Annotated in this window: 84 protein-coding genes and 4 tRNA genes; 42 read left to right on the top strand and 46 right to left on the bottom strand. The window is 72.7% G+C overall.

Annotation, left to right across the window (positions count from 1 at the left end):
- Positions 1–249: 249 nt before the first annotated feature.
- The gene (locus tag B4E97_RS13180) at positions 250–540 is read left to right on the top strand and encodes a hypothetical protein (protein ID WP_019286942.1); all 291 of its coding nucleotides are present in this window, start codon (positions 250–252) and stop codon (positions 538–540) included.
- Positions 541–682: 142 nt separating this feature from the next.
- On the top strand, positions 683–2,029 hold the full coding sequence (locus tag B4E97_RS13175) for an SLC13 family permease (RefSeq protein WP_313534983.1): 1,347 nt from the start codon (positions 683–685) through the stop codon (positions 2,027–2,029).
- Between the two features lie 279 nt (positions 2,030–2,308).
- Here B4E97_RS13175 and B4E97_RS13170 read toward each other — a convergent pair whose 3' ends face one another.
- The 4 genes from B4E97_RS13170 to B4E97_RS13155 form a co-directional block, all read right to left on the bottom strand.
- Positions 2,309–2,938, bottom strand: a complete 630-nt coding sequence (locus B4E97_RS13170; protein ID WP_029211054.1) for a hypothetical protein — start codon at positions 2,936–2,938, stop codon at positions 2,309–2,311.
- Positions 2,935–4,713 carry a malto-oligosyltrehalose trehalohydrolase gene (gene treZ, locus B4E97_RS13165; protein ID WP_286960165.1) on the bottom strand — a complete coding sequence of 593 codons (1,779 nt, stop codon included), beginning with the start codon at positions 4,711–4,713 and terminating at the stop codon, positions 2,935–2,937. The genes B4E97_RS13170 and treZ overlap by 4 nt, the downstream gene beginning before the upstream one ends.
- Positions 4,714–4,769: 56 nt before the next feature.
- On the bottom strand, positions 4,770–7,142 hold the full coding sequence (treY, locus tag B4E97_RS13160) for a malto-oligosyltrehalose synthase (RefSeq protein WP_286960163.1): 2,373 nt from the start codon (positions 7,140–7,142) through the stop codon (positions 4,770–4,772).
- A gap of 155 nt (positions 7,143–7,297) precedes the next feature.
- Positions 7,298–9,901, bottom strand: a complete 2,604-nt coding sequence (locus B4E97_RS13155; protein ID WP_286960162.1) for a DEAD/DEAH box helicase — start codon at positions 9,899–9,901, stop codon at positions 7,298–7,300.
- A gap of 169 nt (positions 9,902–10,070) precedes the next feature.
- Here B4E97_RS13155 and B4E97_RS13150 point away from each other — a divergent pair, with 169 nt between their 5' ends.
- Positions 10,071–11,033 carry an L-lactate dehydrogenase gene (locus B4E97_RS13150; protein WP_239261371.1) on the top strand — a complete coding sequence of 321 codons (963 nt, stop codon included), beginning with the start codon at positions 10,071–10,073 and terminating at the stop codon, positions 11,031–11,033.
- Positions 11,034–11,403: 370 nt separating this feature from the next.
- Here B4E97_RS13150 and ilvA read toward each other — a convergent pair whose 3' ends face one another.
- Both ilvA and B4E97_RS13140 read right to left on the bottom strand, forming a co-directional pair.
- Positions 11,404–12,690 (bottom strand): threonine ammonia-lyase IlvA, encoded by a 1,287-nt coding sequence (gene ilvA, locus B4E97_RS13145; RefSeq protein ID WP_286960161.1) that lies wholly within the window; start codon positions 12,688–12,690, stop codon positions 11,404–11,406.
- Between the two features lie 281 nt (positions 12,691–12,971).
- On the bottom strand, positions 12,972–14,162 hold the full coding sequence (locus tag B4E97_RS13140) for a zinc-dependent alcohol dehydrogenase (RefSeq protein ID WP_029211060.1): 1,191 nt from the start codon (positions 14,160–14,162) through the stop codon (positions 12,972–12,974).
- A gap of 255 nt (positions 14,163–14,417) precedes the next feature.
- Here B4E97_RS13140 and B4E97_RS13135 point away from each other — a divergent pair, with 255 nt between their 5' ends.
- A complete protein-coding gene (locus B4E97_RS13135) occupies positions 14,418–16,592 on the top strand; it encodes a catalase (RefSeq protein WP_019286931.1) in 2,175 nt (724 codons plus the stop codon).
- Between the two features lie 67 nt (positions 16,593–16,659).
- On the opposite strand, the gene B4E97_RS13130 is transcribed toward B4E97_RS13135, so the two are convergent.
- Entirely contained in the window at positions 16,660–19,035 is a 2,376-nt protein-coding gene (locus B4E97_RS13130) for a glycosyltransferase (RefSeq protein WP_051274041.1), read from the bottom strand.
- A gap of 41 nt (positions 19,036–19,076) precedes the next feature.
- The gene (locus B4E97_RS13125; protein ID WP_239261365.1) at positions 19,077–20,018 is read right to left on the bottom strand and encodes a WcbI family polysaccharide biosynthesis putative acetyltransferase; all 942 of its coding nucleotides are present in this window, start codon (positions 20,016–20,018) and stop codon (positions 19,077–19,079) included.
- Between the two features lie 88 nt (positions 20,019–20,106).
- Here B4E97_RS13125 and B4E97_RS13120 point away from each other — a divergent pair, with 88 nt between their 5' ends.
- The 15 genes from B4E97_RS13120 (at position 20,107) to B4E97_RS13050 (ending at position 33,373) form a co-directional block, all read left to right on the top strand.
- On the top strand, positions 20,107–21,525 hold the full coding sequence (locus tag B4E97_RS13120; protein WP_286960159.1) for a glycosyltransferase: 1,419 nt from the start codon (positions 20,107–20,109) through the stop codon (positions 21,523–21,525).
- Positions 21,522–22,667, top strand: a complete 1,146-nt coding sequence (locus tag B4E97_RS13115) for a glycosyltransferase family 4 protein (protein ID WP_286960158.1) — start codon at positions 21,522–21,524, stop codon at positions 22,665–22,667. Before B4E97_RS13120 ends, B4E97_RS13115 begins: the two co-directional genes overlap by 4 nt.
- Positions 22,664–23,689, top strand: a complete 1,026-nt coding sequence (locus B4E97_RS13110) for a hypothetical protein (protein WP_286960157.1) — start codon at positions 22,664–22,666, stop codon at positions 23,687–23,689. The genes B4E97_RS13115 and B4E97_RS13110 overlap by 4 nt, the downstream gene beginning before the upstream one ends.
- A gap of 28 nt (positions 23,690–23,717) precedes the next feature.
- Positions 23,718–24,533 carry a glycosyltransferase family 2 protein gene (locus tag B4E97_RS13105; RefSeq protein ID WP_286960156.1) on the top strand — a complete coding sequence of 272 codons (816 nt, stop codon included), beginning with the start codon at positions 23,718–23,720 and terminating at the stop codon, positions 24,531–24,533.
- On the top strand, positions 24,530–25,165 hold the full coding sequence (locus tag B4E97_RS13100) for a class I SAM-dependent methyltransferase (protein WP_286960155.1): 636 nt from the start codon (positions 24,530–24,532) through the stop codon (positions 25,163–25,165). The genes B4E97_RS13105 and B4E97_RS13100 overlap by 4 nt, the downstream gene beginning before the upstream one ends.
- The gene (locus B4E97_RS13095) at positions 25,162–26,190 is read left to right on the top strand and encodes a hypothetical protein (RefSeq protein WP_286960153.1); all 1,029 of its coding nucleotides are present in this window, start codon (positions 25,162–25,164) and stop codon (positions 26,188–26,190) included. Before B4E97_RS13100 ends, B4E97_RS13095 begins: the two co-directional genes overlap by 4 nt.
- Complete coding sequence (locus B4E97_RS13090) at positions 26,174–26,911, top strand: glycosyltransferase (protein ID WP_286960152.1); 738 nt, start codon at positions 26,174–26,176, stop codon at positions 26,909–26,911. The genes B4E97_RS13095 and B4E97_RS13090 overlap by 17 nt, the downstream gene beginning before the upstream one ends.
- Positions 26,912–27,339: 428 nt before the next feature.
- A complete protein-coding gene (locus tag B4E97_RS13085) occupies positions 27,340–28,341 on the top strand; it encodes an SDR family NAD(P)-dependent oxidoreductase (protein ID WP_286960151.1) in 1,002 nt (333 codons plus the stop codon).
- Positions 28,338–29,876 (top strand): ATP-dependent DNA ligase, encoded by a 1,539-nt coding sequence (locus B4E97_RS13080; protein ID WP_239261352.1) that lies wholly within the window; start codon positions 28,338–28,340, stop codon positions 29,874–29,876. The genes B4E97_RS13085 and B4E97_RS13080 overlap by 4 nt, the downstream gene beginning before the upstream one ends.
- Complete coding sequence (locus B4E97_RS13075; RefSeq protein WP_286960150.1) at positions 29,873–30,580, top strand: phosphodiesterase; 708 nt, start codon at positions 29,873–29,875, stop codon at positions 30,578–30,580. The genes B4E97_RS13080 and B4E97_RS13075 overlap by 4 nt, the downstream gene beginning before the upstream one ends.
- Positions 30,577–31,056 (top strand): pyridoxamine 5'-phosphate oxidase family protein, encoded by a 480-nt coding sequence (locus tag B4E97_RS13070; RefSeq protein WP_019286915.1) that lies wholly within the window; start codon positions 30,577–30,579, stop codon positions 31,054–31,056. Before B4E97_RS13075 ends, B4E97_RS13070 begins: the two co-directional genes overlap by 4 nt.
- Before the next feature lie 72 nt (positions 31,057–31,128).
- Positions 31,129–31,359, top strand: coding sequence for a hypothetical protein (locus tag B4E97_RS13065; RefSeq protein ID WP_019286914.1), 231 nt, complete (start codon positions 31,129–31,131; stop codon positions 31,357–31,359).
- 88 nt (positions 31,360–31,447) lie between these two features.
- Positions 31,448–32,803 carry a cryptochrome/photolyase family protein gene (locus tag B4E97_RS13060; protein WP_286960148.1) on the top strand — a complete coding sequence of 452 codons (1,356 nt, stop codon included), beginning with the start codon at positions 31,448–31,450 and terminating at the stop codon, positions 32,801–32,803.
- Between the two features lie 49 nt (positions 32,804–32,852).
- Complete coding sequence (locus B4E97_RS13055) at positions 32,853–33,113, top strand: type II toxin-antitoxin system Phd/YefM family antitoxin (protein WP_029210757.1); 261 nt, start codon at positions 32,853–32,855, stop codon at positions 33,111–33,113.
- A complete protein-coding gene (locus B4E97_RS13050) occupies positions 33,110–33,373 on the top strand; it encodes a type II toxin-antitoxin system RelE family toxin (RefSeq protein ID WP_019286911.1) in 264 nt (87 codons plus the stop codon). Before B4E97_RS13055 ends, B4E97_RS13050 begins: the two co-directional genes overlap by 4 nt.
- 48 nt (positions 33,374–33,421) lie before the next feature.
- On the opposite strand, the gene B4E97_RS13045 is transcribed toward B4E97_RS13050, so the two are convergent.
- Together B4E97_RS13045 and B4E97_RS13040 are read right to left on the bottom strand one after the other, a co-directional pair.
- The gene (locus B4E97_RS13045; RefSeq protein ID WP_029210758.1) at positions 33,422–34,864 is read right to left on the bottom strand and encodes a tryptophan-rich sensory protein; all 1,443 of its coding nucleotides are present in this window, start codon (positions 34,862–34,864) and stop codon (positions 33,422–33,424) included.
- Positions 34,861–35,577, bottom strand: coding sequence for a CPBP family intramembrane glutamic endopeptidase (locus B4E97_RS13040; protein ID WP_286960146.1), 717 nt, complete (start codon positions 35,575–35,577; stop codon positions 34,861–34,863). Before B4E97_RS13040 ends, B4E97_RS13045 begins: the two co-directional genes overlap by 4 nt.
- Before the next feature lie 30 nt (positions 35,578–35,607).
- Between B4E97_RS13040 and idi the strand changes: the two genes are divergently transcribed.
- Positions 35,608–37,011, top strand: coding sequence for an isopentenyl-diphosphate Delta-isomerase (gene idi, locus B4E97_RS13035; protein ID WP_286960145.1), 1,404 nt, complete (start codon positions 35,608–35,610; stop codon positions 37,009–37,011).
- Positions 37,008–37,592 carry a hypothetical protein gene (locus tag B4E97_RS13030; protein WP_029210760.1) on the top strand — a complete coding sequence of 195 codons (585 nt, stop codon included), beginning with the start codon at positions 37,008–37,010 and terminating at the stop codon, positions 37,590–37,592. Before idi ends, B4E97_RS13030 begins: the two co-directional genes overlap by 4 nt.
- On the opposite strand, the gene B4E97_RS13025 is transcribed toward B4E97_RS13030, so the two are convergent.
- Genes B4E97_RS13025 through B4E97_RS13005 form a run of 5 tightly spaced genes read right to left on the bottom strand, consistent with a single transcriptional unit; the run spans position 37,531 to position 41,507 of the window.
- Entirely contained in the window at positions 37,531–38,412 is an 882-nt protein-coding gene (locus B4E97_RS13025) for a prenyltransferase (protein ID WP_019286902.1), read from the bottom strand. The genes B4E97_RS13030 and B4E97_RS13025 overlap by 62 nt on opposite strands.
- Positions 38,409–38,738, bottom strand: coding sequence for a lycopene cyclase domain-containing protein (locus B4E97_RS13020; protein WP_029210761.1), 330 nt, complete (start codon positions 38,736–38,738; stop codon positions 38,409–38,411). The genes B4E97_RS13025 and B4E97_RS13020 overlap by 4 nt, the downstream gene beginning before the upstream one ends.
- Positions 38,735–39,082 (bottom strand): lycopene cyclase domain-containing protein, encoded by a 348-nt coding sequence (locus tag B4E97_RS13015; RefSeq protein WP_019286900.1) that lies wholly within the window; start codon positions 39,080–39,082, stop codon positions 38,735–38,737. Before B4E97_RS13015 ends, B4E97_RS13020 begins: the two co-directional genes overlap by 4 nt.
- Positions 39,079–39,990 (bottom strand): phytoene/squalene synthase family protein, encoded by a 912-nt coding sequence (locus B4E97_RS13010; protein WP_240483940.1) that lies wholly within the window; start codon positions 39,988–39,990, stop codon positions 39,079–39,081. The genes B4E97_RS13015 and B4E97_RS13010 overlap by 4 nt, the downstream gene beginning before the upstream one ends.
- Positions 39,987–41,507: a phytoene desaturase family protein gene (locus B4E97_RS13005; protein ID WP_286960144.1), complete on the bottom strand. Its 1,521-nt coding sequence runs from the start codon at positions 41,505–41,507 to the stop codon at positions 39,987–39,989. The genes B4E97_RS13010 and B4E97_RS13005 overlap by 4 nt, the downstream gene beginning before the upstream one ends.
- A gap of 111 nt (positions 41,508–41,618) precedes the next feature.
- On the opposite strand from B4E97_RS13005, the gene B4E97_RS13000 reads away from it, so the two are divergent.
- Positions 41,619–42,158, top strand: coding sequence for a MarR family winged helix-turn-helix transcriptional regulator (locus B4E97_RS13000; RefSeq protein ID WP_286960143.1), 540 nt, complete (start codon positions 41,619–41,621; stop codon positions 42,156–42,158).
- A 19-nt stretch (positions 42,159–42,177) separates the two neighbouring features.
- Here the strand turns inward: B4E97_RS13000 and B4E97_RS12995 are convergent, their stop codons facing one another.
- Complete coding sequence (locus B4E97_RS12995) at positions 42,178–43,041, bottom strand: SDR family oxidoreductase (protein WP_019286896.1); 864 nt, start codon at positions 43,039–43,041, stop codon at positions 42,178–42,180.
- A gap of 282 nt (positions 43,042–43,323) precedes the next feature.
- Here B4E97_RS12995 and B4E97_RS12990 point away from each other — a divergent pair, with 282 nt between their 5' ends.
- Both B4E97_RS12990 and B4E97_RS12985 read left to right on the top strand, forming a co-directional pair.
- Positions 43,324–44,028, top strand: a complete 705-nt coding sequence (locus tag B4E97_RS12990) for a GAF and ANTAR domain-containing protein (RefSeq protein ID WP_019286895.1) — start codon at positions 43,324–43,326, stop codon at positions 44,026–44,028.
- Positions 44,029–44,094: 66 nt separating this feature from the next.
- Positions 44,095–44,168 (top strand) — tRNA-Lys (locus B4E97_RS12985).
- On the opposite strand, the gene B4E97_RS12980 is transcribed toward B4E97_RS12985, so the two are convergent.
- Positions 44,166–44,672, bottom strand: coding sequence for a nitroreductase/quinone reductase family protein (locus B4E97_RS12980; protein ID WP_286960142.1), 507 nt, complete (start codon positions 44,670–44,672; stop codon positions 44,166–44,168). The genes B4E97_RS12985 and B4E97_RS12980 overlap by 3 nt on opposite strands.
- A 31-nt stretch (positions 44,673–44,703) precedes the next feature.
- Here B4E97_RS12980 and B4E97_RS12975 point away from each other — a divergent pair, with 31 nt between their 5' ends.
- The 6 genes from B4E97_RS12975 to B4E97_RS12950 all read left to right on the top strand — a co-directional run bounded on the left by B4E97_RS12975 (position 44,704) and on the right by B4E97_RS12950 (position 49,728).
- Entirely contained in the window at positions 44,704–45,123 is a 420-nt protein-coding gene (locus B4E97_RS12975; protein WP_239261331.1) for a hypothetical protein, read from the top strand.
- A gap of 36 nt (positions 45,124–45,159) precedes the next feature.
- Positions 45,160–45,831, top strand: a complete 672-nt coding sequence (locus tag B4E97_RS12970; protein ID WP_313535057.1) for a cyclase family protein — start codon at positions 45,160–45,162, stop codon at positions 45,829–45,831.
- Positions 45,828–47,510: an AMP-binding protein gene (locus tag B4E97_RS12965; protein WP_286960140.1), complete on the top strand. Its 1,683-nt coding sequence runs from the start codon at positions 45,828–45,830 to the stop codon at positions 47,508–47,510. Before B4E97_RS12970 ends, B4E97_RS12965 begins: the two co-directional genes overlap by 4 nt.
- A complete protein-coding gene (locus tag B4E97_RS12960; protein ID WP_286960138.1) occupies positions 47,507–48,793 on the top strand; it encodes a hydroxyacid-oxoacid transhydrogenase in 1,287 nt (428 codons plus the stop codon). Before B4E97_RS12965 ends, B4E97_RS12960 begins: the two co-directional genes overlap by 4 nt.
- 25 nt (positions 48,794–48,818) lie before the next feature.
- The gene (locus tag B4E97_RS12955; RefSeq protein WP_019286890.1) at positions 48,819–49,211 is read left to right on the top strand and encodes a DUF952 domain-containing protein; all 393 of its coding nucleotides are present in this window, start codon (positions 48,819–48,821) and stop codon (positions 49,209–49,211) included.
- Positions 49,212–49,371: 160 nt separating this feature from the next.
- Positions 49,372–49,728 (top strand): hypothetical protein, encoded by a 357-nt coding sequence (locus B4E97_RS12950; protein WP_286960137.1) that lies wholly within the window; start codon positions 49,372–49,374, stop codon positions 49,726–49,728.
- Positions 49,729–49,732: 4 nt separating this feature from the next.
- On the opposite strand, the gene B4E97_RS12945 is transcribed toward B4E97_RS12950, so the two are convergent.
- Positions 49,733–50,464, bottom strand: coding sequence for a hypothetical protein (locus B4E97_RS12945; protein WP_029210769.1), 732 nt, complete (start codon positions 50,462–50,464; stop codon positions 49,733–49,735).
- A gap of 62 nt (positions 50,465–50,526) precedes the next feature.
- Here B4E97_RS12945 and B4E97_RS12940 point away from each other — a divergent pair, with 62 nt between their 5' ends.
- Positions 50,527–50,820 carry a hypothetical protein gene (locus B4E97_RS12940; protein ID WP_019284941.1) on the top strand — a complete coding sequence of 98 codons (294 nt, stop codon included), beginning with the start codon at positions 50,527–50,529 and terminating at the stop codon, positions 50,818–50,820.
- A gap of 5 nt (positions 50,821–50,825) precedes the next feature.
- On the opposite strand, the gene B4E97_RS12935 is transcribed toward B4E97_RS12940, so the two are convergent.
- Complete coding sequence (locus B4E97_RS12935; RefSeq protein ID WP_019284942.1) at positions 50,826–51,008, bottom strand: hypothetical protein; 183 nt, start codon at positions 51,006–51,008, stop codon at positions 50,826–50,828.
- A gap of 161 nt (positions 51,009–51,169) precedes the next feature.
- Here B4E97_RS12935 and B4E97_RS12930 point away from each other — a divergent pair, with 161 nt between their 5' ends.
- Positions 51,170–51,790, top strand: coding sequence for a hypothetical protein (locus B4E97_RS12930; RefSeq protein WP_019284943.1), 621 nt, complete (start codon positions 51,170–51,172; stop codon positions 51,788–51,790).
- Between the two features lie 85 nt (positions 51,791–51,875).
- Here the strand turns inward: B4E97_RS12930 and B4E97_RS12925 are convergent, their stop codons facing one another.
- From B4E97_RS12925 to B4E97_RS12900, 6 genes are all read right to left on the bottom strand, one after another.
- The gene (locus tag B4E97_RS12925) at positions 51,876–53,159 is read right to left on the bottom strand and encodes an NAD(P)H-dependent oxidoreductase (protein ID WP_034251971.1); all 1,284 of its coding nucleotides are present in this window, start codon (positions 53,157–53,159) and stop codon (positions 51,876–51,878) included.
- The gene (gene rfbC / locus B4E97_RS12920; protein WP_286960136.1) at positions 53,156–53,752 is read right to left on the bottom strand and encodes a dTDP-4-dehydrorhamnose 3,5-epimerase; all 597 of its coding nucleotides are present in this window, start codon (positions 53,750–53,752) and stop codon (positions 53,156–53,158) included. Before rfbC ends, B4E97_RS12925 begins: the two co-directional genes overlap by 4 nt.
- A complete protein-coding gene (locus tag B4E97_RS12915; RefSeq protein ID WP_019284946.1) occupies positions 53,752–54,792 on the bottom strand; it encodes an NAD-dependent epimerase/dehydratase family protein in 1,041 nt (346 codons plus the stop codon). Before B4E97_RS12915 ends, rfbC begins: the two co-directional genes overlap by 1 nt.
- A 5-nt stretch (positions 54,793–54,797) precedes the next feature.
- Positions 54,798–55,649, bottom strand: coding sequence for a sugar phosphate nucleotidyltransferase (locus tag B4E97_RS12910; protein ID WP_051274011.1), 852 nt, complete (start codon positions 55,647–55,649; stop codon positions 54,798–54,800).
- A gap of 316 nt (positions 55,650–55,965) precedes the next feature.
- A complete protein-coding gene (gene mgrA / locus B4E97_RS12905; RefSeq protein WP_239261308.1) occupies positions 55,966–57,006 on the bottom strand; it encodes an L-glyceraldehyde 3-phosphate reductase in 1,041 nt (346 codons plus the stop codon).
- 37 nt (positions 57,007–57,043) lie between these two features.
- Positions 57,044–58,417: an L-serine ammonia-lyase gene (locus B4E97_RS12900; RefSeq protein ID WP_029210772.1), complete on the bottom strand. Its 1,374-nt coding sequence runs from the start codon at positions 58,415–58,417 to the stop codon at positions 57,044–57,046.
- A 65-nt stretch (positions 58,418–58,482) separates the two neighbouring features.
- Between B4E97_RS12900 and B4E97_RS12895 the strand changes: the two genes are divergently transcribed.
- The 4 genes from B4E97_RS12895 to B4E97_RS12880 all read left to right on the top strand — a co-directional run bounded on the left by B4E97_RS12895 (position 58,483) and on the right by B4E97_RS12880 (position 60,041).
- Positions 58,483–59,586, top strand: a complete 1,104-nt coding sequence (locus B4E97_RS12895; RefSeq protein WP_029210773.1) for a PHP domain-containing protein — start codon at positions 58,483–58,485, stop codon at positions 59,584–59,586.
- A gap of 105 nt (positions 59,587–59,691) precedes the next feature.
- Positions 59,692–59,764: transfer RNA gene (locus tag B4E97_RS12890), tRNA-Glu, on the top strand.
- A gap of 77 nt (positions 59,765–59,841) precedes the next feature.
- Positions 59,842–59,918 (top strand) — tRNA-Asp (locus tag B4E97_RS12885).
- Positions 59,919–59,964: 46 nt separating this feature from the next.
- A tRNA-Phe gene (locus B4E97_RS12880) sits at positions 59,965–60,041 on the top strand.
- 163 nt (positions 60,042–60,204) lie between these two features.
- Here B4E97_RS12880 and B4E97_RS12875 read toward each other — a convergent pair.
- The 7 genes from B4E97_RS12875 to B4E97_RS12845 all read right to left on the bottom strand — a co-directional run bounded on the left by B4E97_RS12875 (position 60,205) and on the right by B4E97_RS12845 (position 66,196).
- The gene (locus B4E97_RS12875; RefSeq protein WP_286960135.1) at positions 60,205–60,954 is read right to left on the bottom strand and encodes a response regulator; all 750 of its coding nucleotides are present in this window, start codon (positions 60,952–60,954) and stop codon (positions 60,205–60,207) included.
- A 16-nt stretch (positions 60,955–60,970) separates the two neighbouring features.
- Positions 60,971–61,492, bottom strand: coding sequence for a hypothetical protein (locus B4E97_RS12870; RefSeq protein ID WP_019284953.1), 522 nt, complete (start codon positions 61,490–61,492; stop codon positions 60,971–60,973).
- The gene (locus B4E97_RS12865) at positions 61,483–62,550 is read right to left on the bottom strand and encodes a hypothetical protein (RefSeq protein ID WP_156911161.1); all 1,068 of its coding nucleotides are present in this window, start codon (positions 62,548–62,550) and stop codon (positions 61,483–61,485) included. The genes B4E97_RS12870 and B4E97_RS12865 overlap by 10 nt, the downstream gene beginning before the upstream one ends.
- Before the next feature lie 185 nt (positions 62,551–62,735).
- Complete coding sequence (locus B4E97_RS12860) at positions 62,736–64,313, bottom strand: protein kinase domain-containing protein (RefSeq protein WP_286960134.1); 1,578 nt, start codon at positions 64,311–64,313, stop codon at positions 62,736–62,738.
- A gap of 58 nt (positions 64,314–64,371) precedes the next feature.
- Positions 64,372–65,193: a hypothetical protein gene (locus B4E97_RS12855; protein WP_029210777.1), complete on the bottom strand. Its 822-nt coding sequence runs from the start codon at positions 65,191–65,193 to the stop codon at positions 64,372–64,374.
- A gap of 8 nt (positions 65,194–65,201) precedes the next feature.
- Positions 65,202–65,873, bottom strand: coding sequence for a SatD family protein (locus B4E97_RS12850; protein WP_051274012.1), 672 nt, complete (start codon positions 65,871–65,873; stop codon positions 65,202–65,204).
- 107 nt (positions 65,874–65,980) lie between these two features.
- Positions 65,981–66,196, bottom strand: coding sequence for a BldC family transcriptional regulator (locus tag B4E97_RS12845; protein WP_019284958.1), 216 nt, complete (start codon positions 66,194–66,196; stop codon positions 65,981–65,983).
- A 411-nt stretch (positions 66,197–66,607) separates the two neighbouring features.
- On the opposite strand from B4E97_RS12845, the gene B4E97_RS12840 reads away from it, so the two are divergent.
- Positions 66,608–66,805, top strand: a complete 198-nt coding sequence (locus B4E97_RS12840; RefSeq protein ID WP_019284959.1) for a DUF3073 domain-containing protein — start codon at positions 66,608–66,610, stop codon at positions 66,803–66,805.
- A gap of 183 nt (positions 66,806–66,988) precedes the next feature.
- On the opposite strand, the gene purM is transcribed toward B4E97_RS12840, so the two are convergent.
- From purM to B4E97_RS12810, 6 genes are all read right to left on the bottom strand, one after another.
- Positions 66,989–68,101 carry a phosphoribosylformylglycinamidine cyclo-ligase gene (purM, locus tag B4E97_RS12835; RefSeq protein ID WP_029210780.1) on the bottom strand — a complete coding sequence of 371 codons (1,113 nt, stop codon included), beginning with the start codon at positions 68,099–68,101 and terminating at the stop codon, positions 66,989–66,991.
- 61 nt (positions 68,102–68,162) lie between these two features.
- A complete protein-coding gene (purF, locus tag B4E97_RS12830) occupies positions 68,163–69,635 on the bottom strand; it encodes an amidophosphoribosyltransferase (RefSeq protein WP_286960133.1) in 1,473 nt (490 codons plus the stop codon).
- A 53-nt stretch (positions 69,636–69,688) separates the two neighbouring features.
- Complete coding sequence (locus B4E97_RS12825) at positions 69,689–70,003, bottom strand: hypothetical protein (protein WP_029210782.1); 315 nt, start codon at positions 70,001–70,003, stop codon at positions 69,689–69,691.
- Positions 70,004–70,012: 9 nt separating this feature from the next.
- Positions 70,013–71,020 carry a beta-1,6-N-acetylglucosaminyltransferase gene (locus B4E97_RS12820; RefSeq protein ID WP_286960132.1) on the bottom strand — a complete coding sequence of 336 codons (1,008 nt, stop codon included), beginning with the start codon at positions 71,018–71,020 and terminating at the stop codon, positions 70,013–70,015.
- Positions 71,021–71,127: 107 nt separating this feature from the next.
- Positions 71,128–72,012: an LLM class flavin-dependent oxidoreductase gene (locus B4E97_RS12815; RefSeq protein ID WP_286960129.1), complete on the bottom strand. Its 885-nt coding sequence runs from the start codon at positions 72,010–72,012 to the stop codon at positions 71,128–71,130.
- A complete protein-coding gene (locus tag B4E97_RS12810) occupies positions 72,009–72,416 on the bottom strand; it encodes a sterol carrier family protein (RefSeq protein ID WP_286960128.1) in 408 nt (135 codons plus the stop codon). Before B4E97_RS12810 ends, B4E97_RS12815 begins: the two co-directional genes overlap by 4 nt.
- A gap of 14 nt (positions 72,417–72,430) precedes the next feature.
- On the opposite strand from B4E97_RS12810, the gene B4E97_RS12805 reads away from it, so the two are divergent.
- Together B4E97_RS12805 and B4E97_RS12800 are read left to right on the top strand one after the other, a co-directional pair.
- Positions 72,431–73,477 carry a zinc-dependent alcohol dehydrogenase family protein gene (locus tag B4E97_RS12805; protein ID WP_029210785.1) on the top strand — a complete coding sequence of 349 codons (1,047 nt, stop codon included), beginning with the start codon at positions 72,431–72,433 and terminating at the stop codon, positions 73,475–73,477.
- A 19-nt stretch (positions 73,478–73,496) separates the two neighbouring features.
- Positions 73,497–74,342, top strand: a complete 846-nt coding sequence (locus B4E97_RS12800) for a spermidine synthase (RefSeq protein WP_286960127.1) — start codon at positions 73,497–73,499, stop codon at positions 74,340–74,342.
- A 192-nt stretch (positions 74,343–74,534) separates the two neighbouring features.
- Here B4E97_RS12800 and purL read toward each other — a convergent pair whose 3' ends face one another.
- The 6 genes from purL to B4E97_RS12770 form a co-directional block, all read right to left on the bottom strand.
- Positions 74,535–78,491: a phosphoribosylformylglycinamidine synthase gene (purL, locus tag B4E97_RS12795; protein WP_286960126.1), complete on the bottom strand. Its 3,957-nt coding sequence runs from the start codon at positions 78,489–78,491 to the stop codon at positions 74,535–74,537.
- 53 nt (positions 78,492–78,544) lie between these two features.
- Positions 78,545–78,970 (bottom strand): hypothetical protein, encoded by a 426-nt coding sequence (locus B4E97_RS12790; protein ID WP_019284968.1) that lies wholly within the window; start codon positions 78,968–78,970, stop codon positions 78,545–78,547.
- Between the two features lie 122 nt (positions 78,971–79,092).
- Positions 79,093–80,001: a phosphoribosylaminoimidazolesuccinocarboxamide synthase gene (locus B4E97_RS12785; RefSeq protein WP_019284969.1), complete on the bottom strand. Its 909-nt coding sequence runs from the start codon at positions 79,999–80,001 to the stop codon at positions 79,093–79,095.
- A 23-nt stretch (positions 80,002–80,024) separates the two neighbouring features.
- Complete coding sequence (gene purD / locus B4E97_RS12780) at positions 80,025–81,296, bottom strand: phosphoribosylamine--glycine ligase (RefSeq protein WP_029210788.1); 1,272 nt, start codon at positions 81,294–81,296, stop codon at positions 80,025–80,027.
- Between the two features lie 66 nt (positions 81,297–81,362).
- Positions 81,363–81,728 carry a hypothetical protein gene (locus B4E97_RS12775; RefSeq protein WP_051274013.1) on the bottom strand — a complete coding sequence of 122 codons (366 nt, stop codon included), beginning with the start codon at positions 81,726–81,728 and terminating at the stop codon, positions 81,363–81,365.
- A 248-nt stretch (positions 81,729–81,976) separates the two neighbouring features.
- Positions 81,977–82,753: a transcriptional regulator gene (locus B4E97_RS12770; protein WP_286960125.1), complete on the bottom strand. Its 777-nt coding sequence runs from the start codon at positions 82,751–82,753 to the stop codon at positions 81,977–81,979.
- Between B4E97_RS12770 and B4E97_RS12765 the strand changes: the two genes are divergently transcribed.
- The 3 genes from B4E97_RS12765 to B4E97_RS12755 all read left to right on the top strand — a co-directional run bounded on the left by B4E97_RS12765 (position 82,736) and on the right by B4E97_RS12755 (position 85,747).
- The gene (locus tag B4E97_RS12765) at positions 82,736–82,981 is read left to right on the top strand and encodes a hypothetical protein (protein WP_286960124.1); all 246 of its coding nucleotides are present in this window, start codon (positions 82,736–82,738) and stop codon (positions 82,979–82,981) included. The two genes, B4E97_RS12770 and B4E97_RS12765, sit on opposite strands and share 18 nt — an antisense overlap.
- A gap of 168 nt (positions 82,982–83,149) precedes the next feature.
- Positions 83,150–85,369, top strand: coding sequence for a HelD family protein (locus B4E97_RS12760; protein WP_286960123.1), 2,220 nt, complete (start codon positions 83,150–83,152; stop codon positions 85,367–85,369).
- Between the two features lie 45 nt (positions 85,370–85,414).
- On the top strand, positions 85,415–85,747 hold the full coding sequence (locus tag B4E97_RS12755) for a chorismate mutase (protein WP_019284974.1): 333 nt from the start codon (positions 85,415–85,417) through the stop codon (positions 85,745–85,747).
- A 39-nt stretch (positions 85,748–85,786) separates the two neighbouring features.
- Here the strand turns inward: B4E97_RS12755 and B4E97_RS12750 are convergent, their stop codons facing one another.
- Positions 85,787–87,079 carry an adenylosuccinate synthase gene (locus B4E97_RS12750; RefSeq protein ID WP_029210791.1) on the bottom strand — a complete coding sequence of 431 codons (1,293 nt, stop codon included), beginning with the start codon at positions 87,077–87,079 and terminating at the stop codon, positions 85,787–85,789.
- 78 nt (positions 87,080–87,157) lie between these two features.
- On the bottom strand, positions 87,158–88,156 hold the full coding sequence (locus tag B4E97_RS12745; protein ID WP_029210792.1) for a helix-turn-helix domain-containing protein: 999 nt from the start codon (positions 88,154–88,156) through the stop codon (positions 87,158–87,160).
- Between the last annotated feature and the right edge of the window lie 269 nt (positions 88,157–88,425).

Genomic DNA, 88,425 nt, shown 5'->3' with positions numbered 1-88,425 from the left:
CAATGGGCTCGGGTGAGTGACAGCCGCGTGAGGACCCGACGAGCTTGCGAGGAGGCCCGGAGCGCGGCGTGGAACGAACCCAATGGGCGCGGGTGAGTGACAGCGGGAGCGAGGCACGAAGGGGGCGGATGCGGCAGCATCCGCCCCCTTCGTCACGTTCCGGGGTGGTTGCGCAGCAATCGGTTAGGGCATTGGAGCGGACTCCTGGCCCCCTTGGCTACTGGCGGGTACGTAAGGCATCCTCGGATCATGAGCCTCACCGCCCGTTGGGCCTCCCGTCGTGAAACCACCGCGGCATCTGACCTTGCACCGATCATCGAGACGGAGCCGCGAGATCCCTCGCACGAGCCGACCTGGCACGTGATCGAGAACGGCAGCTTCTGCCACGGCGAGTGCCTCGAGTGCCGATGGCACGGTCCCGGGCGGCGGTCCAGGGGCAGCGCCCGCAAGGATGCCGAGCTGCACGCCCTGACCGGCTGCGGCGACGAGGCGCAGCTGCGAAGCCTGTTCCCGGCGGGCGCCTTCGAGGGCACCGCCTGATCACAGCTCGTATGGCGAAGGCCGCTACCCGCGTGGGTGGCGGCCTTCGCCATACGACCAGACGGGCACGACCCCCGACGAGCCGAACCGCGGCGTGGGTGCCATCCTGGACTCCCACGCGCCGGAGCCAAGGGGCTGACCAATGCTGATCGTCCTCCACACCACCATCGCCATCGTCCTGGTGATCCTGCTGATCATCAGGTTCAAGGTGGACCCGATCATCTCGCTGGTCCTGGCATCCCTCTATCTCGGCCTCGCGTCGGGCATCGGCTTCGGCAAGACGGTCGACGCCATCACGGGCGGTTTCGGCGACATCATGGCCAAGATCGGTCTGCTCATCGGCTTCGGGGTGCTGATGGGCGCCCTGCTGCACGCGATGGGGGCCTTCAAGACCATGGTCGAGGCGCTGGTCCGCGTGGTCCCACCCGGGAAGCTGCCGTATGCCCTGGCCATGGCGCTCGCGACGATCTTCCCCTCGATCTACGTCGACGTGCAGGTGGTCCTCGCCGCCCCCGTGGCCCGCTCGTCGGCGCCGTTCATCGGCAAGAGGGGGCTTCCGTTCCTGGCCGGCGCGCTGGGCACGGGCATCTTCTGCGGCTACGTCTTCGTGATCCCCGGACTCGCGGCGATCTCCATCGCCGGCCTGCTCAAGGTCCCGCTCGGCACCTACCTGCTCTACGGCATCGTCATCGGACCGCTGACGGCGCTGATCACGGTCTGGGTGTTCGGCCGGATGCTCGCGATGGGCTGGTGGAAGGCCGACCGGGACGAGGAGGAGTCCGAGGCGCTCACCGAGTCCGAGCAGGCCGACGACCACGTCGCGGCCGACCGCCGCCCCTCCCTGCTCCTGTCGCTGCTGCCGATCATCGTGCCGCTGCTGATGATCGCCTTCGGAGCGTTCGCCGAGCTGCTGGACTTCTCCAACGACGTCATCGCGTTCATCGGCGACGCGAACGTCGCGCTGTTCCTCGGTCTCGTCGGGGCCTACGTGATGGCGCGGCGGTTCATCGGGACGACCCAGACCAACGACGCCTTCGCCGACGGCCTCCACACCACGGGTGAGATCCTCCTGGTCACCGGCATCGGTGGCTCCCTCGGCGCGGTCATCAAGGCCACGGGCCTGGCCAAGGTGCTCGGCGGGCTCTTCTCGGTCAACGAGTCCGCGCCCGTGATCCTCAGCATCCTGCTGGCCTGGGTCATCGCGGCGGTCCTGCACCTGGCCATCGGATCGGTGTCGGTGGCGGCGATCACGGCGGCCGGGATCATCGCACCCATCCTCGGGTCGATCCAGGTCGAGCCCGTGGTGATCGGCCTGGCCATCGCCTCGGGGTCGTTGTTCGCGCTGCAGGTCAACAGCAACTTCTTCTGGATGTTCAAGTCCCTGCTGGGGCTGTCGACCCAGGGAAGCCTCAAGACCATGACCACCGTGACGACCATCGCGTCCATCGTGTCGCTGCCGCTCGCGATGGCCGCAGCCATCATCGCCTGACGGGCGGCGTCGGGGCAGACGTTGGAGGAGTGAGTACGCCGGGCCGGGAGCGCCTCTCGGCACGTGGCCGCTCGTAGCGGCTGAATTTGGGACCCGGGGCTACCGCGGCCCGGCGCCCTTCCATTGTAACGAGGGGCCCCCGGAGCGCGCACATCCAGCGATCCGCCAGTCCGTGCCTGCGCCCGTGCCCGTGCCCCAGCAGCACGCCAACATCGTGAGGGTTCGGTCCAAGAAGGGGGACGAAACACTCACGATCCTGGGGTGGGCGGGGGGTGCGGGTCAGGTCAGGTCGCCGGCTCGCCAGAGCCGGGCGCAGGACTCGAGGTCCTCCCCCGTCGCCAGGATCGACCCGGCCGAGCGGAGCCACTCCGCCGGCGACGTCACGGCCACCGCGTCGCTGCGGTGGGCACGGCCCGAGGCGACGACCCGGCAGAAGGCGCCGGCGCGCTCCAGCGCCACGTCGAGCTCGCCGTCGTAGACGCCGGTGAGGATCGCGTCGGCGAGGCCGCGGATCTCGTCGGGTCCGGGCGGCTCGGCCGCGCCCGCGACGGCGTGCAGGACCACGGCGTGCGGCATACCGGCCTGGTAGTCCGACGAGGCCCCCTCGGGGTCGCGGCGCACCCACTCGCGCAGGGCGTAGAGCCGCCACAGGGCGCCGGGCAGGGAGCGCGCCGGGAGCTGCGCCCACAGCTCGGCCAGGGTGCTGAGGCCGATGTCCTCGACCAGGGTGACGAGGCGGGCCGTGACCTCGGGGTCCTCCGAGGCACGACCCGTGTGCACCAGCACCTGGGCCGTCTCGTGGGCGATCTCGGACACGACGGCGGGGTCGGGCAGCTGCCCGCCGTAGGCCTCCATCGCCTCCGGCGAGTAGAACGCCGGGCGGCGAGGAGGCGTGCGCCGGTCGGTCATCGGGGGCCGATCACGAGGGCACCCGGTCCGTCGAGGTGGACGACCCCTTCGGTCCCACCGGAACCGGCAGTGTCAGCGGCAGACGCGTGAACGGCGTCATTCCACGAGGCGACGACCCGGCCGCCGTCGAGGGGGACGTCCAGCGGGCCGTCCCCGAGGTGGGCGACGACGCGGTGGGCGCCGCGGTGCAGCACGGCCGTGCGGCCCTGGGCGTCCCAGTCGAGCGACACCTGGTCCATGGCGGCGGAGCGCAGGTCGGGGACGTCGCGGCGCAGGCGCAGCAGCGTGCGGTACCAGTCGAGCATGCGGGCGTGGATGCCCTGGTCGAGCTTGGTCCAGTCGAGGCGGGAGGCCTCGACGGTGCCGGCGGCCTGCGGGTCGGGGACCTCGTCGGCGCCCCAGCCGTGCGAGGCGAACTCGGCGGCGCGGCCGTTGCGGATGGCCTCGACGAGCGTCTCGTCCTGGTGGTCGGTGAAGTACTGCCAGGGGGTGCTCGCAGCCCACTCCTCGCCCATGAACAGCATGGGCGTGAACGGCGAGGTGAGCAGCAGCGCGGCGCCGGCGGCGAGGCGTCCCGGGTCGGTGCCCATGGACAGGCGGTCGCCGACGGCCCGGTTGCCGACCTGGTCGTGGGTCTGCAGCGACGCGACGAAGCGCCACCCGGGCACGGTCGCGCGGTCGATCGGTCGCCCGTGCACGCGCCCGCGGAAGGTCGAGTAGCTGCCGTCGTGGTAGAACGCGCCGGTGAAGACCTTGGGCAGGGCGTCCGGGGACGCGAAGTCGGCGTAGTAGCCGTCGGTCTCGCCGGTCAGGGCGACGTGCAGGGCGTGGTGGATGTCGTCGGTCCACTGGCCGTGGATGCCGATGCCGGCCGCGACCGCCCCCTCGCCGCGCGGCGTCGTCGTGCGGGCGTCGTTGCGGTCGTCCTCGGCGATGAGGGTGAGCGGGCGACCCACCTCGGCCGAGAGCTCGTCGGCGGTCCGCGCCATCTCCTCCAGGATCGGCAGCGCCCGGTCGTCGATCAGCGCGTGCACGGCGTCGAGGCGCAGCGCGTCGACGTGGAAGTCGCGCAGCCAGGTCGAGACGTTGTCGAGCAGGTAGCGGCGCACCTCGTCGCTGCCCGGTCCGTCGAGGTTGACCGCGGCTCCCCAGGGCGTGTGGTGCGCCTCGGTGAAGTACGGCCCGAACTCGCGCAGGTAGTTGCCGTCCGGCCCGAAGTGGTTGTAGACGACGTCGAGCGCGACGGCGAGGCCCTTGCCGTGCGCCGCGTCGACGAAGCGCTGGAGGCCCGCCGGGCCGCCATACGGCTCGTGAACGGCGAAGAGCGCCACCCCGTCGTAGCCCCAGTTGTGCACGCCGGGGAAGGACGCCACGGGCATCAGCTCGACGGTGGTGACGCCGAGGTCGACCAGGTGGTCGAGGCGCCCGATCGCCGCGTCGAAGGTGCCCTCGGGGGTGAACGTGCCGACGTGCAGCTCGTAGATCACCGAGCCCTCGAGGGGCTGCCCGGCCCAGTCCTGGTCGGTCCAGGCGAAGGTCGTCGGGTCGTAGGGGGTGGTGAGGCCGTGCGGGCCGTCGACGAGACGGCGGCCCCGCGGGTCCGGGCGCGGGTCGCCACCGTCGAGGCAGTAGCCGTAGGGGGCGTCGGCCGCGACGGCGTCCGTCTCGAGGTGCCACCAGCCGCCCTCGCCCCTGGTCATGGGCAGGCGCTGGTCCTCGACGGCGACCTCGACGAGGTCGGTGGCCGCGGGGGCCCAGAGCGTGTATGACGTCACAACGGTGCCTTTCGGGGGTGAGGCGGGGGTGTCGGGGAGGTGAGGTGAGGTGGGCGTCAGGAGCGGACCAGCAGGGCGACCGGCCGCTCGGTCAGCACGTCGGCCACGAGGACCTCGCCCGTCGCGGGCACGGTGATCTCGCGGCCCGTGAGCCGGTCGGTCCACGTCCCGGTCGGCAGCACGACCCGGGCGTCGCCGAAGCCGCCCTCGCGGGCGAGACGGTGCGGTGCGCGGGTCACGATCGTCGCGACGGACGCGGCCCGGATGAAGCCGATCGCGTGCTCGGTGGTCGTGGTCAGCGGGACGTAGAGGCCGGCCACGCCGAACGCGTCCGGCCGCTCGCGGCGCAGGCGCAGCGCGGCGGAGGACACGAGGAGCTTCTCGGCGGCGAGGGTGTCGGCGGGGGCTCCCGCGTCGAGCCGCGCGAGGCTCTGCTCCAGGCCGTCGTAGTCGACCGGCCGGCGGTTGTCGGGGTCGACGAGGGACCGGTTGACGGTCTCGCAGCCCTGGTAGACGTCGGGGACGCCGGGCATGGTCAGCTGCAGGAGCTTGGCGCCGAGGACGAGGGCGCGGATGGACTCGGCGTGGCTGTCCCACAGCGAGACGAGGGCGTCGTGCCGCTCCCCCGCCCGCAGGGCCTTGTCCGCGAACTCCAGGACGCGTGCCTCGTAGTCCTCGTCGCCGTCGACCCAGGCGGTGTGCTGCTTGGCCTCGCGGACCGCCTTGAGCAGGTAGCCGTTGAGCCGCTCGGGGTCGATGAGGCCGACGCCGGCGATGGTCTGCCAGATGAGATGGGCCGTGGGCTTGTCGATGCCGAGCTCGGTCGCCGCCGACCGGAAGCGCATCGACAGCTCCTTCCACGCGACCGGGTCGCCCGCGATGGCCAGGACGAAGGCGCGGGTGTCCTCGCTGCGCTTGGTGTCGTGGGTCGACAGCGTGGTCATCCCGAGCGGCCAGTAGCGCCGCTGGTGCAGCGCCCACTCGTGCAGCGCCGCGGGCGAGGCGGTCTCGAGCGCGCCGGGGTCGCCGCCGACCTCGTTGAGGGCGATGAGGCGGTGCCAGCGGTAGAAGGTGGTGTCCTCGATCCCCTTGGCCATCACCGGTCCCCACGTCTGCTGCAGACGCACCGCGAAGTCGACCGCGTTGGCGTCGGCCTCCTCGGCGGTCGCCAGCTCGTGCAGCTGCGCGAGCTCGGCCTCCAGGTCGGGGCGGGCGGCCACGGCTCCGTCATACGCCACCTGCAGCCGGCGACGGGCCAGGGGCGAGAGACGCTGGTCGGGCTGGATGTAGGCGCGGTAGACCTCGCCGGCGACGAGCAGCTCCACCACGGCGAGCTGCAGCCGGGTCGGGTCCGCCTCGGGCAGGGCCTCGCGGGCGCGGCGGACGAGCCGCTCGACCTCGGGGCCGAGCAGCTCCTCGACGACCTGGCGCTTGGCCTTGGTGACGTCGCGCTCGACGTCGAGGCGGCCGCCGCAGGCCTCCCACTGGGCGGTCAGCTCGGGCTCGGACGCCGGGTCGACCAGCGCGGTCTGGACCGCGAGCATCGCGTCGTAGCCGGTCGTGCCGTCGCAGGCCCAGTCGCGCGGCAGGCGCTCGTGGCCCTCCAGGATCTTTTCGACCCAGATGATCGTGTCCTCGCGGGACCGCGTGCGCAGTCGGTCGAGGTAGCCCGCCGGGTCGGCCAGGCCGTCCGGGTGGTCGATGCGGAAGCCGTCGATCAGGCCGCGGTGGTTGAGGTCGAGCAGCAGCGCGTGCGTCTCGTCGAAGACGTCGTCCTCCTCGACGCGGACGGCGATGAGCTCGTCGACGTCGAAGAAGCGGCGGTAGTTGAGGATCGACTCCTTCTGCCGCCAGGACGCGAGCTGGTAGTGCTGGCGCGCGAGCACAGCCTCGACGTCGTTGCTCTCGGTGCCGACGGCGATCGGGAAGACGTGCTCGAAGTAGCGGATGACCGGCTGGCCGTCCTCGAGCTCGTCGATGGTGAGGTCGCCGGCCTGGATGGTGCTGACCAGCGTGTCGCCGAGGATCGGCAGGCCGAGCCGCCCGCCGCCGGACTTCCAGTCGATGTCGAACCAGTGGGCGGTCGGCGCGTCACGACCGTCCTTGAGCACCTGCCACAGCGGCCGGTTGAGGTTCTCCGGGGCGACCAGCGCCATGTGGTTGGGGACGACGTCGACCACGATGCCCAGGCCGTGCTCGTGCGCCACCGCCGCGAGCCGCTCGAAGCCCTCGAGCCCGCCCAGGTCCTGGCTCAGCTCGGAGTGGTCCTGCACGTCGTAGCCGTGCTGGCTGCCCGTGACCGCGCGCAGGATCGGCGACAGGTAGAGGTGGGAGATGCCGAGGTCCGCGAGGTAGGGGACGCGCGCCGCGGCGTCGTCGAACGTGAACTCGTGGTGCATCTGCAGGCGGTAGGTCGCCGTCACGGTCATGGAGGGGTGCACTCCCTGGGAGCTGGTGGTGTGGTGATGGGGATCCGCGCCGGTGCGGCCGGTCCAGTCTCCCAAGGATCCGGCCGTATGGCGAAGTTGCGCCCGCCCCCGTCCAGGGTCACCGTCACCGGCGCCGGCGCCCACCCGCAGCCGGGTCAGGTCTTGTCGAGGTTGGTGGTGATCAGGACCAGCTCGCCGGTCTCGTCGGTCGCGTCGAGGTCGACCTCGGCCTGGATCCGCCAGTCGTGGTCGCCCTCGGGGTCGTCGAGGATCTGGTCGACGAGCCAGCGCCCCGGCTCCTTGGTCACCATCAGCAGGGCCGGACCACGGGCGTCGGGCCCCGTGCCGATCGCGTCGTACTCGGCATACAGGTCCTCGATCGCCTCCTGCCAGAGCTCGGCGTCCATGGGCTCGACGTCGACGGGGTCGAGGTCGGCGTCGGCGCGGGCCTGCTTGGCCACGGCGTAGGCCGCCGCGTCGAGCTCGCCGAGGTCGTTCCAGCGGCGCAGCGCCAGGAGCTCGACCTTGCGGAACATGGCGGTGCGCACCATGACTCGCAGCGCGCGCTCGTTGGCGGACAGGGGCCGAGCGCCACCGGGCAAGGGCGTCGAGAGGGCGTCGAGGGCAGCCTGCGACAGCGGCTCGTCCTCGCCGCTCGTGAGCTGCTCCCACTCCTCCAGCAGCGAGGAGTCGGTCTGGCGCACGACCTCGCCGAGCCACTCGATCAGGTCCTCGAGCTCGACCGTGCGATAGCTCGCGGGGACGGTCTGGCGCAGCGCCTTGTAGGCGTCGGAGAGGTAGCGCAGCACCATGCCCTCGCCGCGGGCGAGGTTGTAGAAGGCGACGAACTCGCCGAAGGTCATGGCGCGTTCGTAGAGATCGCGGACGACGGTCTTGGGCGACAGGTCGTCCTCGCTGATCCACGGGTGCGAGCGGCGATAGGTCTCCAGGGCGGCCAGCAGCAGCTCCTCGAGCGGCTTGGGCCAGGTGACCTCCTCCAGCAGCTCCATGCGCTCGTCGTACTCGATGCCGTCCATCTTCATCTCGGCGACGGCCTCGCCACGCGCCTTGAACTGCTGGGCCATGAGCACGCCGCGGGGGTCGTCCAGGGTGGCCTCGATGATCGACAGAACGTCCAGCGCATAGGTCGGGCTCTCGGGGTCCAGCAGCTCGAACGCCGCCAGCGCGAAGGTCGACAGCGGCTGGTTGAGGGCGAACCCGCGCTGCAGGTCGTCGGTCAGCACCACCTGGCGACCGGTCTCGTCGGGCTCGTCGAGCTGGGCCACGACGCCCGCGTCGCGCAGCGAGCGATAGATCTCGATCGCCCTGCGCTGCAGGCGAGCCCGTCGTCGGTCGTCCTCGTGGTTGTCCCGCAGCAGGTCCCGTATGACGGGGAAGGGGTCGCCCTCACGCTGGATCACGTTGAGCAGCATGGAGTGCGTGACCTGCATGCGGGACTGGAGCGCCTCCGGCTCGGCGGCGGTGATGCGCTCGAACTGGTCCTCGGTCCAGCTGACCTGACCCTCAGGAGCCTTCTTGCGCTGGACCTTTCGCTGCTTCTTGGGGTCGTCGCCGGCCTTGAGCAGGGCGCGGTGGTTGTCGATCACGTGGTCCGGCGCCTGGACGACGACGGTGCCCGCCGTGTCGTAGCCCGCTCGCCCGGCCCGCCCCGCGATCTGGTGGAACTCGCGCGCCTTGAGCGGCCGCTGACGCGTGCCGTCGAACTTGGTCAGGCCGGTCATGAGCACCGTCCGGATCGGGACGTTGATGCCGACGCCCAGGGTGTCGGTGCCGCAGATGACCTTGAGGAGTCCTTGCTGCGCCAGGGTCTCGACGAGGCGGCGGTACTTGGGGAGCATGCCGGCGTGGTGCACGCCGATGCCATGGCGGACGAGGCGCTGCAGCGTCGCCCCGAAGCCCTTGGCGAAGCGAAAACCCTTGAGCTCCGCAGCGATCGCCTGCTTCTCCTCCTTGGTGCACATGTTGACCGACATGAGCGCCTGGGCCCGCTCGAGGGCCGCCGCCTGGGTGAAGTGCACGACGTAGACCGGCGCCTCCTTGGCCAGCAGCAGGTCCTCGATCGTCTCGTGCACCGGGGTCAGGACCCACTTGTAGGACAACGGGATCGGCCGCGTGGCGCTCGAGACGACGGCGATGTCGCGGCCCGTGCGGCGGGCCAGGTCCTCCTCGAAGAAGGACGTGTCGCCGAGCGTCGCGCTCATCAGCAGGAACTGCGCCTGGGGCAGGGTCAGCAGCGGCACCTGCCACGCCCAGCCGCGCTCTGGCTCGCTGTAGAAGTGGAACTCGTCCATCACGACCTGACCGATGTCGGCCCGATCCCCTTGGCGCAGAGCGATGTTGGCGAGCACCTCGGCCGTGCAGCAGATGATCGGGGCGTGCGAGTTGACCGCCGCGTCACCGGTCATCATGCCGACGTTCTCGGCGCCGAAGGCGTCGCACAGGGCGAAGAACTTCTCGCTCACCAGGGCCTTGATCGGCGCTGTGTAGTAGGTGCGCACGCCCTGGGCCAGGGCCATGAGGTGAGCGCCCAGCGCCACCATGGACTTCCCCGACCCCGTCGGCGTCGCCAGGATGACGTTGGCCCCCGTCGCCAGCTCCAGCAGTGCCTCGTCCTGCGCGGGGTACAGCTCGATCCCCCGCTCCAGCGTCCAGTCGACGAAGGTCGAGTAGACCGCGTCCGCGTCGTAGGCGTCGGCGGTGCGGTCGGCAGGGGGCGGGAGCAGGTCGGTGAGCGTCATCGTGGACCCATCGTCCCAGATCGGACGGGCGCGACCCCCACGCGCGAGCGCCCGGCATACGGCCGGCACGGCACGACCACCGGGCGTGGCGGGGATCCGAGCAGGCTGCGCGACCACGGACCATCCGCCCTAGGCTGAGGTCGCACCGACCTCGACCTGGGAGCCCACGATGAAGTACGTCCCCAACAAGATCGTCCTCGTCGGCACGGGCGCCGTCGGCATGGCCTACGCCTATGCCCTGGTCAACCAGGGGATCTGCGAGGAGCTCGTGCTCATCGACCTCAACGAAGCCAAGTCGCGCGCCGACGTCCTCGACCTCAACCACGGCGAGGCCTGGGCCCCGAGCCCGGTGCAGGTGAGCTTCGGCAGCTATGCCGACTGCCAGGACGCCGCGATGGTCGTGATCTGCGCCGGCGCCGCCCAGAAGCCCGGCGAGACGCGGCTCGACATCGCCGACATCAACCTGCGGATCTTTCGCGAGATCGTGCAGCGCGTGACCGCGTCCGGCTTCGACGGGATCTATCTCGTTGCGACCAACCCGGTGGACGTGCTGACCTATGCCACCTGGCGGTTCAGCGGCCTGCCGCCCGAGCAGGTCATCGGCTCGGGCACGACGCTGGACACCGCGCGGCTGCGCTACCACCTCGGCGAGTTCTTCGAGGTGAGCACGTCCAACGTGCACGCCCTGATCATCGGCGAGCACGGCGACTCCGAGCTCCCCGCCTGGAGCGCGGCCTCGGTCGCCGGCCGCTCGATCAGCAAGCGGATCGCCGCCGACCCGGGGCTTCGCGACGAGCTCGACGCGATCTTCCAGCGCACCCGGGACGCGGCCTACCAGATCATCGACGCCAAGGGCTCGACCAGCTATGGCATCGGGATGTCCCTGGCCCGCATCACCCGCGCCATCCTCAAGAACGAGAAGTCCACCCTGCCCGTCAGCACGCTCCTGCGTGGCGAGTACGGCCACGAGGACGTCTGCGTCGGCGTCCCCGCGATCCTGAGCCGCGGCGGCGCCAAGCACGTCGTCGAGCTGGACCTGGACGAGGAGGAGCAGGCGGCGTTCGACGCGAGCGTGGCGACGCTGCAAGGCTTCCGCGAGCGCGTCGACGCGCTCGCGACCTCTCTCGGGTAGCGCCCGCCTGCAGGGTTGGCCGCCAGGGCGATGCCGGGCCGAGCGGTATGCCGGGAGCGCCCGCCGCCTGGCGGTGGTCGGCGTGAGGGCGCGCGGTCCGGCATACGAGCACGTCCGCCACGATCCCGTCTCGGCGACTGCCCCGGTCTGCGTGGCCGCACTCCGTCTCCGGCGGCGCTCCCCGTCTCGAGCTGCAGCCGGAGACCGGAGCCGCTGGTCGAGACGGGAGACGCACCCCCAGACGGACGGCGCAGACCTACCGGGGGCCGGATCATCAGCCTGGCGAACGAAGCCCGGCCGATGCCCCTACCCCCGGCGGGATCATCAGCCTGGCGAACGAGGCCCGGCTGATGCCCCTACCCCCGGTGGGTCAGACGAGGAAGCGGTAAAAGGGGCTGTCGGGGTCGACGCGCTCCACCCGGATCGGGCTCTCCTCCAAGCGTTGCAGCAGCCCGCCGAGGTCCGACGGCCGCCCGAGCTCGATGCCCACCAGCGCAGGACCGATCTCGCGGTTGGAGCGCTTGACGTACTCGAACAGCGCGATGTCGTCGTCGGGCCCGAGCACCTCGTCGAGGAAACGCCGCAGGGCGCCCGGCTCCTGCGGGAAGTTCACCAGGAAGTAGTGCTTGCGGCCCTCGTACACCAGGGAGCGCTCCACGATCTCGCTGTAGCGCGAGACGTCGTTGTTGCCGCCCGACACGATCACCACCACCGACGAGCCCGGCTCCACGTGGACGATCTCCTCGCGGTCACCCCCACCGAGCGCCGCCGCCGCGAGCGCCCCGGCGGGCTCGGCGATGATCCCGTCGACCTGGTAGAGGTCGAGCATCTCGGTGCAGATCTTGCCCTCGGGCACCTGCACGAGCTCGGCGCGGCCGGCCTCGACGGCGTCGCGCGCGATCGGATAGGTGACGTCCCCCGCCCGGCGCACGGCCGCGCCGTCCACGAAGGAGTCGATGGCGGGCAGGGCGATCGGCTCGCCGGCCGAGAGGGCCGCGGCGAGGCACGCGGCACCGGAGGGCTCGACGCCGACGACGCGCGTCGACGGCGCGTGCTCGGCGACCCAGGTCAGGCAGCCCGCGAGCATGCCGCCGCCACCCACCGGCACGACCAGCACGTCGGGGGCGTGCCCCAGCTGCGCGACGATCTCGGGCACGACGGTGCCCTGGCCGACGAGGGTCCGCGGGTCGTCGAACGCCGGCACCAGGGTCGCCCCCGTGACCGTGGCCTCGACCGCCGCCGCACCCGCCGCCTCGTCGTAGGTGTCGCCCGTGACGACCAGCTCGACCGCGTCGCCGCCGAGGGCGAGCATCCGGTCGCGCTTCTGCCGGGGCGTGGTGCTGGGGACGAAGATCCTGGCCCGGATGCCGAGCCGGCGGCACGCGAAGGCGACGCCCTGACCGTGGTTGCCGGCGCTCGCGCAGATGACCCCGGCGGCCCGCTGCGCGGCGTCGAGCTGCGACACGAGGTTGTAGGCCCCGCGCAGCTTGTAGGACCGCACGGGCTGCAGGTCCTCGCGCTTGAGCCAGACTTCCGCGCCGGTGCGGTCGCTCAGCCGCTCGTTGCGCTGCAGCTCCGTGGTCCGGACGACGCCCGCGAGCCGTGCGGCCGCTGCCTCGACGGCGGCGGCGGAGACGACGGGCAGCGCGGTGGTCATGGGCTCACCATGGCGCGCGCCTCTCGTCAGGCGGACCACCATCCCGTATGCCGGAACCTCCGCCTCCCCCACGCTGTCACGCTTGGATAACGCCTCGCGCGTGCAGGTAGGCCACCTGGGGGAATGAGCGAGAAAGCCCCTGGCTTTGGGCAACCTCTACGACCGACGCTACGTCTGCAAGGTGTGTGAGCGGACGAGGGGGAGGCTCACACGCACCGCGAGGCGGTGCTGACGGACTTGGGGGTCGTCAGCACCGCCTCGGCGTGCGTCCGGGTCAGCCCTCAGGCGCCGGGCTTGAGGACCACCTTGATGCAGCCGTCCTGCTTCTTCTGGAAGGTCTCGTAGGCGCCGGGCGCCTCGTCCAGCGACAGTCGGTGGGTCGCGAGCGTCTCGGTGCCGAACACGTCCCCGTCCTGACGGACGAGCTCGAGCAGCTCGTCGGTCCACCGGCGGACGTTGCACTGGCCCATCCGGATCGTGAGGTTCTTGTCAAACATCGTCAACATCGGCATGGGGTCGGCCGCCCCGCCATACACCCCGACGACCGAGACCGTGCCGCCCCGCCGCACCGCCTCGAAGCTGCCGTGCAGCGCCGCGAGCTGGTCGAAGCCCACCGTCTCGATCATCGGCTTGGCCAGCGCCTTGGGCAGCCGCGGCACGACGTCGAAGGCGGTCTTGCCGGCCGGGGAGCCGTGCGCCTCCATGCCGACGGCCTCGATGACCGAGTCGGCGCCCCGGCCGCCGGTCATCTCGCGGATGGCCTCGGCGGGGTCGTCCACCTCGCGCATGTCGACGGTCTCGACGCCGAAGCCGCGCGCCATCGCCAGCCGCTCGTCCACCCGGTCGACGCCGATCACGCGGCCGGCGCCGAGCTGCAGGGCGCTGCGGGTGGCGAGCTGGCCGACCGGGCCGAGGCCGTAGACCGCGACGGTCGAGCCCGGCTCGATGTCGGCGTACTTCGCGGCCTGCCACGCCGTGGGAAGGATGTCGGACAGGTAGAGGTAGCGCTCGTCGCTGCCCTCCTCGGGCACGACGACCGGGCCGTACTGGGCCTGCGGGACCCGGACGTACTCCGCCTGGCCGCCGGGGACGGCGCCATACATGCTCGTGAAGCCGAACAGCGCCGCTCCCTTGTCCTGGTCCTTGACCTGGGTGGTCTCGCACTGGGACTGCTTGCCGATCGAGCACATGAAGCAGTGGCCGCAGGAGATGTTGAACGGCACGACGACCCGGTCGCCCACCCTGAGCGAGCCAGCCTGGGAGCCGACCTCCTCGACGATCCCCATGAACTCGTGCCCGAGCACGTCACCGCGCTGGAGGAAGGGCGCCAGCACGCGGTAGAGGTGCAGGTCCGAGCCGCAGATGGCGGTGGACGTGACGCGGACAATGGCGTCGGTGGGCTGCTCGATCCGGGGGTCGGGCACCTCCTCGACCGCGACCTTCTCGACGCCCTGCCAGGTCAATGCCTTCACGATGGTGGTCCTTCCGCTTACGGGCCGAGCGACGGTGTGCCGGGGCCCTCCCCGGTGACGTACCCGCGGCGGATCGGCTGCAAACCCGTGGGACCGTTGTCACCGGCGACCCGCCGCAGACAGCCCTGCGGGGATAGCCCCGCCCCCCGACGGGTACGAGAGCACGGAGCCGGGCGCCAAGACGCGTGCACCCCCCGGCCAGGCATGTCACACCACGTCGCCCCGTCCCCCGGAGGCGACCGTCAAGGAGGACCGATGTCGCACGACACTTCTTACACGCCGCCCCTGGAGGAGCCCACGGACCCCCGCGGCCCGCTGCCCCCCACGCCCGACACGCGCGCCCCCGAGATGCGGACGGCCACCGGCGCCGAGGCCAGCAAGGACCCCAACGCCCGCGCCCAGCAGGGCGACTACCTGACCACCGCCGTGGGTCGGCGGGTCCCCGACACGGACCACTCGCTGCGCGCCGGCGACCGGGGCCCGACGCTCCTGCAGGACCACCACCTGCGGGAGAAGATCACGCACTTCGACCACGAGCGCATCCCGGAGCGTGTGGTCCACGCCCGCGGCACCGGCGCGCACGGCACCTTCACGGCCTACGGCTCCGCCGAGAGCATCACCCGCGCGGCCTTCCTCAAGAAGGGCGTCGAGACGCCGGTCTTCCTGCGCTTCTCCACGGTCCTCGGCTCGCGGGGCTCTGCGGACACCCCGCGCGACACCCGCGGCTTCGCCGTGAAGTTCTACACCTCCGAGGGCAACTTCGACCTCGTCGGCAACAACATCCCCGTCTTCTTCATCCAGGACGGCATCAAGTTCCCCGACATCGTCCACGCGGCCAAGCCCGAGCCGGACCGTGAGATCCCGCAGGCCGCGAGCGCCCACGACACCTTCTGGGACTTCGTGTCGCTGCACACCGAGGCCCAGCACCACACGCTGTGGAACATGTCCGACCGGGGGCTGCCGCTGTCCCTGCGCACGATGGAGGGCTTCGGCGTCCACACCTTCCGCGTCATCGACGAGGCGGGCGCGACCAAGTTGGTCAAGTGGCACTGGAAGCCCAAGGCCGGCGTCCACTCCACCCTCTGGGAGGAGGCGCAGCTCATCATGGGCGGCGACCCCGACTTCCAGCGCCGCGACCTGTACGACGCCATCGAGGGCGGTCACCTCCCGCAGTGGGAGCTGGGCGTCCAGGTCTTCGACGACACCGAGGACCAGATGTTCTCCGGCATCGACCTGCTCGACCCCACCAAGCTGGTCCCCGAGGAGCTCGCCCCCGTGCAGCCGGTCGGCCTGCTGACCCTGGACGCCAACCCGACGAACTTCTTCGCCGAGGTCGAGCAGGTCATGTTCAACCCCGGCCACCTGGTGCCGGGCATCGACGTCGTCAACGACGCCCTCCTGCAGGCCCGCCTGTTCTCCTACGTGGACACGCAGATCACGCGCCTCGGCGGCCCGAACTTCCAGCAGCTGCCGATCAACCGCCCGCACGTCGATGTCAACGACAACCAGCGGGACGGATTCCACCAGCACGCCGTCCACGCGGGCGTCGCGCCCTACCGCCCCAACTCCCTCGGCGCGGGCAATCCCTTCCCCGCGCCCGCCGAGCAGGGCGGCTTCGTGGACCACCCCGCCGTCGTCGCGGCCTCGCAGACGGTCCGGGCGGTCCCGGCGTCGTTCGCGGACCACTACTCCCAGGCCCGGATGTTCTACCGCTCGATGACGCCGGTCGAGAAGGACCACATCGTCTCGGCCTACACCTTCGAGCTCGGCAAGTGCACGGTGCCGGTCGTCCGGGAGCGCCAGCTGCAGTGCCTGGCCAACATCGACGCCGACCTGTGCGCCGCGGTCGCCAAGGGCCTCGGCCTGCCGGCGCCCGAGGCCACGGAGAAGGTCGCCGACGTGGAGCCCAGCCCCGCCCTGTCCCAGGTCGGCAAGCCGTTCCCCGTCGACGGGCGCAAGGTCGGGATCGTGTGCGACGAGCAGAGCGACGACGCCACGGTCACGGCCCTGGTCAAGGCCGTGGAGAAGGCCTCGATGGTGCCCTTCGTCGTCGGCCCGCACGGCGGCCAGGTCGGGTCGGTCGAGGTCGACAAGACCTTTGCCACCGCCCGGTCGGTGGAGTTCGACGCCATCGTCCTGGCCGGGCAGATCGCCCCGGCGCCGGACGCCGTGCCGTCGTACGACGCCCGCAACGGCGACCAGGCCGCCCTGGGCACCCAGACCGACCCGCGCATCGCGCTGATGCTCGGCGAGGCCTTCCGCCACTGCAAGGCGATCGGCGCGGTCTCCGCGGAGGCGATCACCTCGGCGGGTCTGCCCGCCGACGCCAAGGGGGTCGTGGTGGCCGACGGCGCCGCGATCATCGACCAGGTGGCCGAGCTCCTGACGCTGCACCGCGTCTGGGACCGCTACCCGACCGTGTCGAAGTGACCGACGCTGTCGACGTGACCGCCGGCCGCGGCTGACGCGACAGGCACCGTCCGTGGGGCGGCTGGGCTCAGGCCCAGCCGCCCCACGCGGCTTCCAGGGGCGGTGGGTCGGTGACCGGCCGTATGCCGACCGCGGCCGACGACATCGCAGGGATGCCGTCATCGCCGCCGGCGCCGGTCTGCGAGCGGGGACGCGCGCGGTGGCGGGCGAGGTCCCGGGTACGGCGGACGACGACGAGCTCGGTGCGGACCGGCCCCCGGTCGACGAGCTCGGTGAGGGTGCCGTCCAGCTCCACGGGGACGAGCACGTCGACCTGCTCGCGGCAGCGCTGGAGCACCTCGCGGGACGGCTCGCCGCGGTGGACGCGCGGATCGGTGATCAGGGTCTGGTCGCCGCCTGATGGAGTGTTCGAGTCCCCATCCAGGTCGGCGTCCACGAGCCACACGCCGGCGTCCGTGCCGTCCAGGAGCGACGCCACGCACGTGGCCACGGCCGCAGGGCCCGCGTCACCCACCTGCAGGCGCACCACGACGCGGGGACAGTGCCAGACCAGGCGTGGGTCGCGGGCCAGCGGGTCGGTGAGGACCCGGGCGAGGCGCAGGGTCTCGAGGTCCTTGGTGCGGCGGCGGTCCTCGTCGTCGCGCCCCGCGAAGTCCGGTCCGTCGTGCCACGCCACGGCGTCGGGGACGTGCCGCAGGTCCGCGCCGGCCAGCCAGCAGCGGTGCGCGAGGTCCCAGTCCTCGCCGCCGTAGCCCACGAACGACGGGTCGAACCCCCCTGCGGCGTCGTAGAGCTCGCGCGGCAGGGCCATCACGGCGCTGATGACGAAGCGGTAGGACCGGTCGTCCGCGTCGCGCAGGTCGTCGCTGGCGGCGTAGGCCTCGCGGAGCCACGCCGGCTCCGGCAGCGCCGGCAGCCCGGGCTGCACGGATGCGCCGCGGCCGACAGCGCCGGCGCCGAGCCGGTCGACCACGTCGGCAGGCGACAGCCCCGACAGGTCGGTGTGCCGACGCCGTCCCACCGCCAGCGTCCCGCACGGCCCCTCCCCTGACCGCACCGCGCCGACCAGCCGGGCGAGGTAGTCCGGGGTCGGGAGCGTGTCGCCGTCGAGGAAGGCGAGGATTCGCCCGGTCGAGCCGGTGGCCCCGAGGTGCCGGGCCGCCGAGGCCCGGAACCCCGCGTCGGGCTGACGCACGAGGCGCACGGCATACGGCTGGTCGGTCAGCACCGGCGGCTGGGGCGACCCGTCGTCGGCCACGACCACCTCGAACGACCCGGTGGGGAGCGTCTGGCGGGCGAGGGCGGCGAGCAGCAGGTCGAGCCCGCGCTGGTCGTCGTAGTAGGGCACGACCACGCTGATCTCGGGACGCGTCGCCCAGTCGGCGAACGTGTCGGAGTACGACCGAGCAGCCTCGTCGCGATCGGGCCCGAGCACGACCTCGGGTCCCAACCAGGTGAGCGTGGGGTCCTCCAGCGCCTGTCCGACGGCGACGTGGAGGTCGTCGTAGACGAGCAGGGCGCCGGGACAGCGCGCCTCCAGCTCCTCGACGTAGCGCGACCGCGGCACGAGGGGGCGACGGCCTGCCGTGAGCCAGGTGTTGATCGACCCCGAGGCCGACAGGTGGCGGTGCGGCGCGACGGGGACCGCGACCGCCCGCAGCGCCTCGACCAGATCCTCGTCGGGCACGAATCCCGTGATGCGGCAGTCGCGCCCGAGCTCCGCGGCCCGCGTCTGCAGAGCGTCCACCAGGTCCTCGTGGCCCGGGGACGGCCGCCCCAGGCAGACCAGGCCCACGTCGGCGGGCTGGGCGGCGAGCGCCTCGAGCGCCTCCTCGTGGCCCTTGCCGGGATAGAGGAAGCCGAGGACGCCGACCTCGCGACGGCCGGGGGCGATCGGGCCCGCGTCCGAGGGCCCGGGTGTCGGGGCGGGTGTCGGGGCGGCTGGCGGGAGAGGTTCGGCCGGCGGGTCGATGGGGAGCGGTATGACGACCCGCGGCCGCGCCGTCACGAGCCCCGGCCGACCGGCGAGGCGCAGGGCGTCGTCCAGCAGCGCCGACTCGTGGTGGCTGCTCACGACGACGCCCCGGGAGGCGGCGACGATATCGGCATACGCCCCGGCCCGGCGCTCGTGGGCCCCCGGTCCGTCCGAGGGTTGCGGCACGTCGTGCAGGGTGACGGTCAACGGCCACCGCTCGGCGACGGGCACGAGCCGAGCAGCCGCCTCGGGCGCGGACCGGCCCAGCAGGCGGTCGGTGACGTGCACGTGGACCGGGGTGCCCGGGCCGTGGCCGGCCTCGACGAGGGCGGCGGCGAGGTCTGCCGTCACCCCGTCGAGGACGCGCACGACCGGCTGGTCGCGCAGGGAGACCGTGCCGTGCAGCTCGAGGGCGCAGCGCGTCACGCCGTGCTCGGGCGGCCCGACGACGAGGTGGATCAGAGACACGCGAGACGCGCGAGACACCGGAGACACAGGGACGGGCCGAGTCACCTCAGGCCCAGCAGCCGCGCGGTGCCGGCGTGGCGCTCGAGGGTGAGGCGGACGATGTCGGGGTGGTCGGCCAGCCAGGCCAGCTGGACCTCGCGGACCTCGTCGTCGGGCACGTGCTCGCCGCGCCTGGTCCAGCCGGTGCGGGGCTCGGCGTCCAGGTCGAGGGCGTCGACCACGCGGGGGTCCAGCGGCGCGAAGAGCTCGGACAGCAGGGTCCGGCCGGGGTCCTGCGCGTCCACGGGGAGGCCCAGCTGCTCCTGCACCCGCCGGGCGAGGGCCACGAGCAGGGTGTTGCCGGGGTGGTTGACGACGTGGCAGGCGTCGGCGCCGGCCTCGAGCAGCACGTCCGACACCCGCACGGTGCCGGCGGCGTCCTCGCGGCGGCGCAGCTCCGCGACGGACGCGCGAGAGATCTCGCGGATGCCGTCGGCGTCCAGCCGGTCCGGTGGCCGCGTGCCGTCGGCGGCCTCGAGGACGGTCCTCAGGTCGTGGTACGGAACGCCGGGCGGGTCACCGCTCTCGGGCGTGCGGACGAGCACCTGCCAGGGATAGAGCCCGGCGTAGAAGCTGACGGGGATCCGCACGACCTGCGCCCCGGGTGCCAGCGCCTGCGCGACCTGGGCGGTGCCGAGCGGCATACCGCGGTAGTCGTCCTTGATCGGCTGCCCCACGAGCACGTCGGTGCGCTCCAGCAGCAGACCCAGGTGCACCACGTCGTCCTCGGTCATCTCGAAGACGGGCGGGACGCGCACGGACCGGACGCCGCGGGACGGTGATCCGTCGAGCAGGACGCGCACGGCCTCGGCCTGGCAGTTGCCCAGGACGACCACCAGCGGGCCGTCCCCCTCGGGCAGGGCGTCGACCCCGTAGAACGCGCCGTAGTGCCGCACCCGGCCGTCGCTGTCGTCCACGCGCGGACGAATGGAAGCGCTGGTCATGGGGTAACCGTACGCAGGTAAGCCAGTGAGTGGAGCCTTGAGACCGTGGGCCCCGACCGCGTGATCGACGAAGGCCGAGGTGCGTCCTGTGATCCGTGTCGCGAGCGTCCCCAGCGCACACCCGTATGTCGACCGCCTGCTGCCCCGTGCCATCGGCACGGACGGCGCGGGCGGCGACCGAGCGGTGCGTCTCGAGGACCCGCCACCCCCTGGCCGGACGGCCGGCGACGGCGTGTGGTGGCCCCCGATGGTGCTCGACCCCGTGTGGCTGGTCGCGCACGCCGACGAGGTGGACGTGGTGCACGTGCACTTCGGGTTCGAGTCCTCCACGACCGCCCAGCTGACGCTGTGGGTGCAGGAGCTCCGGCGGGCCGGCATCCCGCTCGTCGCGACCGTGCACGACCTCGCCAACCCGCACCTGACCGACCAGCAGGCCCACCTCGACGCGCTCGGGGTGCTCGTCCCGGCCGCCGCCGAGGTCATCACGCTGACGCCGGGCGTGGCCGCCGTGATCCGCGAGCGGTGGGGCCGCGAGGCGGTCGTGCTGCCCCACCCCCAGATCGCCGACGACGCCTGGGTCCGTCGCTCCGACACGTCACGCTGCAACCGCCAGCGCGGGCTGCGGGTGGGTGTGCCGCTCGGGGCCGTCCGCGCCAACGTCGACCCCACCTCCTGGCTCGCACCCCTGGCCGCGACGGTCGGGGAGCTCGGCGGCACGCTGGTCGTCACGGTCAACGACGAGGTGCTGCGCAGCGACGACGCCCGCCGGCTGGACGTCCTCGCCGCCGTCGAGGGCCTGGCCTCGGCCGTGGCGTGCGTCGACCTGCGGGTGCGCCCGCGGCTGGACGACGACGCCCTGGCCGCGTGGATCGCCGGGACCGACGTGGTCGTCCTGCCCTATGCCCACGGCACGCACTCCGGCTGGCTGGAGCTGTGCTGGGACCTCGGCGCCTCGTGCCTGTCGCCCGCGGTGGGGCACTACGCCGAGCAGCACGACGACGTGGGCTTCCACGCGGAGTTCGACGAGCCCGAGGCGGTCGGGACGGCGCTGCAGCACCTCGTCGCGGACCGCACGCGCGCCGGGGGTGAGCCGTGGCAGGTGCCCTGGGGCGACGCCGCCGAGCGGCTGGCCCGCCGGTCGTCGGCCGACGAGCACGCGCGGCGGGTGCACGAGGAGGTCTACGACCGGGTGCTCGGTGCAGGTGCGGCGCCTGGCGCCGCGACCGTCGAGCAGGTCGGCCGCGTCGAGCAGGTCGATCGTCCGGCCGCCGCGCTCGGGGAGCGCCTCGGCGACTCCCTCGGTCACTCCCTGCGGGAGGGCCTGAGGTCCCTCACCTCCGCCCTGCACAACCCCTGCGCCGGGTCCACGCGGGTCACGGCCGGCACCTCGCCCCCCGACGTGGTCGACGGATCCCCCGGTCCAGGGAGTCCGAGCCGCTGGCGGGACCCGGTCGGGTCCACGAGGGTCCCCGTCGGGGCCACCCGCGTCGTCGCGGGCAGCTGGTGAAGCCCCGCCTCCGCGTCGTCGTCATCGCCCCGCACCGCCACCGCATCCGCGAGCCGTTCGCGGGCGGGCTCGAGGCGCACGTGTGGCACCTGGTGCGACGGCTGCGAGACCTGGGCCACGAGGTGATCCTCGCGGCGGCCGAGGGGTCGGACGGCGTCGAGCCGGGCCTGGCCTTCCCCCGGCGACCGTGGCGTGCCTCCCCCGCGGCGGCGCGTGACGTCTCGATGCCCGCACCCGAGTTCATGGCCGAGCACCACGCCTACCTCGGCGTCATGCTCGCGCTCGCCGAGGGTCGCTACGGCGACGTCGACGTGGTGCACAACCACTCGCTGCACCACCTGCCGGTGGCCATGGCGGGTGCCCTGCCGACGCCCATCCTGACGACCCTGCACACCCCGCCGACCCCGTGGCTCGAGTCGGCCGTCATGCTCGCCGACCCGCAGCACGGCAGCCGGTTCGCCGCCGTCAGCGGCTTCACCGCGGACGCGTGGTCGGTCCTGCCCGAGCGGCCGAGGGTCGTGCACAACGGCGTCGACCTCGACGAGTGGCCGCTCGGTGAGGGCGGCGACTGGCTGGTGTGGTCCGGCCGGCTCGTGCCCGAGAAGTGCCCGCACCTCGCGATCGACGCAGCCCGCCTGGCCGGCATGCCGCTCCGGGTCGCGGGCCCGCTCAGCGACCGTGAGTACTTCGCCCGCGAGATCGCGCCACGCCTCGGCCCGGACGTGCAGTACGTCGGGCACCTGGCCCACAACGACCTCGCCGCCCTCGTCGGGTCCAGCGCCGCGGCGCTCGTGACGCCGTGCTGGGACGAGCCGTTCGGTCTCGTGGTGGCCGAGTCCCTGGCCTGCGGCACGCCTGTTGCGGCGTTCCGCCGAGGGGGGATCCCCGAGGTCGTCGCCACGCCGGAGTGCGGCTCGCTGGTGGACCCCGAGGACGTCGAGGCCCTCGCCGCGGCCCTCCCCCGGGTCGTCGCGCTGGACCGGCACACCGTGCGGGAGCACGCGCGCTCGTCCCTGTCGGTCGAGCGGATGGTCGCCGACTACCTCGACGTCTATCGCGAGCTGGCCCGCGGCGACGCTCCCCGCCCGGGCGACCGGCGGTCGGCCCGGGACGTCGTGCGCCGGCTGCAGGTCGGCGCATGATCGGCTGGTACGTCCATCACCAGGGCCGCGGTCACCTGCACCGGGCTCGGGCCATCACCGCACACCTGGACGAGGACGTCACCGTGCTGTCCACGCTGCCCCGGGAGGACTGGGCGGCCGACTGGCTCGAGCTGCCGCGGGACGACGTCGAGGGCCGCACCGACGCGAGCCCCGGCGGTCGGCTGCACTACGCCCCGGTCGACAACCTCGGCCACACCGAGCGCCTGGCCGCGATCGCCTCGTGGGTGACGCGCGTGCGCCCGCGGCTCGTCGTCGTGGACGTGTCGGTGGAGGTCACGGTGCTCGTGCGGACGCTCGGGATCCCGGTCGTCGTGATGGCCATGCCCGGCGACCGCGACGACGCCCCGCACGAGCTCGGCCACGACCTGGCCCGGGCGATCGTCGCGCCGTGGCCCGGCGAGCTCTACCAGCCCGGCTACCTGCGACGACGCGCCGACAAGGTCACGTATGCCGGGGGCATCTCCCGCCACGCGGGCCGCCCTCTCCCGGCCCCTCCCACTGCCACTGCCTCCCCGGCAACCACGGCGGCCACGGCGCCCCGTCATGATGGCCCACGGCGGGTGCTCCTGCTCGGCGGCGCGGGTGGCAGCCGCCTCGGCCCCGCCGACCTGGACGCGGCACGTGCGGCGACCCCCGGCTGGCAGTGGACGGTCGCGGGTCCCCTCGGCGAGTGGCACGCCGACGTCCTGCCCCTGCTCGTGTCGACGGACGTGGCGGTGATCGCCGCCGGGCAGAACTCCGTCGCCGACGTCGCCGTCGCGGGCTGCCGGGCCGTCGTCATCGCCGAGGACCGGCCGTTCGACGATCAGCGAGCCACCGCAGGCGTGCTCGCGCAGCACGGCCTCGCCGTCGTACGCGACACGTGGCCGACCGACTGGGCCGCCGTCCTCGACGAGGCGATGGCCCTGGACCCCGCGTGGGAGCGCTGGCGCACCGACGGCGCCGCCGCCCGGGCCGCCCAGGCCATCCAGGCCGCCGCCGACGGGGTGGTCGCGCGATGAGGGCGGTCGCGCCATGAGGGTGGTCGTCGTGACGATCGCCGCGGGGCGTCATACGCACCTGGCCGCGCAGCGCGCCCACCTCGCGGCCCTCCCGACCCCGCCCGAGCACGTCGTCGTCGCCATGGGCGACCCGCAGATCGCCGACGTGGTGGGCGAGGCGGCCGGCGTGCACGTCGTCGAGGTGCCGGCACCGCCCGGGCACCTGCCGCTCGCGCGGGCCCGCAACACAGGTGTCCAGCGGGCCCTCGACCTCGGCGCCGAGCTCGTCGTGCTGCTCGACGTGGACTGCCTGCCCGGCCGTGACCTGGTGGACGGATATGCCTCCGCCGCAAGCAGGCTCGGGGACGCGCTCCTGTGCGGACCGGTGACCTACCTGCCCGCCGAGGCAGGCTCCCCCGCCCCCGACCAGCTGGACCGCTGGACCTCCCCGCACGCGGCCCGGCCGGCCCCGGGCGACGGCGAGCTGGTGCGGGGCGGCGACCACCGGCTGTTCTGGTCGCTGTCGTTCGCCTGCACCCCCGCCACGTGGCGCCGGCTCGGCGGGTTCTGCACCGACTACGACGGCTACGGCGGCGAGGACACCGACCTCGGCATGGTCGCGCGGCGCGAGGGCGTCGACCTGGTGTGGGTCGGGGGCGCCCACGCCTATCACCAGCACCACCCGGTCTCGAGCCCGCCCGTCGAGCACCTCGACGACATCCTGCGCAACGCCGCGACCTACCACCGGCGCTGGGGCGAGTGGCCCATGGAGGGCTGGCTGCGGGCCTTCGCCGAGCGAGGGCTCGCGACCTACGACGGCAGCGCCTGGCGACGGGTCGACGGCGCCCAGGAGGCCTCATCGTGACCGGGCATCTCTCTGGCGCAACGGATTTCGAGGATCGCTACCGCGAGGACCCGGACCCCTTCGGCGTCCGCGCCAGCTGGTACGAACGCCGCAAGATCCAGGTCGTAGTCGCCTCGCTCACCCGCGAGCGCTATGCCCACGCCTGGGACCTCGCCTGCGGCACAGGCGATCTCGCGCTCGCCCTCACCGCCCGGTGCGCCCGAGTCACCGCCACCGACGCGGCCCCCACCGCCGTCGAGCTGACCCGAGACCTGTTGCGCGACAAGGACGCCGACGTCTCGGTCAGCGCGCTCCCTGCTCGTGCCGTGCCGGCCGGGTCCTGCGACCTGGTCGTCGCGTCGGAGGTCCTGTACTACCTCGACGAGGCCTCCCGGCAGGCGACCTACGACGCCATGCTGGTCGCTGCCGAGAGCGAGTCCGGTTGCGACACACCCGATCACGCAGCTGAGGTGGTCGCCGTCCACTGGCGGCACCACCCGCACGACGCCCACCTGTCCGGGGCGGACGTCACCGCCGAGCTCGACGCCCGCCTCACCGCGGCCGGGTGGGAGCGCGCGGTGCGGCACGAGGACACCGACTTCGTCGCCGGGCACTGGATCGGCCGGCCCACCCCCACCGAGGAGACCACGTGACCACCGCCGACGAGCCGCTCAGCACGCTGGCGCCGTTCCCCGCCGCGCTGCCCGACGCGACGCTGCCCGCCCTCGTCGCCTCGCACGACTGGGCCTGCCTCGACTGGCCGGCGCTGCTGCGCGCGCTGCTGGCGGTGGGCCGCACCTCGATCCCCCTGGGCCGCCTCACCGAGGGGCACGTCGACGCCGTGCGGATCCTCGCGCAGGCGGGACGAGAGCCTCACGGTGGTGCGACATACGGCGTCTGGGCCTCTCGCTCGCACGCCACCGGCGTCCGAGCGACGCCGGTGGACGGTGGCTGGGTGCTCGACGGGACGCTGCGGTTCGCGTCGGGCGTGGGCCTCATCGAGCGCGCCCTGCTGCCGGTGTGGCTCGACGAGGAGCGATCCGTCCTGCTCGACCTCGACGTGAGCACGTGGCAGGGCGACGAGGACTCGTGGCGGACGCCCGCGATGATCGACTCCCGCTCCCTGACCGTCCCCGTCGAGGGCGTCGGGGCGACCACGGACGCGCAGGTCGGCGACGAGGGCTTCTACCTCGGGCGTCCCGGCTTCTTCCCCGGCGGGGTCGGCGTGGCCGCGGTCTGGGCCGGTGGCGCGGCACGCGTCGCAGACCTCACGGCGCGCGCGACGGCGGGTGCCCCGCCTGCCCCGGCAGTGACCGCGCGCTGGGGCCGCATCCGAACCGAGCTCGCCTGTGCCGCAGCGCTGCTCGACACGGCGGGTCGAGTGCTGGCGTCGTCGGAGCCAGACCTCGGGTCGTCCTCGACGTCGTCCTCGGCGTCGTCCTCCGAGGCATCCCCGGCGCGCGGAGCCGGCGGACGTGGCCAGGAGCTGTCGACCGAGGTGCGGGCCGGCGTGGCCGCCGCCTCCCGCGCGGTGCTCGAGGAGTGCCGCGTCCTCGCCGGCCCCGCGGGGATGGCCTTCGACGGCGACCTGGCGCAGGCGCTGGCGGACCTCGACCTCTACGTCGCGCAGCAGAACCGCGACGCCGACCAGGGCTACCTCGGTGGGCTCGTCCGCTGACCTGGCCGCCCCTCCCGCCCTGCTCGTCGTCCTCCCCGCCCACGACGAGGCACGGCGGCTGCCCGCGGCCCTGTCCTCCGTCGGTCGGGCGCTGGCCGGGTGGCCCGGACCGTCGCGGGTGGTCGTCAACGCCCACCGCTGCACCGACGGCACGGCGGCCGTGGCTCGCGTCGCGCTGCGGCCGGACGGCCCCCTGTCCGGCCTCGTGGTCGAGGACGCCACGTCCGTCACGGTCGGCGAGGTCCGCGACCGTGGCGTCCGCGCCGCGCTGGAGCGCTGGCCCCTCGCCCCGGGCAGCACCTGGCTGCTCAGCACCGACGCCGACTCCGTCGTGCCTGCCGGCTGGGTCAGGTCCCTCCTCGACGTCGCCGTCTCCCGCTCGGCGGTGGCGGTCGCCGGCATGGTCGAGCTGACCGACTGGACGGCGACGCCCGAGGCGCGGGCGGCCTACGACAGCATCGTCCGGTCCGGCATCACCGGCCCCGACACCCACGAGCACGCGTATGCCGCGAACCTCGCCATCCGCCTCGACGCCTATCTCGCGGTCGGCGGCTTCCCGGCCGTCGCGCACGGCGAGGAGACCGCGCTGCTGGCCGCCCTGGCCGCCGCGGGCTGGCCCGTCACGAGCACCCGCGCCTCGGTCGTCCGCACGTCAGGTCGCATGCCCGGTCGCGCCCGCGAGGGGCTCGGGCACCTGCTCCAGCAGCTCACCCACCCCTGACCCGGCCCGGTCGGTCGGTCGCGGCCGCTGCCTCACTCCGCCCGTCCTCCGCCCGTCCTCCACCCGCCGTCTCGGCGTGCGTCCTCCGTCTCGGCGACCATCTCCCGTCTTGTGCGGCAGCCCGAGACGGGGAGCGGCAGCCGAGACGGGGAGCGGCAGCCGAGACGGGGAGCGGCAGCCGAGACGGGGAACGGCAGCCGAGACGTCGGCGGCAGGCCCAGACGGGCGGTGCCGCCATACGAGCAGGCCGCGGACCGGCCGCACATCGACCGGTCTGGGACACATCGACCGGCCTGGGGCACATCGACCGGCCTTCGACACGTCGACCCACCCTCGACACATCCGCCTGGCGGGCGAAGGCGGGTGGATGTGACTACCTGAGGTAGGTCGGGGGTTTGTTCCATCGTGGAAGTGGTATGGCGAAGGTCATGAGCAGCGCAGCCCAGACCGTCATGTCCCCGACGACCGACTCCGCCCGCGACCTCATGGGCGGGCAGCAGCCGGTCGCCCTCGTGGCCGGCGCCTCCCGCGGCCTCGGCCTGCTGGTGGCCCACGAGCTGGGCCGCCGCGGCTTCCGCGTGGCGATCTGCGCCCGTAACCAGGACGAGCTCGACGACGCCCGCGCGCAGCTGACGGCCGAGGGCGCCGACGCGCACACCTATGTCTGCGACGTCACCGACCACGAGCGCGTCGAGCAGATGATCGCCGAGGTCGAGCGCGAGGTCGGCCCGATCACGGTGGCCATGCACGTCGCCGGGATCATCCAGGTCGGGCCGCTCGAGGCCACCGACCGCAGCCACTTCGAGCAGGCGATCGACGTCATGCTCTGGGGTCCGATCAACCTCTCCCTCGCCGTGCTCCCGGCGATGCGCGCCCGCCGCCGCGGTCGCATCGGCGTCGTCACCTCCATCGGCGGCAAGATCAGCGTGCCGCACCTGCTGCCCTACAGCACGGCCAAGTTCGGGGCGGTGGGCTTCACCGAGGGGCTGCACGCCGAGCTGGCCGGCACCGGGGTCACCGCGACCGCGCTCGTCCCCGGCCTCATGCGCACGGGCTCGCACCTGCAGGCCCAGTTCATCGGGGACCAGGCCAAGGAGTACGCCTGGTTCGCCCCCGGCGCCTCCCTCCCGCTGCTGTCGGTGAGCGCCGAGCGTGCCGCCGAGCAGATGGTCGACGCGACCCTGGCTGGCGACCCCGTCGCGCTGCTCTCCCCGCTCAGCAAGGTCGGCGCCCGCGTCGCCGGACTCCTGCCCAGCACCACGGTCCGGGCGCTCGGGCTCATGTCCCGCATCCTCCCCTCGGGCACGGGCGACGGGCAGACCATCAGCGGCCACGAGGCGCGACGCCGCCTCGGCAACCCCGTCGTGGAGGTCCTCACCACCCTCGGCACGCGCGCCGCCCGCCGCAACAACGAGCACCACCGCGCATGACCCTGCCGTATGCCGACCTGGTCGCCGCCTCGCACGCCGTGGCCGCGACGAGGTCCCGCACGGCCAAGACGACCCTGCTCGCCGAGGTCCTGCGTCGCGCCGAGCCCAAGGAGGTCGGCGTCGTGGCCGCGCACCTCGCCGGCGTGCTGCCGCAGGGGCGCGTCGGCGTCGGCTACCGCGCGATCAGCACCCCGCCGTCGCCGGCGGCCGAGGCCAGCCTGACCGTGCAGGACGTCGACCGGGCGGCCACGCAGCTCGCCGGCCTGTCCGGGGCCGGGTCCGCGGCCGCCCGCGCGCAGGCCCTCACCACGCTGCTCGAGACGGCGACCGCCGACGAGCAGGAGTTCCTGCGGGCGCTGCTCGTCGGCGAGCTGCGCCACGGCGCGCAGGACGGATCCCTCGTGGCGGCCGTCGCGGCGGCATACGACCTCCCCGAGGCCGTGGTGCGCCGGGGCGCCATGATGGCCGGCCACCTGGGTCCGGTGGCCGAGGCCGCCGCCACGGGTGGTGCGGAGGCCGTCGACGCGATCGGGCTCGAGGTCGGGCGCCCGGTGCGGCCCATGCTGGCCGGGTCGGCGCCCAGCGTCGCCGAGGCCTTCGACGAGACCGGCGGCGAGCGGGTCGTCCAGTGCAAGCTCGACGGCATCCGCATCCAGGTGCACCGGGACGGCGACGACATCCGCGTCTACACCCGCAGCCTGGACGACATCACCGGCCGCGTGCCCGAGGTCGTCGAGGTCGCGCGCTCGCTCGACGTGCGACGGGTCGTGCTCGACGGCGAGGCGATCGCGCTGCGCCCCGACGGGCGACCCCACCCCTTCCAGGTCACCGGTGCCCGGACCGCCTCCTCCGCCGACGTCGAGGCGCTGCGGGAGCGGACCCCGCTGACCACCTACCTGTTCGACGTGCTGCACCTCGACGGGACCGACCTCGTCGACGAGCCGCAGCACGAGCGGGACGCGACCCTGCGGCGCATCGCCCCCGACCACCTCGTCCCCTCCCTCCTGACGGGCGACGGGGAGGCGGCCACCGCGTTCTTCGCCGACCTGGTCGCCGCCGGGCACGAGGGGGTCGTGGTCAAGGACCCCGAGACCCGGTATGCCGCCGGCCGCCGTGGCAGCGGATGGATCAAGGTCAAGCCGCGGCACACCTTCGACCTGGTGGTGCTCGCCGTGGAGTGGGGCAGCGGGCGACGCTCCGGGCTGCTCAGCAACATCCACCTCGGCGCGCGGGACCCCGAGACCGGCGGCTTCGTCATGCTCGGCAAGACCTTCAAGGGCATGACCGACGAGATGCTGGCCTGGCAGACCGAGCGCTTCCTCGCGCTCGAGACCTCCCGCTCCGGGCACGTGGTGCACGTGCGCCCTGAGCAGGTCGTCGAGATCGCGATCGACGGGGTGCAGACCTCCCGGCGCTACCCGGCGGGGATGGCCCTGCGGTTCGCCCGGGTGCTGCGCTACCGCGACGACAAGACCGCCGCCGAGGCCGACACCGTCGACGCCGTCCGCGCCCTGCACCAGCCAGGCTCGTCATGACCGCCCGGCGCTTGCCGCGCGCGCTCCAGGTGCTGCGGCTGGTCGGCTCAGCCGCCGGCGGGCTGGGCCTCGCCGCGGGACTGGGCGCGGTGGCGGTGGCACGGCGCGACAAGCCGCTGCATGCTTTCGGGCGCGTCGCGACGGGCACGCTCACCGTGACGGCCGACGCACCGGGGTCCGGCGTGCCGCTGCTCGACCACCCCGACCACCACCGCTGCACGGTGCGCCGCTCGCGAGCCATGTCGCTCGCCCACCACGGGCCCGACGTGATGGGCGTCGCCGTGCGCATCGAGGGGGCGGCCGACGACGGCGGCCCCGCCGACCTCCTCCTCGCGTCCACCGGCACCGGCGGGCTCACCCGGTGGCTGCTCAGGCCGCACCTGCGCGAGGACGGCGGCCCGCTCACCACGCTCCTGCCCCAGCTCGGCCCCCGCGGCGCCGTGTGGCTGCGGCTCGACCCGGCGGGCCGGTCGGCATACGACCTGTCCTGGTCGGGCACCCACGACCGCTGGCACCGGGTCGGCCGGCTCGAGCTCGACGGGCCGTGGGGCGAGGACCGTCCGCTGCGGTTCACGCCGGTGGACCGGCCACTCGCCGGGCTGCGCCCACCGACCTGGGTGCGGGTGCTGCGCCGCCCTGCCTACCAGGCGGCCCAGGACCTGACCACACCAGCACCACCACCGATGAAGAGGAGAGCACCATGACCGACGAGCAGCACGACAAGGTCGCCGAGATCATCAAGAGCACCCGCATCGCGATGATGACCCAGGCCGACGCGACCGGCCGCCTGGTGTCCCGCCCGATGGCGACGCAGGACGTCGACTTCACGGGCACCGTGTGGTTCATCGCCGAGCGCAACACCGAGAAGGTCCGCGACCTGCAGGCCAACCCGCAGGTCAACCTCGCGTATGCCGGCAACGGCTCGTGGGTGTCCCTGTCCGGCACGGCCCGCGTCGTCGACGACCGCGCCAAGCTCGAGGAGCTGTGGGGCACGTTCACCGGCGCGTGGATGGAGGGCGGTCCGGAGAACCCCGAGAACATCCTGATCGAGGTCACGGGGGACACCGCGGAGTACTGGGACGCGCCCGGTGGCAGCAAGGTCGTCCAGCTCGCCAACCTGGTCAAGTCCGCCGTGACGGGCAAGCGCGTCGAGGGTGACAACGAGACGGTCGACCTCTGACGGTCCCACGCCTCACCCGCCCGGCGTGACCGGCCGAGCGGCTCCACCGATCCAGACAGCAAGGAGAGACAGATGAGCGAGAACCCCAACGAGGTCCAGGCGGCCAAGGACGAGGCCGTCGACAACGTCGTGGAGCGCGTCGAGTCCTGGCAGGAGGGCGCCGAGGAGCAGACCGTGGCGCAGGAGCTGCGCGAGGGCTTCGACGAGGCGGGGGTGGACGTGGCCGAGGCCGACGTCGACCAGCTCGCCGAGCAGATCCACGAGGACGGCAAGGCCGACACCGGCTCGGTCGACCCGTCCTGACCTACGTCAGGTCGTCACGTCCGTCTGGGTTCGCACCCCAGGCGGACGTGACGACCTCAGGCGGATCCCCGGAAGGAGGAGCCACCCCGTGACCAGCGTGCTGTGGCTGCGCCGCGACCTGCGGCTGCACGACCACCCCGCCCTGATGGCCGCGACCGAGGACGGCTCCGTGCTGCCCCTGGTGGTCGTCGACCCCGCCCTCGACCGGGCCGGCGGGCCGCGCCGCGACGCCTATCTCGGCGCGGTCCGGGCGCTGCGGGAGGCCACCGACGGTGCCCTCGTGGTCCGACGCGGACGCCCCGAGCAGGTCGTGCCGGCCGTCGCCGCCGAGGTGGGGGCGCGTCGGGTGCACGTGTCGGCCGAGGCCACGCCCTACGGCCGGCGCCGGGACGAGCAGGTGCGCGCCGCCCTCGAGTCCGCCGACGTGGCGATGGTCGCCAGGGGATGCCCGTATGCCGTCGGCCCCGGCACCCTCACGACCGGCTCGGGCACGCCGTACAAGGTGTTCACGCCGTTCTCGCGGGCCTGGCGCGACCACGGCTGGCCGGCCCCCGCCCCCGTCCCGACGGACCTGCACTGGCACGCCGACGTGGACTCCGACCCCCTGCCGGACGTCGAGCCGATGCACCCGGTCGGCGAGGACGCGGCGCGGGCGGCCTGGGCGGACTTCCTCGACGGCCCGCTCGAGACCTATGGCGAGGACCGCGACCGCCCCGACCTGGACGGCACCTCGCGGATGTCGATGCACCTCAAGCACGGCACCATCCACCCGCGCACGCTGCTGCACGACCTCGCGAGGCACCCTGCAGCACAGGGCGACTCGGCGCAGCGCTATGTCAACGAGCTGTGCTGGCGCGAGTTCTACGCGGACGTGCTGTGGCAGCGGCCCGACTCCGCCTGGGGCGACCTGCGCCGGGAGCTGTCGTCGATGCCGTATGCCGACCCCGCCACCGACGAGGACGCCGCCGGGCTCCTGGACGCGTGGCGCGCGGGGCGGACCGGCTATCCCATGGTGGACGCCGGGATGCGCCAGCTCGCACGCGAAGGCTGGATGCACAACCGGCTTCGCATGGTCACGGCGTCCTTCCTGGTCAAGGACCTGCACATCTGGTGGCCCCACGGCGCCCGCCACTTCCTGGACCTGCTGGTCGACGGCGACCTCGCCTCCAACAACCACGGCTGGCAGTGGGCGGCGGGCACCGGCACCGACGCCGCCCCCTACTTCCGGGTGTTCAACCCGGTCGAGCAGGGCAAGCGCTGGGACCCGCAGGGCGACTACGTCCGCCGCTACGTGCCCGAGCTGGCCCACGTCGCCGGCAAGGCCGTGCACGAGCCGTGGAAGGTCCTCGACGGCTACGCGCACGGCTATCCCGAGCCCGTCGTGGACCACGCAGAGGAGCGGCGACAGGCGCTGCGGCGCTACGAGGAGACCCGGCGCAGCTAGCGGCAGCGCTTCGATGTACATCTCAGCGTTTCCGGCGCACCATGGTGTCATGACCGAACTCACCGTCAGCGACGCCCGCGCGCGACTTGCCGATGTCGTCGACGAGGCACGGGTGCGCCACGACCCCGTCTATCTCACGCGACGCGGGCAGCGGGTCGCGGCCGTCATCGATGCCGACGACCTCGACCGCCTCATCGAGGCCGCCGAGGACCTGGCCGACATCCAGGCAGCCCGCGCTGCCCGCAGCGAGATGACCTCCGAGGGCGCCGTCCCGTGGGACCAGGTCAAGGCGGACCTGGGCCTGGCATGAGCTACCGCATCGAGCTGAGCCCCGCTGCAGCCCGACAGCTCCGCAAGCTCGATGGCGCCGCACGCCGGCGTGTTCAGGCCGCCGTGGAGCTCCTGGCGTCCGACCCCCGTCCTCCGAGCGCGAAGAAGCTGGTCGGCGGAGACGGCGAGTGGAGGGTGCGGACCGGGGACTACCGCATCGTGTACGAGATCCACGACGGCGTCCTCGTCGTCCTGGTCCTGGCGGTCGGCCACCGGCGAGAGGTCTATCAGCGCCGCTGAACGCACGCGAGCCGCTGAGCGGTCAACCCATCGCTGCGCTCGGTCCGGCTAGGCGTTGCGGCGCGTGAGCTCGGCGGTCAGTGCTGCGGCAAAGGCCGTCCACGCCGCGTATGGCGCGAGGATGACCCCCTTCTCGGGGCTGGCCCCGGCCGCGCGCCGCACCAGGTCGGCCGAGCTGGCGGCGAGAGCCACGGCCTCGACCGTCGACACCCGCAGCTGCTTCGCGCCGAAGAACAGCGCGCTCCACCCGGCGTTGAGCACCAGGTTGGTCCCGAGCGCCACGGCGTACTCCCGGGCCTCGTCCTCGCGGCCGGACTCCTGCAGGTCCGCGATCGTGAGGGCGGAGACGAGGGCGATGTCGGCATACAGCGCGGTCCAGGCCACCGGGAAGGCCCACGACGGGGGCTGCCAGGAGGGCTTGGACAGGTGGCGGTACCACCGGCTGCTGGGGTCGGTGACGAGCGAGCCCACGACCGCGGTGGCGGTCACGGCGGCACCCGTCCAGGCCAGCGTTCGGCGCCAACGCCGGGTGTCCGACCCCCGGGCCGCGCGACGCACGGCCTCCTCGAATCCCGTTGCCCCACCGCTGGGCTCGCCCACCAGGTCGGCGAGGTCGTGCTCGGACGCGACGGTGTCATGCAGCAGCGACCCCACGAGCGGCTTGGCCAGCTCGTAGTCCACCGGCGTCACGAGCCCGATCCAGCGCGCGGCGGCCCGCGGGGTCGTGACCGGCGCGGTCAGGACGAGGCGCGGCCCGAGGCCGAGGGCGGAGGCATAGCGCTTCATCATGTCGGCATAGCTGACGACGTCCGGCCCGGCGATGTCAAAGGTCCGGTTGACGTCGGCCGGCAGGTCAGCCGCGGCGACGAGGTAGTGCAGCGCGTCGTCGACGGCGATCGGCGCGATGGTGTTGCGCAGCCAGCTGGGCGCGATCGCCCCCGGGAGCCGCTCGGACAGGTGCCGCAGCATCACGAAGGACTGCGACCCGTCACCCAGCACCACCCCGGCCTGCAGCGCCGCCGTGGGGACGCCCGACCCGAGCAGGATCTCGCCGACCTCGACCCGCGACGCGAGGTGCTCGGACAGCTCCTCGCCCTCGGGGTGCAGCCCACCGAGATAGACGATGCGCGACACGGACGCCTCGCGGGCTGCGGTCGCGAACGCCTCGGCCATGGACCGCTCCTCGTCCTGGAAGTCGTCGCCGTCCCCCATCGAGTGCAGGAGGTACCACGCGACGTCGACGTCCCGCAGCGCCGTCGCCAGGTCCTCGGGGGAGGACGCGTCGCCCTCGACCACCTCGACCTGACCGGGCCCGGCCGTGCCGTCGACGACGGCGTCGCCCCACTCGGCGTCGCGGACCTTGTCGGCGCTGCGCGACAGGACGCGCACCCGCCAGCCGCGCTCGATCAGCGCGCCGACGACCTGGCCGCCGACATAGCCGGTGGCGCCGGTGACGAGCCCGAGACGGGTCTCCGGGTGAGCAGCAGTCATGACATCTCCAAGAGCTCGAGGGTGGGGCCGAGCAGCAGGAGCATGCCGATCGACCAGGTCAGGTGGGCGACGATGGGGGCGAGCACGCCCTGGGTGAGGCGGCGCAGGACGGCGACGGCGAGCCCGACGAGCAGCCCGGCGAGCGCGAGCAGGGGTATGCCGGCCAGCGCCGTCACGACGGTGTAGACCACGGTGCTGCCCACCACCGCCCAACGTCCGCCGAAGGCGTCGTAGAGCGCCCCGCGGTAGAACAGCTCCTCGACCACGCCGTTAAGCGCCGTGATCGCCACGACGATGGGCAGCGAGCCCCAGCGAGCGTGGGCCAGCAGCTGCTCGACGGGCTCGCGGAGCGCCGGCACCTGGGCGACGATCCCGGCGCCGATCAGGAACACGACGAGGAGCACGGCCCCGACGCCGAGCCCGACGAGCACCAGGAGAGGTGCCCGGCGCTTGCCGAGCTCCTCGGTGGCACGCAGGGGGCGACCGGCGACGAGGGCGCCGACGAGCAGGACGGCCGCGAGGCCGAGGGTGGCGGGGTAGAAGAGCTCGTCGCCGGGCTTGATCCGCAGCGCCCAGGCCAGGACCGAGGCAGCCACGACGACGGTGAGCGCGGCGACCACGCGGCGACGCGTCCGGGCGGACGGGTCCTGCGCACCAGCGGCCGAGCGCTCGGCCTGCAGATGACGTGCGAAGGCCTCGCGCCAGTGCTCCATGACCTCACCCTATCGGGATATCTTTCGGTCATGGAACGATCCGACCCGACGACCTCGCTGCCCCGCGTGTCGGTGGTCGTCCCCGTCCGCGACGATGCGGAGCACCTGCGCCGCTGCCTCACAGACCTCGCCCGGCAGTCCGTCGCCCCGTGGGAGGTGGTCGTCGTCGACAACGGCAGCTCCGACGGCTCCGCCGCCCTCGCCCGGTCGTATGGCGCCCGCGTGGTCACCGAGCCCGTGGTGGGGGTGCCCGCCGCGGCGGCCCGGGGCTACGACAGCGCGACCGGTGAGGTGATCGCGCGCTGCGACGCGGACTCCCGGCTGCCACGCGACTGGGTGGCCCGGGTCGCGGGCCGGTTCGCGAGCGACGAGCACCTCGACGGGCTCACGGGTCCCGGCGTCTTCTACGACCTCGCCCCGCGCCTCGCGCCGCTGGCCACCGTGGCCTACCTGGCCGGGACCTTCGCCGCGACGGGTGCGGCCATGGCCGGCATACCGCTGTGGGGGTCCAACATGGCGCTGCGGCGCAGCGCCTGGGAGCGCGTGCGCCATCTCGTGACCCGCGACGACCCCGAGCTGCACGACGACCTCGACCTCAGCCTCGCGCTCGGGCCGCGCGCCCGGATCGTCCTCGACCCCTGCCTCCGGGTCGAAGTGGCGGGCCGGATGTTCCACTCCCCCAGCCAGGCCTCGCGCCGCGTCCGGATGGCGATGCGCACGCTGCGCCACGGGTGGGCCTCGGGCGGGTCCCCGGGGCTGAGGTGGGTCGACCGGCTGGGCGTGCCCATCGGTCCCGGCCTCCCGGCGCGACCGGCCGTCCCGGACACCCCCGGCGCCGAGCAGGTCGTCCTGCTCGACGCGGCCGGCCACGCCATCGGCACCGCCCCCAAGCGCGCCGTCCACCACGAGAGCACGCCCCTGCACCTGGCGTTCTCCTGCTACGTCGTCGACGACCAGGGGCGGGTGCTGGTCACCCGCCGGGCGCGCGACAAGGCGACCTTCCCCGGGGTCGTGACCAACTCCGTCTGCGGCCACCCGGCGCCCGGCGAGGACCTCGCCGCGGCGGTCGCGCGGCGGGCCGCCGACGAGCTGGGGCTGCGCATCGGCGTCGCCCGGGTGGTGCTCCCCGGCTTCGCCTACCGCGCCGAGATGGACGGCGTCGTCGAGCACGAGCTGTGCCCGGTCCACGTCGCCGAGCTCGTCGGAGCGGCGACCGACCTCGCGCCCGACCCCACCGAGGTCGACGACGCGTGGTGGGTGCCCTGGCCCGAGCTGCGCGACGGCGTCCTCGACGGGTCGACCACGGTGTCGCCGTGGTGCGCGGACCAGGTCGCGCTGCTCGCGGACCTGCCGGACGACCCGCGCGACTGGCCCGTCGGCGACCCGGCAGCGCTCCCGCCGGCGGTCCGAGACCTCCGGCGCCCGGCCTCGTGACGCGGCACGACTGGCTGGTCGGCCAGGGCCGGTGGCGCTGGGGCGATCTCCTGCGCCTCGTCGCGGCCGTCACGGTCCCGCTGGCGTGGACGCTGCACGGCGGCCCGGCCGCGGCCGCGATGTTCCTGGTGCTGGGCGGGGCGATGGCCCTGCGCTTCGTCGACGCCGACACCCCCACCGACCTCGTCGCGCAGGTCGTCCTGCTGGCCTCCGGGTGGTGGGCCGCGGCCGGGACCTACGACCAGGTCCGCGGACTCGACCTGGTGGCCCACGCCGGCTGCGGGGCCGTGATCGCCCTGCTCCTGCTGCACCTGCCGACGCGCCGGCCCCGCCCCGCCCTCGGCACCGTCATGAGCACCACCCTCGCCGTCCTCCTGCTCGGCGTCATCTGGGAGCTCGGTGAGTGGGCCGGTCACCTCTGGGTCGACCCCGCCATCCACGTCACGTATGCCGACTCGCTCACCGACCTGGTCGCGGACGGGGTCGGGGGGCTCGTGGCCGCCCTGGTCGCGACGCGGGTCAGCCGACCAGCCAGCGAGCGATCAGCAGCTGGGTCAGCAGGAACCCCACGACGTAGTTGATCCACAGGAACCTGCGCCACCCACCGTTGGCGCGCGGCGCCTCCTCGTCGGAGAGCGAGCGATAGGGCCACACCATCCACAGGTAGGGCAGGACGAGCAGCGCGGCCAGCAGGCCCCAGCGTCCCGTGGTGGCGAGCAGGAGCCCGGTCGCGGCATACAGCCTGGCGCTGAGCCGCACGGTGGCCTGCGCCCCGATGACGGTCGCGACCGACCCGATCCCGGCGGCGCGATCCGCCGTGACGTCCTGCACAGCCCCGAACGCGTGGCTCGCCATCCCCCACAGGAAGTACGCGAGCAGCACGACCCAGCCCTGCCAGGGCAGGGCGACCCCCGCCAGCACGACGCCGTAGACCGCGGGCGACACGAAGTGGGTGCTCGAGGTCATCGAGTCGACGAACGCCCGCTCCTTGAACCGCAGCCCGGGCGCGGAGTAGGCCACGACCGCTGCGACCGACACCGCCAGCACGATCCCGGCCGCGAGCGACCCGTGCGCGAGCAGCCAGAGCACGAACGGCACGGGCAGCAGCACGGCGGCCCACAGCGTCAGTCGGTGCAGCGACCGGTCCAGGACGATGCCCTCCACGCCGCCCTTGCGGGGGTTGCGCAGGTCGGACTCGTAGTCGAAGACGTCATTCACGCCATACATGAGCAGGTTGTAGGGGACGAGGAAGAAGACGATCCCGACGACGGCCCGCAGGTCCAGCCGCCCGGCGGTGAGCAGGTAGGCCGCCCCGAAGGGGTAGGCCGTGTTGACCCAGCTGAGCGGGCGGGAGGAGGCGACCAGGCGCCCCAGCCGACTCTGCTGGCTCTGCTGACTCATCGCCGGATCTCCTTGTCCCGCAACCAGACCCACAGGGCCGGCAGCAGTATGGCGGCGCCCAACGGGTAGGCGAGGTCCTCCACGGGGGCGAGCCCGAGCTGGAGCCCGCTGCGGTGCTGGTCGCCGTAGTCGAACAGGTCGGCGGCGATCATCAGGTTGTCGAAGACGACCGTGAGCAGGGCCAGCCCGACGAGCGTGAGCAGCAGGGGGCGCAGCCACGGGTCCCGACGCCCCACACCGCCACGACGGCCCGACGCCCGCAGCGCCACGGCAGCCCCCACGACGGCGAGGCCCAGCATGACCAGGTTGACGAGGGCGAAGGTCATCGCGCGTCCCCCCGGTGACGGGCCCAGCGCCGCCCGCCGCACCACAGGCACATCGTCGACCAGCACAGCAGCACGAGGAAGAACAGCTCCTCGACGGGCAGCTCGGGGGCGACCTGCAGGCCGGTCATCCAGCGCGTGTCGCCCCGGTGGAAGAGCCCGAGCGCGATGCCGGCGAGGTCCCACAGGACGAAGTACGCGAGCCCCACGACCAGCACCACCACCGCTGCGCGAGGGCGGTCCCAGACGAAGAGCCGCCACCGTCGGTCGATGGTCGCGACCCCGGCCAGCGACACGAGCAGACAGGCGAGGTAGGCGAGCCCCTCGAGCCCGGCCAGTCCGCTCACGCCCCCGCTCCCCTGGGCCGCCGCACCAGGGCTGCCGCGGCCGTCGCGGCCTTGATCCGGGTCGGCACGCGCACGCGCTCGGTGAAGACGTCGTGGTCCGCCGCCTCGATCCGGTCGAGGATCTGGGAGTAGAGGGTGCGGGCGGTCGCCACGCAGCGCGCCGACGTGTCGGGCAGCATCGGGATGCCGCGGTCGGCCTCGGCATACAGCCCGCGGTTGCGCTCGATCTGCTCGGCCATGAAGGACCGCCACTGCGGGGTGACCCGGCGCAGCGCGGGGTCGGCCCCGTGGGCGCGCAGGTCGGCCTGCGGCAGGTAGACCCGGCCGCGGTCGAGGTCCTCGGCCACGTCCCGGATGAAGTTGGTCAGCTGGAAGGCCAGGCCGAGCGCACGGGCGGGGGCGAGGGCGTCGGGCGTCGTGGGTCGCAGCACGGGAAGCATCATCTCGCCGATCACGGCCGCGGACCCGTCCATGTAGCCGAGCAGGTCCTCCCAGGTCTCGTAGCGCGTCGTCGTGAGGTCGGCCGCCATCGCCCCGAAGAAGCGGTCGAGGACGGCCTGCTCGAGCGCACAGCTGCGCAGGGTCCGGACGACGGCCGCCAGCACGGGATCCTCCACCGGGGCGCCGTCGACGGCCTCCAGGACCGTATGCCGGAAGGCCGCGAGCCGCCGCTCGGTGTCGCGGACCTGCCCGGGCGTGGTCGCTCCCGGCTCGTCGACGATGTCGTCGGCCGCGCGGCACAGGGCATAGACCGCGTGCACGTGACGTCGCCGCTCGACGGGGAGCAGGGCCACGCCCCAGTAGTAGGTGGTGCCGTGGCGGCGCGTGATCGCGGCGCACCGGCGGTAGCCCTCGCGCTCGAGGGGGGCCAGGGGTGCGGTGGCCGGCGTGGCGGCCGGGGCGCTCACCGAGCGCCTCCCGGTGCCGCCGCCAGCGCATCGACGCGGTCGGCTGCGAGCTTGCCGCTGACCAGGACCATCGGGACGCCGACGCCGGGGATCGTGCTCGACCCGGCGAAGACGAGGCCGGGGACCCGGCGCTCGAGGTTGGACGGTCGCAGCGGCCCGGTCTGGGTGACGGTGTGGGCGAGGGCGAACGGCGTGCCGCGGGCGTGGCCGATCCGCGCCCAGTCGGCCGGGGTCCACAGCTCCTCGGCGACGACGTCCGTGGGATAGCCCTGGGCGCCGAGGAAGGCGTGGAGCCGCTCGCGCATCGGGCCGGACTCGCGGTCCCAGTCCTGGCCGCCCTCGAGGTTGGGGACGGGCTCGAGGACGTAGAGCGTGGAGCCACCGGGGGCGGCGAGCGCCGGCTCGGTGACGGTGGGGACGGTCACGAGGCGCGAGGGGTCCGGCATGAGCTGCTTGCGGCCCAGCAGCGCGTCGAAGGACTCGTTCCACTGCTCGCCGAAGTGGATGTTGTGGTGCGAGAACTGCTCTCCCACCGGCGATCCCGTGCCCACGTGCCACACGACCGCGGACGGGGAGTAGGTGCCCTTGCGCACCGCGCGCGGCGGCCGCAGCCCCGGCAGCAACCGCTCGTAGGCCACCGGCAGGTCGAGCGTGCAGACCACCACCGGGGCGTGGAGGCGCTCGCCGTCGACCAGCTCGACGCCGGTCACGGCGCCCCCGGCGACGCCCTGGGCGTCGGTGCCGGAGCGCAGCAGCCGGGCGACCTCGGCGCCGTAGCGCACCTGCACGCCGGCGCGCTCGGCCGCGGCGGCCATGGCCACCGGGATCGCCCCCATGCCGCCCTCGGGGAAGTAGACCCCCTCGACCGTGTCCATGTAGGTGATGACCGCGTAGATGGCGAGGGCGGACTCGGGCGGCAGCCCGGCATACATCGCCTGGAAGGTGAACAGCCGGTGCAGGCGAGGGTCCTGGAAACGGTCCCGGATCAGCGGCCCGAGGCGCCGCAGCGGCCCGAGGCGCAGGAGGCGGGCGACGGCGCGCGGCTCGGTCAGCATGTCGGCCACGGAGTCGAAGTTCCGCTCGATGAAGTGCGGCATCTCGACGGCGTAGAGCTCGCGCAACCAGGTGACGAAGCCGTCGTAGGCGGCGGCGTCGACGCTGCCGCAGGTGCGCCGGATCTCGTCGCGCATCGCCTCGTGGCCGTGGCGCACGTGGATGGTGCTGCCGTCGTGGAAGGTCGCACGGTAGGCGGGGTCCAGGGCTCGCATGGGGACGCTGTCGGCGACGCTGGTCCCCACGGCGCGCAACGCCTGGTCGAGCAGGTCCGGCATGGTCATCACGGTGGGGCCGGTGTCGAAGGTGTAGCCCTCGTGGCGGGAGCGCCCGGCGCGCCCTCCGGGGCCGGCGTCACGCTCGACGAGGGTCACGTGGTGGCCACGTCCTCGCAGGTGGCAGGCAGCGGAGAGCCCCGCCAGGCCTGCGCCGACCACGATGACGTCGGTCTGACGGTCCGACATACGGTCCAACCTCCTGGGAAGTAGGATCGGGCCGCCTGCCCTTGCAGACCACGCCCTCGTCGCAAGAAAGGTTCTTTCGACGGTCGAGTCATTCCACCATCGAAATACGTCATGGTCAACCGCCACCAGCCACAGCCGGATCCGCAGCAGCGATCCCAGCAGACGCCGACGGACCACCTCGTCAGCGAGGTGGGCGACGCCGTCCGCCGGCTCGGCCTGCAGGTCAACTCGTACGTCGCCGCGGTGGCGCGACAGACCGGCCACCACACCGCGGACCTGCACGCGGTCGCCGTGGTGCGGCGGGCCGCCGAGCATGGGGCACCGATGGGCGCCGGCGACCTCGGCCGCACCCTGGGCCTCTCCCCCGCCGCGGTCAGCGCGATGCTCCACCGGATGGAGCGAGCCGGCCACGTGCAGCGCACCCGCGCCGGCGACGACGGCCGGCGCGTCCTGCTCGTCCCGACCGATCGGACCTTCGAGGACAGCAGCCACCTGTTCGAGCCCATGACGGACGGGTTCCGGGACGTCCTGGACGACTACTCGCCCGAGCAGCTCGCCGTGGTCACCGAGGTCCTGGACCGGCTGCGTGACGCGACCGCCGACGCGGAGCACGAGATCGGCCACCGCGAGCGGGGGCTCGGGCCGGCGTGACCGACCCGAGCCCAGCCCGTCAGAAGACCGGCTTGCCGCCCGTCACGCCGAGGACCGTCCCGGAGACATAGCTCGCCTCGTCCGACGCCAGGAAGACATAGGCCGCCGCCACCTCGACCGGGTGACCGGCGCGACCGAGCGGGGTGTCGGAGCCGAAGCCCTCGACCTTCTCCACGGGCATGGTCGCCGGGATCAGCGGCGTCCAGATCGGGCCCGGTGCCACGGCGTTGACGCGGATGTCCCGCTCGCCCAGCTGGCCGGCCAGGTTGACGACCATGTTGTTGAGCGCCGCCTTGGTGCCGGCGTAGTCGAGCAGGTTGTCCGACGGGCTGTAGGCCTGGACGCTGGTCGTGATGATGATCGAGCCGCCGCGCAGCTCCTCCGCCAGCTCCTGCACCAGCCAGAACGGCCCGAACACGTTGGTCGCGAAGGTCCGCTCGATCTGCTCCGGCGGGAAGTCCTCGATGCGCTCGTGGGTCATCTGGTAGGCCGCGTTGGCGATCAGCACGTCCAGGCCGCCCAGGGCCGCGACGGCGGCCCGCGCCACGCGCTGGTTCTCGTCATACGTCCGCAGGTCCGCCTCGATCAGCTCGCAGGTGCCACCGGCCTCCTGCACCGCGGCCTGCGTCGCCCGGGCGTCCTCGGCCTCCTCGGCCAGGTGCGTGACGACGACCTTGGCGCCCTCCTTGGCAGCGACCACGGCCGTCGCACGGCCGATCCCGGAGTCGCCTCCGGTGATCAGGATCCGCTTCCCGGTCAGACGATCCCGACCGACCCACGACGCCTCGCCGTGGTCGGGCGCCGGGTCCAGGTCGGCGACGGTGCCGGGCCACTCCTGCTTCTGCTTCGGGATGGCGGACAGGTCTGGGGTGCTCTGGGGCATGGTCGTCCTCGCTCCGTCGTGATGCGGGTTGGGGTTGGGGTGCAGGTTCTTGTCAGGTTCGGGTCAGCGCGGGGGTCAGCCGGGCTGGCAGGTGACAGCAGGTGTGGGGCCGCGGCTGGTGGCTGAACCGCGTGAGCGCCGACCGGTGTTGCCTCATAGGCCGGTTCGCCCCACACGACTCTCACGTACCCGGCGGAGACGAGCCTTACCCTGTGGGACGAGGTGAACGTGGTTCGCTCGGTGAGTAGCATTGCCCCGATGACCCGATCGAGGAGCGAGCCCATGGACCAGCTGCCACCCGAGGCGTCGCAGGTCTTCGCCCGCCTCAACGAGATCGTCCACTCCGGCGCCACCACGCAGGACGTCTACGACGCCATCGTCCACGCCACCGTCGAGCTCGTGGACGGGTGCGACCGCGCGGCCATCCTCCTGCGCGACCGGGAGCGGCTGACCAGCGTCGCCGCCACCGACCCGATCGCCAAGGGGATCGACGAGCTCGAGGTCAGCATCGGCGACGGACCCTGCCTCGACGCGATCCTCGACGAGGCCGTCCAGTTCGACCCGGACCTGTCCACGCCCACGGCGTGGCCCGAGCTGGCCGCGCGCGTCGTCGCCGACACGCCGGTGCGCGGGATGATCGGGTGCCGGCTCCTCATCGACGGCACCAAGGTCGGCGCCCTCGACCTCTTCTCCGACACGCCTGGCGCCCTCACCCAGCGATCCGTCGACCAGAGCGCCATCCTGGCGTCCCTCGCCTCGGTCGCCATCATGACCGTGCGCGCCCGCGGCGAGGCCGCCAACCTGACCAAGGCCCTGGACAACTCCCGCGCCATCGGCAAGGCCGTCGGGCTGATCATGGCGGCCCGCAAGATCGACGACGAGCAGGCCTTCCAGGTGCTGCGCAGGACGAGCCAGGAGCTCAACATGAAGCTCTCCCTCGTCGCCGAGGAGATCGTGCGCGGCCAGTCCCAGCAGGCGCACCGGTGAGCACCCGCCGCCGCGGCTAGACTGGCTCCTCGCGCCGACCACCACCTCACCGGGGTGGCGGTGCACGGGCCTCTAGCTCAGCTGGTCAGAGCAGCGGACTTTTAATCCGCGGGTCGTGGGTTCGAGCCCCACGGGGCCTACCGACATACCCGCAGGTCACAGGCCTGCAGGGTGCGGGTCGTCCGACGCTGATAGGCCTCAATCGGGGCGCGGCGGGCCAGGGTCCCCCACAGGCGGTCTCGCTCGGCGCCGTGACTCTCCCGGGGGACGACCCGCACCCGCCGCCCGTCGACGCCCACGATCGCCTCGCCGGCGGACCGCAGGTTGCACCACCAGTCGGGCTGCCGGTCGGCACCGGCGTTCGTGGCGGCGACCACCAGGTCCTCGCCGCTGCGCACAAAGACCAGCGGCGTGCTCCGCAGCCGTCCGCTGCGCCGTCCGATCGTCTCCAGGACGAGCAGCCGGGCGCCGAACCACTGGTCGGGGACCCGACCGTCCCAGCACCGAAGGAGACGGGCATGAGCCCCGGAGAGCACGCGCAGGACCGCGGGCGCACCGGCCGCCAGCGATGCCAGACCTGACAACGCACCCTGGAGCGCGGACAACGGGGAGACCGCGGGGACCGGGCGCAGGGACGGCGACATAGCCCTAATATACGGTTACGTATATCCTCCTGTGCAGCCCCTCATCCCGACGGCGGCGGCCACCGGGCTCGGGTCGTCCGGAGGTCGCGTGGTCGACCCCGACCCGTTGACGGGTGGGCCGGGCGACGATCTACTAGCTGGTAGCGCCCAACGGCGGGCGCAGACCGCACGGTCGCTCGACGACGAGACACCGGAGGACATCGTGACCGAGACGCCATCCATGCACGAGCTGCTCAAGGACGCACCAACCAACTGGGGCCGGTGGGGACCGGACGACGAGGTCGGTGCCCTGAACTTCCTGACCGACGACGAGGTGATGCGGGGGATCCGGAGCGTCAGGTCGGGGCGGGTATTCACCCTCCAGCGGATGATCGGTCACCCCAAGGGCGACCCCGTCTGGCCCGGTCGCGCGCCGGCGGTCCGCACCCAGATCCTGGACGAGTCGAGCTGAGACGAGGGCGCGGGCGGACCGGCCTTCCCCGGCGGGCTGCACTATGCCGACGACAAGATCGACGCCTTCCTGCAGGGGTCCACGCAGTACGACGCCCTCGGCCACGTGTGGTACGACGGCCAGATCTGGAACGGCTACGACGCCCGGACGACCGTCGGCGGGCTCGACAAGGCCAGCATCGGCCCCATCGCCGAGCGGGGCGTCGTGGGACGCGGCATCCTCATCGACATCGCGCGCTGGCGCGGCAAGGAGGCGCTCGACCCGGCCGAGACCTTCACCCACGAGGACCTCGTGGCCTGCGCCGAGGACCAGGGGACGCCGATCGAGAAGCACGACGTCCTCGTCGTGCGCACCAACTTCCTCAAGCACTTCTTCGACCAGGGCGAGCGCTTCTACGACGACTTCTGCGAGCCGGGGCTGGTCTACTCCCCCGAGCTCGTCCGGTGGTTCCACGAGATGGAGATCCCCAACCTGGCGACCGACACGATCGCCAACGAGATCACCTACGACCCCAACAACGGCGCCGCCCTGCCGCTGCACTGCGCGCTGATGCGCAACCTGGGTGTGGCGCTCACCGAGATCTGCGACCTGGAGGAGCTCGCTGCCGACTGCGCGCAGGACCGGCAGTTCACCTTCATGTATGCCGCGGCGCCGCTGAAGGTCGCGAAGGCCGCGGGCACGCCGGTCAACCCCATGGCCATCAAGTGACCACCAGCACCGACCGTCCCTGGCTGTCGCTCTACCGCCAGGGCGTGCCGGCCGAGATCGACGCCGGGCACGGCTCGGTGCTGGCGGCCTTCGCCGCGACCGTCGCCCGCGACGGCGGCGCCCCGGCGATCCGCTACTTCGACGGCGTCCTCACCTACGCAGACCTCGACGCCCGCTCCTCGGCCCTGGCCGCGCACCTCGTCGACGAGGGGTTCGCGGCCGGGGACCGGCTGGCCGTCTACACCCAGAACGACCCCGCGTTCGTCGTGGCGCTGCTGGCCGCGTGGAAGGCCCGCGGGGTGGCCGTGATGGTCAACCCCATGAACAAGACGGACGAGCTGGCCTACCTGCTGGGTGACTCCGGTGCGACGGCGCTGGTCTGCCTCGACGAGCTGTGGGAGTCGGTGGCCGCACCCTTGGTGGGGTCGGGCGCGACCCAGGTGCGTTGCGTGATCACGGTGGCTGCCACCGACGACCAGACGCGCGACGACACCCGCGTGATGAGCACCACGGCTGGCACCTCGACCGCGGGAGCGGTGCCGCTGCGCGAGATCCTGGACCGGGCGCGTGCGACCGGCGGCGTCACCCTGCCGCGGGCGGAGCCCGGCAGCGACGAGGTCGCCGTCCTCACCTACACCTCCGGCACCACCGGCGAGCCCAAGGGTGCGATGAACACCCACGGCAACCTCGTCGTCAACGCCGAGGTCTATCGCACCTGGATGGACCTCGGCCCCGACGACGTCGTCCTGGGCGTGGCCCCGCTGTTCCACATCACGGGTCTCGTCGGGCACGTCTGCCTGTCGCTGCTGGCCGGGGCGTCCCTGGTCCTCACCCATCGGTTCGACGCCGCCGTCATGGTCGACGCGATGCGCGAGCACCGGCCGACCTTCACCGTCGGATCCGTCACCGCGTTCATCGCCCTGAGCGGTGTCGACGGGATCGCCCGGGACGACTGGTCGAGCTTCCGGTCCATCTACTCCGGGGGCGCGCCGATCGCTCCGGCGGTGGCCGACCGGTTCGAGGCGGCCACCGGCCACTACCTGCACAACATCTACGGCCTGACCGAGACCAGCTCGCCGTCGCACGCCGTGCCCCGCGGCGCGCGCGCTCCCGTCGATCCAGGCAGTGGCGCCCTCTCGGTGGGGGTTCCGGTGTGCGGCACCACGGTTCGCGTGCTGGGGGACGACGGTGAGGCGCTCCCGCCGGGAGAGGCCGGCGAGCTCGCCACGAGCGGCCCGCAGGTGGTGCCGGGCTACTGGCAGCGGCCGGAGGCCACCGCCGAGGGGATCCGCGACGGCGAGCTGCGCACCGGCGACGTGGGGATCATGACCCCCGAGGGCTGGTTCTTCCTGGTCGACCGCAAGAAGGACATGATCAACGCCGCCGGCTACAAGGTGTGGCCGCGCGAGGTCGAGGACGTCCTGTACTCCCACGACGCGGTCCGTGAGGTCGCGGTCGTGGGGGTGCCCGACGACTATCGCGGCGAGACCGTCAAGGCGTTCGTCTCCCTCGTCCCGGGCGTGACCGTCACGGGCGAGGAGATCGTGGCCTGGGCCCGGGAGCGCATGGCCGCCTACAAGTACCCCCGCGCGGTGGAGATCGTCGACGAGCTGCCCAAGACGACCACCGGCAAGATCCTCCGACGACAGCTACGCGACACGCAGGAGCAAGCACCATGAGCTATCACCCCGCCGACCCCGAGAGCATCTTCACGTATGGCGCCCCCCGGCTGAAGTTCGGCAACGGCGCCTCGGAGGAGATCGGCTACGACCTGTCCCTCACGGGCGGGAGGCGCGTGCTCGTGGTGACCGATCCCGGCATCGCGGCGACCGGCACGCCCCAGCGCGTCGCGGACCAGATGGCGACGTTCGGGATCGAGGCGCTGGTCTACGACCAGGTGCACGTGGAGCCCACGGACGCGAGCTTCCAGCATGCTATCGACCACGCGCGTGCCGCCGGACCGTTCGACGCCTACGTCGCGGTGGGCGGCGGCTCGAGCATCGACACCGCCAAGGCGATCAACCTGCTCACCACCAACCCCGGCGAGCTGATGGACTACGTCAACGTGCCGGTCGGTCAGGGACGGGCGCCGTCCCAGCCGTTGCACCCGCTCGTGGCGGTCCCCACGACCACCGGGACGGGCGCGGAGAGCACCACGATCTGCGTGCTCGACGTCCTCGAGCAGCAGGTCAAGACCGGGATCAGCCACGCCGCGCTGCGCCCCACCATGGCGGTCGTCGACCCGCGGCTCACGCTCACCCAGCCGGCGGGCGTGACCGCGAGCGCGGGCATGGACATCCTGTGCCACGCGCTCGAGAGCTGGACCGCGAGGCCCTACACGACCTACGAGCGCAAGACGCCCGAGGAGCGCGTTCCCTACTGCGGCGCGAACCCGGTCTCGGACATGTGGTCCAGCCGCGCGATGCAGCTGCTCGCCACGTCCTTCCGGCGGGCGGTGCACCACGGTGACGACGAGCAGGCCCGCACCGACATGGCCCTGGCCTCGACCTTCGCGGGCATGGGGTTCGGCAACGCCGGCGTGCACATCCCGCACGCCAACGCCTACCCGATCGCGGGCCGGGTCAAGGACTTCCACCCGGAGGGCTACCCCCGCGAGGAGCCGATGGTGCCGCACGGGATGTCGGTGTCGCTGACGGCTCCGGAGGCCTTCCGCTTCACCTTCGACACCAACCCGCAGCGTCACGTCGAGGCCGCCCGCATGCTCGACCCGCAGGCCGAGATGACCGACGACCCGGCCGACCTCCTCCCGACCGTCCTCGCCCGGCTGATGCGCGACATCGGGATCCCCGATTGGTTGGCCGCCGTCGGCTACGACGAGAGCGACGTGGACCACCTCGTCGGCGGCACGATGAAGCAGCAGCGCCTGCTCGCCGCCGCGCCCAAGGACGTGACCGAGGACGACGTCGCGGCGATCTTCCGGGGGTCCTTCGCCAACTGGTGACCCGCACCCGTGGTCCCATGGGGTCATGACCCGACGCCCGAGGCGCAACGCCGGCAAGCCCCAGAGCGCCGACATCATCGGCCACCTCACGACCCTCGCCGCGTGGGAGGAGGGCCGGGATGCCGGCGCCTACACCACGTCGACGCACGGCCGCACGCTCGACCAGGAGGGGTTCATCCACTGCTCCTCCCCCGAGCAGCTTCCCGCGACGGCCCGGCGCTTCTACCGCGACGTGCCGGGACCGTTGGTCGTCCTGATCATCGAGCCGGCGCTGCTGGGCCGCAGCCACCTCAAGCTGGAGGCGGCGGAGGAGGGCGGCGAGACCTTCCCGCACGTCTATGGCCCCATCCCGCCGGAGGCCGTGATCTCGGCCGTGCCCGCCCACTTCGAGGACGGCGAGCTGCGGCTGGCGAGGTGAGGGCGTCCCCGACCCTCGCGACCGGCTGACGACACCACGGCTACCGCCTGGCGATCCGATCGATCAGGACTCCCCGTTCGCCGTGCGAAGGAGTAGGCCTGGTGGTACACGCCGGGCAGCCGCTCCGACGCGCACGAGCCGCGAGTCCCCAGGAGTCGCCATGTCGTCCACGATCCGGGTGCGCCGCCTCGCCGCCGCCACCCTCGCCACCCTCGCCACCGGAGCGTTGCTCCTTGCACCCGTGCCCGGCGCCTCCGCGTCCGTGGCTCTTGCCACCGGTCCGCCGGCCTCCACCTCGTCGAGCCTCGTCTCGTCCGCGCTGGGCGCTGCGGCGATCCCGCCTCCGGCCCCGGCGCCCGCGCCCGCCCAGGTGCCCGCCGCCCGACCACGCGGCCAGCGCACCCTCGGGGAGAGCGGCGACCTGCGCTTAGGCTACCTGCTGGGCGCGATCATGCTCGCCACGATGTTCGCCATGGCGGGGTACTTCCTACCCAACCCGCGCAAGGACCCGCACTGACCGGTCAGCGGTCACCGGGCGAGCGGTCGAGCGGTCGCCGGCACGCATAGAGCACGTCCGGCGAGGCGTCCGCGCGCCCCACGTCGAAGCGCCCCACGTCGACCCGCTCGATGTCGGCGTAGACCTGCCGCAACCGCCCCTCGAAGGCGTCGGACGGTGAGGCCGACCAGTAGACGCAGCTGCCGCCCGGCGCCAGGCGCCGGGCGGCCACGAGGAGGGCGGGGACGGCATACAGACCCGCGTTGCGCTCGTGGACCAGCCACTCGGGACCGTTGTCGGTGTCGAGCACGATGGCGTCGTAGGTCTCCTGCGTCGTCGAGAGGTGCTCCCCCACGTCCGCCCGGATGACCCGCAGCCGGTCCAGGTCCCGGCCGGACAGCCCCCAGTGGGCCCGGAAGTAGCGCTCCCACCACCGGACCACGAGGGCCTCGACCTCCACGACGTCGACGCGCCCCACCCCCGACTCCAGGGCCTGGACCACCGACGCCCCGACGCCGAGACCGCCGACGAGCAACCGCGCGCCCGGCCGCACCCGGGCCAGCGTCGCGCTGACCATCAGGCGCTCGGAGACCGTGAGGCGGGTGTCCATCAGGAACACGCCGTTGGCGATCACCTCGAGGTCTGCCCCGTCGGTCCGCAGCACGAGCTCGCCGTTGACCCCCTGGCCCCGGTCGAGCACGACCAGCGAGCCCCCGGCACCCTCCCCGAATCCGCCACCGGCGGTCACCGACGGCATGAGCCGCGTCCGCCGGGGTATGCGCGACGGGACCAACGAGTGCCCAGCCGAAGGAGATTCACATGTCCTCCCGCACCTGGATGCGCCGCGCGGCCGTGACCGCCCTGGCCGCCGCCGTCCCTCTCGCCACGGTCCCCGCCGCGTCTGCGGCACCGTCCGCGACGCCGCAGCGCCTCGTCGTCGCCGTGCCGGCCGACACCACCAGCCCGACCCCCAGCAGCACCACCGAGCGCCCGGTCACCAAGGGCGAGCAGGGAGACCTCAGCTTCGGCTACCTGCTCTTCGGCGTGATCCTCGCGCTCGGCCTGGCGCTGGGCGCGTGGTTCCTGCGGACGCGACGCGGCCGCCCCCAGTGACGGGCTCACCCCTGTGAGCTGCGGTGGCCGTTCTTGAGCTCCATCACCAGCTCGTCCAGGGCACGCGCCAGGGTGGGCATCGCCGCACGCACGCTCTCGTGCTGCTGCGCGGTGTAGTCGGGATTGCTGCCGTTCTCCGTCCACGCCCGGACCACGGCGTCCAGGACCTTGACGCGACGCTCGTCCATGGTGACCTCCTCGTCACTGGTTGGTGCAGGTCATCCTCGCACCTCGACGAGGATGCGGCGCACCCACCCCCGGTGTCGGCCGCGTCCTTCTGGAGACCCGGCACCCGACCGACATACGGGCACCGGTTGGGCGCCCTGTCACCCTCGGTTACGGTCGCGACATGGACATCTCGATGGAGAGCTTCCACGTGGGGGGACGCAAGGTCGGTGCCCTCGTGCGACGTCTGACCTCCACCCAGCTGCGCAGCCTCCTCGTCTATCGCGACGGGCAGCGGCTGCAGCGCACCGACCACCTGCTCACGCACACCGGTGACGTGCGCGACTGGACGTCCTGCTCGATGAGCACCCCTGAGGGATCCACGTCCGCCCGGCGCACCGACCGCACGACGGTCGACGTCGACGGCGCCTCCCACGCGATCCCCCGCGACACGATCCCGAGCAGCGCCCAGTCCGTGGTGCTGGAGCAGATGCTGGCCGGCTCGCACACCGACGAGGAGTTCCACGTGCTCGACGAGTCCGCGCCCGAGCACGCACCCCGCAGCGCCCACCTGAGCGTCGGCAACCCCGAGACCGTGCAGCTGCCCGGGCGGCCCGACCAGCAGCTCGGCACCGTCACGCTCTTCGTCGACGAGTCACCCTCGCACCACTTCTGGTTCGACAGCCACCACGTCCTCGCGGCCGACTGGCAGGGGCCACGGAGCTACCGCGTCACCTCGCACGACGAGCTCCTCGCCGGGCTCGACGACGAGGTCGCCGCCGCCGTGCGGGAGTTCATCGCCTGACCAGCGGACGACCTGCCCCGTATGCCGGAGCCCACCCCCTACCTCGTCGAGGCAGGCGGCGGGCTCCGGCATACGGAGTGAGTCGTCAGGCCAGGGAGGCCTGCTCCTCGCGCAGCGCGTCGACGAGTCGGCCCTGCGGCAGCTCGACGTCCGCGTAGGTGAAGTACTCGTCCTTCTTGACGTCGCGCCTGAGGACGCAGCCCTCGGCGACGCCCATAGGCAGCAGGCCCTCGTCGGCGGTGACGCCCGCGGCCTCGCACTGGCCGTAGGTGTCGTAGCCGCCGAGACCGTCGATCGTGTCGCCGGCCTTGAGGTCGCGCTTGGCGACCGTGATGACCTCGACGGTGGGCTTCCCGGCCGGGGTGATCGCGTAGTCCCCGAAGAGGACGGCGCGCGCGACGGTCAGCGGCACCTCGAAGTGGCACAGGTGGTACGGCGTGTAGAAGGAGTACAGGGGCCCGTCACCCAGCTTGTAGAGCTTGAGGTAGTGCTGCTGCTTGGGGTCGTCGTGGGTCGCGAAGCAGTACACGCCGGGACCCGGCTGGGCGCCCACGACGTAGTCCACGACGCCACCGAGCTCCTTGAGCTGCTCGACGTCGTAGAGCTTGGTCGCCGTGTCGATGTGCTCACGGTGGTCGGCGCCCTTGAGGCCACGCTTCTCGACCGTCATGCCCGTGGCGTTGGCGACCAGCGCCTGCTCGAAGGACACCTTGGTGCCGTCCGCGAAGCTCGTCACCATGTAGGGGTCCTGGCCCCACTGCTTGGCGAACCCCTCCTGGGTGGTCGGGTTGCGGTACTCGTCCTGCAGGCCCTTGATGTTGCCCATGACCAGCGGCGTGAGCCCGATGGACTTCACGAAGCGGTAGAGGTTCATCTGGACGCCCGGCTGGTCGCCGTCGCAGCCCGTGATGATGACGCCCTTGGCCAGCGCCCGCTGCTTGAGCGCGTAGCCCACGGTCCCGTCGACCTCGGCGTTGAGCAGCACCACGTGCTTGCCGCCCTCGATGGCGTCGGCGACGACGTGCGCGCCGTACTCCACCGCGCCGGTGGCCTCGACGATCGCGTCGATGGACCCGGCCTCGGTGACGGCCTTGTGGTCGCTCGTGATCACGGCCTTGCCGGCCTCGACCGCGGCGTCGACGGCCGTGGCGTCCTCGCAGACCTCCCACTCCGAGGTCCCGGCCTCGGTGTAGGCGCGCTCGGCGTTGGCCTGGGTGCGGTTGACGATGGCGGCGACGACCATGCCGGGCACCGAGTTGGTGACCTGGTTGACGAAGCCGCGACCCATGAACCCGGCGCCAACGAGGGCGACGCGGATCGGGTTGCCCTCGGCCTCGCGCTGGGCCAGGGCGGTGTCGACGATGATCATGCATCCTCCTTGAGCTGCGCCTGGCGCGGGGCCGGGAGCGTCGCGGGCTTCTCGACGTCGTCGCGCTCGGCGAAGAGCGGCCAGGCCGCGTCCTTGTCCGAGATGACCTCGATCTCGCGGCCCCAGTCGATCCCGAACGCCGGGTCGTCGTGGCGGAAGCCGCGCTCGGTGTTGGGCGTGTAGGCGTGCGAGACCTGGTAGGTCACCTCGCAGTCGTCCTCGAGCGTCAGGTAGCCGTGCGCGAAGTACTCGGGCACGTACAGCGCCTGACGGTTGTCCGCCGTGAGCTCGACCTTGACGTGCTGCAGGTAGGTCGGGCTCTCGGGGCGCATGTCGACGATGACGTCGAGGATGCGGCCGCGGATGCAGCGGACCAGCTTGGCCTCGGGGGCCGGGTCGATCTGCTGGTGCATGCCGCGGATCGTGCCGGCCTTGTAGTTGTAGGACATGTTGCACTGGATCACGGCCGGGGTGAGACCGGCGTCCTCGAACTCCTGGGTGCAGAAGGTCCGGGCGAAGAAGCCTCGCTCGTCCTGCAGGAGCTTGAGGTCGATCAGGGCAGGGCCCTCGATGTCGAAGGTGCGGAACTCCATCAGACGATGCTCCCCGCAGGCTTGGTCCAGAACATCTGGTCGTCGATCTGCTTGGTGCGCATGAGGTGCTCCAGCTGCTTCAGGCGCGTGTGGCCGCGACCGGTGAAGGTCGCCTCGTCCAGGTCGATGGTCGTGAAGACCTCGGCGAGCTGCTGGGCGCCACGCTCGGCGTCCCAGTCGCTCGCGTAGCCCGGCAGCTGCGACGCGATCTTGTCGAAGTTGACCTTGTAGGAGCGGTTGTCCCCGGCGTTGTCGCCGAAGGTGACCTCGCAGCCCGGGAAGGCCGCGCCGACGATCTCGGCGATCTCGCGGACGCGCCAGTTGTGCTCGGTCTTGCCGACGTTGAAGATCTGCTGGTGCACGGCCTCGCGCGGCGCGGTGATGGCGCAGCGGATCGACTTGGCGATGTCGAGGGCGTGGACCAGGGGACGCCACGGGGTGCCGTCCGAGGTCATCGCGATCTTCTTGGTGGTGTAGGCGAGGCCCGACAGGTTGTTGAGCACGATGTCGAAGCGCATGCGCGGGGAGGCACCGTAGGCGGTGGCGTTGCGCATGAACGTGGGCGAGAAGTTGTCGTCACCCATCGGCAGGACGTCGCGCTCGACCATGGCCTTGCACTCGGCGTAGGCCGTCTGCGGGTTGACCTGGGACTGCTCGTCGACGACACCGTCGGCGACGCCGTAGACCGAGCAGGAGGACATGTAGACGAACCGGGAGACGCCGGCCTGCTTGGCCAGCTCGGCCAGCTTGACCGAGCCCTTGTGGTTGACGTCGTAGGTGACGTTGGGGATCAGCGCGCCCAGCGGGTCGTTGGACAGCTCGGCCATGTGCACGATCGCGTCGTGGCCGCGGACGTCCTCGACGGTCAGGTTGCGGATGTCCTTGCGGAGCGTCTTGGCGCCGAGGTCGACGCCGTTGTAGAGCCATCCCTGGGCGTAGAAGCCCGTGTCGACGCCCGTGACGTCGTGGCCGTCGCGGATGAGCTCCGCGGCGACGAGACAGCCGAGGTAGCCCTCGGTACCAGTGACCAGAACCTTCATGTGTGTCAGCCCTTCCAGATCTTCCAGGGAGCCTTGTCGGCGTCCCACAAGCCGTTGAGTTCCTTCCAGTCGCGGAAGGTGTCCATGCCCATCCAGAAGCCCTCGTGCTCGTAGACGGCGAGCTCGCCGTCGCGCGAGACCTGCTGCAGGGGCTTCTTCTCGAGCATGTCCTCCTCGTCGATGTCGGCGAGGTAGCGGTCCACGAACTCCCGCTTCATCATGAAGAAGCCGCCGCTGACCCAGCCGGTCGCGAGGGTGGGCTTCTCGTTGAACTCGGTGACCATCTCGCCCTTGTCGTCCACGTGCATCTCGCCGTAGCGGCTCGCGGGGTGGACGCCGGTCACGCAGGCCATCTTGTCCATGCGCACGGCGTGCTGGACCTCCGCGCTGATGTCGATGTCACCGATGCCGTCGCCGTAGGTCAGCATGAACCAGGGCGCGTCGAGGTACTTGCTCACGAGCTTGACGCGACCGCCGGTGCCGGCGTCGAGGCCGGTCTCGACCAGCGTGATGGTCCAGTCCTCCTCGATCTCCTCGCCACCGACGAACTCCGGCTCCGCGCCGGGTCGCAGGACCACGTCGGCCGAGAGGCGGCGGCGGTCCAGGAAGTAGCTCTTGATGACGTCGGACTTGTAGCCCAGGCACAGGACGAAGTTGCGGAAGCCGTGCTCGTAGTAGGTCTTCATGATGTGCCACACGATCGGCTTCTCGCCGATCTCGATCATCGGCTTGGGCAGCTTCTCGCTCGCCTCGCGGATGCGGGTGCCCTGGCCACCGCAGAGGATGACGACGGGGATCTGGGAGACGTCCACGGGAGCGCCCCCGGCTCCTGCTGGCTGTGCGTGGTCGACAGTCACGTGCTCTGCTTCTTTCTCTCGGACGAGAACGTCCGGCACCATCCGGTGCCCGGACCGGCCGCGCCCCACCGACAGGGACGTCCCGACGTCGGGACGGTCACGTCTCTCCCCCGACCTCCGAGCCCGTCGCACCAGGTGCGGCGGCACCCCCCTTCGAGATCTCGGGGAGATCACGGCCACTCATGACTCTAGGTGCGCTGCCGGGAGCCTGACGGGTGAGCCGGTTTTTCTCACAAGGATGCGCCAATCCGTGCGCGGAGAGTAGTTATCGAACCCGCAGCGTAGTGCCCGCGATGTCCCAGGACGTCCCTCGCCGTCACGCTTGCGAGGATCGTGCCCACAGGTTGATGCCGGCGTCGACGGCGTCGCGATCGATCTCCTCGAGCTCCTCGGGGGTGAGGTCGAGATGCCGCAGGGCGTCGAGGTTCTGGTCGAGCTGCTCCACGCTCGAGGCCCCGACCAGCGTCGACGTCATCCGGGGGTCGCGCAGCACCCAGGCCAGAGCCAGCTGGGACAGGGACGTCCCGCGCCGCTGCGCCACACCGGCCAGCGCCCGGACGTGCCGCAGGGTCTGGTCCGAGAGCTGGTCCGCCGACAGGCTCGACCCCGCCCGTGCTGCCCGGCTGTCGTCCGGCACGCCCTGGAGGTAGCGCTCCGTGAGCAGGCCTTGCGCCAGGGCGGTGAACGCAATACACCCCATACCCTGCCTTTCCAGCTCATCCAGCAGGTCCTCCTCGATCCACCGGTTGAGCATCGAGTACGACGGCTGGTGGATCAGCAGCGGGGTGCCGAGGGCCCTCGCGATCTCGGCGGCCTCCCGGGTCTTGGCCGCGGAGTATGACGAGATCCCGACGTAGAGCGCCTTGCCCGACCGGACGGCGTGGTCCAGCGCCATCATCGTCTCCTCGACCGGCGTCTCCGGGTCGAAGCGGTGGCTGTAGAAGATGTCCACATAGTCCAGGCCGAGCCGCTGCAGGGACTGGTCCAGGCTGGCGAGGACGTACTTGCGGGCGCCACCGCCCTGCCCGTAGGGCCCCGGCCACATGTCGTAGCCCGCCTTGGTCGAGATGATGAGCTCGTCGCGGAGCCCGGCGAAGTCGTCGCGGAGGTACTCCCCCATGTGGATCTCGGCCTGGCCGTAGGGCGGCCCGTAGTTGTTGGCCAGGTCGAAGTGCGTCACGCCGCGGTCGAAGGCGCGCCGCAGGATGGCCCGCTGGGTCTCGCGCGGCCGGTCCGTGCCGAAGTTCTGCCACAGACCGAGCGAGATGACAGGGAGCCGCAGGCCGCTGCGCCCGCAGCGTCGATAGAGCATGTCGCCGTCGTAACGGTCCTGCGCGGGGCGGTAGGCGTTCGTCATACGACCATCCAAGCGCACCGAGCCGGGGCGTGCCGGGTCAGCACTCGATGACGTTGACCGCGAGGCCGCCTCGGGCCGTCTCCTTGTACTTCACCTTCATGTCGGCGCCCGTCTCGCGCATGGTCTTGACGACCTTGTCCAGCGAGACGATGTGCGTCCCGTCGCCGCGCAGCGCGGTGCGGGCCGCCGTGACGGCCTTGACCGCCGCGACGGCGTTGCGCTCGATGCAGGGGATCTGGACGAGCCCGCCGACGGGGTCGCAGGTGAGGCCGAGGTTGTGCTCCATCCCGATCTCGGCGGCGTTCTCGACCTGTCCGGGCGTCCCGCCGAGCACCGCCGCCAGGCCGGCCGCGGCCATCGCGCAGGCGGAGCCCACCTCGCCCTGGCACCCCACCTCGGCGCCGGAGATCGAGGCCCCCTCCTTGATGATCATGCCGATCGCCGCCGCGGTCAGCAGGAAGCGGACCACCCCCAGGTCGTCGGCACCCGGCACGAACCGCACGTAGTAGTGCAGGACAGCGGGGATGATCCCGGCGGCGCCGTTGGTCGGCGCGGTGACGACGCGTCCGCCGGCGGCGTTCTCCTCGTTGACGGCGAGGGCGTAGAGGGTGATCCAGTCGAGCCCCCGCAGCGGGTCGACGTTGCCCTCCTCGAGGGCGAGTCGCAGCGCCAGCTCGGGGGCGCGCCGACGGACCCGCAGCCCACCCGGGAGCACCCCCTCGGTGGTGATGCCGTTGTCCACGCACTCCTGCATGACGCGCCAGATCTCCAGGAGCCCCGCCCTGACCTCGGCCTCGCTGCGCCAGGCGCGCTCGTTGTCGAGCATGACCTGGGCGATCGAGCGGCCGGTCTCCGCGCAGACCGCGAGCAGCTCGTCACCGGTCCGGAACTCGTGCGCGACCGGTGTCTCGTCCTCGACGATCCGATGGCCGCCGGACCCGTCCTCGACCACCACGAAGCCGCCACCCACCGAGTAGTAGGTGCGCTGCACCGGCTCCTCCAGCCCCTCGACGACGGCCTCGCAGGTCATGCCGTTGGAGTGACCGGGCAGGGACCGGGTCCGGTGCATGACGAGGTCGGTGGCCTCGTCGAAGTCGATCTCGTGGCGTCCCAGCAGCGCCAGCCGCTTGGTCGCGCGCATGTGCGCGAGACGGCCCTCGACGGCGCGGGGGTCGACGAGCTCCGGCGCCTCTCCGGACAGCCCGAGCAGGACCGCCTTGTCGCTGCCGTGGCCGTGGCCCGTCGCGCCCAGCGACCCGTAGAGCTCGACCCGCAGGCTCGTGACCCGGTCGAGCTGCCCGTCCGCCTCCAGCGACCGGACGAACATCAGCGCCGCGCGCATCGGGCCCACCGTGTGCGAGCTCGACGGCCCGATACCGATCGAGAAGAGGTCGAAGACGCTCAGTGCCATGCCCTGACCGTAGGTGACCCGCGCCACCTCGGCCAAGCCACCCCCTGCGGTGCGACGATGGCCGTATGCCGAAGCCCGCCGCCACCGGACCCCAACGCCACGGCTCCGCCTCCGCCGAGCCGATCGCCGACACCCTGACCCCCGACGCCGCCGGGGTCGTCCTGGCCCTGCGCCGCATCTCGTTCCTGCTCGAGCGGGCGCTGGAGTCCAGCTACCGCATCAAGGCCTTCCGCGGGGCCGCGGCCACGCTGGGGGCGCTCGGCGACGACGAGCTGACGACCCGCGCCGCTGCCGGGACGCTGCAGGACCTGCCCGGGATCGGCAAGGGCAGCGAGGCGATCGCGCAGGCGGTGCTGCGCGGCGAGGAGCCCGTCTACCTCGCCCAGCTCGAGGAGCGCGAGTCCGCACCCCTGGCCCGCGACGGCCAGGAGCTCGTCGTCCTGCAGCGCGGCGACCTGCACAGCCACTCTGACTGGTCGGACGGCGGGTCCCCCATCGACGAGATGGTGATGACCGCGGTCGAGCTGGGGCGGGAGTACCAGGTGCTCACGGACCACTCCCCCCGCCTCAAGGTCGCCAACGGCCTGTCGCCCGAGCGTCTGCGCAAGCAGCTCCAGGTGGTCGCCGGTGCCAACCAGATCGTGCCCGGCAGCTTCCGGCTGCTGTCGGGGATCGAGGTCGACATCCTCGACGACGGATCGCTCGACCAGGAGCCCGACCTGCTCGAAGAGCTCGACGTGGTGGTCGCCTCGGTGCACTCCAAGCTCAAGATGGAGTCCGCCGCGATGACGCGCCGCATGGTCGCGGCCGTCAGCAACCCGCGCACCAACGTGCTGGGGCACTGCACGGGCCGGCTCGTCACCGGAGGCCGAGGCAAGCGGCCGCAGTCGTCGTTCGACGCCCGCGTCGTCTTCGAGGCGTGCGCCGCCCACGACGTCGCGGTCGAGATCAACTCCCGGCCGGAGCGGCAGGATCCGCCGGACGACCTGATCACGCTGGCGCTGGACGCCGGGTGCCTGTTCGCGGTCGACACCGACGCGCACGCGCCGGGGCAGCTGGACTTCCAGCAGCTGGGGGCCGAGCGGGCCTGGCACCTCGGGGTCCCAGCCGAGCGCATCGTCACCACCTGGCCGCGAGATCGCCTGCTGGAGTGGGCCGCTCGACGCTGACTCCGACCCGATTAGGAGTTCTCCGCCGCCGTCCCCTATGCTTTCGGAGTCCTCGACGGGCTCGAGCTACTAGAGCGCTAGCGGCAGAGGGCCCGAGAGATTCGGGTCCCCATCGTCTAGCGGCCTAGGACCCCGCCCTTTCACGGCGGTAGCACGGGTTCGAATCCCGTTGGGGATACAGAGCATGTACGATGGACAAGTTGGTCACGGCCAGCGAGTTGTCGGAGTGCTTGAGGTAGTCACTCCTCACCCTTTGGCCCCGTAGCGCAGTTGGTTAGCGCGCCGCCCTGTCACGGCGGAGGTCGCCGGTTCGAGCCCGGTCGGGGTCGCCAGTCTCTCCCTCGGGAGAGACTTCGCGATATCTTGAGGATGTCGCGAGGCCAGGTAGCTCAGTTGGTACGAGCGTCCGACTGAAAATCGGAAGGTCGGCGGTTCGACCCCGCCCCTGGCCACCAGCAAGCCGCATCCCGACCGGGGTGCGGCTTCGTCGTTCTCGCTGCGGCTCCCCCCGCCTGCGTGCGCCTGGGGCCGCGCATCCCCCTCGTCGGCGCGGCCCCGGCGCAGCACCATGACATCCCGCCCGGCACTCAAGTGCGACGCCCACCTTTTGAGGGGTGCTCACTCGGGGTCGGTGGGCAGGTGCCGGCCGAGGGCCAGACCCAGCTGCTGGGACAGCCAGCTCTTGCGCGGGGCTCGCGCCTGGCGTGGACCGGCCCCGGCGCTGACACCGCCCGGCAGCGCATCACCCAGCCGGTGACGCACCGACCGGATCGCCCACTCGTCGCTCGGGTGCGCGACGTGCGCCTCGTCGTTGAGCACCATGTCGGCGACCGGCGACGACTCGGCGATGTCGATGGCCGCCTGCACGTCGGGGGCGCGCTCGTAGCCCAGGGCCGCCCAGTCGATCGAGGCCCGGCGCGAGGAGAACGTCCAGGGCTGGGTCACCGCCCGCACGAAGGTCTCACGGTCCTGGTCGACCTCGAAGTGGTCGAAGACGTAGTCGACCCCCGCCTGCACGATCCGGCGCGAGATCAGCTCGTTCTCTCGGGCGTAGGCGCTGATCAGGATGATGCTGGTGACGCCGGCGGGAGTGTGCCGGCGCACCTCCTGCGCGAGCCGCGCGCCCGGGAAGTGGTCGTGCGCCGGGATCGAGTCCACGCCCGAGCGCCGCGCCGCCGCGGCCCGGCGCTCGGGAGACCTGCGGTCGTGCCCGTCGAGCACGGCGATGTCGACCTGCCCCCAGCGGGTGCCGAGCGCGAGGGCACCCTCGAAGTCGAGGGCGTCGACCTGGGCGTCGGTCGCCTCCCGCAACCACAGCTGACGGGCGTCCCGGACGCTCGGGCTGTCGTCGACGATCACGATCCTCATCCGCGCCCGCCCGTCCTCATGCCAGCCTCGCGCGGGTCTCGGCGAGCAGCCTGCTCACCCGGCGCAGGTCGTCCGCGACCCCCTCGCGCAGCTCCCCGGCGTCAGCCCCGGCGACCAGTCGCTGCCCCTGCTCCACGACCGTCGTGAGGTAGTCGAGCTCGGCACCGGCCGCCGCACGTCGGGCCGCCTCGGTGCGGGCCTGCGCCTGGGCGCGGGCCTCGACCTGGACCTCGTTGCACGCGTCGTCCAGGGTGCGGCTGACGCACTGCGACCCCACATAGGCCATGAGCGGCCACACGAGCTCGGGGATCGCGAACCTCAGGGTGCCCTCGGTCGCCAGAGCGGTCAGCACGAGGCCGAGCACCAGTGCGGCGCGGCAGGCCAGGACGGCCCGTCGCGGCCGCACGACGAGACCAAGCATCATCGCCCACCCCACCATCGGCATGTTGAGCATCATGTCCTCCGGCCCGCGCGGCCCGTGACCGGCGAACCAGAGTCCCCCGAGGCACGCTATCGGCACGGCACCGCTCAGGGCCACCAGGGGTTCCCCGGCGGTCCCCAGCGGCGCAGGACCCGATGGGCGACCACCGTGGAGAGGAGCAGGAGCGCGGCGACGGGCAGCGCGATCGCCGCCGGCACGACGGAGTGCTGGGGCACCGCGAGGATCAGCACGTATGCCGCCATCGCCGCCACGCCGGCCGCCGTCACCGACAGGGACAGCGGCTGCCCGTCCACCGCGGGCAGCACGACGGTCTCGTCGTCGACCTGCACCGAGACCTCCCCGTTCGGGCCGACCGTCGCGCTCCGGACCCGGACGACCCCACCTCCGCGTCCGGCGAGGTGCTGCCACAGCAGGCGCGCCTGAGACCGGCTCACGACGACCGTGCCGGCCGACGGGTCGACGTCGAAGAAGGTGAAGCGCGAGGCGTCGGGCTCGCTGGACCGGGTGGCCTGGGAGTAGACGTCGCAGGCGTCCCGCAGGTAGTAGGCCTCGGCGCGGGTCGCCCGGCCGAGCTGCTGCTTGTGCTGGGACACGGCCTTGCGCAGCTCGGTCGCCTCGTCCACCCCGGCGCCACCCAGGGCGAAGATGGTCACCTGCAGCTGGTCGATGGCCTCCGCACCGACCCCCGTCACGACGGCGTTGCGCCCCGCCAGGCGGGCGGCGGCCAGCGACGCCTGCGCCGAGCGCTCGACGAGGGCCTCGTGACGCCGGACCTCCTCGGCGACGAGCCACACGAGGGACCGGCCGAGCAGCACGCCGATCAGCACGAACCCCGTGGTGACCACCAGGTAGGGCTCCGAGCCGACCAGCGACCTCGCGGCCGCCGTCACGCCGATCGTCACGGCGGTCAGCACCAGGCCGGTCGACAGGCGCCGCGCCGACACGAAGGCGACGAGCGGGATCACGACCATCACGGCGGCCGTGTGGGGGTAGTGCGCCCAGCCCAGCAGCGACCACACCGTCGCGTCGACGAGGTCCGCCGCCACTCGCCACCGGACCCCGGGGCCGCGCCCGGCCCGCAGCCGCGACCACAGCCACAGGTCGTGGACCACGCACAGGGCCAGCAAGGCCCAGCGCCGGGGGTGTCGGCCCACCCCCACGTCCCCACCAGCAGCCAGAGGCGCGCGGTGAGTCGCACGACGAGGGTGACCGTCGCCTCGTTGCGATGGACGGCCCTCAGGGCCACGGCGCTCAGGCCGCCGACTGGTGGTGCCACGTCGTCAGGATCGCACCTGCCGCCCGCAACTCGGAGCAGCGGCACTTGAGGCCTTCAGCAGCGTCAGGCGGCGGGGAGCGCGCCGGCCACGACGTCGGCCGCCGACGTGATGGACTGCGCGGTCTCGCTAGAGACCGACCCGTCCTGGACACTGCTCTGGACCGCGCCGCTCAGCTCACCCAGCGCCGCGCGCGCGGCACCGGCATCCTGCTGACGGATGGCCTTGTCGAGCGAGCGCAGGCTCTTGGACGCGTCCTTGCCCGAGGACCCGGACAGCTGCGCACCCTGGACGACGTCGCCCAGCGTCGACGCGGCCGCGGAGGCCGAACCGGTCCAGGTCGGCGCCGGGTCGCTGGGCTCCTCGGTCGGGGTCGACGGCTGCTCGGTCGGGGTCGTCGGCTGCTCGGTCGGGGTCGTCGGCTCCTGCGTCGGGGTCGTCGGGGCACTGGAGGTCGGCCTCTGGGTGGGGGTCTGCGTGACGGTCACCGTCGGGGCCGAGGTCGTCCTCGTGGGGGCGGTCGTGCGGGCGGTGGTGCTCGTCGCCGTGGGGGTCGGGACGGTGGGCGTGTCGGTCGAGGGGCCGGTCCCCCGGAGCACGAACCACCACAGGGCACCGACCGTCGCCGCCAGCAGGAGGAGCATCACCCACAGCGCCCCCATGCCGCGGCGCCGCGGGCGGTCGGGCTCGCCACGGTAGGCCGTGGCCTGCGTGACCGTGCGCGGTGCGGGCTCGGGGGCCCGCACCGCGGGAGGGAGCACGGTGGTGGCGGCCGCCGCGGCTCCGGCGACCGGCAGCACCGTCGTGGAGGGCGCGGCGCCGCGGCGGATGGCAGCGATCCGGCCGGCGACGTCAGCGGCGCTGGCGGGTCGGTCCTGGGGCGACTTGGCCAGCAGCTGGGCGACCAGGTCGTCGACGGCCTGCGGCACCCCGGGGCGGCGCTCGGACGGCAGCGGCGGGGGCGTGCTCAGGTGGTGGTGCAGGATCGACAGAGGGTGCTCGCCCTCGAACGGCGGCTCGCTGGTCAGCAGGGTCATGAGGACGCAGCCGAGGGAGTACAGGTCGCTCTGCGGGGTGGCCGTCCCGCCGGTGGCCTGCTCCGGAGACAGGTATGGCGCGCTGCCGATGACCGTGGCGGTCGCCGTCAGCTGGCTGGTGCGAGCCTGGTCCAGGCGGGCGATCCCGAAGTCCACCATCTTGAGGGTGCCGCGCTCGTCGAGCATGAGGTTGCTGGGCTTGACGTCACGGTGCACGACGCCCGCCCGGTGCGCGGCGCCGAGGGCGGAGGCCACCTCCTGGGTGTAGGCGAGCGCCCGGTCGACCGGGAGCGGCCCCTGGTCGCGGACCAGCTCGTCGAGGCTGGGCCCGCTCAGCAGCTCCATGACGAGATAGGCCGTGTGGCCGTCGACGCCGTTGTCGAAGATCGTGACGATGTTGGGGTGGGACAGCGCCGCGGTGGCGTGGGCCTCCTGCTGGAACCTCTCGGCCGCCACCTCGTCGCCGGTGGCCGCCAGGTCGACCGTCTTGACGGCCACCCGGCGTTGCAGCCGGGTGTCGACGGCAGACCAGACCTGGCCCATCCCGCCGCGGCCGATCTGGCGCTCCAGGCGGTACCGGTTGGCGAGGACGATGTCTCCACTCATGGACGCCATTGTCACGCATGGCCCGGGGCGTGGGCCCCGATCGGCCCGGCGCGCCTGGTCAGAGCGCGAGCAGGGCGCACCCGAGAGCCACCAGCCACGAGGTGAAGCTGCCCAGGAGGAAGTACTCGGTCACGACGTCGATCCGTTGACCCGGCCCGCGCTGGTCCTGCAGCTCGGGGAAGCGCAGGATCCCCTTGGCGGCGATGACGACGGAGGCTGCGGTCGCCTGGCCCGCGAGGGCGAGCCCGACGACGAAGACACGCTCCATCGGGCCCAGCCAGCGCCCGCCGCGCAGGACCCCGGGCTGGCTGTGCGCGCCGGCCGCGTCGAGGACGAGACGCACGACGACGTTGCCGGTGCCGATCTGCGCCAGCATCACGGCGAGGACCATCAGCGCGCGGTCGAGCGGCACCCGGCCGAGCCGGGGCAGGCCGAGCGAGCCCCACCACCGGGCCAGCGGCCCACCGGCGGCGGCGTCGACCCCGGCCAGCGCGAAGAGTGCCACGAGTCCCACCAGGAGGGAGGCGCCGGCCACCAGCCGGTGCCGTCCGGCGCTCCGCAGCAGAGCGGCGGCCGCGGCCGAGGGGTCGTGGGCGCGGTCGTCGCCGTCGCCCTCGCCGTCGCCGTGGTCGCGTGCCCGGAGCCCGCTGCTCACGGCGGCCGCCGACGAGCGGGCCCACACGACGAGCAGCAGCACGATCCCGAGCAGTGCGAGCAGGTGCCAGCCGCCACGCTGCCCGAGCAGGGGCCAGGACAGCACGGCCACGGGGACGGAGACCAGGACTGGCAGCCACGAGGGCCGCCGACCCCCGAGCTCCGCGCCGGGGCGCGCCAGGTCGCCGGCTCCCAGCGCCAGCAGCCACACGGCGAGATAGGTCATGGTGCTCCTCAGCGGTCGCGGGCAGGCTGGGTGAGGATCTCGTGCGCCTCCCTGATGGCTCCGAGGCTCTCTCGCGCCACCAGCTGGGAGACCGCCGACTGCGTGATCCCCTCCTGCTCGGCCACCATTGTCTGCGTGAGGTCTGACATGACCCCCAGGAGCACCCGCAGGGGCCGCGCGTCCAGCCTGGAGACGAGCTCGTCGCGCAGGACCAGCGTGGCGAGGATGGTGGCTGCGGCGCCGGAGGGCCGGTCCGGGTCCTCGACGTACCACGTGCGGCAGGACCGCGTGCCCGCCGAGGCGGCCCGGCGCTCGGCCTCCTCCACGGCCTCTCGGGCGGCCCACCAGGCGCTGCCGTCCTGCAGGGGCGGGACGTGGCCGTGGTCGATCACCTGCACCAGGCCGCGCCCGATGCCACACCTGACGTCGACCTGCGGCAGCGTGTGCAGCCGGACGAGCAGCGAAGCAAGGACGGCGGACCCGACGTCGGCGTACACCCCTTGGAACTCGTCGCTGACCGTCGTGGTGAGCGGCTCGAGCGCGGGCACCACCTGCTCGACCTGGCGGAGCGCGGCGCCGAGGTGCTCGTGCAGGACGCGCCGGTTGCCGGCACGCCGGGACCCGACGACGTCCCCCAGCAGCGCGTAGACCGCGGGGTCGGACGATCCGGAGGAGGTCACGACATCAGAGAATAGCTCATTTCCGACTCAGTATCAGTCATCTGCTGATATCGAGGAGGACATCAGTGGCGCAACCGGCCACCGCTGGGTCACGCGCCTGCAGCGGCTCAGGTCGCCTGGCTCATGCGGGCGGTCTCGCCGACACCGTCGAGCAGCTGGCGGATCTCGCTCTCGCGGTAGCGCCGATGCCCCCCGAGCGTGCGGATCGAGTTGAGCTTGCCCGCCTTGGCCCACCGGGTCACGGTCTTGGGGTCGACCCGGAAGAGCTCGGCGACCTCGGCCGGGGTCAAGAGCTTCTCGCTGTCCTGCTCGCGGTGTGGCATGTGATCTCCCCGCTCTCGACGGAAGGTGCTCCCCCCGTGCAACGACGCCCCCCGGCGCCTCACCACCTGGCCGCTTCCATCTCAGAAGTGACCCTGGGTAGTCGAATCGGGCTACGGGTAGACTCAATTTCCTTCTTAGAATACTACGTATCGTGACATATGCGGGTTCTGTGCATCTCGATACGCCCGTATGGGTGCATCAACGCCCGAACCAACGCGAATCCAGTCAGCCCGGACATCACGTCCCGTGACTGCCCGTGGGCACGCGAGGATGCTCGACTCCACAGATGGCCCTCCCAGCATGTACCGTGTCCCTCACGAAGACACGAGATTCCCGGGGTCGCTCCGCCCGCTACGGCACCAGCCGCAGCCAGCGATGCCACTCCGGCAGACGCGCGAGGGGGTCACGCCATGGGGCGCGGCCGGGCCAAAGCCAAGCAGACCAAGGTTGCCCGGGAGCTGAAGTACTTCTCTCCCGACACCGACCTGAGTGCTCTTGAGCGAGAACTGCACGCATCGACGCAACGGGACACCGGCGAGCCACGCCGTGAACCGGATGACGACGACGGCTACGACGACTACGACCGGTGGTCCGCCGGTGGGCGCTGACCCATCGGGCCCGACCTGCCTCCTCGGCGGGTGGGTGACCCGATGTCGTCAGGTCGTCGCGCCGCCCGACCCCTGACGGGCGGGTCGGCATACCGCACATCGGACGGGGAGGGTGTCACCAGCTGGTGACACCCTCCCCGTCCGTCCGCCGTCCCCGTCTCAGACGCGGCTCCGGACTCGCTCTCAGACCCGGTGGGCGCCGACCAGCTGGACCGATCCCCCGTCGACGCCCTTGGCGCCCCGCACGACCTCGTGCCCGGGGTCTGCCGCGACGTCAGCGGCGTCCGACACCCGACCCATGACCCACGCGGGCAGGTCGCGCTCGCTGCACAGGTCCAGGGCGCGGTCGACCGCCGTCTCGGGAAGCACCGCCACGAAGCCCACCCCCATGTTGAGGGTGCGCTCGAGGTCGGACTGCGGCACCCGGCCGAGCTCCTGGACCAGACCGAAGATCGGCGGCGGCGTCCACGTCGCACGGTCCACGGTGACGAGCACCCCCTGGGGCAGGACCCGCGCGAGGTTGGCGGCGAGCCCACCCCCCGTGACATGGCTCAGCGCGTGGACGTCCACGCCGTCGGCCCGGATCAGCGCGAGCAGGTCGCGGGCATAGACCCTGGTGGGTGTCAGCAGCGACTCGCCCAGGGTGCTGCCGAGCTCGGGGACGTCCCGGTCGTAGTCCCACGACGCGTGGGCGAAGACACGTCGCACCAACGAGTACCCATTGGAGTGAAGTCCCGACGAGGCCAGCCCCAGCACGACGTCGCCCGCCCGCACCCGCTGGGGGCCGAGGACCTCGTCGTGCTCGACGACCCCGGTCGCGGCGCCCGCGCAGTCGTACTCGTCGGGTTCGAGCAGACCGGGGTGCTCGGCGGTCTCCCCGCCGACCAGGGCGACGCCCGCCTGCTCGCACGCGGCCGCGATGCCGGAGACGATGGCGGCGATGCGCTCGGGCACGACCTTGCCGGTGGCGATGTAGTCGGTCATGAAGAGCGGCTCGGCCCCGCACACCACGATGTCGTCGACGACCATGCCGACGAGGTCGAAGCCGATGGTGTCGTGCCGGTCCATGGCTTGCGCGACGGCGACCTTGGTCCCCACCCCGTCGGTCGACGTGGCCAGGACCGGGCGGCGCATCCCGGCGAGCGCCGAGGCGTCGAACATCCCCGCGAACCCGCCGAGCCCGCCGAGCACCTCGGGACGGGTCGCGCGTCGCACCGACGCCTTCATCAGCTCGACGGCCTTGTCGCCGGCCTCCACGTCGACCCCTGCCGACGCGTAGGTGATGGGCTCGCTCACGAGGGACCTTTCGTTGCGGGTGTGCAGGTGGGCCGTCCGGCTCCGGGCAAGACGCGGACGGTCAGGCGTGGGCGGGGTCGAGGACGACCGCCTGGTCGTCGGGGACGCCGAGGGGGTACGTGCCCGAGAAGCACGCGGTGCACAGCTGCTCGCGGGGCTGGTGGGTCGCGGCGATCATGCCGTCCTCGCTGATGTAGCCGAGGCTGTCGGCTCCGACGGACCGCCGAACGCCCTCGACGTCGATACCGGTCGCGATCAGCTCGGCCCGGCTCGCGAAGTCGATGCCGTAGAAGCAGGGCCAGCGCACCGGCGGCGAGGAGATCCGGACGTGGACCTCGGCCGCCCCGGCCTCGCGCAGCATGCGGACCAGCGCCCGCTGGGTGTTGCCGCGCACGATCGAGTCGTCGACCACGATCAGCCGCTTGCCCTTGATGACGTCACGCAGCGGGTTGAGCTTGAGCCGGATGCCGAGCTGCCGGATGGTCTGGGACGGGGCGATGAAGGTGCGGCCGACATAGGCATTCTTGACCAGGCCCTGGCCGTAGGGGATCCCCGACTCCTCCGCGTAGCCGATCGCCGCAGGGGTGCCCGACTCCGGGGACGGCATGACCATGTCCGCCTCGACCGGGTGCTGGCGCGCCAGCTCGCGCCCCATGTCGACCCGCGCCTCGTAGACGCCGCGCCCCGCGATCGTCGTGTCCGGTCGGGCGAGGTAGACGTACTCGAAGACGCAGCCCTTGGGCTCGGGCTCGGCGAAGCGCCGCGTGCGCAGGCCCTGCTCGTCGACGACGACCAGCTCGCCCGGCTCGACCTCGCGCACATAGCTGGCGCCGACGATGTCCAGGGCGGCGGTCTCGGACGCCACGACCCAGCCGCGCTCCAGCCGTCCGACCACCAGCGGCCGGACGCCCTGCGGGTCGCGCGCGGCATACAGGGTGTGCTCGTCCATGAAGACGAAGCAGAAGGCGCCCTTGACCAGGGGCAGCTGCTCCATGGCCGCCTCCTCGAGAGAGACGTCCTCGGCCCGGCTGCCCAGCAGCGAGGTGACGATGGCGGTGTCCGTCGTGTTGCCACGACGCAGCTCCCCGCCCGCCGTGCCGAACCCGTCGACGTGACGGGCGGACAGCAGCCCGCGCAGCTCGGAGGTGTTGATGAGGTTGCCGTTGTGGGCGAGCGCGATCGTGTGGTGGGCCGTGCCGCCCAGCGTGGGCTGGGCGTTCTCCCACTTGCTGGCCCCAGTGGTGGAGTAGCGGGTGTGCCCGATGGCGAGGTGCCCGGTCAGGGACCCGAGGGCGGTCTCGTCGAACACCTGGGACACCAGCCCCATGTCCTTGTAGACGAGGACGCGCTCTCCGTCGGACGTCGCGATCCCCGCCGACTCCTGCCCGCGGTGCTGCAGGGCGTAGAGACCGTAGTAGGTGAGCTTGCCGACCTCCTCGCCGGGCGCCCAGACGCCGAAGACCCCGCAGGAGTCCTGGGGCCCGGTCTCGCCGGGAAGGATGTCGTGATTGAGTCGACCGTCACCTCGTGTCACGGGCCCAGTGTCCCACAGCGCGGTCGACCCGTCGTCGCCTCGGCGTCAGCGCCTCAGCGTCGGCGGTCGAGGAGCACGGCCACCAGGGCGCCGAGGAGGGCACCCAGGCCACCGCCGAGGACGCCGAAGAACATCATCACGCGCCCTATGCCATAGGTCGCCGTCTGGCTGGCGCCGCTCACCGCGACAGGGTCCGGCCGCAGCAGCAGCGCCACCCCGGTCGCCAGCGCGAAGCCGAGAACCGCGCCGACGACGATGAAGCGGGAGAATATCGGGCGCCGCCCACCCCGCGCCGGGGAGGGGTCGGTGGCGGGGGCCGGCACGGGGTCCTTGCCGGCGTCCGTGCTGACATCAGGGCGGTCGCTCACCGCCGCAGTCTATCCGCGCGCGGCGGCGAGCCCGGTCGCGACGGGGGGCAGCCCGGGGGCACGCTCGGCGCCGGTGAGCTTGACCTCGCCCGGGACCGCTTCCTCGATCGCAGGCACCTCGTCGCCCCGCCGGGCGCAGAGGCGGTCCGCCTCGGCCACGACCGCGTCGTCCACGTCCGCGGGCAGCTTGCGGGCGAAGGCGGCCGGGGTCCGGGCCGCGAGGGCCAGCTCGTCGAGATCGAGCCAGGTGGGGCTCCACTCGTCGTAGCGGAACCGGGCGAAGGTCGTCGGGCAGTCCATGACCCGCAGGCTCGCGTCGGCCAGCAGCAGGGACTGCACGTAGGACTCGTCCGAGATGCGGGTGCGCTCGAAGAACGCCCTAACGGCCGGGTCCTCGCGGTGCCGACGCAGCACGCTGTCGAGCGCACGGGAACTCATCGTCAGCCACTGGCTCCCCTTGATGACGGTCACCGGCGGGCGGCCGCGCACCAGCTCTGCGCGTCGCACGCCCAACGCCCACCGGGAGTCGCGACGCCCTTGGTAGAAGAGAACGGCCCCGTGGACGGCCGGGGCGACGCGTCGCCAGCCCCACTTTACGGTTCTCCGGGCGATCCGTGGCCCCAGCCGGGGCGGCTGCACGCTCCACCAGCGGTACTGCCAGTCCTCCTCCATAGGGGGATAGACGTCGACCAGGGCGTCTGCGCCGGTCGCCCGCACCTGAGCCTCCCACTGGGCGAGATCACGGATGGGATAGTCCTGGCCGGACACGAGCACCACGTGATCGACGTCGACGGTCCCATGCACGTGCTCAAGAACCTCCAGCTCGGCCTGCATCATGGACCAGCCGCCCCAGGTGATGCGCACGTCGCTGTCCACGGCGGTGGCACCCACCTCGGCCAGCAGCTGCGAGGTCACCAGGCCCGGCCCGTCAGGTCGCACGACGATTTGCGCCTGCGGGCTCAGCTCCCGGATGCGACGCAGAGCTCGAGCCAACCCCTCCCGGTCGGTGTGACACATGACGATATAGCAGAACCTCGGCGATGACATATGTGCGTCCCCTCGTCAACGGTGCGGCCGATCCTAACCGCATGCTAGAGAGCATAGACGGGGGCGAGCGGAACGACTCACCCGCCCCCGCGACGCGTATCACTCGATCCCGGCTCGGTGAGCAGCCGGGAGGCCACCTCCTCGAGGACGGCCGGGTCCCCGGCATACGGCCCGTCCGGTCGCGGCCAGTGGGTGATCACGTCGGTGAACCCCAGCTCGGCCACCCGCCCCACCACGTCCTCGAAGCGGTCGGCGGACGAGAGGGACAGGTCACCGGCCGGGTCGACGTGGACGTAGCGGCGGAAGCCCTGCGGCGGCCCGAGGTCGTCCATCCGTCGCGACAGCTCCCCGAGGCTGCGCCACCAGGCCTCGCGGTCGTCGCCGTGGGTGCCGGTCGTGACCCAGGCGTCCCCCAGCGCGACGGCGAGCCGTTGCGACCGTGGCCCGTTGGCGGCCATCACCACCGTGGGGCGGGGGTCCGCGACCGGGAGCGTCCGGGCGTCCCGGCAGGTGAAGTACTCCCCCTCGTGCTCGACGTGGTCCTCGCGCAGCAGCCGGTCCAGCAATCGGGCGAACTCCTCGAACCGGTCGACCCGCTGACGCACCGTCAGCTCCGGCCCACCCAGCACGCGCGAGTCGAGGTCACCACCGGTGCCGAGACCGAGCAGCAGCCGGCCGTCGCTGACGTCCTGCAACGACTGCACGTCCCGGACGAACGCCGCGGGGTGCCGGAAGTTGGGCGACGCCACGAAGGTGCCGATCCCGACGTGCCGGGTGACCAGGGCGGCGGCCGTCAGGGTCGAGACGGTGCCGTACCACGGCGAGTCCGGCAGGCCGCCCCAGGTGAGGTGGTCGTAGGTCCACAGGTGGTCGAAGCCCAGGTCCTCGGCCGCCCGCCAGCGGGGCTCTGCCTCGCGCCAGCGCAGCTCGGGCAGGATGGTCAGGCCGATGCGCGGCGTCATACGAGATCCTCCTGGTCGGACGAGACGCCGGCCGTCCCGGCGCCGGGGGCCAGCGGCAGCAGCGAGGTGAGGTCGGAGCGCTGGCCGCTCGCGCGCATCCGGCCGCCCGAGACGGCCTCGGTCCAGGTGAGCGCACCGGTCGCCAGCTGCAGCCAGGTCCCCGCGTCGGTCTCCACCGTGCTCGGCGGGGTGCCGCGGGTGTGGACGGGACCCTCGACGGCCTGCACCGCGCCGTATGGCGGGACGCGCACCTCCAGGGAGCGCCCGGGGTGCCGCGCGCCGAGCTCCTCGAGCGTGTATCTCACGGCCGTGGCCACCGTCTGGCGCGGCGCTGCGGGATCGGCCTGCCAGGCGGCGAGCGCCTCGGCGCCCTGGTCGGCGGGGATGCGGCGGCGGGGTGGCATGTCACGATGGTGGCATGCGAGCAACGATGATCCACGCAGCCCGTGACATCCGCCTCGAGGAGGCCCCCGCCCCGTCGGTCCTGACCCCCACCGACGCCGTGGTCCGGGTCGTCCGGTCCTGCATCTGCGGGTCCGACCTCTGGCCCTACCGCGGCGAGAACCCCACCGACGAGCCCCACCCGATCGGTCACGAGTACGTCGGCGTCGTGGAGGAGGTCGGCGAGGAGGTCAAGAACGTCGCGCCCGGCCAGTTCGTCATCGGCGGGTTCACATACTCCGACAACACCTGTGAGATCTGCCAGGCCGGGGTGCACAGCGCCTGCCTGCACGGTGGGTTCTACGGCTCCAAGGACCGCGCCGGCCTGCCCGTGGGTGGCTGCCAGGCGGAGTACCTCCGCGTCCCGCTCGCCGACGGCACCCTCGTCGCCACCCCCGAGATGCCGTCCGACGACCTGCTGCCGTCGCTGCTCACGCTGTCCGACGTCATGGCCACCGGGTGGCACGCCGCGGTCTCCGCCGACGTCCGCGAGGGCCACACGGCGGTGGTCGTGGGCGACGGCGCCGTCGGTCTGTGCGGGGTGCTGGCCGCCCGCGAGCTCGGCGCCGAGCGCATCATCGCCATGTCCCGCCACGCGTCCCGGCAGGCCATCGCCCGGGAGCTCGGGGCGACCGACGTCGTCGAGGAGCGTGGCGAGGAGGGCGCGGAGCGCGTGCGCGAGCTCACCGGCGGCCTCGGTGCCCACAGCGTCCTGGAGTGCGTCGGCACCGGCGGCTCGATGGAGCAGGCCTTCGCCGCGGCGCGTCCCGGCGGACGCGTGGGGTTCGTCGGGGTGCCGCACGGCGTCGAGCTCCCCGTCGAGCGGATGTTCCGCAAGAACATCTCCCTGGCCGGCGGCATGGCCCCGGTGCGGCGCTACCTCCCCCACCTCGTCTCCTCCGTGCTCGCCGGGCAGATCGCCCCGGGCGCGGTCTTCGACCTGACGCTGCCGCTCGACGACGTCGCCGAGGGCTACCGCGCGATGGACGAGCGCCGCGCGATCAAGGTCATGCTCACGCCGTGACGGCGACCTGCGAGCAGCGGTGAGCGACAACGGCATACGCATCGACTGGGTCGAGGGGCGAGCCGCCGGGCGCGCCGCGACGGTGATGCGCGACGGCCACCCGCAGTCCTTCGTCGACCTCGATGACCCAACCGTCCTGGCGTTCGAGTACGTCCAGCACCTTGCGTGCGTCCTGGACTCCCTCCCGCCCGGTCCGCTGGGCGTGACGCACGTCGGCGGCGCTGGGCTGTCGCTGGCTCGCTACGTCGAGGCCACGCGCCCCGGGTCGCCCCAGATCGTGCTCGAGCCCGACGCCGAGCTCACCGAGGTGGTCCGCCGCGAGCTGCCCCTCCCCCGACGGCACCGGATCCGGGTGCGGCCCGTGGACGGCCGGTCGGGGGTGGCAGCCCTGCGGGACGGGTCGGCTGATGTGGTCGTGGTCGACGCGTATGACGGCGGCCGGGTGCCCCCCGAGCTCGGCACCGTGGAGTTCCTGACCGACGTGCGTCGCGTCCTGCGTGCTGACGGGCTCGTCCTGCTGAACCTCGCCGACGAGCCGTCGTGGCGCTATGTCGCGGCCGTGGCCGCCGGGGCGGGGGTGGCGGGGCTCGACCACCAGGCCGTGCTGGCCACTCACGACGTGCTCAAGGGGCGACGCTTCGGCAACTCGGTGCTGGTCGCGGCGGGCTCGACCGCCGACCTCGACCTGGTCGAGCTGCGCCGCCACGTGGCCCGGTCACCGTTCCCCACGGGCATGTGGTCCGGTGCCGAGCTGGCCCGCCGCGCCCGGTCGGCGCGTGCGCTCACCGACGCGCTCGCCGCCGCGGACCCCGACGCCGCCTCGTCCCCGCGGACTCCGGACCTCGGACGCTGGCGCCTGCGCTGACGGCCTCGGGGCGACCTCACCGCAACGGCACGAACCGGCAGTGGCCGTGCGGACTCGTGCGCAGCTGCCCCGCCTCGAGCACCACCAGCATCATCTGGCCGCGTGCACCACGTCCATGAGACCTACCCTCGCACACGCCGGCGCGCCAGCCGCGACCTGCCGAACCGGCCCGTCCGCCATACCGGTTCGCGGTCAGCCGAGGTGGCTCCGGGCGTTGCGGAACATCCGCAGCCAGGGGCTCGGCTCGTCGACCGGGCCATCGGTCCACGACAGCTGGATGTTGCGCTGCACCCGCTCGGGGTGCGGCATCATCGCGGTGAACCGCCCGTCCGGCGTCGTCACGGCGGTCAGCCCCCCGGGCGACCCGTTGGGGTTGGCCGGGTAGGTCTCGGCCGGCGCGCCGGACCCGTCCAGGTAGCGCATCGCCGGCACCACGTCCGTCGGCGACCCGTGCCGGGAGAAGTCCGCGCGACCCTCGCCGTGCGCCACCGCGATCGGCAGGCGCGACCCGGCCATCCCGGCGAAGAAGATCGACGGGCTGTCGAGCACCTCGACCTGCGAGAGGCGGGCTTCGTACTGCTCGCTGCGGTTTCGCGTCCACCGCGGCCAGGCCTCGGCGCCGGGCACGAGCTCGGCGAGCTCGCCGAACATCTGGCAGCCGTTGCAGATGCCCAGGCCGAACGTGTCGCCCCGCTCGAAGAACTCCCGGAACTGGTCGGTCAGGCGCGGGTCGAACAGCACCGACCGCGCCCAGCCCGCACCGGCGCCGAGCGTGTCGCCGTAGGAGAAGCCGCCCGCCGCGACGAGGCCCGTGAAGTCGGACAGGTGCGCGCGGCCCGACTGCAGGTCGGTCATGTGCACGTCGTAGGTCTCGAACCCGGCCCGGTCGAACGCGAACGAAGTCTCGACGTGCGAGTTGACCCCCTGCTCGCGCAGCACGGCCACGCGGGGACGCGCTCCGCGCGAGAGGTATGGCGCCGCCACGTCCTCGCCCGGGTCGAAGGCCGGGGCCACCACCAGACCGCACGACTGCGTCCCGAACGCCGCGTGCTCCTCGTCGGCGCAGTCGGGGTTGTCGCGGAGGCGGGCGATGCGCCAGGACACCTCGTCCCACGCCTGCGCGAGGTCGTGCAGGGGCTCGTCGAGCACCTCGTCCTCACCCACGCGCACGCGGACGCGCCGGTCGTCGGTGGTGCGTCCGACGACGGTCACCAGCTCGGCCAGCCCGTGGTCGGCGAGGACGCGCAGCACGGCGTCCAGGTCGCCCTCCGAGCACTCGAGCAGGGCGCCGAGCTCCTCGGCGAACAGCCCGGCGACGGACTCCGCCGCGAGCTCCAGGCCCGTGGCTCCGGCGAAGGCCATCTCGCACGCCGCCGCCCACAGGCCACCGTCGGAGCGGTCGTGATAGGCGCTGACGAGCCCGCGCGCTCGCAGCGCGCCCAGGGCGGAGGCGAGCGCGAGCAGCCGCGCCGGGTCGTCGAGATCGGGCACCTCCTGCCCGAACGCCCCGCTGACCTGCGCGAGCATCGACCCGCCGAGGCGGTCGCGCCCGGCGCCGAGGTCAACCAGCACCACGAGCGATCCGCCACCAGCCAGCTGCGGGGTCCAGGTGCCGCGGACGTCCTCCATGGAGGCGAAGGCGGTGACCACCAGCGAGACCGGCGAGGTCACCTGCTTGTCGACCGGGTCGGCGCCGCCGGACGCCTCCGAGCGCCCGGACGCGTGCGGTCCCTCGGTCCAGCGGGTCCGCATCGACAGCGAGTCCTTGCCGACGGGCACGCCGATGCCGAGCGCGGGGCACAGCTCCATCGCCACGGCCTCCACGGTGTCGTAGAGCGCGGCGTCCTCGCCCTCCTCGCCGCACGCCGCCATCCAGTTGCAGGACAGCTTGACCCGCGAGAGCTCCACCGGGGCGGCGAGCAGGTTGGTGATGGCCTCGGCGACCGCCATACGGCCCGAGGCGGGGGCGTCGACGGAGGCGAGGGGCATCCGCTCCCCCGTCGCCATCGCCTCCCCGGCGAACCCGGCCAGGTCCCCGAGCGTCACCGCGACGTCGGCCACCGGCACCTGCCACGGCCCCACCATCTGGTCGCGGTGCGTGAGCCCGCCGACCGTCCGGTCGCCGATGGTGATCAGGAACCTCTTGCTCGCGACCGAGGGGTGGCGCAGGACGTCGTAGGCCGCCCGCCGCACGTCGACCGCCCCCACGTCGAACGAGTCCCCCTGCCGGACGACGCGACTCACGTCACGGGTCATCCGCGGCGGCTTCCCGAGCAGGACCTCCATCGGCATGTCGATGGCCCGCTCGGAGATGGGCTCCGCCACGTCGTCGCCGAGGCGGTCGTCCGTCAGGCGCAGCTGCCCGTCGTCCGTGGCGACCCCGACCACGGCGTACGGGCAGCGCTCCCGGTCGGCGAGCGACGCCAGCAGGCCGAGCGACGCCGGCGCGATGGCCAGGACGTAGCGCTCCTGGCTCTCGTTGCACCAGATCTCCTTGGGCGCGAGGCCGGTCTCCTCCAGCGGCACGGCCGCGAGGTCGAACCGCGCCCCCAGCCCGGCGCCGTTCACGAGCTCGGGGAAGGCGTTGGACAGGCCGCCGGCCCCCACGTCGTGGATGGCCAGGATCGGGTTGTCCTCGCCCATCGCCCAGCAGTGCGAGATGACCTCCTGCGCCCGCCGCTCGATCTCGGGGTTGCCGCGCTGCACGGAGTCGAAGTCCAGCTCGGCCGCGTTGGCGCCCGCCGCGAGGGAGGAGGCGGCGCCGCCACCCATGCCGATCCGCATCCCCGGACCGCCGACCTGCACCAGCAGGGTCCCCGGGGGGAAGACGACCTTGTCGGTCTGCGAGGCCGAGATCGTCCCGAGCCCGCCGGCACTCATGATCGGCTTGTGATAGCCGCGGCGCACCCCGTCGACGGTCTGCTCGTAGACGCGGAAGAAGCCGCCCAGCGCCGGACGACCGAACTCGTTGTTGAACGCCGCCGCGCCGATCGGGCCCTCGACCATGATCTGCAGCGGGCTCGCGAGGTGGCCGGGGGCGCCGTACGGCGACTGCTCCCACGGCTCGGAGGTGCCCGGCAGGTGCAGGTTGCTGACCGCGAAGCCGGAGAGCCCCGCCTTGGGGGCCGAGCCGCGCCCGGTGGCGCCCTCGTCGCGGATCTCGCCGCCCGCTCCGGTCGCCGCGCCGGGGAACGGCGAGATGGCGGTGGGGTGGTTGTGCGTCTCGACCTTCATCAGGACGTGGACCTCGTCCTCGTATGCCGCGTAGCGCCCCGGCCCGTCCTGCTGCTCCGGCACCCAGCGCGTGCGGCGGCCACCCTCCATCACGGACGCGTTGTCCTTGTAGGCGATGACCGTGCCCTGGCCGTTGGCCTGCTCGGTGTGCCGGATCATCCCGAACAGCGACCGCGGCTGCGGCTCGCCGTCGATGACGAAGTCGGCGTTGAAGATCTTGTGCCGGCAGTGCTCGGAGTTGGCCTGGGCGAACATCATGAGCTCGACGTCGGTCGGGTTGCGGCCCAGCCCCGTGAACGCGTCGACCAGGTAGTCGATCTCGTCGTCGGACAGCGCGAGCCCGAAGCGCCCGTCGGCCTCCACCAGCGCCTCGCGTCCCGCCCCCAGGACGTCGACGTGCTCGAGCGGCTCGGCCTCGCGCTCGGTCGCGAGCAGCGCGGCGTCCTCGCGGCGCAGCAGGACGGTCTCGGTCATCCGGTCGTGGAGGACCGCGGCCGCGGCGGCCCACTGCTCGTCGTCGAGGGCCGGCCCGTGCAGGGAGTACTCGACGACGCGCTCGACCCGGTGCAGGTCCAGGGCACAGCTGTGAGCGATGTCGGTCGCCTTGGACGCCCAGGGGGACACGGTGCCGAGGCGTGGCGCCACGACCACCAGGGTGCCGTGGGTGCCGTGGGCGCCGTCGGCACCCTCCGAGCCGTTCGCCCAGGGCTCGCCATAGGTGAGCAGGCTCTCGAGGGTGGCCCGGTCCTGCGGCGTCAGCTCCTCGGCGCTGGACACCCAGTGCACGAACCGCGCGTCGATCCCGGTGACCTGCGGCACGACGGCCTGCACCCGGGCCAGCAGGGCGGCGGCCCGGAAGTCGGAGAGCGCCCGACCCCCCTCGACGACGGAGAGGACGTGGGCGGGCGACGACATGGAGGCTCCTCGGGGGCGCGGCGATCGAGCGCCCTCAGGCTACCGGCTCGGGGTCAGTCGTCCTCACCGGTGTAGACGCCGGTGCTCGAGGTGTCCGTGGCCCGGGCGAGGTCGACGTCGTGGTGGGTGGTGCGACGCGCCTCGTGCCGTCCAGCACCCTCGGGGATGGGGGCGACGGCGCCGATCCCCGCCTCGTAGGCGTCCCAGTCGTCGTCGTAGTCACCCACCGTGATGGTGGCGCCCTCGGCGTGCACCCCGGCGACCTCGTGGTGCTCGGGGGCCAGCGCCCCGCCCAGCTCACGCGCTCGGGCGAGGAGCTCCGCCGTGACCTCGCCGGGGACGCTCAGCACGAGGCGGCGGCCCTGGCGGATGCGCGTGAACTCGCCGTAGCCCAGCTCGGCCGCCCGCGGCAGGGCGTCGTGGCCCTCGGCGTCCGGCGCGTCGCTGGTGGGCATGACGTTGACGACGATGCGTCCCATGTCGGGGGTCTCCTGGGTCCGGCGGGCGGGTCCCCCCAGGATATCGACGACCCCGTATGCCGTCCTGGCGCCCCCGGCATACCGCTCCGGCGTCTCGATCTGCCCCCCTGTGGAGGAGCGGCTCAGCCGAAGCGGCGCCCCGTCAGCGCCTCGTAGGCCTCGACGTACTTGGCGCGGGTCCGCTCGACCACGTCCTGCGGCAGGGGCGGCGGCGCCTCGCCGGAGTCCTTGTCCCAGCCGGAGGCCGGCGAGGTGAGCCAGTCGCGGACGTACTGCTTGTCGTAGGACTCCTGCCGGGCGCCCGGCTGCCAGGTCGCGGCGGGCCAGAAGCGGGAGGAGTCGGGGGTGAGGACCTCGTCGGCGAGGACCAGCTCGGGCTCGGCGCCCTCGCGCCGGCGCACCCCGAACTCGACCTTGGTGTCGGCGATGAGGATGCCGCGGTCGGCGGCGATCGCGTTGCCACGGGCCAGGATCCGTCGCGTCAGGTCGCCGACCCGGGCCGCGAGACCGCGGCCGATCTCGGCCTCCACCTCGGCATAGGTCATGGGCAGGTCGTGCTCGCCCATCGGCGCCTTGGTGGTGGGGGTGAAGACCGGCTCGGGCAGGGCGGACCCGTCGACCAGGCCCTCGGGCAGGGGGATGCCGCACACCGCGCCGGTGGCGCGGTAGTCCTCGAGGCCGCCGCCGGTGAGGTAGGCGCGGCCGATGCACTCGACGGGCAGCATCTCGAGCCGCTCGCACAGCACCGCCCGCCCGGCCACGGCGGCCGGCACGTCCGTCGACAGGACGTGGTCGGGCACGACGTCGGCGAGCTGCTCGAACCACCACAGGCTCAGCTGGGTCAGGACCGCGCCCTTGTCGGGGATGGGGGTCTCGAGGACGTGGTCGTAGGCCGAGAGCCGGTCGCTGGCCACCAGCAGGAGCTGGTCGGTGCGTGCCTCACCGGTCGCCGGGTCGAGCGGGGCATAGAGGTCGCGCACCTTGCCGGAGTAGACGTGGGCGTAGCCGGGGAGCTCGAGCGTGGGTGCCACAACAGGCCTCTCGTGGGTGGGTCTCAGACGACGACCTCGCCGCGCTGGGCGGCGAGGGCGATGTCGGTGCGGTGGTGCGATCCGGGCAGGTCGATCCGGTCGACGGCCGCGTAGGCGCGCACGCGGGCCTCGGCCAGGTCGGCGCCGAGCGCCACGACCGACAGCACGCGTCCCCCGGCGGAGACGAGCAGGCCGGCGTCGTCGAGGCGGGTGCCGGCGTGCAGGACGTAGGCCTCCGTCTCCTCCTCGAGACCGCTGATGGGGCCGCCCGTGACCGGGTCGGCGGGGTAGCCCTCGGACGCGACCACCACGGTCACCGCGTGCTCGTCGCGCCACTGCAGGTCGGGCTGCTCGTCGAGCCGCCCCGTGGCGGCGGCGCGCAGCAGGGCGCCCAGCGGGCTGGCCAGGCGGGCCAGCACGACCTGGGTCTCGGGGTCGCCGAAGCGGGCGTTGAACTCCACCACGCGCGGTCCCCGAGACGTGAGGGCGAGCCCGACGTAGAGGACGCCGACGAACGGCGCCCCGCGGCGCGCCATCTCGTCGATCGTCGGCTGCGCGACCCGCGCCACGACGTCCTCGACCAGCCCGGCCGGGGCCCAGTCGAGCGGCGAGTAGGCGCCCATGCCACCGGTGTTGGGGCCGCTGTCGCCGTCGCCCACGCGCTTGAAGTCCTGGGCCGGGGCCAGCGGGACGACCGTCTCGCCGTCGCAGAGGCAGAAGAGCGAGACCTCGGGCCCGTCGAGGAACTCCTCCACGACCACCTGCCCGCCAGGCTTGTCCAGACAGACCTTTGCGTGCGCCAAGGCGGCGGCCCGGTCGTCGGCGACCACGACCCCCTTGCCGGCCGCGAGGCCGTCGTCCTTGACCACGTATGGCGTCCCGAACCCGTCGATGGCGGCCGCCACCTCGTCGACGGTGGTGCACACGTGGGCCATCGCGGTGGGGACGCCCGCAGCCGCCATGACCTCCTTGGCGAAGGCCTTGGAGCCCTCCAGCCGGGCCGCCTCGGCCGAGGGACCGAAGCACGCGATGCCCCGCTCCCGCACGACGTCCGCCACGCCCGCCACGAGCGGCGCCTCCGGACCGACGACGACGAGGTCGACGCCCAGCTCCTCGGCCAGGTCGGCGATCCCGGCCCCGTCGGTGATCCCGCCCGGCAGGTCGCGGCAGAGCGCCACCTGGTCGATGCCGGGGTTGCCGGGAGCGGCGACGACCGCCTCGACGGTGGGGTCCTGGGTCAGCGCGTGGACGATGGCGTGCTCACGGGCACCGGTGCCGATGACGAGTACCTTCACGCGCTCAACCCTAGTAGGTCCCTGCTGAGGGCGACGCTGCCCGCAGGCCAGGGCGTCGGGACGCCGTCAGCCCCTCCGGCATGCGCCCAGGAGTAGGTCCGCAACGAGGTCAAGGTCGTCCATCGAGATGTCAGCATCTCCAGACTGTCTCAGAGCGCGCAGCGACTGGGCACGCCGACGGACGAACCACAGGTCCACGTGCAGCGCGACGTCCGCAGAGACACGCTGCGAGAGATCTGCCAGCCCGGCCCTGACCAGGGGACCTGACCCGGCATCCAGGGCAAGCCGCACGATGTCCATCAGGTCCGTCGCCTGCTTCTCCGCAGACCGGTTCATGATGGCTTGCAGCTTCATGGCCACGAGCGGCCCCGGCTGCGAGACGCGGGCGACCACGACGACCGGAGGCCCGTCCGAGGGGATCGCCTCGAGCATCAGCGGCGTGGCGGTGTCGTTGGCCCACGCGTGCGCCGAAGCGTGCCGATCTCAACACCTCGAGGTGCGGCGCATCGCGAGACCCTCGGTCGACGATGTCCAGGTCCACCGTGGCTCGATACGGACGAGCCAGGCGCGAGAGGACCGCCAACCCCCCGACGACCACCGGGGGCTCCCCGAGGAGATGGGTGACCTCGCGCACCCCGTGCACCACGGTCGTCATGGCGTCGCCGAAGAAGACGACCCGGTCACCAGACACGCGTGAACTCCTCTGCCGGGTCCCAGTGCTCGAGGACCTCGCGTCCCCGCCCAGCGTCCTTGGCCAGGTCCAGAGCGACGAAGAGAGGATGCGCGAGCGGCCAAGGCCCCCCAGAGCCCGCTGGCGTTCTCAGCGTCACCACGGAGGGCACGGGCGCCAGGCGCAGCGTGATCCGAGCCTCGTTCCCTGACGGTGCCGCGCCAAGGAGCCTCTCGGCCCTGCGCAGGGTGATCTCGTCGGGCACGTAGCAGTCAGGCACCTGGTCGCGCCTCGCCGCCACTGGAGCCCCGTAGGCAGCGGCGGCCAGGGTGCCGGTCAAGGCCCACCCCGGCGAGCCCGGACCCGCCCCGTGGTCGAACAGCCCCATTCGTAGTGCGTCGGCCTGCACCGGGTCAGCCAGATCGGGGGCGCGAACGAAGGAGAACGTGGCGCTCGGCCATCGTGGCACCAAGGCCCAGAACAGCTCGGTGCCAAGGGGGCGATTGTCCTGGCCGATCAAGCCATCTCCCCGCAGGAGCGCGAGAAGGTGCGAGACGGTGCCCGCAGACCTGCCGAGCTCCCGCCCCAGCTCGCGCACACCGCGGCGCCGGGCCGGGTCGAGCAGAAGGGTGGCCGCGATCTCAGCACCCGCCCGACCGGCCAGCGCATCCGACCTGGCCGCAGTCGTTCGCACCGGCTCGATGTCGGCGGCGACGAACAACCCCGGGGCCCGTAGCGACAGCCGCCCGCGCCGGTCCAGGTATCCGGCATGAGCAGCATCCAGCACGGAGCGTGCACCCTGCGTGACCCGATCGGCATCCAGCATGAGCGTGGCGTCGCCACTGTCTCGGGCGTCGAGCAGCCGTCGGGCGACCTCGTCCGTGACCAGGCTCCTCCTTACGACCTCTACCCGCAGCGCCACCCCGTCCGGGTCGACAAGCACGGACGCGCCCTCGAGACCCGCGGCGGGGACCCCCGCTTGAGCCATCGCATCTGCCACCACCCTGGCGTCTGACATAGATCCACCGTCCGCCCTGTTCGACGTTCTGTCAATATCGAACGGTGAACATCTGTTGTTCACACCTACGTGGTCCGGCAACGGGCGGACGCGACTAGAGTGGATGGTTCCGTGGTCGCGCCCCCGCGACCCGCACCGACGCGAGATCAGCAGGTGAGAGCACACGTGACGGATGCCGAGCAGACCCCCGCCACCCCGGCGGAGGAGGCCCTGCGCGCCGAGCTGGCGGTCGAGCAGGAGCACGTCGACCGCGTCTACACCGAGCTCGAGCGGGCGTCCGTGCGGGCCCGGCTGCTGGAGACCGAGGGGCTGAGCCGCGGGCGCACCGACCGGGTCGGAGACGTCCGTGACGAGGAGGCGTCCGCGCTCTTCGAGCGGGACGCCCTGATGTTCAACGCCGCTCGCCGCCGCGCCTCGCTCGACAGCCAGCACGAGGGCCTGGTCTTCGGCCGGCTCGACATCGATCACCCCACCGGCCCCGGCGAGGGACGCGAGGTCCGCTATGTCGGACGGCTCGGCGTGCGCGACGAGGAGTACGAGCCGCTCGTCATCGACTGGCGCGCCCCGGCCGCCGCCCCCTTCTACCGCTCCACCCCCGTCGAGCCCATGGGTGTCCTGCGCCGCCGCGTGCTGCGGTGCCGCGGCCCGCGGGTGATCGGCGTGGAGGACGACCTCATGGTGCCCGAGGCGCCGGACGACATCGTCGTGATCGGCGACGGGGCGCTGATGGCCGCCCTCACCCGCTCGCGCGGCGCCCGCATGCGCGACATCGTCGCGACGATCCAGCAGCACCAGGACGAGGCCATCCGCGCCAAGGCCTCGGGGGTCACCGAGATCACCGGCGGCCCGGGCACCGGCAAGACCGTCGTCGCGCTGCACCGCGCGGCCTACCTCCTCTACTCCGACCGTCGCCGCTTCGAGAGCGGCGGGGTGCTCGTCGTGGGCCCGAGCGCCGCCTACACGGCCTACATCGAGCGCGTGCTGCCGTCGCTCGGTGAGGACTCGGTCTCCCTGCGGGCGCTCGGCGACCTCGTCGACGGCATGTCGACCGACCGCGTCGACTCCCCCGCCGCGGCGGCGATCAAGGGCTCCCTGCGCATGCGCTCGGTCCTCGCCCGCGCCGCTCGCGGCCGGGACCCGTTGGCCCCCACGGAGTTCCGCGCCATGATCTCCGGCCACCCCGTCCGCCTCGACGCCGGCGCGCTCGACCGCGTCCGCCGCCGGGTCCTGCGCCACCAGCGCCGCAACGGCTCGTGGGACGCAGCCGGTGAGGCCCTCGGCGAGGCAGCCTGGGCCACCGTGCACGGCGGGGACCGCGAGGAGTTCTTCGACGCCTACGACGACCACCTGGAGGTCGACGCCTTCCTGCGCGAGTGGTGGCGTCCCGTCGACCCTCGCGAGGTCCTGCTCTGGCTGGCCGACCCCGAGGTCCTGGCCCGGCACGCGCGCGGGATCCTGTCTGACACCGAGCAGGCGGAGGTCGTCGCCTCGATGCAGGTCGCGCTCCGCACCGGCACCTGGTCGGTGGCCGACGTCGCCCTCGTCGACGACGTCGCGGCCCGCCTCGGCCCGGTCGTCGAGCTCGAGCAGGAGGAGCGCGGCTTCTACGAGATCGAGGAGCTGGACGCCACCGAGCGCCACGGCGTGCAGGAGGTCGTCGTCGGCCGTCAGCGCCTGGCCGCCGTCGAGCCCCGCGCCGAGCTCGCGCCCGCCACGGCTCGCGAGCGCCTGCTGTCCGGGCGGATCGGCGACGTCGACGAGTACGCCCACGTCCTCGTCGACGAGGCCCAGGACGTCTCCCCCATGCAGTGGCGATCCCTCGGGCGACGCGGGCGCTGGGGATCCTGGACCGTGGTCGGCGACGCCGCCCAGGCGTCGTGGCCCGACCCCGTCGAGGCGGCCGCGGCCCGCGAGGAGGCCTGGGGCGGCAAGGAGCCCGCGCGCTTCCACATGACGACCAACTACCGCAACGCCGCCGAGATCTTCGACTACGCCTCCCGCGTCATCCGCGCCGCGGTGCCGGACGCCGACATCCCGCAGGCCGTCCGCGAGACCGGCGTCGACCCGGTCGAGCTCGACGTCCCCCGCGCCGAGCTCGCCGAGCAGGTCGTCGCCGTGGCCGGGGGCCTCCTCGACGAGGTCGACGGCCTGGTGACGGTCATCCTGCCGGCGTCCTGGGACGGGCTGCGCCCGGCGCTGGAGCCGCTGGGCGACCGCGTCGTCGCGATCGACCCGCTGTCCACCAAGGGTCTCGAGTACGACGCGACGGTGGTCGTCGACCCGGACGCGATCGTGGCCGAGACCGCGGGCGGCATACGGACCCTGTATGTCGTGCTGACGCGCGCAGCCCACCGCATGACGGTGATCCGCCCCGACACACGCTGAGACGGGGCTACCCGCTCCCGGGGTGACAGGACAGACTCAGGCCCCATGAGCGAGCAGGACCACCGGTCGACCGAGACGGCGGGCGACGACCCGGTCCTCGCGGCCTACCGCCAGAGCATCGACAACATCGACGCCGCCCTGATCCACATGCTGGCCGAGCGGTTCAAGGTCACGCAGAAGGTCGGGGAGTACAAGGCGACCGCGGAGCTGCCGCCGGCCGACCCGTCCCGCGAGGAGCGTCAGATCGCGCGCCTGCGCCGCCTCGCCGAGGCCGCCGAGCTGGACCCGGAGTTCAGCGAGAAGTTCCTGCGCTTCGTGATCGACGAGGTCATCCACCACCACGAGCGGATCCGCGAGCGCGAGCACCGCGACCGCTGAGCCCCCGCCGACCAGTCGCAGCCGATCAGTCGCGGCCGATCAGTCGCGGCCGAGCAGGTCGTGGCGCACGACCACCTCGTCGCGACCCGGCCCCACGCCGATCACCGACACGCGCGCGCCGACCTGCTGCTCGACGAACTCCACGTAGCGGCGGGCGTTCTCGGGCAGCTCGTCGAAGCTGCGGCAGCCGGTGATGTCCTCCTGCCAGCCGGGCAGGACCTCGTAGACCGGTGTGGCGTGGTGGAAGTCGCTCTGCGACACCGGCATCTCGTCGACGCGCTCGCCGTTGATCTCGTAGGCCACGCACACCGGGATCTCGGCGAAGCTGTCGAGGTTGTCGAGCTTGGTGATGACGAAGTCGGTGACGCCGTTGATGCGCGTGGCGTAGCGCCCGATGACGACGTCGAGCCAGCCGATGCGCCGCGGACGGCCGGTGGTCGTGCCGAACTCGTGCCCGATCTCGCGCAGCCGGTCGCCGACCTCGTCGTGCAGCTCGGTCGGGAAGGGCCCCTCGCCCACGCGCGTGGTGAAGGCCTTGAGGATCGCGATGACCCGGTCGATGCGGGTCGGCGGGATGCCCGCGCCGGTGCACGCTCCGCCCGCGGTCGCGTTGGAGGACGTGACGTAGGGGTAGGTGCCGTGGTCGACGTCGAGCAGGGTCGCCTGGCCCGCCTCGCAGAGCACGACCTTGCCGGCGTCCAGCGCCTCGGAGATCTCCAGCGAGGTGTCGGCGACCATGGGCCGCAGCCGGTCGACGTACGAGAGGAGCTCCTGCACGACCTCCTCGGCCTCGATGGCCCGGCGGTTGTAGAGCTTGGTGAGCACCTGGTTCTTGGAGACCAGCGCGGCCTCGACCTTCTGCCGCAGGATCGACTCGTCGAAGAGGTCCTGGACGCGGATGCCGACGCGGTTCATCTTGTCGGCGTAGGTCGGGCCGATGCCCCGGCCGGTGGTGCCGATCTTGCGCTTGCCGAGGAAGCGCTCGCCGACCTTGTCCATCGTCGTGTTGTAGGACGCGATGACGTGGGCGTTGGCGCTGATCCGCAGGCGGGAGGTGTCCAGGCCGCGCGCCTCGAGGCCGTCGAGCTCCTCCATCAGCACGGACAGGTCGACGACGACGCCGTTGCCGATCACCGGCGTGACGCCGGGGGTGAGGATGCCCGAGGGCAGCAGGTGCAGGGCGTACTTCTCGCCGTCGATCACCACCGTGTGGCCGGCGTTGTTGCCGCCGTTGAACTTCACGACGTAGTCGATCTCGGAGCCGAGCAGGTCAGTCGCCTTGCCCTTGCCCTCGTCGCCCCACTGCGCCCCGACCAGCACGATGCCTGGCATGTCAGATAGTCGCCTTCCCTGCTTCAGGTCCGCACGAGACAGGCGCCCGTGCCCCCCGAGTTTACGCGACCGGCCTGTTCAGGGACGTTGCCGACCCGGTATGCCGCCGCTCCCGGCCGCCCGCCGGGCCACCGCCATGCCGAGCTGGAACCGCGTCTCGACGCCCGCCTCGTCCATGAGCAGCGCCACGCGTCGGCGCACCGTCCGCAGGGACACCCCCAGGTGGCGCGCGATCACCTCGTCCTTGTGCCCGGCGGCCAGGAGGGTGAGCAGCCGGCGGGTGTCGCCGTCGTCGGCCGCGGCGTCCGGCGGAGGCTGGCCGGCCTCCCACGCGAGGTCGAAGAGCCGCTGGAACGCGGCGACCAGCATGGGGTCCCGCACCTTGACGTAGTCCGCCTCCAGGCTCCCCCAGTCCGTCGTGGCGAGCACGAGGTCGTCGCCGAAGACGACGAACTCGCTGAGCGGCTCGCGCACGAGTCGCTGCTCCTCCCCCACCTTCGCGAACCGCGCCATCCACATCCGGGAGGACGCCGACGCGATGGCGGCCATGGGATACAGCGAGCGCATCGACCGGCCCGACTCGATGGTGCGGCGGGACAGGTCGAGGACCTGCTCGATCCCGTCCGGGCTCCAGTCGGCGGTGATGGCCGACGAGCGGATCACGCCCGTCGTGGTCTGGATGCCCTCCAGCACGACGCCCGTCATGAGGTCCGCGGGTACGACCTCCCAGGTGGGGCGGCGGACGCCGGATCGCGCACCGGTGTGGTCCACCGCGAAGTGCGCGATGGCGTTGCGGGTGCGCTCGAGGTTGCCCTGGCGCCGGCGCACGTCGTGCAGGCCCGACTCCACGAGCCTGCCGATGGCGGCGCGAGGGTCGTCGGCGTCCAGCATCCCGTCGGCCGTCTCGGTGACCAGTCCCCGGTCGACCAGGTGCGCCGCCGCCGACCGGACCGCGTCCTCCGACCACCCGAGCCGGCCCGCCAGCTCGTCGACGCTGACGGGGGCGCTGCGGAGTACTCGTCGGTAGAGCCGCTCGGCATCGCGATCGATGTCCAGGGAGCTGAGGAAAGAGGTCATCGCACCTGCTCAGGAAGGGTGTTACAGATTCTTCTTGGCAGGTTAGTGCCATTGGCCGAAAAGCGACACCCGAGCACGCTGCGTTGCGACATACTGGGGACAACGCGAACGAACAACACGCGATGTGACTGAGCACCACGTCGTGATCGATCGCGGACACGAGGCCACGCGCTTGATGGCGGCGCAAGCCTCACAGGGGGAACAGGTGCCGGGGCAGGGGATGCCCCGGCACCACCCATGTCCAGACCGTATGACGAGAGCGCGCCCTC

The sequence above is a fragment of the Arsenicicoccus sp. UBA7492 genome, from assembly GCF_002479615.1.
GTDB lineage: Bacteria > Actinomycetota > Actinomycetes > Actinomycetales > Dermatophilaceae > Arsenicicoccus > Arsenicicoccus bolidensis.
The sequence above is the reverse complement of the archived record's forward strand: the minus strand, read 5'-3'. Positions and strand labels throughout refer to the sequence as shown.

Coding starts and splice junctions, on each gene's coding strand:
- B4E97_RS12755 (WP_019284974.1), top strand. CDS start 85,415: ATGAGCGAGCAGGACCACCGGTCGACCGAGACGGCGGGCGACGACCCG.
- B4E97_RS12980 (WP_286960142.1), bottom strand. CDS start 44,672: ATGTCGCCGTCCCTGCGCCCGGTCCCCGCGGTCTCCCCGTTGTCCGCG.
- B4E97_RS13055 (WP_029210757.1), top strand. CDS start 32,853: ATGACCGAACTCACCGTCAGCGACGCCCGCGCGCGACTTGCCGATGTC.
- B4E97_RS13080 (WP_239261352.1), top strand. CDS start 28,338: ATGACCCTGCCGTATGCCGACCTGGTCGCCGCCTCGCACGCCGTGGCC.
- B4E97_RS12855 (WP_029210777.1), bottom strand. CDS start 65,193: ATGACCTATCTCGCCGTGTGGCTGCTGGCGCTGGGAGCCGGCGACCTG.
- B4E97_RS12790 (WP_019284968.1), bottom strand. CDS start 78,970: ATGGGACGCATCGTCGTCAACGTCATGCCCACCAGCGACGCGCCGGAC.
- B4E97_RS13170 (WP_029211054.1), bottom strand. CDS start 2,938: ATGACCGACCGGCGCACGCCTCCTCGCCGCCCGGCGTTCTACTCGCCG.
- idi (WP_286960145.1), top strand. CDS start 35,608: ATGGAACGATCCGACCCGACGACCTCGCTGCCCCGCGTGTCGGTGGTC.
- treY (WP_286960163.1), bottom strand. CDS start 7,142: ATGACCGTGACGGCGACCTACCGCCTGCAGATGCACCACGAGTTCACG.
- B4E97_RS13150 (WP_239261371.1), top strand. CDS start 10,071: ATGAAGTACGTCCCCAACAAGATCGTCCTCGTCGGCACGGGCGCCGTC.
- B4E97_RS13050 (WP_019286911.1), top strand. CDS start 33,110: ATGAGCTACCGCATCGAGCTGAGCCCCGCTGCAGCCCGACAGCTCCGC.
- B4E97_RS12815 (WP_286960129.1), bottom strand. CDS start 72,012: ATGACGCCGCGCATCGGCCTGACCATCCTGCCCGAGCTGCGCTGGCGC.
- B4E97_RS12900 (WP_029210772.1), bottom strand. CDS start 58,417: ATGGCACTGAGCGTCTTCGACCTCTTCTCGATCGGTATCGGGCCGTCG.
- B4E97_RS13040 (WP_286960146.1), bottom strand. CDS start 35,577: ATGGAGCACTGGCGCGAGGCCTTCGCACGTCATCTGCAGGCCGAGCGC.
- B4E97_RS12745 (WP_029210792.1), bottom strand. CDS start 88,156: ATGACCTCTTTCCTCAGCTCCCTGGACATCGATCGCGATGCCGAGCGG.
- B4E97_RS13155 (WP_286960162.1), bottom strand. CDS start 9,901: ATGACGCTCACCGACCTGCTCCCGCCCCCTGCCGACCGCACCGCCGAC.
- B4E97_RS12935 (WP_019284942.1), bottom strand. CDS start 51,008: ATGGACGAGCGTCGCGTCAAGGTCCTGGACGCCGTGGTCCGGGCGTGG.
- rfbC (WP_286960136.1), bottom strand. CDS start 53,752: ATGGAGTTCCGCACCTTCGACATCGAGGGCCCTGCCCTGATCGACCTC.
- B4E97_RS12915 (WP_019284946.1), bottom strand. CDS start 54,792: ATGAAGGTTCTGGTCACTGGTACCGAGGGCTACCTCGGCTGTCTCGTC.
- B4E97_RS12990 (WP_019286895.1), top strand. CDS start 43,324: ATGGACCAGCTGCCACCCGAGGCGTCGCAGGTCTTCGCCCGCCTCAAC.
- B4E97_RS12995 (WP_019286896.1), bottom strand. CDS start 43,041: ATGCCCCAGAGCACCCCAGACCTGTCCGCCATCCCGAAGCAGAAGCAG.
- B4E97_RS12805 (WP_029210785.1), top strand. CDS start 72,431: ATGCGAGCAACGATGATCCACGCAGCCCGTGACATCCGCCTCGAGGAG.
- B4E97_RS12955 (WP_019286890.1), top strand. CDS start 48,819: ATGACCCGACGCCCGAGGCGCAACGCCGGCAAGCCCCAGAGCGCCGAC.
- B4E97_RS12750 (WP_029210791.1), bottom strand. CDS start 87,079: ATGCCAGGCATCGTGCTGGTCGGGGCGCAGTGGGGCGACGAGGGCAAG.
- B4E97_RS13020 (WP_029210761.1), bottom strand. CDS start 38,738: ATGACCTTCGCCCTCGTCAACCTGGTCATGCTGGGCCTCGCCGTCGTG.
- B4E97_RS13085 (WP_286960151.1), top strand. CDS start 27,340: ATGAGCAGCGCAGCCCAGACCGTCATGTCCCCGACGACCGACTCCGCC.
- B4E97_RS13005 (WP_286960144.1), bottom strand. CDS start 41,507: ATGTCGGACCGTCAGACCGACGTCATCGTGGTCGGCGCAGGCCTGGCG.
- B4E97_RS13065 (WP_019286914.1), top strand. CDS start 31,129: ATGAGCGAGAACCCCAACGAGGTCCAGGCGGCCAAGGACGAGGCCGTC.
- B4E97_RS12820 (WP_286960132.1), bottom strand. CDS start 71,020: ATGTGTCACACCGACCGGGAGGGGTTGGCTCGAGCTCTGCGTCGCATC.
- B4E97_RS13000 (WP_286960143.1), top strand. CDS start 41,619: ATGGTCAACCGCCACCAGCCACAGCCGGATCCGCAGCAGCGATCCCAG.
- B4E97_RS12945 (WP_029210769.1), bottom strand. CDS start 50,464: ATGCCGTCGGTGACCGCCGGTGGCGGATTCGGGGAGGGTGCCGGGGGC.
- B4E97_RS12895 (WP_029210773.1), top strand. CDS start 58,483: ATGCCGAAGCCCGCCGCCACCGGACCCCAACGCCACGGCTCCGCCTCC.
- ilvA (WP_286960161.1), bottom strand. CDS start 12,690: ATGACCACCGCGCTGCCCGTCGTCTCCGCCGCCGCCGTCGAGGCAGCG.
- B4E97_RS12875 (WP_286960135.1), bottom strand. CDS start 60,954: ATGAGGATCGTGATCGTCGACGACAGCCCGAGCGTCCGGGACGCCCGT.
- B4E97_RS13045 (WP_029210758.1), bottom strand. CDS start 34,864: ATGACTGCTGCTCACCCGGAGACCCGTCTCGGGCTCGTCACCGGCGCC.
- B4E97_RS13125 (WP_239261365.1), bottom strand. CDS start 20,018: ATGACCAGCGCTTCCATTCGTCCGCGCGTGGACGACAGCGACGGCCGG.
- B4E97_RS13110 (WP_286960157.1), top strand. CDS start 22,664: ATGATCGGCTGGTACGTCCATCACCAGGGCCGCGGTCACCTGCACCGG.
- B4E97_RS12765 (WP_286960124.1), top strand. CDS start 82,736: ATGAGCAGCATCCAGCACGGAGCGTGCACCCTGCGTGACCCGATCGGC.
- B4E97_RS12840 (WP_019284959.1), top strand. CDS start 66,608: ATGGGGCGCGGCCGGGCCAAAGCCAAGCAGACCAAGGTTGCCCGGGAG.
- B4E97_RS12860 (WP_286960134.1), bottom strand. CDS start 64,313: ATGAGTGGAGACATCGTCCTCGCCAACCGGTACCGCCTGGAGCGCCAG.
- B4E97_RS12775 (WP_051274013.1), bottom strand. CDS start 81,728: ATGCTCGAGGCGATCCCCTCGGACGGGCCTCCGGTCGTCGTGGTCGCC.
- B4E97_RS13180 (WP_019286942.1), top strand. CDS start 250: ATGAGCCTCACCGCCCGTTGGGCCTCCCGTCGTGAAACCACCGCGGCA.
- B4E97_RS13175 (WP_313534983.1), top strand. CDS start 683: ATGCTGATCGTCCTCCACACCACCATCGCCATCGTCCTGGTGATCCTG.
- purL (WP_286960126.1), bottom strand. CDS start 78,491: ATGTCGTCGCCCGCCCACGTCCTCTCCGTCGTCGAGGGGGGTCGGGCG.
- B4E97_RS13135 (WP_019286931.1), top strand. CDS start 14,418: ATGTCGCACGACACTTCTTACACGCCGCCCCTGGAGGAGCCCACGGAC.
- mgrA (WP_239261308.1), bottom strand. CDS start 57,006: ATGACGAACGCCTACCGCCCCGCGCAGGACCGTTACGACGGCGACATG.
- B4E97_RS13070 (WP_019286915.1), top strand. CDS start 30,577: ATGACCGACGAGCAGCACGACAAGGTCGCCGAGATCATCAAGAGCACC.
- B4E97_RS13025 (WP_019286902.1), bottom strand. CDS start 38,412: ATGAGTCAGCAGAGCCAGCAGAGTCGGCTGGGGCGCCTGGTCGCCTCC.
- B4E97_RS12950 (WP_286960137.1), top strand. CDS start 49,372: ATGTCGTCCACGATCCGGGTGCGCCGCCTCGCCGCCGCCACCCTCGCC.
- B4E97_RS12930 (WP_019284943.1), top strand. CDS start 51,170: ATGGACATCTCGATGGAGAGCTTCCACGTGGGGGGACGCAAGGTCGGT.
- B4E97_RS12845 (WP_019284958.1), bottom strand. CDS start 66,196: ATGCCACACCGCGAGCAGGACAGCGAGAAGCTCTTGACCCCGGCCGAG.
- B4E97_RS12810 (WP_286960128.1), bottom strand. CDS start 72,416: ATGCCACCCCGCCGCCGCATCCCCGCCGACCAGGGCGCCGAGGCGCTC.
- B4E97_RS12960 (WP_286960138.1), top strand. CDS start 47,507: ATGAGCTATCACCCCGCCGACCCCGAGAGCATCTTCACGTATGGCGCC.
- B4E97_RS12925 (WP_034251971.1), bottom strand. CDS start 53,159: ATGATCATCGTCGACACCGCCCTGGCCCAGCGCGAGGCCGAGGGCAAC.
- B4E97_RS13075 (WP_286960150.1), top strand. CDS start 29,873: ATGACCGCCCGGCGCTTGCCGCGCGCGCTCCAGGTGCTGCGGCTGGTC.
- B4E97_RS12940 (WP_019284941.1), top strand. CDS start 50,527: ATGTCCTCCCGCACCTGGATGCGCCGCGCGGCCGTGACCGCCCTGGCC.